At 35.8% G+C, this 115,343-nt stretch carries 102 protein-coding genes, 1 tRNA gene, 6 pseudogenes and 1 riboswitch (1 of these 110 only partly in view); of the genes and pseudogenes, 80 read left to right on the top strand and 29 right to left on the bottom strand.

The genetic code is table 11. The features are described 5' to 3' along the window. Both HUW50_RS03630 and HUW50_RS03625 read right to left on the bottom strand, forming a co-directional pair. Window positions 1-860, bottom strand: partial view of a PQQ-dependent sugar dehydrogenase gene (locus tag HUW50_RS03630; RefSeq protein WP_066340001.1) — the 5' portion only. 223 nt of this gene lie to the left of the window's left edge; the window shows 860 of its 1,083 coding nt (coding positions 1-860); its start codon is at window positions 858-860; its stop codon lies off the left edge, out of view. Between the two features lie 115 nt (window positions 861-975). Further along, complete coding sequence (locus HUW50_RS03625; protein WP_066339997.1) at window positions 976-1,299, bottom strand: hypothetical protein; 324 nt, start codon at window positions 1,297-1,299, stop codon at window positions 976-978. A 307-nt stretch (window positions 1,300-1,606) separates the two neighbouring features. Between HUW50_RS03625 and HUW50_RS03620 the strand changes: the two genes are divergently transcribed. The 7 genes from HUW50_RS03620 to HUW50_RS03595 all read left to right on the top strand — a co-directional run bounded on the left by HUW50_RS03620 (window position 1,607) and on the right by HUW50_RS03595 (window position 9,793). Further along, complete coding sequence (locus tag HUW50_RS03620; protein WP_066340394.1) at window positions 1,607-2,461, top strand: GRP family sugar transporter; 855 nt, start codon at window positions 1,607-1,609, stop codon at window positions 2,459-2,461. A gap of 133 nt (window positions 2,462-2,594) precedes the next feature. After that, the gene (locus HUW50_RS03615; protein WP_066339994.1) at window positions 2,595-3,380 is read left to right on the top strand and encodes a glucose-1-dehydrogenase; all 786 of its coding nucleotides are present in this window, start codon (window positions 2,595-2,597) and stop codon (window positions 3,378-3,380) included. Window positions 3,381-3,743: 363 nt separating this feature from the next. Further along, window positions 3,744-3,875 (top strand): hypothetical protein, encoded by a 132-nt coding sequence (locus HUW50_RS26950; protein WP_260445654.1) that lies wholly within the window; start codon window positions 3,744-3,746, stop codon window positions 3,873-3,875. A gap of 153 nt (window positions 3,876-4,028) precedes the next feature. Then, window positions 4,029-4,997 carry a S8 family peptidase gene (locus tag HUW50_RS03610; RefSeq protein WP_066339991.1) on the top strand — a complete coding sequence of 323 codons (969 nt, stop codon included), beginning with the start codon at window positions 4,029-4,031 and terminating at the stop codon, window positions 4,995-4,997. A 222-nt stretch (window positions 4,998-5,219) separates the two neighbouring features. Beyond that, on the top strand, window positions 5,220-5,807 hold the full coding sequence (locus tag HUW50_RS03605) for a nitroreductase family protein (protein WP_066339988.1): 588 nt from the start codon (window positions 5,220-5,222) through the stop codon (window positions 5,805-5,807). 304 nt (window positions 5,808-6,111) lie between these two features. Then, window positions 6,112-7,059 (top strand): oxygen-dependent tRNA uridine(34) hydroxylase TrhO, encoded by a 948-nt coding sequence (gene trhO, locus HUW50_RS03600; RefSeq protein WP_066339985.1) that lies wholly within the window; start codon window positions 6,112-6,114, stop codon window positions 7,057-7,059. A gap of 463 nt (window positions 7,060-7,522) precedes the next feature. After that, window positions 7,523-9,793 (top strand): AraC family transcriptional regulator, encoded by a 2,271-nt coding sequence (locus tag HUW50_RS03595; protein WP_066339983.1) that lies wholly within the window; start codon window positions 7,523-7,525, stop codon window positions 9,791-9,793. 90 nt (window positions 9,794-9,883) lie between these two features. On the opposite strand, the gene HUW50_RS03590 is transcribed toward HUW50_RS03595, so the two are convergent. After that, window positions 9,884-10,753 (bottom strand): carbohydrate ABC transporter permease, encoded by an 870-nt coding sequence (locus HUW50_RS03590; protein ID WP_066339980.1) that lies wholly within the window; start codon window positions 10,751-10,753, stop codon window positions 9,884-9,886. Between the two features lie 411 nt (window positions 10,754-11,164). Here HUW50_RS03590 and HUW50_RS03585 point away from each other — a divergent pair, with 411 nt between their 5' ends. The 18 genes from HUW50_RS03585 to HUW50_RS03500 all read left to right on the top strand — a co-directional run bounded on the left by HUW50_RS03585 (window position 11,165) and on the right by HUW50_RS03500 (window position 32,549). After that, window positions 11,165-12,085: an ABC transporter permease gene (locus HUW50_RS03585; RefSeq protein ID WP_232329105.1), complete on the top strand. Its 921-nt coding sequence runs from the start codon at window positions 11,165-11,167 to the stop codon at window positions 12,083-12,085. A 49-nt stretch (window positions 12,086-12,134) separates the two neighbouring features. Continuing rightward, window positions 12,135-12,767 (top strand): YesL family protein, encoded by a 633-nt coding sequence (locus HUW50_RS03580; protein WP_066339972.1) that lies wholly within the window; start codon window positions 12,135-12,137, stop codon window positions 12,765-12,767. An 82-nt stretch (window positions 12,768-12,849) separates the two neighbouring features. Next, a complete protein-coding gene (locus HUW50_RS03575; RefSeq protein ID WP_066339969.1) occupies window positions 12,850-14,361 on the top strand; it encodes an extracellular solute-binding protein in 1,512 nt (503 codons plus the stop codon). A gap of 112 nt (window positions 14,362-14,473) precedes the next feature. Further along, window positions 14,474-16,045: a glycoside hydrolase family 43 protein gene (locus HUW50_RS03570; RefSeq protein ID WP_185653701.1), complete on the top strand. Its 1,572-nt coding sequence runs from the start codon at window positions 14,474-14,476 to the stop codon at window positions 16,043-16,045. A 22-nt stretch (window positions 16,046-16,067) separates the two neighbouring features. After that, entirely contained in the window at window positions 16,068-17,180 is a 1,113-nt protein-coding gene (locus HUW50_RS03565; RefSeq protein WP_066339964.1) for a glycoside hydrolase family 88/105 protein, read from the top strand. 20 nt (window positions 17,181-17,200) lie between these two features. Continuing rightward, window positions 17,201-18,559, top strand: coding sequence for a glycoside hydrolase family 28 protein (locus HUW50_RS03560; RefSeq protein ID WP_066339961.1), 1,359 nt, complete (start codon window positions 17,201-17,203; stop codon window positions 18,557-18,559). Window positions 18,560-18,605: 46 nt separating this feature from the next. Continuing rightward, window positions 18,606-19,514: a dienelactone hydrolase family protein gene (locus tag HUW50_RS03555; RefSeq protein WP_185653700.1), complete on the top strand. Its 909-nt coding sequence runs from the start codon at window positions 18,606-18,608 to the stop codon at window positions 19,512-19,514. A gap of 12 nt (window positions 19,515-19,526) precedes the next feature. Beyond that, a complete protein-coding gene (locus HUW50_RS26945) occupies window positions 19,527-21,191 on the top strand; it encodes a pectinesterase family protein (RefSeq protein WP_185653699.1) in 1,665 nt (554 codons plus the stop codon). Between the two features lie 687 nt (window positions 21,192-21,878). Continuing rightward, entirely contained in the window at window positions 21,879-23,093 is a 1,215-nt protein-coding gene (locus HUW50_RS03545; protein ID WP_185653698.1) for an ROK family transcriptional regulator, read from the top strand. Between the two features lie 43 nt (window positions 23,094-23,136). Further along, on the top strand, window positions 23,137-23,976 hold the full coding sequence (locus HUW50_RS03540) for a sugar phosphate isomerase/epimerase family protein (RefSeq protein ID WP_066339944.1): 840 nt from the start codon (window positions 23,137-23,139) through the stop codon (window positions 23,974-23,976). 14 nt (window positions 23,977-23,990) lie between these two features. Further along, window positions 23,991-24,983, top strand: coding sequence for a Gfo/Idh/MocA family protein (locus tag HUW50_RS03535; protein WP_185654033.1), 993 nt, complete (start codon window positions 23,991-23,993; stop codon window positions 24,981-24,983). A 47-nt stretch (window positions 24,984-25,030) separates the two neighbouring features. Continuing rightward, the gene (locus tag HUW50_RS03530; RefSeq protein ID WP_185653697.1) at window positions 25,031-26,038 is read left to right on the top strand and encodes a Gfo/Idh/MocA family protein; all 1,008 of its coding nucleotides are present in this window, start codon (window positions 25,031-25,033) and stop codon (window positions 26,036-26,038) included. Continuing rightward, window positions 26,039-27,022, top strand: a complete 984-nt coding sequence (locus HUW50_RS03525; RefSeq protein WP_185653696.1) for a Gfo/Idh/MocA family protein — start codon at window positions 26,039-26,041, stop codon at window positions 27,020-27,022. Window positions 27,023-27,133: 111 nt separating this feature from the next. After that, window positions 27,134-28,078 carry a carbohydrate ABC transporter permease gene (locus HUW50_RS03520; RefSeq protein ID WP_185653695.1) on the top strand — a complete coding sequence of 315 codons (945 nt, stop codon included), beginning with the start codon at window positions 27,134-27,136 and terminating at the stop codon, window positions 28,076-28,078. A 44-nt stretch (window positions 28,079-28,122) separates the two neighbouring features. Beyond that, the gene (locus HUW50_RS03515) at window positions 28,123-28,971 is read left to right on the top strand and encodes a carbohydrate ABC transporter permease (RefSeq protein ID WP_066340390.1); all 849 of its coding nucleotides are present in this window, start codon (window positions 28,123-28,125) and stop codon (window positions 28,969-28,971) included. 107 nt (window positions 28,972-29,078) lie between these two features. Beyond that, complete coding sequence (locus HUW50_RS03510; RefSeq protein WP_066340370.1) at window positions 29,079-30,449, top strand: extracellular solute-binding protein; 1,371 nt, start codon at window positions 29,079-29,081, stop codon at window positions 30,447-30,449. Window positions 30,450-30,604: 155 nt separating this feature from the next. Continuing rightward, complete coding sequence (locus HUW50_RS03505) at window positions 30,605-31,468, top strand: sugar phosphate isomerase/epimerase family protein (protein ID WP_185653694.1); 864 nt, start codon at window positions 30,605-30,607, stop codon at window positions 31,466-31,468. A 19-nt stretch (window positions 31,469-31,487) separates the two neighbouring features. After that, the gene (locus HUW50_RS03500; RefSeq protein WP_066339918.1) at window positions 31,488-32,549 is read left to right on the top strand and encodes a Gfo/Idh/MocA family protein; all 1,062 of its coding nucleotides are present in this window, start codon (window positions 31,488-31,490) and stop codon (window positions 32,547-32,549) included. 147 nt (window positions 32,550-32,696) lie between these two features. Here the strand turns inward: HUW50_RS03500 and HUW50_RS03495 are convergent, their stop codons facing one another. The 4 genes from HUW50_RS03495 to HUW50_RS03480 all read right to left on the bottom strand — a co-directional run bounded on the left by HUW50_RS03495 (window position 32,697) and on the right by HUW50_RS03480 (window position 36,505). After that, a complete protein-coding gene (locus HUW50_RS03495) occupies window positions 32,697-33,704 on the bottom strand; it encodes a FecCD family ABC transporter permease (protein WP_185653693.1) in 1,008 nt (335 codons plus the stop codon). Then, window positions 33,701-34,711, bottom strand: a complete 1,011-nt coding sequence (locus HUW50_RS03490) for a FecCD family ABC transporter permease (protein WP_185653692.1) — start codon at window positions 34,709-34,711, stop codon at window positions 33,701-33,703. The genes HUW50_RS03495 and HUW50_RS03490 overlap by 4 nt, the downstream gene beginning before the upstream one ends. Before the next feature lie 71 nt (window positions 34,712-34,782). Continuing rightward, window positions 34,783-35,709 (bottom strand): iron-hydroxamate ABC transporter substrate-binding protein, encoded by a 927-nt coding sequence (locus tag HUW50_RS03485; RefSeq protein WP_185653691.1) that lies wholly within the window; start codon window positions 35,707-35,709, stop codon window positions 34,783-34,785. Next, complete coding sequence (locus HUW50_RS03480) at window positions 35,660-36,505, bottom strand: ABC transporter ATP-binding protein (RefSeq protein WP_185653690.1); 846 nt, start codon at window positions 36,503-36,505, stop codon at window positions 35,660-35,662. The genes HUW50_RS03485 and HUW50_RS03480 overlap by 50 nt, the downstream gene beginning before the upstream one ends. A 195-nt stretch (window positions 36,506-36,700) precedes the next feature. Here HUW50_RS03480 and HUW50_RS03475 point away from each other — a divergent pair, with 195 nt between their 5' ends. The 6 genes from HUW50_RS03475 to HUW50_RS03450 all read left to right on the top strand — a co-directional run bounded on the left by HUW50_RS03475 (window position 36,701) and on the right by HUW50_RS03450 (window position 45,437). Further along, window positions 36,701-37,747: an NAD(P)/FAD-dependent oxidoreductase gene (locus HUW50_RS03475; protein ID WP_185653689.1), complete on the top strand. Its 1,047-nt coding sequence runs from the start codon at window positions 36,701-36,703 to the stop codon at window positions 37,745-37,747. A gap of 294 nt (window positions 37,748-38,041) precedes the next feature. Further along, on the top strand, window positions 38,042-39,922 hold the full coding sequence (gene htpG / locus HUW50_RS03470; protein ID WP_185653688.1) for a molecular chaperone HtpG: 1,881 nt from the start codon (window positions 38,042-38,044) through the stop codon (window positions 39,920-39,922). A gap of 195 nt (window positions 39,923-40,117) precedes the next feature. Then, window positions 40,118-41,461 carry a 2-hydroxycarboxylate transporter family protein gene (locus HUW50_RS03465; RefSeq protein ID WP_185653687.1) on the top strand — a complete coding sequence of 448 codons (1,344 nt, stop codon included), beginning with the start codon at window positions 40,118-40,120 and terminating at the stop codon, window positions 41,459-41,461. Between the two features lie 149 nt (window positions 41,462-41,610). Further along, window positions 41,611-42,858 carry an NADP-dependent malic enzyme gene (locus tag HUW50_RS03460; protein ID WP_066339898.1) on the top strand — a complete coding sequence of 416 codons (1,248 nt, stop codon included), beginning with the start codon at window positions 41,611-41,613 and terminating at the stop codon, window positions 42,856-42,858. Between the two features lie 274 nt (window positions 42,859-43,132). Beyond that, the gene (gene dcuS / locus HUW50_RS03455; protein WP_066339894.1) at window positions 43,133-44,722 is read left to right on the top strand and encodes a DcuS/MalK family sensor histidine kinase; all 1,590 of its coding nucleotides are present in this window, start codon (window positions 43,133-43,135) and stop codon (window positions 44,720-44,722) included. 7 nt (window positions 44,723-44,729) lie between these two features. Then, on the top strand, window positions 44,730-45,437 hold the full coding sequence (locus HUW50_RS03450; RefSeq protein ID WP_066339891.1) for a response regulator: 708 nt from the start codon (window positions 44,730-44,732) through the stop codon (window positions 45,435-45,437). Between the two features lie 136 nt (window positions 45,438-45,573). Here HUW50_RS03450 and HUW50_RS03445 read toward each other — a convergent pair whose 3' ends face one another. Further along, window positions 45,574-46,998, bottom strand: a complete 1,425-nt coding sequence (locus HUW50_RS03445) for an aminotransferase-like domain-containing protein (protein WP_185653686.1) — start codon at window positions 46,996-46,998, stop codon at window positions 45,574-45,576. A 111-nt stretch (window positions 46,999-47,109) separates the two neighbouring features. On the opposite strand from HUW50_RS03445, the gene HUW50_RS03440 reads away from it, so the two are divergent. Continuing rightward, entirely contained in the window at window positions 47,110-48,036 is a 927-nt protein-coding gene (locus HUW50_RS03440) for a DMT family transporter (protein ID WP_066339886.1), read from the top strand. A 356-nt stretch (window positions 48,037-48,392) separates the two neighbouring features. Here the strand turns inward: HUW50_RS03440 and HUW50_RS27480 are convergent. From HUW50_RS27480 to HUW50_RS03430, 3 genes and pseudogenes are all read right to left on the bottom strand, one after another. Continuing rightward, window positions 48,393-48,461, bottom strand: a pseudogene (locus tag HUW50_RS27480) (MBL fold metallo-hydrolase); the annotation flags it as partial. A 62-nt stretch (window positions 48,462-48,523) separates the two neighbouring features. Next, window positions 48,524-49,357 carry a DUF4037 domain-containing protein gene (locus HUW50_RS03435; protein ID WP_185653685.1) on the bottom strand — a complete coding sequence of 278 codons (834 nt, stop codon included), beginning with the start codon at window positions 49,355-49,357 and terminating at the stop codon, window positions 48,524-48,526. 552 nt (window positions 49,358-49,909) lie between these two features. Next, entirely contained in the window at window positions 49,910-50,110 is a 201-nt protein-coding gene (locus HUW50_RS03430; protein ID WP_026560151.1) for a cold-shock protein, read from the bottom strand. A 371-nt stretch (window positions 50,111-50,481) separates the two neighbouring features. Between HUW50_RS03430 and HUW50_RS03425 the strand changes: the two genes are divergently transcribed. Beyond that, window positions 50,482-51,243, top strand: a complete 762-nt coding sequence (locus HUW50_RS03425; RefSeq protein WP_066339882.1) for a GTP cyclohydrolase II — start codon at window positions 50,482-50,484, stop codon at window positions 51,241-51,243. A gap of 115 nt (window positions 51,244-51,358) precedes the next feature. Here HUW50_RS03425 and HUW50_RS03420 read toward each other — a convergent pair whose 3' ends face one another. Then, the gene (locus HUW50_RS03420; protein ID WP_066339879.1) at window positions 51,359-51,652 is read right to left on the bottom strand and encodes a hypothetical protein; all 294 of its coding nucleotides are present in this window, start codon (window positions 51,650-51,652) and stop codon (window positions 51,359-51,361) included. Between the two features lie 235 nt (window positions 51,653-51,887). Continuing rightward, window positions 51,888-52,013: a hypothetical protein gene (locus HUW50_RS26940; RefSeq protein ID WP_260445653.1), complete on the bottom strand. Its 126-nt coding sequence runs from the start codon at window positions 52,011-52,013 to the stop codon at window positions 51,888-51,890. Window positions 52,014-52,347: 334 nt separating this feature from the next. Between HUW50_RS26940 and HUW50_RS03415 the strand changes: the two genes are divergently transcribed. Then, window positions 52,348-53,235: an endonuclease/exonuclease/phosphatase family protein gene (locus HUW50_RS03415; RefSeq protein ID WP_185653684.1), complete on the top strand. Its 888-nt coding sequence runs from the start codon at window positions 52,348-52,350 to the stop codon at window positions 53,233-53,235. A 493-nt stretch (window positions 53,236-53,728) separates the two neighbouring features. Beyond that, window positions 53,729-54,661, top strand: a complete 933-nt coding sequence (locus HUW50_RS03410; protein WP_066339874.1) for an aldo/keto reductase — start codon at window positions 53,729-53,731, stop codon at window positions 54,659-54,661. 374 nt (window positions 54,662-55,035) lie between these two features. On the opposite strand, the pseudogene HUW50_RS27475 reads toward HUW50_RS03410, so the two are convergent. Both HUW50_RS27475 and HUW50_RS03400 read right to left on the bottom strand, forming a co-directional pair. Beyond that, window positions 55,036-55,269, bottom strand: a pseudogene (locus tag HUW50_RS27475) (EAL domain-containing protein); the annotation flags it as partial. Between the two features lie 157 nt (window positions 55,270-55,426). Then, a complete protein-coding gene (locus HUW50_RS03400) occupies window positions 55,427-55,996 on the bottom strand; it encodes an NUDIX hydrolase (protein WP_066339871.1) in 570 nt (189 codons plus the stop codon). Between the two features lie 509 nt (window positions 55,997-56,505). On the opposite strand from HUW50_RS03400, the gene HUW50_RS03395 reads away from it, so the two are divergent. Next, on the top strand, window positions 56,506-57,129 hold the full coding sequence (locus HUW50_RS03395) for a helix-turn-helix domain-containing protein (RefSeq protein ID WP_066339868.1): 624 nt from the start codon (window positions 56,506-56,508) through the stop codon (window positions 57,127-57,129). Window positions 57,130-57,591: 462 nt separating this feature from the next. Here HUW50_RS03395 and HUW50_RS03390 read toward each other — a convergent pair whose 3' ends face one another. Then, on the bottom strand, window positions 57,592-58,650 hold the full coding sequence (locus HUW50_RS03390; protein ID WP_260445652.1) for a HupE/UreJ family protein: 1,059 nt from the start codon (window positions 58,648-58,650) through the stop codon (window positions 57,592-57,594). A 68-nt stretch (window positions 58,651-58,718) separates the two neighbouring features. Beyond that, a complete protein-coding gene (locus HUW50_RS03385) occupies window positions 58,719-60,239 on the bottom strand; it encodes a CehA/McbA family metallohydrolase domain-containing protein (RefSeq protein WP_066339846.1) in 1,521 nt (506 codons plus the stop codon). 489 nt (window positions 60,240-60,728) lie between these two features. Between HUW50_RS03385 and HUW50_RS03380 the strand changes: the two genes are divergently transcribed. The 9 genes from HUW50_RS03380 (at window position 60,729) to HUW50_RS03340 (ending at window position 67,701) form a co-directional block, all read left to right on the top strand. Beyond that, a complete protein-coding gene (locus HUW50_RS03380) occupies window positions 60,729-61,619 on the top strand; it encodes a sulfite exporter TauE/SafE family protein (RefSeq protein ID WP_066340367.1) in 891 nt (296 codons plus the stop codon). A 148-nt stretch (window positions 61,620-61,767) separates the two neighbouring features. Continuing rightward, window positions 61,768-62,301 carry an NADPH-dependent FMN reductase gene (ssuE, locus tag HUW50_RS03375; RefSeq protein WP_066339843.1) on the top strand — a complete coding sequence of 178 codons (534 nt, stop codon included), beginning with the start codon at window positions 61,768-61,770 and terminating at the stop codon, window positions 62,299-62,301. A 140-nt stretch (window positions 62,302-62,441) separates the two neighbouring features. Continuing rightward, window positions 62,442-62,621, top strand: coding sequence for a Fur-regulated basic protein FbpA (locus HUW50_RS03370; protein WP_066339840.1), 180 nt, complete (start codon window positions 62,442-62,444; stop codon window positions 62,619-62,621). Window positions 62,622-62,660: 39 nt separating this feature from the next. After that, window positions 62,661-63,002, top strand: coding sequence for a hypothetical protein (locus HUW50_RS03365; RefSeq protein ID WP_066339837.1), 342 nt, complete (start codon window positions 62,661-62,663; stop codon window positions 63,000-63,002). A 102-nt stretch (window positions 63,003-63,104) separates the two neighbouring features. Next, window positions 63,105-64,451, top strand: coding sequence for an LLM class flavin-dependent oxidoreductase (locus tag HUW50_RS03360; protein WP_066340365.1), 1,347 nt, complete (start codon window positions 63,105-63,107; stop codon window positions 64,449-64,451). A 29-nt stretch (window positions 64,452-64,480) separates the two neighbouring features. Then, window positions 64,481-65,251, top strand: coding sequence for an ABC transporter ATP-binding protein (locus HUW50_RS03355; protein ID WP_066339835.1), 771 nt, complete (start codon window positions 64,481-64,483; stop codon window positions 65,249-65,251). 13 nt (window positions 65,252-65,264) lie between these two features. Beyond that, complete coding sequence (locus tag HUW50_RS03350; RefSeq protein ID WP_066340364.1) at window positions 65,265-66,104, top strand: ABC transporter permease; 840 nt, start codon at window positions 65,265-65,267, stop codon at window positions 66,102-66,104. Window positions 66,105-66,191: 87 nt separating this feature from the next. Beyond that, on the top strand, window positions 66,192-67,208 hold the full coding sequence (locus tag HUW50_RS03345) for an aliphatic sulfonate ABC transporter substrate-binding protein (protein WP_066339833.1): 1,017 nt from the start codon (window positions 66,192-66,194) through the stop codon (window positions 67,206-67,208). A gap of 304 nt (window positions 67,209-67,512) precedes the next feature. Beyond that, window positions 67,513-67,701 carry a YezD family protein gene (locus HUW50_RS03340; protein WP_066339831.1) on the top strand — a complete coding sequence of 63 codons (189 nt, stop codon included), beginning with the start codon at window positions 67,513-67,515 and terminating at the stop codon, window positions 67,699-67,701. A 178-nt stretch (window positions 67,702-67,879) separates the two neighbouring features. On the opposite strand, the gene HUW50_RS03335 is transcribed toward HUW50_RS03340, so the two are convergent. Beyond that, a complete protein-coding gene (locus HUW50_RS03335; RefSeq protein WP_066339820.1) occupies window positions 67,880-68,311 on the bottom strand; it encodes a hypothetical protein in 432 nt (143 codons plus the stop codon). Between the two features lie 575 nt (window positions 68,312-68,886). On the opposite strand from HUW50_RS03335, the gene HUW50_RS03330 reads away from it, so the two are divergent. Beyond that, the gene (locus HUW50_RS03330) at window positions 68,887-71,145 is read left to right on the top strand and encodes a PxKF domain-containing protein (protein WP_066339818.1); all 2,259 of its coding nucleotides are present in this window, start codon (window positions 68,887-68,889) and stop codon (window positions 71,143-71,145) included. 251 nt (window positions 71,146-71,396) lie between these two features. On the opposite strand, the gene tagU is transcribed toward HUW50_RS03330, so the two are convergent. Continuing rightward, the gene (tagU, locus tag HUW50_RS03325) at window positions 71,397-72,341 is read right to left on the bottom strand and encodes a polyisoprenyl-teichoic acid--peptidoglycan teichoic acid transferase TagU (RefSeq protein ID WP_066339815.1); all 945 of its coding nucleotides are present in this window, start codon (window positions 72,339-72,341) and stop codon (window positions 71,397-71,399) included. An 856-nt stretch (window positions 72,342-73,197) separates the two neighbouring features. Between tagU and HUW50_RS03320 the strand changes: the two genes are divergently transcribed. The 15 genes from HUW50_RS03320 (at window position 73,198) to HUW50_RS03250 (ending at window position 85,564) form a co-directional block, all read left to right on the top strand. Next, entirely contained in the window at window positions 73,198-76,548 is a 3,351-nt protein-coding gene (locus tag HUW50_RS03320; RefSeq protein ID WP_066339805.1) for a trifunctional glycoside hydrolase family 18/polysaccharide deacetylase/glycosyltransferase family 2 protein, read from the top strand. Window positions 76,549-77,516: 968 nt separating this feature from the next. After that, window positions 77,517-77,972, top strand: a complete 456-nt coding sequence (gene gvpT / locus HUW50_RS03315) for a GvpT/GvpP family gas vesicle accessory protein (RefSeq protein WP_066339803.1) — start codon at window positions 77,517-77,519, stop codon at window positions 77,970-77,972. 36 nt (window positions 77,973-78,008) lie between these two features. Beyond that, window positions 78,009-78,449: a gas vesicle protein GvpQ gene (gene gvpQ / locus HUW50_RS03310; protein ID WP_066339801.1), complete on the top strand. Its 441-nt coding sequence runs from the start codon at window positions 78,009-78,011 to the stop codon at window positions 78,447-78,449. Between the two features lie 25 nt (window positions 78,450-78,474). Then, on the top strand, window positions 78,475-78,735 hold the full coding sequence (gvpJ, locus tag HUW50_RS03305) for a gas vesicle protein GvpJ (protein WP_066339796.1): 261 nt from the start codon (window positions 78,475-78,477) through the stop codon (window positions 78,733-78,735). Window positions 78,736-78,765: 30 nt separating this feature from the next. Further along, complete coding sequence (gvpO, locus tag HUW50_RS03300; protein ID WP_066339794.1) at window positions 78,766-79,032, top strand: gas vesicle protein GvpO; 267 nt, start codon at window positions 78,766-78,768, stop codon at window positions 79,030-79,032. Between the two features lie 25 nt (window positions 79,033-79,057). Beyond that, window positions 79,058-79,978: a gas vesicle protein GvpN gene (gene gvpN / locus HUW50_RS03295; protein WP_066339784.1), complete on the top strand. Its 921-nt coding sequence runs from the start codon at window positions 79,058-79,060 to the stop codon at window positions 79,976-79,978. 13 nt (window positions 79,979-79,991) lie between these two features. Further along, complete coding sequence (locus tag HUW50_RS03290) at window positions 79,992-80,756, top strand: GvpL/GvpF family gas vesicle protein (RefSeq protein ID WP_066339780.1); 765 nt, start codon at window positions 79,992-79,994, stop codon at window positions 80,754-80,756. Continuing rightward, the gene (locus HUW50_RS03285; RefSeq protein WP_066339776.1) at window positions 80,756-81,016 is read left to right on the top strand and encodes a gas vesicle protein GvpG; all 261 of its coding nucleotides are present in this window, start codon (window positions 80,756-80,758) and stop codon (window positions 81,014-81,016) included. The genes HUW50_RS03290 and HUW50_RS03285 overlap by 1 nt, the downstream gene beginning before the upstream one ends. A gap of 4 nt (window positions 81,017-81,020) precedes the next feature. Next, window positions 81,021-81,860 carry a GvpL/GvpF family gas vesicle protein gene (locus HUW50_RS03280; RefSeq protein WP_185653683.1) on the top strand — a complete coding sequence of 280 codons (840 nt, stop codon included), beginning with the start codon at window positions 81,021-81,023 and terminating at the stop codon, window positions 81,858-81,860. Beyond that, the gene (locus tag HUW50_RS03275) at window positions 81,838-82,125 is read left to right on the top strand and encodes a gas vesicle protein (protein WP_046585188.1); all 288 of its coding nucleotides are present in this window, start codon (window positions 81,838-81,840) and stop codon (window positions 82,123-82,125) included. The genes HUW50_RS03280 and HUW50_RS03275 overlap by 23 nt, the downstream gene beginning before the upstream one ends. Continuing rightward, on the top strand, window positions 82,079-82,363 hold the full coding sequence (locus HUW50_RS03270; protein WP_066339767.1) for a gas vesicle protein K: 285 nt from the start codon (window positions 82,079-82,081) through the stop codon (window positions 82,361-82,363). Before HUW50_RS03275 ends, HUW50_RS03270 begins: the two co-directional genes overlap by 47 nt. Before the next feature lie 27 nt (window positions 82,364-82,390). Then, window positions 82,391-82,699, top strand: coding sequence for a gas vesicle protein (gene gvpJ / locus HUW50_RS03265; RefSeq protein WP_066339765.1), 309 nt, complete (start codon window positions 82,391-82,393; stop codon window positions 82,697-82,699). Between the two features lie 21 nt (window positions 82,700-82,720). Beyond that, window positions 82,721-83,461, top strand: coding sequence for a YtxH domain-containing protein (gene gvpT, locus HUW50_RS03260; RefSeq protein ID WP_066339762.1), 741 nt, complete (start codon window positions 82,721-82,723; stop codon window positions 83,459-83,461). Window positions 83,462-83,478: 17 nt separating this feature from the next. Continuing rightward, window positions 83,479-83,871 carry a gas vesicle accessory protein GvpU gene (gene gvpU / locus HUW50_RS03255; protein WP_066339758.1) on the top strand — a complete coding sequence of 131 codons (393 nt, stop codon included), beginning with the start codon at window positions 83,479-83,481 and terminating at the stop codon, window positions 83,869-83,871. 1,105 nt (window positions 83,872-84,976) lie between these two features. Continuing rightward, window positions 84,977-85,564, top strand: coding sequence for a dienelactone hydrolase family protein (locus tag HUW50_RS03250; protein WP_066339751.1), 588 nt, complete (start codon window positions 84,977-84,979; stop codon window positions 85,562-85,564). 163 nt (window positions 85,565-85,727) lie between these two features. Here HUW50_RS03250 and HUW50_RS03245 read toward each other — a convergent pair. After that, a pseudogene (locus HUW50_RS03245) lies at window positions 85,728-86,633 on the bottom strand (IS110 family transposase); the annotation flags it as partial. A gap of 488 nt (window positions 86,634-87,121) precedes the next feature. On the opposite strand from HUW50_RS03245, the pseudogene HUW50_RS03240 reads away from it, so the two are divergent. From HUW50_RS03240 to HUW50_RS26935, 13 genes and pseudogenes are all read left to right on the top strand, one after another. After that, window positions 87,122-87,501, top strand: a pseudogene (locus HUW50_RS03240) (DUF6262 family protein). A gap of 212 nt (window positions 87,502-87,713) precedes the next feature. Then, the gene (locus tag HUW50_RS03235) at window positions 87,714-88,730 is read left to right on the top strand and encodes a LacI family DNA-binding transcriptional regulator (protein WP_066339749.1); all 1,017 of its coding nucleotides are present in this window, start codon (window positions 87,714-87,716) and stop codon (window positions 88,728-88,730) included. A gap of 225 nt (window positions 88,731-88,955) precedes the next feature. Further along, the gene (locus HUW50_RS03230) at window positions 88,956-91,049 is read left to right on the top strand and encodes an amylo-alpha-1,6-glucosidase (protein ID WP_066339747.1); all 2,094 of its coding nucleotides are present in this window, start codon (window positions 88,956-88,958) and stop codon (window positions 91,047-91,049) included. 70 nt (window positions 91,050-91,119) lie between these two features. Further along, a complete protein-coding gene (locus tag HUW50_RS03225) occupies window positions 91,120-92,382 on the top strand; it encodes an ABC transporter substrate-binding protein (protein ID WP_066339745.1) in 1,263 nt (420 codons plus the stop codon). Window positions 92,383-92,523: 141 nt separating this feature from the next. After that, on the top strand, window positions 92,524-93,423 hold the full coding sequence (locus tag HUW50_RS03220) for a carbohydrate ABC transporter permease (protein ID WP_066339743.1): 900 nt from the start codon (window positions 92,524-92,526) through the stop codon (window positions 93,421-93,423). A 12-nt stretch (window positions 93,424-93,435) separates the two neighbouring features. Next, on the top strand, window positions 93,436-94,260 hold the full coding sequence (locus HUW50_RS03215; protein ID WP_066339741.1) for a carbohydrate ABC transporter permease: 825 nt from the start codon (window positions 93,436-93,438) through the stop codon (window positions 94,258-94,260). A 235-nt stretch (window positions 94,261-94,495) separates the two neighbouring features. Next, window positions 94,496-94,726: pseudogene (locus HUW50_RS03210) on the top strand (tyrosine-type recombinase/integrase); the annotation flags it as partial. A gap of 233 nt (window positions 94,727-94,959) precedes the next feature. Further along, window positions 94,960-95,259 (top strand): MerR family transcriptional regulator, encoded by a 300-nt coding sequence (locus tag HUW50_RS03205; RefSeq protein WP_185653682.1) that lies wholly within the window; start codon window positions 94,960-94,962, stop codon window positions 95,257-95,259. 222 nt (window positions 95,260-95,481) lie between these two features. Continuing rightward, a complete protein-coding gene (locus HUW50_RS03200; protein WP_066339737.1) occupies window positions 95,482-95,667 on the top strand; it encodes a type 2 periplasmic-binding domain-containing protein in 186 nt (61 codons plus the stop codon). A 261-nt stretch (window positions 95,668-95,928) separates the two neighbouring features. After that, a complete protein-coding gene (locus HUW50_RS03195) occupies window positions 95,929-96,990 on the top strand; it encodes a M14 family zinc carboxypeptidase (protein WP_066339734.1) in 1,062 nt (353 codons plus the stop codon). Window positions 96,991-97,340: 350 nt separating this feature from the next. Further along, entirely contained in the window at window positions 97,341-97,757 is a 417-nt protein-coding gene (locus HUW50_RS03190) for a VOC family protein (protein WP_066339723.1), read from the top strand. 308 nt (window positions 97,758-98,065) lie between these two features. Beyond that, window positions 98,066-99,523 (top strand): alpha-amylase, encoded by a 1,458-nt coding sequence (locus tag HUW50_RS03185; RefSeq protein WP_185653681.1) that lies wholly within the window; start codon window positions 98,066-98,068, stop codon window positions 99,521-99,523. A 45-nt stretch (window positions 99,524-99,568) separates the two neighbouring features. Next, window positions 99,569-99,693 (top strand): annotated as a pseudogene (locus tag HUW50_RS26935) (DUF523 domain-containing protein); the annotation flags it as partial. Window positions 99,694-100,031: 338 nt separating this feature from the next. Here the strand turns inward: HUW50_RS26935 and HUW50_RS03175 are convergent. Then, window positions 100,032-100,104: transfer RNA gene (locus HUW50_RS03175), tRNA-Ala, on the bottom strand. 268 nt (window positions 100,105-100,372) lie between these two features. Here HUW50_RS03175 and HUW50_RS03170 point away from each other — a divergent pair. The 3 genes from HUW50_RS03170 (at window position 100,373) to HUW50_RS03160 (ending at window position 104,885) form a co-directional block, all read left to right on the top strand. Continuing rightward, the gene (locus tag HUW50_RS03170; protein WP_066340360.1) at window positions 100,373-102,100 is read left to right on the top strand and encodes an ABC transporter ATP-binding protein; all 1,728 of its coding nucleotides are present in this window, start codon (window positions 100,373-100,375) and stop codon (window positions 102,098-102,100) included. Beyond that, window positions 102,097-103,929 carry an ABC transporter ATP-binding protein gene (locus HUW50_RS03165; RefSeq protein ID WP_066339719.1) on the top strand — a complete coding sequence of 611 codons (1,833 nt, stop codon included), beginning with the start codon at window positions 102,097-102,099 and terminating at the stop codon, window positions 103,927-103,929. Before HUW50_RS03170 ends, HUW50_RS03165 begins: the two co-directional genes overlap by 4 nt. A 71-nt stretch (window positions 103,930-104,000) precedes the next feature. Further along, window positions 104,001-104,885, top strand: coding sequence for an SMP-30/gluconolactonase/LRE family protein (locus HUW50_RS03160; protein WP_066339717.1), 885 nt, complete (start codon window positions 104,001-104,003; stop codon window positions 104,883-104,885). A gap of 64 nt (window positions 104,886-104,949) precedes the next feature. Here the strand turns inward: HUW50_RS03160 and HUW50_RS03155 are convergent, their stop codons facing one another. Continuing rightward, complete coding sequence (locus HUW50_RS03155; protein ID WP_185653680.1) at window positions 104,950-105,321, bottom strand: hypothetical protein; 372 nt, start codon at window positions 105,319-105,321, stop codon at window positions 104,950-104,952. Between the two features lie 215 nt (window positions 105,322-105,536). Beyond that, complete coding sequence (locus HUW50_RS03150; RefSeq protein ID WP_066339712.1) at window positions 105,537-106,424, bottom strand: nucleoside hydrolase; 888 nt, start codon at window positions 106,422-106,424, stop codon at window positions 105,537-105,539. Window positions 106,425-106,715: 291 nt separating this feature from the next. Between HUW50_RS03150 and HUW50_RS03145 the strand changes: the two genes are divergently transcribed. Then, a complete protein-coding gene (locus tag HUW50_RS03145; RefSeq protein ID WP_066339709.1) occupies window positions 106,716-107,519 on the top strand; it encodes a hypothetical protein in 804 nt (267 codons plus the stop codon). A gap of 136 nt (window positions 107,520-107,655) precedes the next feature. On the opposite strand, the gene HUW50_RS03140 is transcribed toward HUW50_RS03145, so the two are convergent. Both HUW50_RS03140 and HUW50_RS03135 read right to left on the bottom strand, forming a co-directional pair. Continuing rightward, window positions 107,656-108,915, bottom strand: coding sequence for a GDSL-type esterase/lipase family protein (locus HUW50_RS03140; RefSeq protein WP_185653679.1), 1,260 nt, complete (start codon window positions 108,913-108,915; stop codon window positions 107,656-107,658). A gap of 25 nt (window positions 108,916-108,940) precedes the next feature. Continuing rightward, window positions 108,941-109,444, bottom strand: coding sequence for a DinB family protein (locus tag HUW50_RS03135; RefSeq protein ID WP_066339701.1), 504 nt, complete (start codon window positions 109,442-109,444; stop codon window positions 108,941-108,943). 151 nt (window positions 109,445-109,595) lie between these two features. On the opposite strand from HUW50_RS03135, the gene HUW50_RS03130 reads away from it, so the two are divergent. Next, window positions 109,596-110,504: a DMT family transporter gene (locus HUW50_RS03130; protein WP_066339698.1), complete on the top strand. Its 909-nt coding sequence runs from the start codon at window positions 109,596-109,598 to the stop codon at window positions 110,502-110,504. 11 nt (window positions 110,505-110,515) lie between these two features. Here the strand turns inward: HUW50_RS03130 and HUW50_RS03125 are convergent, their stop codons facing one another. The 4 genes from HUW50_RS03125 to thiT all read right to left on the bottom strand — a co-directional run bounded on the left by HUW50_RS03125 (window position 110,516) and on the right by thiT (window position 114,036). Continuing rightward, the gene (locus tag HUW50_RS03125) at window positions 110,516-111,643 is read right to left on the bottom strand and encodes a hypothetical protein (RefSeq protein ID WP_066339695.1); all 1,128 of its coding nucleotides are present in this window, start codon (window positions 111,641-111,643) and stop codon (window positions 110,516-110,518) included. A 314-nt stretch (window positions 111,644-111,957) separates the two neighbouring features. Beyond that, window positions 111,958-112,149: a hypothetical protein gene (locus HUW50_RS03120; protein WP_185653678.1), complete on the bottom strand. Its 192-nt coding sequence runs from the start codon at window positions 112,147-112,149 to the stop codon at window positions 111,958-111,960. Between the two features lie 363 nt (window positions 112,150-112,512). Next, the gene (locus HUW50_RS03115) at window positions 112,513-113,307 is read right to left on the bottom strand and encodes an SDR family oxidoreductase (RefSeq protein ID WP_066339687.1); all 795 of its coding nucleotides are present in this window, start codon (window positions 113,305-113,307) and stop codon (window positions 112,513-112,515) included. 156 nt (window positions 113,308-113,463) lie between these two features. Continuing rightward, a complete protein-coding gene (gene thiT / locus HUW50_RS03110) occupies window positions 113,464-114,036 on the bottom strand; it encodes an energy-coupled thiamine transporter ThiT (protein WP_232329099.1) in 573 nt (190 codons plus the stop codon). A 145-nt stretch (window positions 114,037-114,181) separates the two neighbouring features. After that, window positions 114,182-114,287: riboswitch (TPP riboswitch) on the bottom strand. Window positions 114,288-114,353: 66 nt separating this feature from the next. Here thiT and HUW50_RS03105 point away from each other — a divergent pair. Next, entirely contained in the window at window positions 114,354-115,067 is a 714-nt protein-coding gene (locus HUW50_RS03105; protein WP_066339683.1) for a hypothetical protein, read from the top strand. Window positions 115,068-115,343: the final 276 nt, after the last annotated feature.

The following is a 115,343-nucleotide window of genomic DNA, read 5'->3' as shown; positions in this document are numbered from 1 at the left end:
CCTGAAGGTGCCCACGTGTTTTCGCCAGTGTGATAAATAGGTTTTTCCATACCAGGTTCTTCTTCGTCTCCTTGTATAACAGGCCAGCCATAGTTTTGTCCTGGCTTTATAAGATTGATTTCATCATGTGCGCTCTGTCCATGCTCAGTACTATATAGAATTCCTTCATCATCCCATGCTAACCCTTGGGGATTTCGGTGACCGTATGAATAAACATAGGAATTTTCAAAAGGGTTGTCATTAGGTATGGTCCCATCTAGATTCATACGTAGGATTTTTCCTGCTAGACTTTTTTTGTCTTGTGACAAATCTGGATTCCCAGAATCTCCAGTTGTAACATAAAGCATTCCATCTGGTCCAATTCTCATTCTGCCCCCATTATGAATTCTACCACCCGGAATCCCTTCTAATAAGACCTTTGTTTCCGTCCACTTTTCTCCATCTTGTTGAAGAGCAATCACTCGATTTTTAGTTACCAGATCCTCTTTATATGTATAATAGGCAAAGGCCTGTCCAGAGGATTCAAAATCAGGAGCAAGCACTAAACCAAGCAAGCCTCCTTCACCCTCATGGAGAATATCTTTTGTAACCGATAATTCTTCCTTTTTTATTAGTCCTGTTTCAAGGTTAGTTTCAATTATTTTCCCCTCGCGCTGACTTATGAAAAATGTTCCATCTTTTTTTGTAATTGTCCAAGGTATGTGTAAGTTGGTTGCTAAAACTTCTACTGAAGAAGCAATGGTTTCTTCAGCCTCTAGTTTCACTTGTTTTTCAGAGTCATTCCTATTTTGTGTTTTATCCCCAAAAGAACATCCTGTAACGAACAACAAAAGCATAAGCGTTTTTATTCCTTTATACATAGTATGTCGCCTCCAATCTTTGGAAATTATTTGTAATAATAGTAACAATTTTTCCGAGAAGAATCAAAAAATGAGATAGCCGAGTGCACGAATACGTACACCGACTATCTCATACTTAAGAATCATTTTCGCCAGTCTCACTAACTTTCTCGATTTTATCAACAAACATTTGATATACTTTTCTTTTTTCATCTAATTCCTTTATGTACTGTTTAAGCTCTTCATATTTTTCTACAAAAGGAATTTGATAAGTTGTTTTAATACTATTAATTATTTCGTCATTGATTGTAGATTGAATGACTTGCTTGGTTATGCCAGATTTATATGAATAAAGTTGAAGATCACATTTGATCCTTTCGTATTCTTCATCGATTTCTATTTTTTGTGCTAGCATCTCTTCTTTCCATTCCAGTAAAGCATCCTTAACTACAGACTCCAACTTTACCCCTCCTAAGTAGCGATTAAATTAAATAATTCTTATGTATAGAGATTCGTTTTATGTATCTAATAAACTATTGATAAAAGTCTTCTTTTTTATGGGGGTAACTCCCCTTTAGAAAACACTTTGTATTTCAGAAAAAGCTTATTTATCAATGGTTAATTTTATTAGTTGAAAAGTTTAACTTTATTTAATATAGGGCAATGTTAGTAAAATAATTGATAAATTGTGTTATTTGGCATCATTCTGTACACATTAAAAGTATAAATTGAAAACAACCATTGCATATAGAAAGGAATTCATCATGATTGGTATACTACTGGCTTTAATACCAGCTTTAACATGGGGAAGTTTAGTCCTTGTTAGTGTGAAATTAGGGGGAAATGCATATAGTCAGACATTAGGAATTACAATTGGTTCTTTGTTATTTGCAATCGCTATGTTTTTCTATGCGGACCCAGAATTATCACCGATTGTTTGGTCGATTGGACTTGTTTCAGGTATATTCTGGACAATTGGACAATTAAATCAATTGGCAAGTGTTAAATTTATTGGAGTTTCAAAGACGGTGCCGATTTCAACAGGTATGCAATTAGTGGGCACTACGCTTTTTGGAGTTCTCCTGTTTCGGGAATGGGAAACGAAACTGACCGTTATTCTTGGTTCTATTTCAATTATCCTGATAATAATAGGTGTTGTTTTTACATCAACTGGACAAAAAGAGGATAAGAATGCGGGAAAAAGCTTAAAAAAAGGATTGTTTATCTTATTTATTTCATCACTAGGTTATATAGGATACGTCATTATTATTCGTTATTTTGAAATTGACGGATGGTCAGCAATTTTACCTCAAGCGCTAGGGATGGTGATTGGTGCGTCTGTATTAACCACAAGACATAAGCCTTTTAATAAATATGCACTGAAAAACATTGTGACAGGGTGTTTGTGGGCAGCTGGAAATCTAGGATTATTATTATCCATTCCTAGAGTTGGTGTAGCCACAAGTTTTTCACTCTCCCAAACAGGGATCATCATCTCTACTTTAGGTGGAATTTTTCTGTTAGGGGAAAAGAAAACTAAAAAGCAAATCATTTTTGTTGTTATAGGCTGTGTTCTGATTATCGCAGGTGGAGTTATTTTAGGTTATACAAAAAGCATATGATTTTATCTCTACTTAAAATGAGAAGTAGATATTCAATTAGAGGTGGGACGGAGTAATCTCTCCACAAATTTTTTATAAGAAAAGGATTATTCACGATGGCTAATTTAGTTCAAAACAATAGGAGGAGATCTCAATGTATCCAGATTTGAAAAATAAAGTAGCAGTTGTGACAGGGGCATCATCAGGGTTGGGAAAGGCAATCGCACAGCGGTTTGCAAAAGAAGGTATAAAAGTGGTTGTTAATTATTTAACGGAAGAAGATAAACCGGAAATAATGATTGAAGAGATTAAAGCCAAAGGTGGAGAAGCTTCTAAAATTCAAGGTGATGTTTCTCAAGAACACGATGTGAAAAAAATTATTGATTTTGCAATAGATACATATGGAACTTTAGATATTATGGTTAATAACGCAGGAATACAAGCGGAAATCCCCACAGAAGAGCTTTCCCTTGAAAGCTGGAATAAAGTTATTTCTACTAACTTGACAGGTTGTTTTTTAGGGAGCCGCGAAGCAATTAAATATATGTTGGATCATAAAATTAAAGGAACCGTAATCAATATGTCTTCAGTGCATCAGGAAATTCCATGGCCTCACTTTGCTCACTATGCAGCAAGTAAGGGTGGCATTAAACTATTAACTGAAACACTTGCTCTTGAATATGCCCCAAATGGAATACGAGTAAATAATATTGCGCCTGGTGCAATTGATACACCAATAAATGCTGAAAAATTTACTGACCCTGAGGCTAAAAAGGCAGTACTTGATTTAATACCAATGGGATACATAGGCAAACCTGAAGAGATTGCCGCATGTGTTGCATGGCTTGCCTCATCAGAAGCTAGTTATGTAACAGGAATGACGCTATTTGCGGATGGCGGTATGACACAATATCCAAGCTTTCAATCAGGTAAAGGTTAACTCAATATAGGATCATAATTTCCAAAATTAAAACAGTTTTTTACGAGACTAAATACTGTTCGCGTTTTCTTCAGATTATTCAATACCTATTACATTTCTCCCCCCATTTACCGACTAAGGAAAGCTTGCCTAGGGATTAAGTATGGCTTCACGAATCAATGAGAACATATTTTACAGTAGTATTGTAGGAAAATTCATAATATTAATGCTGGAGTGAATAGGACATGTTACAATGGTAATGACATATATTCCATAATTATCCTTATAGTACCCAAAGGATTTTTGTGCTTCATAAATTAAACTAGCCTTACCAGTCATCTGATTACTGTGTAGGGCTATTTTTGTAAAAAGGAGGTGGTAATTGTGTTGGAGTGGTTAGAGCTTCTCATCAAATTGTTAGTTGCTGCTGCCACGCTTTTCTCTTCCATCACACTTGGGTTAAAAAATATCGATGACTTAAAAAGAAAAACAAAAAAGAAAAGACGCTTCCCATAGAGGAAACGTCAATACAAAGTGCTTACGAATAAATTATAATACAAAACTTAACAAAAAATGAGTAAAAAATTAAAAAAATGCAAAATTTTATTATTGGTACTAAGGGATAAGTGGAATTATGTCGCCTTATACTTTTTTGGAGGAGGAATCACAATGAGTAAAGTAGGTCTGATCCCTTATACCATTCAAACAGTATTAAAAGACACAAAGGTTATTCCACCAGGTGTTGAACTCATTAATGCACCTTCCGCTTGGAAGCAAGGGTATTCTGGTGAAGGAATGGTCATTGCTGTACTTGATACAGGCTGTGATTCCACCCATTCTGAACTTAGAAATCAAATTATTGATGGTTACAATTTTACAACAGATGATAACGGAGATCCTAAGAATTTTGAGGATTATAACGGTCATGGCACACATGTATGTGGAACAATTTGTGCAGAAGAGAATGAAGAAGGTGTAATCGGCGTTGCACCAAAAGCAAAGGTTCTCGTCTTGAAAGTGTTAGCAGGTCAAGGATATGGAGAGACAAAATGGGTCACAGAAGGTGTCCGCTATGCAACAAAGTGGATTGGACCAGATGGTGAACGAGTACGAGTTATCTCTATGTCATTAGGAGGTAGTGAAGATAGCTCTGAGCTTCATAAGGCAATTCAAGAAGCGATCGATGAAAATATTCTTGTCGTTTGTGCTGCAGGTAATGAAGGCGATGGGAAAAACGAGACAGATGAATTTGCATATCCTGGTGCATATCCAGAAGTTGTACAAGTTGGATCAGTCAATCTACAGAAGGAAATATCAGAGTTTAGTAATACAAATAAAGTAATCGATCTCGTTGCCCCAGGAGAAGAAATCCTTTCAACCTATTTAAACAACGAATTTGCTGTATTATCAGGAACATCGATGGCAACACCACATGTTTCTGCAGCAGCAGTTCTCATTATTGAACAAGCTGAAAAAGAATTTGAGCGTCCACTAACAGAGGCTGAGATTTATGCCCAGCTTATTAAAAAAACCGATTCCCTGGAATATAGTAGACGCTTTCAAGGAAATGGAATACTAAATTTAGCATCGGGTTCAGTCACCCCATCTGAGAATCATCCTTTGACATCCACAAAATAACTTTAAGTAAAGTGGAACGATCCTCATCACCCTAAGGATTAATCACACTTTCCCTACACGGAAGGCACTAAATAGAACATTTATAACTAGTTTAACTACATTTATAAAAAAGAGAGGATAGGGGCGATTTATCGCTTTCCTATCCTTTTGCTGTCTTATAGAATACCATGGAGGTTGAATCATATGATTAACTTGAGTAAGTAAATTAGGAGTGTGATAAGCATGGATGTACTTACAGCGATAAAATCTAGAAGAAGTATAGGTGTTGTGAAACCTGATCCTGTTCCAACCGAACTTATCAATAAAATACTTGATGCTGGTACATGGGCGCCTGCTCATTATCGTACAGAGCCGTGGAGATATTTTGTTTTAACAGGTGATGCAAGGAATAGACTAGGAAAAACTCTTTCGTCAATTGCTAAAAAAACATTGGAAGATCCAAAAAGCGAAGAGAGTAGAAAAAGATTAGAACGAGAGGAACAAAAGCCGCTTAGAGCCCCTGTAATCATTGCAGTAGCTGTTGAACCAACAATTAATAAAAAAGTATTAGTTAAAGAAGAATATGCTGCTGTGAATGCCGCCATTCAAAATATGCTACTTGCCACACATGCTCTTGGTTTAGGAGCGATCTGGCGTACTGGAAATGTCTGTTATTCAAATGAAATAAAACAGTTATTCGGACTTTCTACTGAATCAGAGATGGTAGGTTTCATTTATATTGGCTATCCAAATATGAAGGAAATCCAGGGTAAAAGGAAGCACTTTTCCGAGGTAACTACGTGGTTTGACCGTGATGAAGGTTTTTCGTAATTCAATTTATACTATATTCTATATAACCTAAAACACGGTGAGAGGTTTATTTCACCGTGTTTTTTTCTTTTTTTAATAGATTAATTCCGTGAAATAGGATTTAATATGAAATGTAACCTGTATTGCAACACAGTTTTCTATATGTTGGATGAAAAAACCAGTGTAAAAAAGTTGCAATTCTATTCAAAGTTTGTTTTAATTAATTGTTCCTTTTTATACTTTTGTATGAAAAGATAATATAAAGCAAGTAAACATCTCAATACGTTTATATCTTGCAAATATAAATATAGTAGGTGAATGATAAATGGAAACGAAACAATATCGAGTTTTACTGTATTACCATTATGTAACAATTGATAACCCTGAAGAATACACTGCACAACATTTAGAATTTTGTAAAAGCATTGGATTAAAAGGTAGAGTTTTAATTGCACATGAAGGAATTAATGGTACTGTATCTGGAACAGTTGAGCAAACAGATCAATATATGGCCCATATGAAAGAGGATCCGCGCTTTAAAGATATGGTATATAAAATAGATGAAGAGGATGATCATGCATTCAAAAAAATGCATGTACGTCATAGACCAGAACTCGTTACGTTACGATTAGAGGATGATGTAAATCCCCTAGAGTTAACTGGTAAATATTATAGTCCAAAAGAATTCTATGAAGCGATGCAGCAGGAAGACACTGTTGTCATTGATGCAAGAAATGATTATGAATATGAGTTAGGACATTTCCGCAATGCGATTATGCCTGATATTAATACATTTAAAGAACTACCTGATTGGATACGTGAGAATCGTGAACAATTAGAAGGTAAAAAAATTCTTACTTATTGTACTGGTGGAGTTCGCTGTGAAAAATTCTCCGGGTGGTTACGTAAGGAAGGATTTGAAGATGTAGCACAATTACATGGTGGCATTGTAACTTACGGGAAAGATCCAGAGGTTCAAGGTGAGCTTTGGGATGGTCAATGCTATGTGTTTGACGAAAGAATCAAGGTCCCGGTTAATCGAGTAGCACCTGTAGTTGTAGGGAAAGATCATTTCACAAACGAACCTTGTGAACGCTATGTTAATTGTGCTAATCCCGAATGCAATAAACAAATTCTGTGTTCAGAAGAAAATGAACATAAATATTTACGTGCGTGTAGTGATGAATGTAGAGTTCATCCAAGAAACAGATATATTGTAGAACATGGTTTGACAGAAGAACAAGTAAAGGAAAGACTTGAAGTTTTGGTATAAGATTATTGATACTTTGCTCCACTTCGATCATTAGACACCTCTTGTTTTTATAATTGTATTTTACTTGAAAAGAGTCCTTATGGGCTCTTTTCCTTTTTCTTAAACTTGCACGTTATTAAGAATAATATTACAGCAACCTTGTCACAATCGAAAAAAGAGAATAATCATTTCGTAACATTATACTCATTTCTACGGTTTTTTAATGGAATGAGTAAGTTTCAGCTATTTAGATTCTAAGGATTGTAGGAGTTATGTTGTTATTCAATTAAGATACTCATTACATTAGTGGTATTTTTTCTATCCGGTGGATATTTTATTCTAAGAGAAAAAAATAAGGAAAGGAAACGTGGGAGTAAATTGTTAACGTTTTAGAAAAGCACTTGTTGACATGAAATTTACTAGAGTCTTATAATAGTAAAATATGTAAGCGCTTTTACGAGCGGGTGGGAGGTGTTGTATATCAATGAAACAAAAGCCAAAATATTTTTATCGTATCTTTTTACCTTTTGTCTTAGTAGGAACCCTTGTAATGATACTATTTAATGGCTTTGCCTATTTCTTCACAAAGGAGTCATTTGAAGAGAAGATCACTTTAGAAAAACAAGAAAATGTTGTGCAAACGATGAATACACTCGAACAAAAATTACAGGCGTTAGATTATACGTTTAATTCCTATGTTCATGATACTCCTTTTAAAAGCTATATTAGCCAGCCATTAACAGCGAAGAATTTTGATACATACCAAACAATTGATAAACAATTAAACTATATCTCTTCCTTTGGTCCGAGCCAAACGACAGTTGATTTAGTAAGTTTAAAGGGAAACTGGAAGATTAGTAAACATGGGTTACAACAATTAACTGAAACACAAAAAGAACAAATCACTTCTAAATACTTGTCCTTACCACATTCATCTACATGGTTAAAAGCGGATGATTCGAATAGTGAGATTCAGCTAGTTAAACAAACTCCTTTTTATCAAACAAATAAAAATGGTGTTCTCATAATTAACATTCCACTGAAATCATTAACAAATCTTATTTATAAACAATCTGAATCAAGTCCAATCTTTATTTATAGTCAAGATGGAACATTGCTTTATCAAAGTAATTCGAGTGAGGTAAAGGCGATTAATGAAAAAACAATAGCGAGCTTAATTAACGGTAATCACAACCAGACAGGTGTACTGAATGTAGATACTAACGGAGAAAATAAATATAAAGTAGCTTACTCAAAGTCAGGATATAATGGCTGGATTTATCTCTCAAAAATAAAAGATTCAGAGTTTTCCCAGGCAATGAAGCCTACTATAATTGGTACGATTTTAATGAGTATCTTTATGTTAACGGTAACTGTCATTATTGCCTATGTAAGTTCGGAATATTTTTCTAAACCAATTAGAGATCTACAAAAATTTATTCCGAAAATCCAAAAGAACGGTTATAAGGATGAATTTGAATTAATTGGCAAGTCAATTAGAGAAGTGCTCGATAAAAATCAATCACTTGAACACGTTGTCACAAATCAACATGAACAATTAAAGACATTATTTATGTTAAATCTTTTTCACGGACGTATGAGCGAAACAGAAATTCAAGAAGAATTAAGGGATTTTGACTATCCTGATAAATGGAGTTACTTATATGTATTAGCAATTCAATTCGATAGTTTAGAAAATAGTGACTACACTAGGAAAGATAAGGATGTGCTTTTGTTTTCCATTAACCAGATTGTATCAGAAATTATTCGTGAAGATGAGCAACTTACTCCAACAGTTATTGATTCAAAAACGCAAGCAACGATTTTTATATGCGAGAATAAAGATTGCGATCATCATGTTTTAATCATAAATCAATACGCAGAAAAAATTCAGAGGACGGTTAAGGAAATTTTTAATTTATCGATAAGCATTGGGGTAAGTAGCCCTTTTGAAAAACTGACTGAGAGTAAACAAGCTCTTGCACAAGGTATTGAATCGTTAAAATTCCGTCTAAAGGTCGGAAAAGAATCGATCATTTTTTATGAAAGTGTTTCAACTATTTTTAATAATAATCAAATAAAAACGTACTTTCCTAAAATATTGGAGAATCAATTGTTTGATGCCATAAAGTTGGGGGAAAGCAAGAAAGCTAAGGAGTCATTGCATCAATTACTTGCTGATTTGTTTAAAAATAATACAAATCCTCATGAGCTAGAAGTTAATATTATGCGGTTTTTAAATGACTTAATTAGTTTAATGCAGGTAATGGGGATGGATACATTAATTATCGAAGATCATAAAACATTGTACAATGCTATTTCGGAGATGAAGACGTCTGAAGAAATCGAGATGTTTGTAAAAAACAAAATCGTATATCCAATGATTGATGCCATTTCTGAACGAACAGACTCACAAAATAAATCAATATCTGAAAAAATCATACACATTATACAAAATGAATATGATACCGAAATATCTCTTGAAATCATTGCATCTCGCCTTCATTACAATAAAAATTATTTAAGTAGTATTTTTAAAAAGGAATTTAAACAATCATTTAGTGAATATCTCGCCCTTTATCGCTATGATATGGCAAAAATATGGCTAAAGGAAACAAATATGTCAGTGAGAGAAATATCCGAAAAGCTACAATATAAAAATTCACAGAACTTTATACGCTACTTCCGTAAAATTGAAGGTACGACTCCTGGAAAATACCGGGATCTACATCGTGATGAGTCATTCTCTGTCTAATAGAAAAAGGTTGAGTAGGATACCTGATTTGGTTTCCTACTCAACCTTTTTTATTTTTAAAACTCATAAGTAATTCGTATTAGTTTATAACTACGCTTTCACAGAGCCGACAAAAGCACCCTTTACAAAGTATTTCTGCAGGAATGGATATACAATTAGCATCGGTACTGTTGCAACAGCGATAACGGCCATTTTAATTGTCTGTGCAGGAGGGACGACATCAACTGAAGTAGCATCTGCCTGCATACCACTTGATACGATAACAATCTGGCGTAGTAATACTTGGATTGGCCATTTACCTGAATCATTAAGATAAAGAATAGCATTCATATACTCATTCCAGTACGAAACTGCGTAGAATAATGAAATTGTTGCAATAGAAGGAAGTGATAACGGAAGAATAATCTTAAAAAATATCAAGATATCATTGTATCCATCTACCTTTGCTGATTCTTCTAAGCTATCAGGAATGGCTTGGAAAAAGTTTCTCATAATAATTAAGTTAAATGCATTAATCGCAACGGGAAGAATTAACGCCCAGTAAGAATCAATTAAACCCATATTTCTTACCACTAAGTATGTCGGAATCATCCCGCCGCTAAAGAGCATTGTAAATACAATAACAAAGTTGATTGCTTTTCTACCATATAAATACCTTCTAGATAAGGAATAAGCCATGAACGCAGTTAAAATCATACTTACTAGTGTCCCAACACCTGTAATCCCAATTGAAACAGCAAAGCTTTTAAAGATAGTTGGTGTAGAAAAAATATATTCATATGCCTCTAATGTAAAGGTCGTTGGAAACAGAATAAATGTTTTTTCGACTACCTCTTGTGTTGTTGCGAATGAACTGGCAATGACGTTTACAAATGGGATGAAACAAGCTAAAGCAATGAGTAGTAAGATCGTATAGTTGAAGAAGTTAAAAATGCGATTACCTAATGATTTTTCATACATCTGAATGATCCCTCCATGTAATATTAATGTTTTATATTGGTACAGCCTTATGACATCAATATATCAATGAAAAACAAGGTACGTCTATAATCATTTCTACATGAACTATGATCTCAGCAATGTAGATCAAATTAAGGGGAAAGCGTTATCAATACAACGGGTTGCTAATGCAATAATCATGAATAGATAAAAGTAATCATTACATCAGGCTACGTAAAGTAAGCGTTTTCTACCAGTCGTTAAAGGGGGTTCTTACAGAATGATTGTAGACGTAATGCTAGCACATATCTTACCTTTAAGAAGTACAAAACATCCGTGAAAGAAAAATTGAAGGAGGCATTCGTTGTGAGAGATTCCATTATTCCAATTAAAGATCAGCATGGAGTTCCGCCAGTTCTCGATAAGAAAACAATTAAACAACAGACTAGAAGGAAAAACATCGCAAGTATTGGCAGGAACAAATATTTATATTTAATGATATTACCAGGACTCTTGTATTTTATTATTTTTAAGTATATTCCAATGGGAGGTCTAATCATTGCGTTTCAAGATTATCAACCTTTTTTAGGAATACTAGGGAGTCCATGGGCAGGGTTTAAACATTTTATCAGATTGTTTACAGAACCAACCTTTTTTATGTTATTAACAAACACACTATTTTTATTTGCGTTAAATCTTTTTATCTTCTTCCCAATTCCAATTATTCTTGCTTTGATGTTAAATGAAGTAAGGGTGAAAATGTTTAAAAGTACTGTACAAACAGTCATCTACATTCCACATTTCATGTCATGGGTAATCATTGTATCGATTTCTTATGTTTTCTTAACAGTAGATGGCGGTGTAATTAATGAGTTGATTGCAAAAGCTGGGGGAGAAAAGATCAATTTTCTAACAGATGGTGCCTGGACTCGTGGAATTTATATTCTTCAAATTATATGGAAGGAAATGGGTTGGTCAACAATCATATATTTAGCAGCAGTCACAGCAGTAGATCCACAATTATATGAAGCTGCAAAAATGGATGGTGCTAATCGCCTACGTCAAATCTGGCATGTGACATTACCAGCAATCCGTCCAGTAATCATTATCCTGTTAATCTTAAAAATTGGCCAAACCTTAGACTTAGGTTTTGAACATGTTTATCTTCTATTAAATTCTTTGAATCGTGAAGCAGTAGAAATTTTTGATACGTATGTGTATACAGCAGGGCTTAAAAATGGACAATTGAGTTATAGTACTGCAGTAGGATTATTTAAAGGTTTGGTTGGATTAGTCCTAGTTATAGGTGCGAATAAGTTAGCGAAGAAGTTTGGTGAGGATGGCTTGTATTAATGGCTAAATTGTTAGCGTTATCAAAAGTGGTGAGAGGAGGCTGACTGAAATGGGGAAAATGGCTGAACGTTTGAATGATATGTGTATACGAATTTTACAGCTTGTTTATATCAATCTGTTATGGGTTGTATTCACTCTGTTAGGCTTGGTTTTAGTAGGAATAGGTCCTGCTACGTTAGCCATGTTTACTGTGCTGAGGCAATGGATTAGAGGTAATACAGATATTCCGATCTTTCCAACATTCTGGGATACGTATCGTAAAGGTTTTAAAGAAGGAGCAGTTATCGGTGTTTTTTATATAATAGTTGGCTGGATTCTATATATTGATCTTTTATACGTTCAGTCTTTCTTCTTACGGGCTTTACTTTTTGTCGTAAGTTTTGCTTATATTGTTTCACTTTGTTATATTTTCCCAATCATTGCTCATTATGATTGGAAGAGCATTGTGCTCAAAGTGAAGTGCTCTGTTGTATTTGGAATTTCCTATTTACAATACACATTGCTGTTATTGATTGTATTAGCTTTAGTTTACTTTATTCTCTTCATGTACCCAGGAGTGTTAACGTTCTTTGGTATAAGTATTGGGTGTTACATTATTATGTGGCTAACCAATCAAGTGTTTACGAGAATTGAATTGCAGGCAGGAGTTCAAGAAGGGAAGAGTAGGTTAGAGTCCAAATAAGGAGGTGATAAATTAACAATTGCTTCAATTTCATATTAAAGTAGATTACTAATATAAACTAATAAAAGGGGATGGAATAGGTATGAAAAAGAAATTTGCAAAAGTATTAGCAGTTAATGTGTTAGTTGCCTCACAACTTCTACTTGCAGCATGTTCTAGTGATAGCGAAAAAGCAAGTGGAGAAGCTACAAAATTCGATCCAGAATCACATGTGGATGTGAATTGGACAGCAATCTTACATACTGCGTCACCACCTACAGATGTTGTCCTTAAAAAGATTGAGGAAGCAACAAACTCTACAATCAATTTTAATTGGGTTCCAGATGCTTCGAAGGATGAAAGAATCACAGCAGCACTTGCTTCAGGCGAATTGTCAGACATTGTTTCACTGACGATGCTTACGAATTCCTCTGTTAGACAATCTTTAAAATCGGGGATGTTTTGGGATGTAAGTGAGTACTTAGATGATTACGATAATTTAAAGTTAATCTCTGAAGATATCCGTACAGCTGCGTCAATTGATGGCAAATTATACGGAGTTCCATTTCAAAAGGACTTGGCTAGATCAGGTCTTATCCTTCGCAAGGATTGGTTAGATAATTTAGGATTAAAGACTCCAACAACATTAGATGAATTGTATGAGGTTGCCAAAGCATTTACAGAAGATGATCCAGATGGCAATGGAAAAGATGATACAACAGGATTTGGCGACAGAAGTGAATTACGATACGGCAGCTTTAAAACATTAAGTTCATATTTTGGCACTCCAAACGGATGGGCTGTAGATGAAAGTGGAAAGTTTATTCCTGAATTTGAAACACAAGCATACAAGGATACAATGAATTATTCTAGAAAATTATTCGAAAATGGCTATATAGCGAAAGATTTTGCTGTTACTGCTAAAACAGACCAACAACAAAAGTTTGCTCAAGGGAAAACTGGTATCTATACAGGGATGGTCGATATTAAAAACTTAAAAGTTATGGCTGAGGGCATCCAGGATGAAATGGAACTCATTCCAGTTAACAAAATCGCTGGTCCTGATGGTGAACACCATATTTGGTCAGAAAATAGTGGTGTAGGTGGATTAATGGCATTCCCTAAATCTGAAGTGAAAAATGAGGAAGAATTAAAACGTCTCCTTCAATTTATTAATGACCTAATTGATAAAGAAGTGTTCATGCTTATGACAGGTGGAATTGAAGGTACACATTATGAATTAGATGAAAATGGAGCATTTACTGTATTAGACAATGCATTATGGCAGAAGGATACACAACCATTTTCAAGTTCAAGACCAAGTGAAATTACACATAATTTAATTGATGCAGATCCTTCCAAACAATTAGCAAATGAATTAATAAAAGAGAATGCAGAATTTGCTGTACTCAATCCAACTGTCCCGCTTGACTCTGCAACTGCAAACGAAAGGGGAACAGAGTTAGAAAAGATTATTATTGATGCGACATTCAAATATATTATGGGAGAAATTGATGAAAAAGCCTTCGATGCAGAAGTTGAAAAGTGGAGAAAATCTGGTGGAGATGATATGGCAAAAGAATATGAAGAAGCTTACAAGAAGTCTCAGAAATAAGTAAGTAATAGATTAATAGGAAGTCCTTTCTTTTTACATCTTATCTCCTAAGAATTAAGAAGGAAGGGCTTTTTCTTAAAGTAAAGATTATTAAACCAAAAGGAGCTTATTCATGGAAATTAGTTCTTACATTAAAAACCCAATCCTAACCGGATTTAACCCAGACCCTTGTATAGTACGTGCGAACGATGATTATTATATCGTTACCTCAACCTTTGAATGGTATCCTGGAGTCCCGGTCTATCATTCAAAGGATTTACAAAATTGGCAACATATAACGAATATCTTAACAGATCATACTAACTTTGCAGGAAACCCAGATTCTTGTAGTGTTTGGGCGCCTGCTATCAGTTACTATGAAGGAATTTTTTATCTCGTATATACAGATGTGAAAAGAAGTAAATATCCATTTAAAGACGCACATAATTACCTCATAACAGCAACTGATATTATGGGGCCATGGTCTGAACCAACCTTCTTAAACAGTGGGAATTTTGATCCATCACTATTTCATGATGAAGATGGACGAAAATGGTTTTTAAATGTTCATTGGGATTATCGAATAGAAGGGAGAAATAAATCTTCAGGTATTGTTATGCAGGAATACTCCACAGATAAGAAACGGCTAATTGGACCAATCTATAAAATTTTTGATGGAACAGAGCTAAGAAAAACAGAAGCCCCTCATATTTATAAACAAAATGGCTACTATTACTTGATAACAGCAGAGGGGGGAACAGGTAAAACGCATGCAGTCACTGTCGCAAGAGCAAAAGACATAACAGGACCATATGAAGTAGATCCACAAAATCCGATGTTAACGTCAGCACATGACGAAAACTTGACCTTACAAAAGGCCGGTCATGGCAGTCTTGTTTGTACGCAATCAGATGAGTGGTTTATGGCTCACCTATGCAGTCGTCCTGTGAATGGAAAGTATTCGATCCTAGGCCGTGAAACCGCTCTTCAGCGTGTTGAATGGACAGCGGATGGCTGGCTTCGACTAGAATGTGGAGGTCACGAAGCACAAGTGGAAGTGAAAGCTCCAAAGCTGCCTCTACATCCGTTCCAATCAGATGAAAATGAACATGATGATTTTAACTGTGAAACGCTACATAAAACATGGAATACACTTCGCATTGCACCAAACGAATCGTGGTGTTCATTATCAGAACGTAAGGGGCACTTACGTATCAAGGGTGGAGAATCTTTGCATTCTTTACACGATCAACACTTAATAGCAAGAAGACAACAGCACTTTGAATGTGATGTAGAGACAACAATTGAATTTGAGCCCGAAACCTTTTTACAAATGGCAGGTCTAGTTCTTTATTACAACACAGATAATTACGTATACTTCTATATTTCACACGATGAAGAAAAGGGAAAATGTCTCAATATCATGAGAAGTGTATGGGGTGAGTATGAGCATGTGAATATGTGTATTTCAATTAGTGGAACAGAAGTATGTAAGTTAAAGGCAAAAATTAAGGATGAAACAGTACAGTTCTCATACGCCTGTGATAATGATGATTGGGCAGAAATCGAAACGCCAATTAGTATAGCCCACCTTTCCGATGAAGGAAACGGGTTCACAGGAAACTTTGTTGGGATATGTGTTCAAGATCTACAAGGTACGAAAAAACACGCTGACTTTGATTGTTTTAATTACACTGCAAAATAAACGCGAGAAAGGGTGATAGAATATGGAAACAAAAACGCTTAATTGGTCGCAAAGAATGATTGATTCAGTCATGGTTCGAAAACCACTATTATCGGAAGGAATTCAAAATGATAAGTGGTCTTATGATTATGGTGTTGTGTTAAAAGGAACTGAGCTTGTTTGGAGAGCAACAGGTGATCACAGGTATTTTAATTACATGAAGAAAAATATGGATGCTTTCGTCGATGACGATGGGAACATTCGTGAATACGACATTAATCTATTTAATATTGACCATATAAACAATGGGAAAGTCCTGCTTACTTTATATAAAGAAACAGGAGAAATGAAATATAAAAAGGCAATCGATCTTTTAAGAAAGCAATTACGTTCACATCCACGCACATCTGAAGGTGTATTCTGGCATAAAAAAGTATATCCTTCTCAAATCTGGCTTGATGGATTATTTATGGGTGCACCTTTCTATGCTGAATATGTGAAAGAGTTTGGAAAAGAAGAAGAATTTGATGACATTACCAAACAATTTATATTATGTGCAAAAAACACAAAAGATCACGAAACTGGGCTTCTTTATCATGCTTTTGATGAGAAGAAAGTACAACCATGGTGTAATCCAGAAACAGGACATTCCAAGAATTTCTGGGGAAGATCGATGGGATGGTTTGTTATGGGATTAGTGGATACTCTTGGATTCCTTCCAGAATCGCATAAAGACCGCGATACATTAGTAACTTTACTTGTAGAAGTTTTACAAGCATTAAAAGATGTTCAAGATGAGGAAACTGGGGTTTGGAATCAGGTCTTAGACAAAGGTGACAGAAAAGGGAATTACCTTGAAGCCTCTGCCTCTTGTATGATTTTATACGCAATTGCCAAAGGAGTAAAACAAGGTTTCTTAAGCAAAGAGTGGGGCAAAGAGGCAGAGAGAGTATACAAGGGAATCATCACTGAATTTGTAAGCGTTACAAATGAAGGATTAGTAAACCTGAATAAAACATGTCAAGTTGCCGGGCTAGGCGGTCCCGATAAGAGGGATGGCACGTTTGAATATTATATTAGTGAGCCGATCATCACAAATGATTTAAAAGGGATTGGAGCCTTTATTCTAGCAACAGCTGAAATGGAAAACGACTAAAATTAGAAAGGGTGATTCATATGGTATCTACAATCACTTCTAGTATGTATGATATTAAGCAATTCGGAGCAATCGGTAATGGAGAAACAGTAAATACAAAAGCTATTGCCCAGGCAATTGAAGCATGTGTCCAAGCGGGTGGAGGTACAGTTTATGTTCCAGCAGGTCGCTTCCTTACTGGTGCAATTATATTAAAAAGTAATGTGAATTTATATTTAGAAGCAGGGGCAACTCTATTATTCAGTAACAATATTAGTGAATACCCTGTCGTTCATTCTCGCTGGGAAGGTGTTACAAGAGACGTATATGCTTCCTGTATTTATGCAGAAAATAGTGAAAATATCTCCGTAACAGGCTATGGTACATTAGATGGAAATGGTCAATTTTGGTGGGATCTTTTCCGAAAGCAGGAAAACAAATATCCAAGACCTAAGCTAGTAAGCTTTGACACTTGTAAACATGTAGGAATAGCTGGAGTAAAAATGGTTAATTCACCAAGCTGGACGGTAAACCCAATCTGTTGTGAGGATGTAAGCATTCATAATATCTCAATTTTAAATCCAAGTCATTCTCCAAATACAGATGGGATTGACCCAGAATCATGTCGAAATGTTCGTATTTCAGATTGTCATATAGATGTTGGTGATGATTGTATCGCAATTAAAGCAGGAACAGAGGACACGTCAAAACGTATTCCTTGTGAAAATATTACAATTACAAATTGTACAATGATCCATGGACACGGCGGTGTCGTTTTAGGCAGTGAAATGAGCGGAGATATTCGCAATGTAACGGTAAGTAACTGTGTGTTTGAAGGGACAGATCGTGGGATCCGCTTAAAATCGCGACGTGGACGAGGTGGAGTAGTCGAAGATATTCGCGTAAGCAATATCGTTATGAAGGGAGTTATTTGTCCATTTATTGCTAACTTATATTACTTTTGTGGTCCACGCGGAAAAGATAAATATGTATGGGATAAAGCTCCTTATCCAATAACAGAGGAAACACCTATCTTCAGAAGAATTCATTTTGCCAATATTACTGCAAGGGAAGTAAGTGCAGCAGCTGGATTCTTATATGGTCTAGCAGAGATGTATGTGGAGGATGTTACGTTTGATAATGTGACAGTAGCTATGGCTGATGATGCAGAACCAGGTATGCCAGCAATGATGTCTGAGCTAGAACCAATGAAACAACGAGGTTTCTATTGCGGCAACGTTACAGGCGTTAGTTTTAACCGAGTCACGGTAAGTAACCATGAAGGTCCTGCATTTTACATAGAGAATGGAAAGGATATTGAGATAAGTGATTGTAAATCAAAAAATCCTAGATCAGAGGATGCAATGGTTGTATTAAATAATGTAACAATATCAGAGTGACTTACAAATCACTGATCAAAATGTGCTTTGAAATGGAGAATACAAGATGATATCAAAAGGATCACAACGTAAAAAACTTTTCTCGTTACTGGGTGACTTACCCGAAAAAACCGACACTGTATCTGTAAAAAAAATAAGAGACTTAGATAAAGGAACATTTTTACTTGAAGTATTACTATTGGATCTAAATGGAATTGATTTAGTACCAGCATATTTTGCTCGTCCTAAAAAGAGTAATGAGAAGATGCCAGTTGTGTTGTTTAATCATTCACACGGTGGAAATTATCAATTAGGTAAAACAGAACTTATCCAAAGTAGTGATTATCTTCAAGAACCATCTTTTGCAGAAGAACTAACAGGTATGGGGTATGGTGTCCTATGTATTGATATGTGGGGATTTGGTGAGCGTAGAGGAAAGGCAGAAAGTGAAATTTTCAAAGAAATGCTTTGGAAAGGTCAAGTCATGTGGGGAATGATGATCTACGACAACATGCGTGCAGTTGATTACTTAATGACAAGAGACGATGTTGATTCTTCCAGAATAGCAACATTAGGAATGTCAATGGGAGGATTAATGGCATGGTGGCTATCTGCACTAGATGTGCGTATAAAGGTATGCGTTGATATTGCTGCTCAAGTTGATGCAGAAACATTGGTGGAAAATCGAGGGCTTGATCACCATGGGTTTTACTCATATGTTCCAAGTCTATTAAAATATTTTCGTACATCAGAAATTCAAGAGTTAATTGCCCCACGACCACATTTAAGTGTTGTTGGGAATGATGATAGACTTACACCATTTGCAGGATTAACCATTATTGATGAAGCGTTGAGTCAAAAGTATAAACAAGAAGGAAAGTCAGAGAATTGGAAAATGGTCCGTTATCAATGTGGTCATATCGAAACGGCAGGAATGCGAGCAGAAATTTGTTCGTTTCTTCAAAAAAATGTTTAGGGTGATGTAGAAATGATCGTTGCGCAAGATGGAAGTGGACAGTTCACAACTATTCAAGAGGCAATTAACACAATACCTGATAATAATAACGAAAGAGTAATCATCCAGATAAAAGAAGGCATTTATAAAGAAAAATTAGAAATCAATAAACCTCTCATTTCTTTAGTAGGAACAGATAAAGCAAAAGTCAAAATTACATTTGGTGATTATGCGAAAAAACCGTTTTCAAATGGGGGAAAAATGGGTACTTTTTCTTCTTATAGCATTCTATTAACAGGAGATCAGTTTCTTGCAAAAAACATCACCTTTGAAAATCACGCGGGCTGTGGAACAGTAGTAGGTCAAGCCGTTGCTGTCTATGTCGATGGGGATAAGGTGGAATTTGATCATTGTTCGTTCTTAGGTAGCCAGGATACATTATTTACAGGCCCACTTCCACCAAAGCCAATTGAAGGTAATCGTTTTGGTGGACCTAGAGATGGTCTAGAAAGAAGAGTGGGGAGAAGTTATTTTAGGAACTGCTACATAGAAGGTGATGTTGATTTTATCTTCGGTTCTGCAACTGCTGTTTTCGATCACTGTGAGATTTTCAGCTTAGATAAATCCAGTGACATTAATGGCTATATTACTGCAGCCTCTACTCCAATTGATGAAAAATTCGGCTATGTCTTTATTGATTGCCGGTTAACTAGCAATGCTGCAGCTAATACTGTCTATTTAGGAAGACCGTGGAGAGATTATGCAAAAACAGCATTCATAAATTGCTGGATGGGTGAGCACATCAAAGAAGAAGGCTGGCATAATTGGGAGAAACAGCATGCTGAGAATACAACCTGCTATGCAGAATATAACAGCCGGGGTCCAGGTGGAAGCATGGAAAAAAGAGTAAAATGGGCAAAGGTGCTAACTGAGGAAGAAGTAAAACAATATGCAATTGAAAATGTTTTAGGAAAAGAAAAGGATTGGCCTTCTTTAGTAGAAGAAGAAAAACAATTTCGTATTTATTTAGCTGGAGATTCAACAGTGGAAGACGTTTCACCAGAGCAAGGAATAAAGCAAGGCTGGGGTCAGCAAATACATCAATTTTTTACAGATGAAGTCTTTATCATAAATGAAGCAATGGGTGGACGCAGTACAAAAAGCTTTATAGATGAAGGACGATTACAAAAAATACTAGACAAAATCAATGAAGACGAATTCTTATTCATTCAATTTGGTCATAATGATCAAAAAGTAGAAGATAAAACAAGAGGAACAGAACCTTACACTAGCTATCAAGAATATTTGGCACACTATATTAATGGAGCTCGTGAAAAAGGTGCTATCCCAATTTTAATAACTCCAGTAAATCGGAGAAGCTTTGATGAACAAGGAAATCTAATCGATACCCTTGGTGATTATCCAGATGCGATGAGACAGGTAGCTGCTGACTTAAAGGTACCATTAATAGATTTATGGAAAAAGTCAAAGGACTTTTATGAAGGATTAGGGATAGAAGAAACGAAGGCACTATTTGCTTGGTATGAACTAGAAAACCAGGATACACCTCCTGATGATACTCATTTTAGTCAGTATGGAGCGAAGAAAATTGCTGAGTTGGTTGTTGAGGGAATCAAGGAATTAGGGATAGATTTTGCTAATTGTATCATTAATAAAAAAGAGGTTAGTAGGCTATAGAATTATATTTTAAATAAGATAAGGATGGATGAGTGCAGCCGAAGGGTCTGCACTTTTTAAGTGCGATAAAACCCTAGCAAAGGATTCTTGAGAAGTATAGAAGATAGAATAAAGTAGGTTTTTTGTCGGAATTTCACGATGGAAAACGTTGGTTTTGATATTGAAATTATGTAAGTATCTGTTAATATAAATTTATAGACTTAATAAAGTCATTGGAAAAAGTAAGTAACATCACCTCATGATCTCTCGCTCAATTATTCTTTCTCTATTTCCCTGAAATTATATATGTCTCTCAAATCCTTACCAAAAAGCGAAGTTTAAATCCAGTCAAGAAGATCTTATAGCAGAAATAAATTTATAAAAGTAAATTGTAACCGCTGTCATAAGGTAGCGAATTAGAAAACCTCTCATTACAGTATAGCTTTCATTTTTAATAGGTCTAATAATAATTAATATTGAATCTCTTATCTTTTACTTCCTTGATTTATCATCTAACCAACAACGAATCCTACAATCCAAACTATGATTTTTAATTAAAACATTATAAAAAGAGTTTTCCTTGTTTGAAAATGCATTTAGAAACGAGTTATTATCGTGAATAGAATTCCCCTTAATAAGAGTAGCTAAATACTTAATAAAACCATTGGAAAAACTAAGAATATTACACTAAGGGGTGCAACTAAGTTAATGAAAAGAACTGGGGACTTAAAGTTAATCCAAGAATTAAACCGCTCAATCATATTAGATACGATTAGGCTGCAAGGACCAATTTCAAGATCCGATATTGCGAAGTTAAATAAATTGAGCCCAACAACAGTAACATCAGCTGTATCTGAATTAATTCAAGAAGGCTTGGTTTATGAAGATGGAATTGGTCATTCTAGTGGGGGAAGAAAACCAATCCTTGTCAGATTTTCACCCGATTCTAAATTTTTAATAGCTATTTCTATCCGTAATTCCTTCATCACAATTGCCGAAATGAACCTAGAGGCAAAAGTGAAACGAAAGGAAATTCACTCAACAAATGGTTATTCAGGTGATGATGTAATTAATTATTTACTAGATTTGATTGAAACGTTCCTTAATAGCTCAATAAATAAGGATCTTTGCATTGGTATTTCTGTGATTACCCAGGGAATCGTAAATTCTTCTAAGGGTGTTATCCGATATAACGCAGAACTTAAGCTGAAAAATGTTCCATTAAAAGATTTATTAGAGCAAAGGTTTAATAAGAAGTCGTATCTTGATAATGATACAAACGCTTATCTTCTCGCAGAAAAAAACTTTGGTTTATATAACTTGAATCAAAACATGATATATATCACCCAAGGTGATGGAGTTGGCGCAGGTTTATTAGTAAATGGATCGATTTATAGGGGACATAGCGGAGGTGCAGGGGAATTTGGCCATACAAGTATTGACCGTGGAGGATTCCGCTGTGAATGTGGAAATATTGGCTGCCTTGAAACCTATGTTAGTTGGCCAGCAATCTTTTCAAGGATTCTTTCTTCACTTTCTAGCGGTAAGTCTTCAGGGATGCTAGAGAAAGTAAATGGAAAAATGACTGAGATTACACCTGCTATCTTCAGTGAAGCACTTCAAGAACATGATGAGTTAGCCATAAAACTAGCTGAAGAGACAGTATCTTATTTATCTGCAAGTATTGTTAACTTGGTGCATTTATTTAATCCAGAAGTAATCATTATAGGAGGTGAGGTCGTAGCAAATAACCCAATTTATTTAGCGAAATTAAGAACATCTGTATTAGAAAATGTAATGGAGGCTTTGTCAGAGGATTTGGAGATTCATGCTCCTTCATTAGGAGATGAACTAGAAATGATAGGAGCCGCCTCTGTATTATTGCAGGATAAATTTCACTTTTCTCTTAATCAAGTATATTAGGTTAACAGACTTAGCTCTTTTAAAAAATGAGAGGATGGTTACGATGTTAAAAGGAATAAATCAATGGTGCTACCCTGAAGGGACATCTTTGGAGGAAGTGTTTGAGTATAGTAAAGAAGCAGGTTTCGATGCAATCGAATTGAATCTATATGATTCTGGCGGAATTGGTTTAACGATGGACACAACACCTGGTGAAGCAGATGCAATTGTAAAGCTTGCCCTGTCTTATGGGTTACAACTAAGAAGCTTATCTACGGGATTATTATGGCAAAGCCCATTATCTTCCGCTAACGAGAATGTAAGAGAACAGGGCAGAAAAATCATCCTGAAGCAAATTGAATTGGCAAGTGTAATGGGGATCGATACGGTACTGGTTGTTCCTGGTTCTGTCACACAAGATGTATCCTATGATGATTGTTATAAAAGAAGCCAAGACGAACTAAAAAAAGTTCTCGATGAAGCAGAAAAACGTCAAGTGACAATTGGAATCGAAAATGTCTGGAATAAATTTTTATTGTCACCCCTCGAAATGGCGCGATATATAGATGAACTAAATTCAGAATATGCAAAAGTTTATTTTGATGTTGGAAATGTCCTACAGTTTGGTTTTCCAGAACAATGGATTCGAATCCTTGGGAAACGAATAAGCAAAGTTCATGTGAAAGATTTTAGCACAAAGGTAGGGAATATTACTGGTTTTGTTCCCCTATTAGCTGGTGATGTTAATTGGTCTGCAGTAGTGGAAGCGTTGGAAGAGATCGGTTATGACGATGTCATTACTGCTGAGCTCAGTCCATATGCAATCGGACCAAAACAACTACCAATTGATACAGCTCGGCATATGGAAGTCATACTAGCAAGTCAATCTAAAGTGAAAAACTAAAGGGAGATGAAATGATGAGTAAAGTAAAAGTAGGGTTCGTAGGTGTAGGAGGTATTGCTGGAGTTCATTTGGAAAATGTTTCAAAAAACAGTCATGCCGAAATTGTTGCTGTATGTGACATAGCTGAGGAAAGCGCAAAGAAAAAGGGATTGCAATACAATGCTTCTGCTTATACAGATATGGATGAAATGCTAGAAAAGGAAACATTAGATGCTGTATTTGTCTGTGTTCCACCATTTGCACACGGAGATATCGAAGAAAAAATCGTTAAGCGAGGAATTCATCTCCTAGTTGAAAAACCCTTAGGCCTCGATATAGAAACTGTACAAAAGAAAGCAAAAATTATTAAAGACTCTGGTGTTATTTGTGGAGTAGGATACTGCTTGCGCTATTTAGATACAGTTGCTAAGGCGAAAGAGTATTTAAAGGATAAGTCAATCGCGATGGTTAGAGGACATTATATAACATCATTTGTTCCAACTCCTTGGTACCGCGAGATGAATAAGTCAGGCGGACAACTTGTTGAACAATCAACACATACATTAGATTTAATGCGCTATTTAGCTGGAGAAATTGACAATGTATATGCGAATATGAGCTTGCAAGTTCTATCGGACATACCAAATATGGATATTCCTGATGTCACTTCCGTAAATGTTACATTTGAATCTGGTGCAGTGGGCCATCTTGATTCTTCAATGATACAGTTTGACCATCGATCAGGTGTTGAGATTTTAGGTAGGGATTTTCGCATTCTTATTGATGGAGCAGACTTATTAATTGTTGAAAAGGATTCTACGATTACCTATAAATCAAAAGTGGATTTTTATCAAGAACAGGATCGTGTGTTTATTGAGGCAGTAATGAAAGGAGATCCTGGTCTTCTCTTATCTAATTATGAAGATGGGGCAAAAACCCTTGCTGTCACGTTGGCTTCAAACAAATCGAGTGAAATGGGATTGCCTATTAAGCTGTCCTCATTAACTGAAGATAAAATCACTTTGTAAAATAATCATAGAGTGCTAGCTGAATGAAGAGAGAGGTGTAAAGAAAAATGAAAATCGGTGTAGTTGGTACAGGTACAATGGGAAAACTCCATCTAGACGCATGGTCTAATATGAAAGCGGTTACTATTTCCGGTATCTTGGGGCGAGATAAGAGTTTAGTTGATCAATTAGCAGAAAAGTATAGAAGTAACACATATACGGAATATGAAGAACTACTGAATACAGATATTGATGTCATCGATATTTGTTTACCAACCTATTTGCATAAGGAGTTTGTAACAAAGGCTGCTCAACATGGCAAGCATATTATTTGTGAGAAGCCTTTGGCATTAAATCTAGATGAATGTAGAGCAATTCTTGAAATCTGTCATACGTATGGTGTTCAACTATTTGTAGGCCACACACTTCGTTTTTTACCAGAATATAAACATGCACATGATCAGGTGAAGAGTGGTGTAATTGGTGAACCTGGTGTTGTTCGATTATCAAGAGGTGGTCCATATCCACTAGGAAGAGATTCTTGGTATCAGGATGAAGTGAAAAGTGGAGGGGTTATTTTAGACCTTGGGATCCACGAATTTGATTGGGTACGCTGGACATTTGGTGAAGTAGAAAGGGTAATGGCTAAACAGGTAAAAAGGAAGGGCGAAAATGGGAATTTAATTAAGTATGCGTTAGTAACATTACGGATGCTAAGCGGAACAATTGTCCATATTGAATTGTCTTGGGCAAAGGAAACATTTGAGTCTGCTTTTGAAATTGCAGGAAATAAAGGGATGCTTACACATAGTGATCGGGAAAGTTATCCTATAAAACTGAAAATAAAGAACGAAGAAGAACAGAATAGCGGTGAAGTAGCTTTACCAAAAAGTATAGGAACGAATTCACCGCTACAATTACAACTGGAACACTTTACGAAATGTCTAGAAAATGATGAAAAACCGATCATTTCTGCTGAAGATGCGATGAAAGCAGTAGAGATTGCGGTAGCAGCGATTGAATCAGTTAACAGTGGGCAGCCCGTTTCTTTGCTAACAAAGAAGGAGGTGTTTTAAATGAAGATCGGAATGATTAGCTTTGCCCATATGCATGCATTTAGCTATGCAAAGCATCTACTAGCTGACCCTGAAGTTGAAATAACTGCCATATGGGATGAGGATGAAGAACGAGGATTAAAAATGGCGAAAACATTCAACTGTCAATATGTAGAGAATTTGGATAGATTACTAGAATTAGATCTTCAGGCAGTTGTTGTGTGTTCAGAAAATAAAAAGCATAAAGAACATGTGATTGCTGCAGCCCGTGCAGGAAAACATATTCTATGTGAAAAACCGATCGCAACAGAAGTAGAAGATGCGAAGGAAATGATTAATGTTTGCGAAGAGTTTGGTGTTATTTTACAGGTTGCATATCCAGTAAGATTTGCGCCAGCGATTCAAAGAGTACGAGAGTTAATCTGCTCTGGGGCAATTGGGGAAGTTGTTGCCATTAATGGTACGAATCATGGACAAATGCCTGGTGGCTGGTTCATCGAAAAAGAATTATCAGGCGGTGGTGCCGCAACAGATCATATTGTTCATGTCATGGATCTCATTCGTTGGATACTTAATGATGAAGTAAAAAATGTTTATGCAGAGCTTGATACGAGATTCTATTCGATTGATGTAGAGGATTGTGGAATTGTCACATTAGAACTTGAATCAGGTGTCATTGTATCAATAGATCCAAGCTGGTCACGGCCTAAAACATTTCCAACTTGGGGTGACGTCCTCTTAGAGTTTGTAGGTACGAAAGGTACTTTATCAGTAGATGCATTTAAACAGCATTCGACCTACTACAATGATTCAGAAGGAAAAGTCCAGCACTTATCATGGGCAGATGACATGGATAAGGGGCTCATAGATGACTTTCTTCAATGTATAAGGATAAAAGGGAGCCCATCTATTACTGGAGAGGACGGATTAAGAACATTAGAAGTTGTGAAGGCAGCCTATGAATCTGACGAACTAAAAAAAGTGATTTCATTAAATAGAATATAAATTGCTCCTTTTAATTTGAATTACAATACTTAGCTGTGGTTAAGGCTAAACTACAGCTAAGTATTATACACATCATAAATATGTTTTTTATTTTTTTAAAGGAGTGAGGTTATGTCGACTGAACTAAATACTTCGGTAGGGACTCCTACGCATACAGTTGTTAGGCGAAAGAAACTTTTTACTCGCCGTGATCTAACAGGATATTTATTTTCAGCTCCCTTACTAATAGGAATTGTTGTATTTTCAATTTATCCAATGATTGGTGCTTTAATCCTAAGTTTTAAAAAATCCTCACAATCCTTTATTGGAGAATGGGCAGGGTTAAGCAATTATCAATATGTTTTAACAGACTCCTTGTTTTGGCAATCCATCTATAACACTTTTTATATGGGGATTTTATCTGTAATCTTAGGTGTTTCCTTATCATTTATTTTAGCAAGTTTAATCCACAATATCAGTTGGTTAAAGTGGAGGAATTTCTTTAAAGGAGTTTACTTTTTACCGAATGTCGTTTCTTTGGTAGCTACAAGCATTCTTTTCTCTTTTCTATTTAATCCAGGAAGTGAAGGATTATTAAACTATGTTTTTGGTATAGTCGGAATTGAGCCAATTGGTTGGTTTACCGATCCAAAATACGCAAGGTTCAGTATCGTTATTATGACACTTTGGGGAATGCTCGGTTATAACACTATTATATTTATCGCTGCTTTAACAAGTGTCCCAAAGGATTTATATGAAGCTGCTGAAGTCGATGGCGCTAACTGGTTGAAAAAATGGTTTTATATAACCGTTCCTTATTTAAAGCCAATTATTATTTTTATGGTGATAATCGGGACAATCAATGCCATGAAACGCTTTACAGATGTTTGGTTAATAGGAGGAACCGCAGGAAACCCTGCAGGCTCATTAATGACAGCTGTTCTATATATCTATCGAAATGGATTTCTATCATCACAGATGGGAATAGCCACTGCCGCTTCCTATATATTATTTTTCTTTATTCTTGTTCTAACGATTGTTTTACAGTTTACGAATAGAAAAAGTAATTTTGATTAAGGGGGGATATGATGAAGGCGATGTCTACGAAAGGTAATGTGCCTATGAATAAACGGTCTTTAAATCGTTCAAAAGTGATATCAGATTGGATATTAACTTCTGTTTTACTTATAGGTTCGTTGGTTATGGTTATTCCTTTCATTTGGATGGTTTTCACAAGCTTTGATTGGGCAGCTAGGCTTAAAATCCCATTTCCACCAAGATTTTGGCCGGAAGAGTTTTCTATTAGAACGTATCAAATGGCTTTTACAAATATACCGATGCTTAAATATATGATAAACTCTTTAATCGTCTCAGTAGGAGTAATACTGTTCAGTCTTACGTCAGCTTTATTATCAGGTTACGCGATTTCAAAGTTGAAATTTAAAGGAGCTAATATTGTCCTTTTATTAGCACTAAGTACAATGATGATCCCCTTTGAAATGACAATGATTCCACAATATCTCATGTTTGCCGAATTTAAGCTTTTAGACACGTATTGGGCTTTCTTTTTACCAGCTTTGAATTATGCATTTGGAACTTTTTTAGCAAAATCATTTATTGATCAACTACCAGGAAGTTTACGAGAAGCGGCAATCATTGATGGGGCAAGCGAATTCACCGTATTTATAAAGATATATTTACCTCTATGTATACCAATACTAGCCACAATGATTATCTTACAGTTTTTAGCTGTTTGGAATGATTTGCTTTGGCCGTTATTAGCCTTGAAAACACCTGATAAATACACAATTCAATTGGGATTAGCGATGTTTTCTTACAACAAAGATTTACCTTTACCTTCAGTAATAATGGCTGCAACTACAGTAAGTCTTATCCCAGTTATTGTTCTATACCTATTCCTGCAACGTTTTATAGTTGAAAGCATAGCTTTGTCGGGAATAAAACAATAATCTGCTATTAATTTAAGGAGGTGAAGATTGAATTGCAATTGACATGATCATCTTAGAATAAACAAGACTATTATTTTATCAATCCATTCTTGGGGGAATGTACGATGATCAAAAAAATTTATCTTGTTTTTATAGCCTTAATTATGTTAATCACAGCTGCTTGTTCTTCTACAGCTAGTAATGAGGATGAAATAAGTGATGTGGAAGTTGTTTCCGAAGTTGAAGGTACAGTTCGTGTTTCTCTCGCAGGTTGGCAGTTAGAGAGTGGAATTGATCCTATTACCGGTGTTGAAAATATGGGATTAAATGAATTTATTAAAAAAGAATTTGAACCGAGATATCCAAATATTAAATTAGAAGTATATCAAGTTCCGTGGGAAAATGCACAAGCAAAACAAACGGCAATGTTAAAATCAGGCGATGTTGATGTTCTTTATACTGGTGGGGCATTTGCTTCCCAATGGCAACAACAAGGATTATTGAGAGGTTTAGATGATTTGATGGAAAATGATTCTACCTTTGACCCTAGCATCTATTTAGAAGGTGTATGGGAAAATTCCTATAGTACAAAATCCTATGATAAGAGTGTTCATTTTGGGATTCCAGCAATCTTAGGAAGACGAATTATTATGTATGATAAACAGCTTTTCGATGAATGGGGAGTTGACTACTTATCAGAAAATCCATCACCTGAAGAAGTCTTAGAAAAGGCAAAGGCGATGACTGGAAAAAATCCAAAAACTGGTGAACAAAACTACGGTATTTGGTGGGATGGAAAAGCATTAAATGCCTCATCCTTTGTAGCTTTAAGCCATGCTTTTGGAGCTTCAGGAGGAGAAGGTACCCTAAATGATTTAAAAAATATTAAATGGAAGCTAAATTCACCAGAAATGGGCAAAATATTTGGATGGTTAGAAGAGGCAGTGAAATATGCTCCACCGGGTATTTTAAATACACAAGGAAATGAAAACTTTGGATTAGAGAAAAACAATATTGCCATTCATCTTGATGCTTCAGGTGCAAGTACGATGGGAGAAGTTAAGGCATCTGGAAATAAGGAATTGCTTGAACGATATGAATCAACACTAAATCTTGGCCCAAATGGCGAGGGCTGGGTTGCGGTAGATCCTTTTGTGATGGCAAAAGATACTAAAAATGAAGAAGCATCATGGGAGGTTTTGAAATTTCTAACTGGACCTATCACTCAAGAATGGAACTATGTTAATTTTAAAAATACTCCCACCCTTGTGGATGCTAGTTTTGTAGAAGAAGAGGATAAATATATGAAAACGGCAATGGAAATCGCTCAAATTTCGAAATCAACGTTACTTGATGAAGCAAATCCGTTTTTCGGAAGTGAAATAGTTCCTGCTATTAATGGTTTTATTAGTAAGGCACATAATGGAGATGCTCCTGATATTCAATCATATTTGGATGATTTACAATCACGTGCTGAAAAGTGGTCCGCAAATCAATAAGTTAAGATTCTGTTTCCAACAGAGGAGTGAATGAATCTCCTCTGTTGATTAAGTTACTTCTTCATTGTTAATAATCCAATGCTCCTTCCTAATTGTTGAAAAATAGTTTAGGAAAAGCAGTGAGAAAACCCAAAAACTTATTTGGAGGAAAAAATATGAAACTAGGACTAAGTTCATACAGTTTGTATTCAGCTCTAAAGTCTGGTGAAATAGATATTTTTGAAGCAATTGAATGGGTAGCAGAACAAGGTGGGGAACATATCGAAATTGTCCCAATGGGTTTCTCATTAGACGATAATCCAGATTTAACAGATGCTATTCGTCAAAAGGCAGAAAATGTTGGAATAGAGATTTCTAATTATGCAATAGGTGCAGACTTCATCACGTCTGATGAAGAGCAATTTGAACAAGAAGTAGAAAGAGTTTTTAAACAAGTAGATATCGCCAATCGTTTAGGGGTAAAGCTTATGCGTCATGATGTGGCTTGGAGACCAATCGGAGAAACTTCTATTCAACAATTTGAAAAAGATTTACCTATACTTACAGATGCCTGTAAAAGAATAGCAGATTATGCAGCAACATATGGAATAACAACAAGTGTTGAAAACCATGGGTATTTTATTCAAGCAAGTGACCGTGTTCAAGCCCTGCTTCATCATGTAAATAAGGCGAATTTTAAAACAACATTAGATACCGGTAATTTTCTATGTGTTGATGAAAATCCGATTAAGGCAGTTAAGAAAAATATTTCTGATGCTTCAATGGTTCATATAAAAGATTTCTATTACCGACCTACTAAGTATAATCCAGGGGAAGGTTGGTTTCAAACAGCTACAGGAAATTACTTAAGAGGCTCAATTGTTGGCCATGGGGATATTGATATGTATGAAGTAATTAAAGTGATTAAGCAATCAAATTATGATGGCTATATCTCAATTGAATTTGAAGGTATGGAAAATTGTAAGCAGGCTTCAAAAATCAGCTTAGACAATGTTCGTCGTATTTGGGAACAAGTTTAATAGAAGGGGGAGTATGGAAATGAGCAAACTAAAAATAGGGGTAATAGGTGCTGGTTCGATCTCGGATATGCATTTACAATCTTATGAAAAGAATGAAAGAGTTGAGTTATATGCAGTTTGTGACATGAATATAAAGAGAGCAGAGGAGAAGGCTACTAAATATGGTGCTGCTAAATATTATGATGATTACCATTCATTATTAGCAGATGAAACAATTGATGCAGTGAGTATATGTACATGGAACAACTCTCACGCAGAAATTACCATTGCAGCATTAAAGGCAGGTAAACATGTTCTCGTGGAAAAGCCATTATGTACCTCTGTTGAAGAGGCAAAAAATATCGAAGAAACGGTAAAACAAACTGGAAAAGTTCTACAAGTTGGCTTTGTTAGAAGATATGCTTCAAATACAAAGCTATTAAAAGAGTTTATTGATGCAGATGAACTAGGTGATATTTATTATGCGAAAGCTTCATGTTTAAGAAGATTAGGTAATCCAGGAGGCTGGTTTTCAGATAAGGAAAGATCCGGTGGGGGGCCATTAATTGATATTGGTGTACATGTCATTGATATATGCTGGTATTTAATGGGCAAACCAAAAGTGAAGTCGATTACCGGTAATACATATTCTAAGCTAGGGAATCGATCTAATGTTAATAATCTATCATTCTATAAAGCGGCAGATTATGATCCAGAAAAAAACACCGTTGAGGATTTAGCGAATGCCTTGATTCGGTTTGAAAATGGTGCTTCATTAATGGTCGATGTTAGCTTCACTCTTCATGCTAAGAAGGATGAAATTACAGTCAAACTATTTGGAGAAAAAGGGGGAGTAGAGGTTGAACCTGAATTATCAATCATTACTGAAAAGCACAATACTATTTTGAACGCTACTCCACAAGTAGATTCATTAACATTTGACTTCATTCAAGGATTTCAAAATGAAATAGATCACTTTGTATTAACCTGTCTCGATGAAACGGAGACTTTGAGTCCAGTGGAAGACGGGGTAGAGATGATGAAGATCTTATGTGGAATTTATGAATCTAGTGAAAAAGGAATTGAGATTGTGTTTGACTAGTGCTGAATAGGTAGGAAGACAGAAAGACCATGACAAGTATGTTCCATGGTCTCTCTTCATAAAAACGAGGAATTAAATAAACCCCATGAGATGAAATAACTTCCATCTCATGGGGTTATATGTGGTAGCTCTTATCACCGTTCTATTCTATTTTCTCAATAACAAATAAATAAAATACGGTGCACCAATTAATGCGACCATAATACCTGCAGGAATGCCATCCGGGTCCACTAAATTCCGTCCAACTGTGTCCGCAAATAATAATAGTAAGCCGCCAATCAAAATCGCAACCGGGATAAATAGTTGATTCCTTGGTCCGACTAAAGCTTTTGCAATATGTGGAGCAATAAGCCCGATAAAGGCTATTCCTCCAGTAACAGAGACGGCAGAAGCTGCGAGAGCAACAGCGGTAAAAAGTAATATAATGCGTTCTTTTTCAATTGAAACACCAACACCAATTGATACAGGCTCACTTAGACCCAGGAGGTTTAAACGATTTGCTTTGTATAAGGTAAATGGAATTAGAATAACTAGCCATGGTAGAATTGCCCAAATAAATGGCCAATCAGTACCCCAGATATTCCCTGCTAACCATTTTGCGATAAAATCTACTTTTGTACGCTCAGCAGATGATATTAGGACAATCATCATTCCCGAGAGCGCCAGTGAAAACCCAACCCCAATTAATACTAATTTTACTGGTTGAAGACCTTCATTTCGGGTATATGAAAATAAATAGATCAAGCATGCCGTAAGTATTGCCCCGACAAAGGCAACAAGTGGTAGCAAGTATACAAATGAACCCACATCTATTGGGAAGAACAAAAAGTAAATGGCAATTGCAACACCTGCTCCTGAGTTAATACCAATAATTCCAGGGTCAGCTAAATCATTTCGTGTTATTCCTTGTAAAATAGCGCCAGATAAGGCTAATGCCATTCCAGCTAATAGCGTAATAAAAATTCGAGGTAATCGAATTGAGAATAAAACAAATTCTTCTTTAAAAGTACCTTGACCAAGAAGGGTTGGAATTAGTCTGTCATATGTTAAAGAGGAGTAGCCAATTCCTGTCCCGATGACAATTGTCAACATAATAAGTACTAGGAGAACACATAGAATGATACGTTGTTTTTTTATTAGTGCTGGTTGAATCATGAGAATAGTTTACCTCCTTTACGGACAATAATCAGGAAGAAAGGTAAACCCATCACCGAAACAATGGCAGCTACTGGTGTCTCATAAGGAGAATTGATTGTACGACCAAGTGTATCGGCCAAAAGCATAAAAGTAGCTCCAAAAATGACTGACATAGGTATAATAAACCGGTAATCTGTTCCAACAATTGCCCTAACCATATGAGGAACCATTAAACCGATAAATGCCATATTCCCTACAAGTGCTACAGCAGCACCAGCAAGTATAATATTAACAATAAATAGAATTATTTTTATTGTTGTTATCTTTTGGCCTAATCCAATCGCAACTTCTTCATTTAAACTAAGTATTGTAAGCTGTCTTGAGAGGAAAAGAGAAATAAGTATACCAATCAAAATAAATGGAACAATTAATTGAAGCTGACTCCATGAGGTTCCGATCATACCTCCTGCAGTCCACATAGATACATCTTTTGAGAGTTTAAAGTAAATACCAATGCCTTCTGAGATTGCAAAAAGGAATGCAGAAACAGCAGAGCCAGCTAATACAATCCGGAGTGGTGAAAATCCGCCCTTTTTCATTGCACCAATCCCGAAAACCATAGTGGCTCCTACAGCAGCACCAATAAAACAAGCAACCATAATACCGAAGTAATTCGCTGATGGGATAAAAGCTATAGCAATTGCCAATGCCGCATTTGCACCAGCGGTTAGTCCAAGTAAACCCGGATCAGCAAGTGGGTTTCTCGTCATTCCTTGCATAATAGCTCCGGAAACAGCAAGGGCAGCCCCGACAAAAATTGCAGCAATCTCACGTGGTAAACGAATTTCTCGGATAATCGAAATTTTTTCTCCAGTAGCATTAGAAGTAAGCGCTAACCATACATCCCTGACAGTAATATCTGCAGCTCCGAAAACGCAGGCAACAAAAAACATACCAATAAATAGAAGTAGGCCAATAATCAGTTTATATACAAAAAGGATCGATCGTTGATTTTTTTTTTGCATTAGTATCTCATCTTTTCTTTCATAGAATAGGTGAAGAGGAATTCTTAAAAAAAGAATCCCTCCAGGTTGTATTAGTTAGCTAGAAATGATTTCTTGAAAAATTCGAGTTGCTTTTCCAGTGTGACTGGATCACTAAAGGAGGCTCCATTCCCGCTCATTTCAAATACTCGATTGTTTTTAACGGCTGGAATATTCTTGTACGTTTCGGTTTCTTGGAATGAATTATCAGCGTCCGAGTATTTACTAAAAATTACATAGTCTCCAGCATACTCAGGAAGTACTTCTGCCGATAATGCATAGTAACCAGATTCCAAGGCCATTTCCTTTACTTTTTCCGGCATTTTCAAGTTCATTGCTTGATACAATATTTCTGTTCCACGTGCCCAGTTATCACCGAATACGTAAAGCTGCTTATCAAAACTTTCGATAACAGATACGGTTGCATCTTCGCCTATTTTTGCTCGAATCTCTTCACCGGCTGCTTGGGCACGGCTTTTGAAGTCCTCAACCCATTCTTTTGCTTCCTTTTCTTTGTTCAAGAGCTTACCGATTTCTTCGTGCTGTGTTAAATAATCTAATTTGCCCCATGTATAGGTTACAGTAGGAGCAATTTCACTTAATTTATCAATATTTTTAATATTTGATAATCCAATGATTAAATCTGGCTCTAATTCTATAATTTTTTCTAAGCTTTCATCTGATACTTCTTCTACATCTTTTAATTCTTCTTCAAAAGTTGGGTTCGTCTTAGACCAAACATCAACACCAACAACATTTACTCCTAAATCAATCACATTACCAGTGAAACCTGATAATAAAACTACCCGCTTAGGGTCAGCTGGTACTTCAACTGGACCAGTTTCAGATTGGTATGTAATTGTTTCTTTCTCTTTCTCTTTCGGCGCTGAACTATTATTTTCTTCTTCTATTGTCTTGTTCCCACAAGCACTAATAATTAACACTAACAGCAGAATAAATGGAATCAATCGTTTCTTCATGTTGACATTCTCCTTTTAATAAATTGTAAGTGATGCACATTGGTTTGTTTGTTCGAGGATCTCTTCCAATTTCAGCATCAATATGAAAAACTTCTTTTAGTACATCATGGGTAATAACTTCTTCGCAATTTCCAGCCTTTACAATATGTCCGTCTTTTAAAGCAATGATGTAGTCAGCAAAACGAGCAGCTTGGTTTAAATCATGAAGAACCATAACAATCGTCCGTTCCTGTTCAGCATTAAGCTTTTGCAATAGTTCTAAAACCTCTAGTTGATGTGCCATATCTAAATACGTTGTAGGTTCATCTAGAAAGATGATGTCTGTCTCTTGTGCTAGCGCCATTGCTATCCAAACTCGTTGTCGTTGGCCTCCTGACAATGAATCTACTGGTCGGAATTTAAAGTCTGTTGAACCTGTAACGTCTAGAGCCCAGTCAATCACTTCATAATCTTTTTTCGTTAAGCGTCCGAAGCCCTTTTGATAGGGGAAGCGACCATAAGAAACGAGCTCACCAACTGTTAAACCACTTGCACTCTCAGGTGTTTGTGGAAGAATCGCCATTTTTTTAGCGAGAACTTTCGTATTTTCTTTAGATATATTCATTCCATCTAATACGACTGCACCAGATTGCTGTGAGATAATGCGAGTAATTGCTTTTAACAGGGTGGATTTCCCACAGCCATTAGGTCCAATTATAGTGGTAATCTGTTTATCTGGGATTTGAACACTGAGATCCTTGACAATTAAGCGTTCACCATAGCCGATCGTTACTTTATCTGTATATAGGCGAACCATTTTCTACCTCCATTTGGTTAAATATTTAGAATAAGGAAATAAATGATAATGATTATCAACTTCAACTCTTTCCTAACTATAATTCTATCTTTTTCTGATGTCAATGATTATTTTGATTGTAAATTGCAGAGAATCATCGTATAGTTAAATGAGAATGATAATCAATAACGTTTGGTTATGAAGGAGTGAACGGAAATGATGCAAGAATTATTTGATGTGACAGTAATTGGAGGCGGTCCGGCTGGGCTATATTCAACTTTTTATAGTGGACTTAGAGAAATGAAAACAAAGCTAATTGAATATCAACCTCAATTAGGTGGGAAAATTCATGTGTATCCGGAAAAAATGATTTGGGATGTTGGAGGGCAAACACCAATTTTAGGAGCTAAATTAATTGAACAGCTTGTTGAGCAAGGATTAACATTTAATCCAACAGTGGTGTTAAATGAAAAAATAGAATCAATCTCACGAAATGAAGCAGGTATTTTTGTCTTACAAGGCAGCTCCGGTCAAAAGCATTATACGAAAACAGTTATAGTTGCTGTTGGCGGCGGGATATTAAATCCTCAGAAGCTAGCAATAGAAGGTGCAGAAAGATTTGAAGTATCTAATTTAAATTACACTGTGAAGTCTTTAAAACGTTTCAAAGATAAAACAGTCATCATTTCTGGTGGAGGGAATTCTGCAATTGATTGGGCTAATGAATTAGAGACTATTGCAAAAAAAGTTTATGTTACATATCGGAAAGATACCTTTGCAGGCCATGAAGCTCAAGTAACACAACTAATGAACAGTTCAGCTACTTGTTTTTTTAACACCTCGATAACAAAACTAATTGCTTGTGCAAACCATAATGACATTGAACGTGTTGAACTGACAAATCATGAAACAAAAGAGGTATCATATTTGCCAATTGATGAAGTAATAATAAATCATGGCTATGAACGTGATTCGACATTACTAGAAAATAGTGAAGTGAATGTTGAATTATCGGAAAATTATTATATTTCAGGTAATGCTACGAGCGAATCTTCTATTGATGGAATTTACGCTGCGGGTGATATTCTTAAGCACGATGGAAAATTACATTTAATCGCTGGTGCTTTTCAAGATGCAGCCAACGCTGTAAATAAAGCTAAGCAATATATCCAACCGGACGCTACTAAAAACGGGATGGTTTCTTCTCATAATGAAATCTTTAAAAAGCGCAATAAAGAGATCGTAAAACAGATGATGAACTAAAGTAAAAGTCTCCATATAATTTATGTTTAGGATTGTTGAATATAGAAGCACATCTATGGGAGATAATTGATATGAAGAAAAAGTGTATTCCAACGCTAACCTTATATAAGGTTAGCGTTTATTTTATTGGGAAAATCCTTATGATATGTTGACACGAAATTGCGGATATGATATTAAAAAATATATACTAGCACTCAGTTAAATAGAGTGCTAATTATTTGAGAAATCTAGCTTATAGAATCTATTACTACGTTATAATATTCACGTAGTGTTTATTCGAAAGGAGAGGTAATAATGGCTAAAAAACAATTCAAAGCCGAATCCAAAAGATTATTAGAAATGATGATTAACTCAATTTATTCTCAGCGTGAGGTTTTTTTAAGAGAGTTAATTTCGAATGCAAGTGATGCAATTGACAAAATCTATTACAAAGCATTGACTGATGACGCTTTAAGTTTTGACCAAGATAGTTATTACATAAAAGTGTCTGCTGACAAAGAAAATAGAACCTTGACAATCACAGATACTGGGATTGGAATGACGAAAGAAGATCTTGAAAATAACCTTGGAATTATTGCAAAAAGTGGTTCTTTAGCATTCAAAAATGAAAATGAATTAAAAGATGGTCATGATATTATTGGTCAATTCGGGGTAGGATTTTATGCAGCTTTTATGGTAGCTGACGTTGTAACTGTTACTAGTAAGGCATTAGGCAGTGATGAAGCTTATAAGTGGGAATCTCAAGGTGCAGATGGATACACGATTGTGCCACAAGAAAAAGCTTCCGTTGGTACAGAGATCATGCTGAAAATCAAAGAAAATACAGAAGATGAAAGCTATGATGAATTCTTAGAAGAGTATCGCTTAAAAGCAATCATCAAAAAATACTCTGACTTCATTCGCTACCCAATTAAAATGGATGTTACTGGACAAAGACCAAAGGAAGATAGCGAAAATGAGTTAGAAGATTATCAAGAAGAACAGACAATAAATAGCATGGTTCCAATTTGGAGAAAAAATAAAAATGAGCTTACAGCAGAAGATTACGAGAAGTTTTATACAGAAAAACATTATGGCTTCGACAAGCCGATTAAACATATTCACATCAGTGTCGATGGTACTATAAGATATAATGCAATTTTATATATTCCAGAGAAAATGCCATATGACTATTATTCAAAAGAATATGAAAAGGGATTAGAGCTATATTCCAATGGTGTATTGATCATGAACAAATGCGCAGACCTGCTTCCTGACTACTTCAGTTTTGTTAAGGGAATGGTTGATTCTGAAGATTTATCTCTTAATATTTCCAGAGAAATGCTTCAACATGATCGCCAATTAAAATTAATCGCCAAAAACATTAACAAAAAAATCAAAAATGAATTGCAAAGCCTATTAAAGAATGAACGAGAAAAATATGAAGAATTTTATAAATCCTTTGGCAGACAGCTAAAATATGGCGTTTATAGTGACTTCGGAAGCAATAAAGATGTTTTACAGGACTTATTAATGTTCTCCTCATCTAAAGAAAAGAAGCTTGTTACTTTAGATGAATATGTATCAAGAATGCCTGAAGATCAAAAATATATTTACTATGCTTCTGGAGAATCGATTGAAAGAATCGAAAAGCTTCCACAAACAGAGATCGTAACTGAAAAAGGCTATGAAATGTTATACTTCACTGAGGACATCGACGAGTTTGCGATTAAAATGATCATGACTTATAAAGAGAAAGAATTCAAATCTGTATCAAGTGGTGATCTAGGGATTGACGTGGATGAAAATCAAAATGATACAAAAGCTGAACAAAGCGAAAACAAAGAACTCTTTGACTACATGAAAAACATCCTATCTGACAAAGTGAAGGATGTTAGAGTATCAAAACGATTAAAAACGCACCCTGTATGTTTATCAACAGATGGTGAAGTAACCATTGAAATGGAAAAAATTCTAAGTGCAATGCCTGATAATCAAAATGTAAAGGCAGATAAAATACTTGAAATCAATGTAAATCATGAGGTATTCCAATCATTACAAGATGCCTATGAAAAAGATAAAGACAAGCTAAACTTATATACAAACCTATTGTACAACCAAGCACTTCTAATCGAAGGTTTACCAATCATTGATCCAGTTGAGTTTACTAATGATATATGTAAAGTAATGGTATAAAATAAAATCAAACAGTCAGGTACTCATCTATTGAGTGCATGGCTGTTTTTTTGTTTGTATTCGACAAATTTCGGGTGGTGACAGGCACCAAATTCACTTTTTTTAATTACAAAAATAGTATTAAAAGTTACAAAATCTATCAAGTTATACTGAAAATTAATAATATTAAGTTTATAAGAAAAGGAGGGGCAATACATGGAACCAGCAAAGAAACTGCAAACGCTTTATTATATGGACGATAATGATGAAAAACAAAGCTTTTTATCTAAACTTAAAGAATTGAAGGTAGGAGTTATTCCTTTACCTCTATATGTAGCATTGGCACTTATTATTTATGGTGCATCTGTATATAATCAGCTTCCACCTGATATGATTGGCGGTTTTGCTGTCATCATGGTTATGGGAATTTTACTTGGGGATATCGGGTTAAAAATTCCTATATTGAAGGATATTGGCGGTCCTGCGATACTAGCACTCTTAATTCCGTCTATTATGGTATTTTATAATTTGATTAATCCAGCTTCAATGGAAGCGGTCACAACCTTGATGAAAACATCTAATTTTCTTTATCTATATATATCTTGTTTAGTTGCAGGAAGTATACTCGGAATGAGCCGAAAAGTATTAGTACAAGGGTTTACGCGTATGTTTATTCCACTCGTATTAGGAACGCTAGCTGCAGTAGTAGCAGGAGTTTTAGTTGGATTATTATTTGGGTATGACATGAAACATACATTTTTCTATATTGTTGTACCGATTATTGGCGGTGGTATCGGAGAGGGAATCTTACCGCTTTCACTAGCATACTCACAAATTTTAGGTGAATCTGCTGAAAGTTTTGTATCCCAAATGATCCCTGCTGCTGTCATTGGAAATACTGTTGCAATTATTTGTGCAGGATTAATGAAACGTTTAGGGGAGAAAAGACCTGAACTAACTGGAAATGGTGTTCTAGTGAAATCAAAAGGTGGCGATGGAATTTCACAGGAAATCAATATTAATAAACCGGTCGATTTCTCGCTAATGGGTGCCGGATTATTAATTGCCTGTAGTTTCTTCATTTTTGGTAGTCTCGCACATAAATTCTTAGGTATACCTGGTCCAGTACTTATGATTGTTGCTGCCACATTAGTCAAATGTCTGAAAGTAATGCCTGCAAAAATGGAGCAAGGAGCCTATCATTTATATAAATTTGTTTCAACAAGCTTAACATGGCCACTTATGGTTGGTTTAGGGATCCTCTATATCCCGTTAGAAGATGTGGTGAAAATTGTAACGCCGGCCTATGTTGTCATTTGTTCTGTCGTTGTTATTGCCATGGTGGGGACGGGCTATATAGTTGGGAAAATGATGAATATGTTTCCTGTCGATTCGGCAATTGTAACAGGCTGTCACAGCGGACTAGGCGGAACAGGTGATGTAGCCATTTTATCAGCTTCCAACCGTATGTCATTAATGCCGTTTGCACAAGTCGCAACAAGACTTGGCGGTGCTTCAACAGTTATATTAGCAACACTGTTATTGAAATTATTAAGTTAAAGACTAGTATAAACATGCGAAAAGAGTAAGGAAGTTCTTCAAACATAATAGAGAGAAGCAGAAAGAAACAAGAGCTACTAATACAGTCAAAGTTTTTCTTTCTTTCAACAAGATATTAGAAAAATTCAACTAATGGAGAGATACGAAATATGTCAACTTTACGTTATGAAGCATTAAAGATGCATAAGGAAAACCAAGGGAAATTAGGTGTCTATTCTAAGGTTCCAGTACGCGATGCGAATGATTTGAGTCTTGCTTATTCCCCAGGTGTTGCAGAGCCTTGCCTGGACATTCACGAGGATGAAAGCAAAGTATATGATTACACAATGAAGGGAAATCTCGTTGCCGTTGTTTCAAACGGAACAGCTGTACTTGGTCTTGGAAATATTGGTCCGAAAGCAGCCATGCCTGTTATGGAAGGGAAGGCACTATTATTTAAATCATTTGCTGGTGTGGATGCATTCCCTATCTGCTTAAATACGACTGATTCTGATAAGATTGTGGAGGTTGTCAAATTATTAGAACCTACTTTTGGTGGGGTAAACTTAGAAGATATTGCTGCACCACAATGCTTTGAAATTGAGGATCGTTTGCGAAAAGAATGCGAGATTCCGATTTTTCATGATGACCAACACGGAACAGCCATTGTGACCGCAGCAGGGCTAATCAATGCTCTAAAACTTGCGAACAAAAAAATAGAGGATATTCGTGTAGTAGCTAACGGTGCTGGTGCAGCTGGGGTGGCAATTGTCAAACTGTTGCTTCGTATGGGTGTAAAAGATGTCATTTTATGTGATACAAAGGGTATCATTTATAAAGGTCGTCCAGTAGGAATGAATAAATTTAAAGAAGAAATGGCGAATATTACAAACAACGAACAAAAGCAAGGGACATTAGCAGATGCACTTGTTGGAGCTGATGTTTTTGTTGGGGTATCAGCTGCAGGTGCCGTTAATAAAGAAATGGTTCGTTCTATGAAGCAGAATCCGATTATCTTTGCCATGGCTAATCCGGTACCAGAGATCATGCCGAAAGAGGCAAAAGAAGCTGGAGCACTCGTAGTAGGGACAGGTCGCTCAGATTTCCCAAACCAGGTCAATAATGTGCTCGCTTTCCCTGGTATTTTCCGTGGTGCTTTAAACGTTCATGCGAAAGAAATAAATGAAGAAATGAAACTTGCTGCAGTTTATGCAATTGCAGGATTAATTTCAACAGAAGATCTTCATGCGGATTATGTGATTCCAGATCCATTTGACCGCAGAGTAGCTGCTTATGTAGCATCTGCTGTAGCATCTGCTGCAATGGAAACTGGTGTTTCTCAAAAGATAGTCAACGTAGATGAAATGAAAGAACACTTATTAGCATCAGCAGGAGAAAAACAACCTGTTTTTGGATGAGATTGCTTATAATTCTTACAATCAATCAACTCAAACCCCTTGTCTAGACCAACAAGGGGTTTTCTCTTGTCTGTTAATACCCCTTAAACCCTATCAAGCTTATTTTTTGCTGGAGAGTATAAGGTGGGGCTAAAAAGCAAAGGTGATAAAATATATGAGTGGAAAATATAAAATGATTGCATCGTAAAAAGTAGTACTAGCATGTGGAAGATCTAATAATGGAATACTATAATGATAAAATCACGGGTTTCCAGTGAAATTGGAGGCAGAAATAATGAAAAGAAATAAATGGAGCCTGCAAGCGACCATTACAGTTTTGGTTTGTGGTGTCGTAGTTCTTTCTTTGCTCGTAACGGATTTACTAATAACTAGAACGATAGCTACGAGCATAGAAAAGGATCAGGAAGAAAAAGCAACAAATGTGGCACGTATTGTAGCACATTCACAACTTGTAACAGAAGCTTTAGGTAAACAAAAGCAGGAGGTCTCTATTCAAGAGTTTGCGGAAGAAACCCGCAGTCTTACAGATGTTCAATTTGTTGTCGTGATGGATATGAACGGTACTCGGAAATCGCATCCCAATCCCAAAAAGATTGGTAAACAGTTTATCGGGGAGGGGAAAGAGATTGCTTTAAACGGTACTGAACATGTGGCTGTATCAAAAGGCACATTAGGAACATCGCTCCGTTCCCTAACACCGATTTTTGATCGAACTGGTAAGCAGATAGGTGTAGTAGCTGTAGGAATTTCTTTAAATGACGTAGAAAAAGCAGTAAGTCAAGGCCGTAAAAATATCTATGTAGGAACATTATTAGGAATAGTAGCAGGTATTTTTGGGGCTGTATTCATGGCAAGGTATATTAAGAAAATTCTCTTTGGACTAGAGCCTTCTACTATAGCTAAGTTGCTTCAAGAGAGAGATGCGATCTTGCAATCAGTAAGGGAAGGAATTATTGCTGTTGACCAAGATTCCAGGATTACGCTGGTAAACAAAGCGGCTTTACGTTTATTTCAAAAGGCTGGATTAACACAAGAACCACGAGGAATGAAAATGGAAGAATATCTATCCAACTCAAAACTAGGTCAGATAATGGAAACTGGGAAAACAGAGCCAAACGAAGAGTTGGTTTTAAATGGTATTACTTTGGTTGTAAACCGTGTACCAGTCTTTTTGAATGATAAAATAGTAGGAGCTGTTTCGACATTTCGAGATAAAACAGAAATTCAACAACTAGCTGAACAATTAACTGGTGTACGTTTGTATGCAGAGGCGCTCAGGGCACAATCCCATGAATTTATGAATAAACTGCATGTTATTCTGGGAATGTCACATATGGGGTATTATGACCAAATGACAAATTATATAAAAGAGTTAGTCAGTCATCGAAACAATGAAATCGGTGCAATAACCAGAGATATAAAAGATCCTGTATTAGCTGGATTTCTAATTGGAAAATTAAGCTATGCACGTGAAGCTGGTGCAAAATTACATATATCAAGTGATCGTCAGGTGCCAGAGCCTCTTCATTCTCACATATCTCACGAGTTGATTACAATATTAGGGAATTTAATTGACAATGCTCTCGAATCAGTATCTACCTGTTCACGAAGGCAAATAGAAGTGCATTTCGACTATGGTGATGATATTTTAACAATAGATGTTAAAGATACCGGAGTCGGGATCGAGAAGGAAACATTAAATCATATGTTTGAAAGAGGATTTTCTACTAAGGGGGAAGACAGGGGACTAGGTCTATTTTTAGTTAACCAAAGCTTAGAAAAACTTGGTGGAGAAATCGAAATTTCCTCAAAGCTATCTCAAGGAACGAGATTTGTTGTTTATATACCATACGATTGCAGGTGATTTTAGAATGATTAGTGTACTCATTGTTGAGGACGATCCGATGGTTGCAGAGTTTAACAAACGCTACCTAGAACAAGTAGGAGGCTTTCAATTAGTTTCTGTTGTTTCTTCTACAAATACTGCATTACAAATATTAGAGAAACAAACGGTCGATTTACTTTTACTAGATATCTTTATGCCTGGGAAATCAGGGATAGAGTTGTTACTCCATATTCGAGAAACAGGGATGAAGGTTGATATTATTTTTATTACAGCAGCTTCAGATAGGGATAGGATTCAAACAGCTCTGCGGTATGGGGCGGTTGACTACTTAATTAAGCCCTTTGAATATGACCGATTTAAAGAAGCATTATCAGCCTATCGAGAGAAATTCATGTTTATGAAAAAACAGCAGGTATTAAGTCAGAAGGAGTTAGATCGGCAAATCCTCTACAAGGAATCAAAGGTAATAGCAGAAGAACTGCCAAAAGGATTAACAAAAAGTACATTACAAGTGATATGGGACACAGTTCAAAGTTTAGGACAGGCTCCTTTTTCAACGGAAGATATTGCTGGTCGTGTTGGGATCTCAAGAGTATCAGTAAGAAAGTATCTAAAATTTTTGAGCGATATAGACGCCATTTTTGTACAAGTTCATTATGGAACAATTGGGAGGCCTATTTACCAATATACCTATAATAAAGGAAAAGAAACTAGTGTAAAAAACTTTCTTTAGATAGGCTAGATAGGCCGCTGACTTATTTTAGTTGCAAAAGTACATTTCTACATTATAAAGTAATGGTCTTAAACAGATACCTACAGCCCGGTACTCGTTCATTGAGTATAGGGTTGTTTTTTATTTTCGACAAATATCAGCACGATTCGGGTGGTGACAGGCACCCAGCAACATCCACAAACCGTCTTACCCCTTCTCTTAATTGCTTTTCATTCACATAAGAATAACTTAAACGAATCCAAGATGATAATTGGTTTAATGGATCACAAAGCTGGCCTGGGACAAAGGAAATGGATTGCTGAATACTTTTCGTTAATAATAATTCAGATGAGAAGTGATCAGGTAGCTTTATCCATAAATTCAGCCCACCATGGGGACTGGTCCATTGCCAATTCGTTGCTGCTAGTTCCTCTTCCATGATTTCCTTTCGAATCTGTAGAGCGATCCGAAGTTTCTCCAAGTGTTGCTGCATTCTTAGTGATGAAAAGTAATGAAGAAAAATCTTTTGATTAAGAAGTGGTGAACCATTATCAGCTAACGATTTCATCGATAGTAGTGATTTCAATACGGACGAATGACAAATTACAGTCGCAATTCTCAAGCCAGGTGAGATATATTTGCAAAAGCTGCGGATATAAATAACTGTTCCAACCGTATCATATGTATAAATCGGAGGGGGAGGGGTCTCTTTAAAATAGATATCATGATAAGCATCATCCTCAATTAATAGACAGCGATACTGTTCTGCCAATTCTACTAATTTTTTGCGTTGATCGGCTGGTACTGTATACCCGGTTGGGTTATGAAATGTAGGATTGAGATAAAAGAGGCGTGGTTTATATCGTTTCATATAGGATTCAACCTGCTCTAAGTCATACCCATCTGGGTGAATATCTACAGTTATTATATTAGCACCTTGTGCTCTGAAAATATCAATGGCAGCACTATAGCTAGGTCGTTCAAATAAAACGGTGTCTCTTGGCTTAATGAAAGCTTGAGAGAGTAAATGAATCGCTTGTTGTGAACCAGAAGTGATTAACAGATCATCTGCATGAAGGTGTGTTTTATATTGGTTGATAAAATAATGAGTAAGAGATTCTCGTAGCTCTTCATCACCCTGCACAGTTGAATATGTGGCAAGTACCTTTGGATAAAGGTCAAACACTTTTTTTACGTAATCTGAAAAATAGTGATTAGGCAATAGATTTGGATCAATTAACGCTTGTGAAAAATGATAGGAGACTGGTACTTGATGGATGTCAGATAAATGCTTTTTTTGTACATTTGCAGAAACATATTGAATGTTTTCAAAATCATTGTTTTCCTTCATACTTGTTTGTACGTAATAGCCTGATTTATCCTTTACATAAACCTTTCCATCTTGCTTCAGCAATTTATAAGCCTTTAATACGGTTAATCGATGGACATTCATATCAGCTGCTAATTGACGGACAGAGGGAAGCTTGTCATGCTCATTCCATTCTTTACGTTCAATTCGGTGCATGACATAATCATATACTTGTTTAAAAAGATAACCTTCATTTTGAATCGCTTTACTCATATCGACTCCCCCTATTCAAAACAATTGTACCACGATCCTGACTAATCTGTTCTACTTATTCCAATCTGTTCTAGTAACTATCGATTATGATGGGAAAAAGGAGGAGTTTAGATGGTCATCATTCATTACATTCTCATGTGTCTGATTTTTGGTACAACATTTTTAGCAATAAAAATTGGTGTAGATGCAGGCGTGCCCCCATTTTTATCAGCTGGATTACGTTTTTTAATTGCTGGGTTGTTGTTATTTAGCTTTATGATTTGGCGAAAAAAAACGACAATAAGATTATTATTTCGAAAAGAAATGTTTTTGACAGGAATTGGCTTAACCTTTGGGACGTTTGCCACATTATACTGGGCAGAACAATATGTAACATCAGGAATTGCAGCTGTCTTATCGGCAACAGGTCCAATGATGATTATCATCATTCAGACAATCGTATTAAAGCAAAGAGCAAATAGGACATCATTCATCGGTTGTGTGATCGGTGTCATAGGTGTCATGTTATTAATCTTTCCAAGTTTCTCAATTGAGATTAGCCCATTCTGGCTGATTGGTTGCTTCGCAATTATTATTGGTGAAATCTTTTACGCATCAGGATCAATTTATACAAAACATGTCATCAAAAAATTTGAAACGACATCACCAATTGCCCTAAATGCAGCGCAAATGATGCATGGTGGGATTCTATTAATTTTATTATCCTTTTGTACAGAGAACATTCAACTAGCTACAGTTTTCAGTCCAGCCTCTATCGGCTCACTGTTTTATTTAATTATTGTCGGTTCAATGGTAGGCCACAGTCTTTATTATTGGCTTGTCTCACAGACAAACCCAGTTTTTCCATCAACCTGGCTGTATATCTCACCATTAATTGCTGTTGTACTGGGAGTTGTCTTATATCATGAATATTTTTCATGGCTAACAGGAATAGGAGCCTTAACGATCATTGTAGGAACAATTCTCGTTAATTTTCAAACATTACGGGGGCTATTTTTGAAAAAGAGAGTGATAAAACTTGCTGATATTAAGAATTAAGATAAAAATATCTTAGATATATAGAAGGAAGGGCACTATTTTAAACGACCATTTTAGAATAGAAAAACCGAAAGATTAATACTGTTTTCGCAAACTTTGTTGCTTTTAAAATAGTATTGGGTTGGTTGATTGGCGCTCCAGGATGCTCGCTTTCCGTGGGGCGGGCGATGAGCCTCACGGAAAGCGAAGCGCCTGCGGGGTCTCACCTGTCCCGCTACTCCCACAGGAGTCTCGCACCTTACGCACCAATCAACCTAATCAGTTTTGTTCAAAAACAACAATCTTTTAGAAAAGAGCCTTAAATAATGAATTATATGACCTGGCGTATGGCCAGGTGTAAAGAGAACGTTAATTCACTCGCAATATGGAAGCTCTTGCCCATCAGACAAAGTACAATCAATTTTAGCTTTTGGTGGGCATTCTATTAATCGTTTTGTTTTCAATAATAAGTTACTAAATAACTTAGGATAAATCAGAATGTTGAAAATTAATTCTTAGGTCGTACAAAATTTGCTTTTTGTTTATATTGTTCAATATTGATGTGAGGATAATGCTGAGTAACTAGACATTGTACTTCTTCAATAAGTAATTCAAGTTCTGAAATACCATCATTTACCTCACCTAGCAAAATCTGAGATAGTCGATTATCTAAGTTATCAGGCTTAATATCCATAAAGTCAATAATATGATGCATCCATTTAAATGCAGGGTGATGGATATACATTTTGTTTAATCCAAGTAATGTAGCCAAAAGTTTTTTTTGTATAGAACAAATAACTTCGTATAACATTAACCAATCATTCCGATCTAAAAGTGCGTTTCGATTGTTCCATCTATTACCTAAATCTAAATTACTAAGTATCATTTTTTCTGCGAGCTTTGAAGGATATATTTCTATATCCTTTTTTAACTTGTTTAAAAGATCATGTCCATATAAACTTCTTCCATAAGTAATCGAGGATAAAATACATTGTTTATCGTAGTCCAAATCCAACTTATTCACTACGTCTTGTATGTATGTTTCTACTGTTTCAACTAAAAAGTTGCTAATTTCTAATTTAATATTATCCTCTGTAAGATAAGTTTCAGACCATTCTTCATCTTCGTATGGAAAAAAATCAATAACTCGTCCATTTACTAATTTTATTGGGAATAATCTTTCTGAATCACTAGGTGGTTCTGACCAAAGAATATGAAGTTCAATGTCAGAATGATTGTCCTGCCACTCTCTTGAAACAGAGCCAGCCAATAAAATACCTTTTACTTTTTGGTTTTGTTGATAGAGGGTTGAAAGTTTAATTGCTTTTTCTCTTAAGTTCATATATTTCCTCCATGGATTATAGACCTTGAAAATTTTTCTCTTAAAATACTCTTCTTGAACTATCCTTTGGTTCAATAAAGAAAAACTCAAACCATCTTAATAATATAGCATATTGTAAATGTTTTTTAATTAGAGTTTACTTTAAGAGGTACAATTCAAGAATCCGATATAAGTGGGATGAAAATGTTCAATATTTGTTTTGTTCGAGTTAGTGGGTCAGTTTGACCGAAGTACTAAAAGTGACTGAGGAGACTTTAAGGGTCCAGGTGCAGGTTGCACTTACTTATATCATGCGCAGAGAGGGAATGTATCCTTTCACATCTCCCTGGAACTAGATGAATAAAAAGTCATGCTATGATGCAAAAGTGGGAGAATTTGAAATATTTATAAATTTATTTAGGTATTATTGGATTAGTGTGTTATGCTGTACCTAACCATTTAACACTTGTAGCATGTTGTCTACCCTCACTTATTAATAAGTGGGGGTTTTTTATGCTTTTTTATTTTTTTACGTAAAATAAAAAAGGACCCTATAATAGAGTCCTTCCCAAATTACGCTTTGTTTACGTTAGTAGCTTGAAGTCCACGTTGACCTTGTTCTGTGTCAAATGTAACTTTTTGGCCTTCATCTAATGATTTAAATCCTTCGCCTTGGATAGCTGAGAAATGTACGAATACATCGTCTCCACCTTCAACTTCGATGAAACCGAAACCTTTTTCTGCGTTAAACCATTTTACTGTACCTTGTTGCATGTTTGTTTCCTCCTGTGTGGATTTAATCCACGTTTTATTACTATAGTTGCTCAATTAGATATCAAAGGCGAAAAGTTTAAACACTTATTCTATCCTTACAGACCGAACAAAAATAATTCTTCTTTAGATTAACAGATAAATTTTGGAAAAGCAAATAGAAAATAGTACTAAATATTATTTTTGCTTTATTCTTCCTTATTAATAGTGTTTAAACTGGTTTTCCCTAGTGCTTAAATAACTCCGTTTTATTGCTTAGATTCACAACATTATAAATTGGATACAATAACAGTAAAACAGTAAAATGTGTTCAAAAAAAATAATTAGTTTATATATTAAAAAGTCAAAACGAAAAATATCAGGAGGAAAAATACATGGGTAATGAAAAAGTGGCATCACTATTAGAGGATAAAATTAATGTCATCAAAAGTGGTGAGAAATCCATTTATTTAGTCGGGCCTATTAAGTTACCTGTTAACTTGAATGGAGAAACAACGATATTCCAATGGTATTGCTGGTTGCGTTGTGAGAATATGGCGGGGCATTTTTGTAATGATGGCTCTTATAATACAGAAAGTATCATTGAAACATTAGCCTCTTCTAATTTAGCGGAAATGCAGCAATCAAGTGTGTTGGTGTATGGCGATTTTAAAGCTTCCAACGATGCCCTTATCCGAATGCACAGCATTTGCCATACTGGCGATATATTTGGCAGTAAACGCTGTGATTGTGGGTTTCAATTAAAACAAGCAATGAAAATGATTGCTGATCACGGTTCAGGCGCATTATTTTATTTAGCAAATCACGAAGGCAGAGGTATCGGATTATTTAGTAAAGCCATGGCTTATGTGCTGCAAGAACAAGGTTTGGATACAGTAGAAGCAAATTTGGAGCTTGGATTTGTCGATGATGCACGGAACTATGATGATGCCATTCAAGTGTTAAAAACATTGCGATCAAATCCAGTAACGCTAATCACAAACAACCCAAGAAAATTAGAAGCCCTTCAGAAGTCAGGTGCCAATGTCGCAGGCAGGGTTCAGTTATGGGGAGATAAATCTGAGTTTAATGAAAAATATTTAGAAACAAAAGTTGTTCGTTCCGGTCATTTAAAAGGGGGGTGTCCAGATGAGTGACAAAAAAAGATCAAGGGTTTATGTACCCTTGATCGCTTCGTAAACAATCTTTTATCCATTCTTAACGGGTAGAAAAATCCCACTGTTGTAAGTATCGCGTTATGAAAAACGAGCATCAAAGCTCCCAAGCAGGAAAGTCAGTCTCCTTCTTTTTCTCATAATCCTTCATCCTAGAGTATGAATTTGCTAGCTTTAACAGGATAAATCCTTGAGGGTGGGATGTTACTACATGACCTTTTAATTCTTGAATTTTAATATTTGCGAACATGTTTGCTGCTTTTGCTAGATTTTCAATCGTGTCCATTAATTCTGGGTTATCTTTGTAATTAGATTTGGCAATTGAGTAAATATAATCAAGTTTATTACTAATAAGTTTAAGCGTTTCGATATCAAACGGTTCATTTGTCATACGATTCCACTCCTTATTTATAAGCATATGGCATTAAGGATAAAGTGGAACTGAAACATGTATTTTTAAATTTTAATATTTATCTTGTAAACAATTTGAAGAGTAAGCAGATTGATGGAATATAAACGAATATTTTAATTTGGTAAAATTCAACTAAAATTAAAGAAGAAATTATTTGCACGATTTATCAAGTGAAAAACGTAACATACAATTTAAAGTGAAGGAATAGAACACATTAATTTTGTTTATGGTTTGATGCAGGGTTTTTATTAGGCTTAGGTAATAAATTCTTTAATTTATTTTTCAAATAATCCTTAATCATGTCACGTTTACGTTTTTGCCTCTTGTCACGATTTTTCAAATAAGTCACCATCCTTAGAACAAGTTTAACTGATTCCTTTATTATAACTCTTATTAGTCTAATTATCTAATTAGTCTAAAGGTGAAGTTTTGATCCTGTAAACTGACGTTCAAATATGTAAAGAGAAAAATTGATCAGACCCATCAGATTGTGCTTGATTGAATTATGATGTGAATGTTCATTTAGTGTGGGAATAAATACATAGGATAAAGGGTTTGAGTTAACAATTATGTAACATAACTTAAACTCCCTTTTTACATTAAAGTAATAGAGACTACTCATTCATTTGCTATCCTCCTATTTAGAACTACTATAATTGGAGGAGATTATTGTAATGGTTAATAGGAAGAAAATTAATAAAAAAGGAAGTATCCGAAGAGGATTATTCATCTTTTCAATTGCATGTTTGATTATGTATCTTACAGATTTGGGAAATAAAACGTTTGCTCAGGAAATCAATTTAGAACGTGGTCAATCTGTTAACTTAAAGGTGATGTCTTATAACATTCATCATGCCGAAGGAGTAGACGGTGTTTTAGACTTAGAACGAATAGCGGCAATTATTGAGAATTCAAATGCACATATTATTGGCTTACAAGAGGTGGATAATCATTGGTCTGACCGTAGCGATTTTCAAGATCAGGCAAAATGGCTTGCAAAACGTCTTGGTATGTTTTACACATATGCAGCAAACCTTGACCATGATCCTTTATCAGATGGAGATCACCGTCGTCAATATGGAACAGCGATTTTAAGCAAATATCCGATCATAAAGTCGGAAAATCATTTCCTATCGAAAATTGGTAATACTGAACAGCGTGGTCTGTTGGATGTAACCATTAATGTAAAAGGAAATCACGTGCATTTCTATAACACGCACCTAGCATTAACATCTGCAGAACGAGAGATTCAAATCAAGGAAATTATCGAAATAGCTAACCTTTCAAATGGACCAAAAGTAATTGTAGGTGATTTAAACGCTACTCCGAAAAGTAGCGAAATGAAACCAATGTATTCTATTTATCATGATGTTTTTTTTGAACAAACTGATGCCAACACGTATCCTGTAGAAAATCCTTCAAAGAGAATTGATTATATTTTTACATCAGACGACATTGAAACAGTACATACAGAAGTGATTGAAACCTTTGCTTCCGATCATCTTCCAATCACTGCTGAGGTCGTATTGGAACGTGAAGAACCATATTTTAATGGGAATTAATAGGTTATTAGATCTTATCGAGAGATTTCGGTAGGGTCTTTTTTTTGCTATGGAAATTCGCTTAGTCCTTGAAATTACTCTCTTACATCTTTACTTTATTGTATATATACAACAAGCCCAAACTTAAGTAGTAACACACTTGAGTTTGTTTTTTTGTTATGGCTCTTTTCTAAAAGATTGTTGTTTTTGAACAAAACTGATTAGGGTGATTGGAACGGATATGCGAGACTCCTGTGGGAGTAGCGGGACAGATGAGACCCCGCAGGCGCTTCGCGCTGAGGAGGCTCATCGCCCGCCCCACGGAAAGCGAGCATCCTGGAGCGCCAATCAACCAACCCCAATACTATTTTAAAAGCAACAAAGTTTGCGAAAACAGCCTTTGTTATTAATCGTTTCGATTGGTAACTAGAAAGAAACGCAGGATTAGAAATTCTAGTTCTACCCAAGTATAATTATGTATGCGGTAAAAATTGAGAGGGGATGAAAAGAAAACATGACTAAGCAAATACAAATTGGAAAAACAGATCTATATGTCAATCCGATTGGCCTTGGAACAAATGCTGTTGGTGGACATAATCTATATCCGAACTTAAACGAAGAAGTTGGAAAAGATTTGGTTCGATCAGCGCTTAACAATGGGGTGAATTTTTTAGATACTGCCTTCATTTATGGGCCTGGACGCTCAGAGGAGCTAGTAGGTGATGTAATAAAAGAATCAGGAAAACGTAGTGAACTGATTATTGCAACAAAAGGAGCACACAAACTTGTAGGAGATGATGTCTTACTTGATAACTCTCCTGCTTTTTTAAAACAATCGGTAGAAGATAGTTTAAAAAGACTGCAAACAGATTACATAGATTTATTTTATATTCATTTCCCAGACGAATCTACACCAAAGGATGAAGCTGTTGGGGCGTTAAAGCAACTGAAGGATGAAGGGAAAATTAGAGCAATCGGTGTATCCAATTTTTCAATTGACCAGCTAAAAGAAGCGAATAAAGATGGCTATGTTGATGTTTTACAAGGAAATTATAACCTAATCCAACGAGAAGCAGAGCAAGACTTCCTACCATATACAAGCGCAAATAATATCTCATTTATTCCATTCTTTCCATTAGCTTCTGGGCTGCTAGCTGGTAAATATAATAAAGCCATGACGTTTAACGATTTGCGTGCTGATATGCCTCACTTAAAAGGTGAGGAATTTGCTAAAAACCTAGAAAAGGTGGAGCTTATCCGCAAAATTGCAAATTCAAAAGAGGCTGAAGTTGCTCATGTTGTTCTCGCATGGTATTTAACACGAGATTCAATTGATGTGGTGATTCCAGGTGCAAAGCGAGCGGAGCAAGTCCTAGATAATTTGAAAACACTTAATGTTCATTTAACTGATCAAGAAATACATGATATCGACAGTATTTTTAAATGAATAATTTGAACAAACCAAAGCCGTCTTTAGTAAGATGGCTTTGGTTTGTTATTATTCAGTGGAATATAACTTTATCAAATTGATCTTTTATATTTTGAATTATCTGTTCATCCGATTTCATTGTGCTAGATTCTTGCGAATTACATATTTTTCCATGAATCATAAAAATCAGAAATGAAGAAAAGTGAAAATTAGATGAAACGTAGAAGATGAGTTTTTGGGAGAGCTAATAGGATGAAAGGAATAAGAAGTTAAACTAGAATATCCCTTTGGTTTAGGTAACCAAAGGGATATTGAACATATTTTGCAGCAGCAATATACCAATGTGAAAATAAACATGTGGTATGAAAGGTTCCAGTAAAGAAGGGTAGGTTTCAATTTTCATTTCTTTCATTTATATCTAAAAAAGCTCGTTGTAACTGAGTACCCATTAATGGTTTGCTAAAAAAGTAGCCTTGTCCAATATCACAGCCAGTTTGATCTAACACTTGATGTTGATTTTCGGTTTCAATCCCTTCTGCAACTACTAATAAATTAAGGTTGTGGGCTAAAGATACAATTGAATTAACAAGAGATATATTATTTTTATCTATAAGTTCTTTGAGGAAGGCTTTATTTAGTGGAACTTAGTATAATTAATAATTAAGTTTTATTTAATAGTATTGTTAGACAAGATAAAGGAAAAAATACGAAAGCAAGCTGTATAACAAAAAGAGTTGGCTCAAAAGTCTAAGTCAACTCTTTCTTTCAGAAAAGGGTAATATATTAGTTAATTCGAAAGAGCACATGGTCCTTCAGGGTAACTAAGGGATCATTATCCTTTAATAATCCCTCTGTTTCCCGGTGAAATGCTATTTGAATAAGCCATTTTGTAAAGCCTGCTACATTCATTGATTCAATTTCTTCCAAACTATAAAAACCTGCATCATCGGATTCTAAACCATCTGGTCTTGGGTTACCACTTATGTAATCCATCGCAAAAGCAACATATAAATTATGAACCCGATTTGGGAGATCTCGAATCGCGACGATACTTTGTACCTTTGCTTTAATTCCTGACTCTTCCTCCACTTCACGGATGATCGTTTCTTCAATTGATTCCCATTGTTCAATATAACCGCCTGGATTTGTCCAATAGCCTTTTCCTGGATTATGAGCTCGTTTTACTAATAGAATTTTGCCATCTTTAACTACGATTGCTCCAACACCAATGCTATAATCACCCCAAAATACATAATCACAGCTTGGGCAAGCTCTTCTGTCTGTTCCATCTATATTACGTGTTTCTAAAGGAGCACCACATTTCAAACAGTAATTCGCTGACAAATTGACCATCCTTTCACTAACAATAAATAAATGATAGTAGTCAAGTTCGACAAATTTAAGTTATATCCTTTTCTTTTTCTTTTTTAGAATTAGGTAATTTAGATAGAAGAACAAGATTAGCAGGTGAAATTGAGGAATAATTCTATAATTATTATTTGTAGTTGTAACTAAGTCAGTTGGAGCCAGTATACTCTAATTGAAAAAATGTATTTTTTAAACCTGAAGTTGAAATTTTTCAATTGTGGATAATAAGAACCAAGAAACTTACATATAATAAAAGCGACTAAAAATTGAGCCGCTTTTATAATGTGATATTATGTTTTTACCTATAAGTATTTTTCAACCATTATGAAATTTATTGACATTCGTCGCATGTTTGGAAGGGGAAAACTAAGCTTACGAACGCTTTCCAGTGCCGCCAACATCTCTTGTTACATCTTTTCTTTCATCTTTTGTCAATTTTAGCACCTCACTTAACTTATTAATCATAACTTGTCCACGTATAGGAGGCGATATACATGAGTAAAAAAAATAATTCTGATCATTCTAAAGTTGTGTATGTGGGATTTGGCGGCAATGACACATCTGAACCAGAAGATACATCAGAAAATGATGAGTATGTTTTTGTTAAAGTAGGCTTTAAAAAGGATAATTTTGAAAAGATAAAGTCCTATACTACATATGCTAATGTGGAAGCGAAAATGGATAAAATCGATGTAGAATACACCCCGGAAGACTTTATTAAGGGAGCAACGATGTATTTTATCGATTCAATGCTAGACAACATTGATGCACATAAACCTAAAGAAATAACAAGAAAATTATATGAATCCCTTCCTGAATTCCTTCCCATTTTAAATGAAGCAGCCAAACAACTAGGAAATACCCCAAAGCAAAATGTTGAACCACTTATTGATGATCATGAAGGATTAATTAAAAATAACATTAAGAAAATTATGAAGGAACAGAAGATGACTCAAAAGGAACTTGCAGAAATAACAGGCATTGATAAAAGTAATTTATCGATCTATATGAATAACAAATCACAACCATCTATCGAATTCTTCCTTAGAATTTGGCATGCCCTAGATTATCCACCTCTCAACGAGATACTTTTCAGAGAAAAAACTCATGATGCTTAAGGCATCCCTTTTTTTTGCAACGAAGTTAAAAATTTTCAACTTTTATTAAAAATGTTTAAAAAAAGGTCATAAGACATGCACCTCTTTCAATATCCTATATCATAACTAACTACCAACGGAAGTGGTTTCGAATAAGGTAGGGTCACTTTACTGCTATGAAATCAAGGCAATTGCATAACATGACAGGTGGTCTTAGCCTCTTATAAGGTAGGTGCAACTGATGGACTTGAATACAGCAATGTTTATGATAGCATTAGTAACGTTAATGGTCCTTTTAATCGAGAAAGTTAAAAAGTAATCTACCCAGCATTTGGTGAGATGGGTGGATTACTTTCGAGTGAAAAACATGGTTCCTTCTAATTACGTACAATTCAATCGACATTGGATAGATAACCGTAGTTGATGCACTGCGGTTATTTTATTTGCCCGCTATTTTTCTATTCGGAATATTCATTGTGATAGTTAAAATGCTCGTTGGAAAAACCAAACTAATCCAAACAAGAGGATTGCTGTCGAAACACTAGGGGCAAACCATTTATAATACTGCTTTTTTTGAATAAACAGGATAACAGGGTAAATCAAGGATAAAATAATAACTTGCCCCAATTCAATCCCTAAGTTAAAAAACAGGATCGAGGTAGCAAAGTTACCTTGTGATAAATTCATTTCTGATAAAATACCTGCAAAACCAAAGCCATGGACCAAACCAAAAATAAGGACAAGCCACGGGCTCTGCTTAGAATTTGGCTGGGTAATATTATGTAGGGCCACATAAATGATGCTTAACGCGATCACGGATTCCACGAGTCTACCAGGTAATTGGACAAGCCCAATGGTTGCTAAAACCAAAGTTATACTGTGAGCGATTGTAAAAGTAGTAATTAACGTAATGATTTGGCGGAATGTTTTTGCTCCAATTAATAAACTGATCGCAAATAAAATATGGTCATAGCCTGTAAAAATATGTTCGATTCCGAGAACGAGAAACTGCTTGGCACTAGTGAGAAAATTCATTTCCCCTGTATTCAGCTCTCTGACTTCATATGTAAAAACAAACTCTTCCTCGTTTCCATCTATTTCGATCTTTGCAACATTTGCATGACTTGGATCTGTTTCAAAAAAAACATTGTAATCCACATTCAAGCTCTCTGGCGTATGCTCGACAGGGAATGATATGGTAATGGATACAAATGGCCGCTCTTCTAATTGAATCGGTTTAATTGTGTCAATTTTTCCTTTGGCCAGGACCCCATTTGAATACAGCTCCAAATTTTCATCAAAATATGATTGCAGAATTTTGTTGTTTTCTTCTGTTATTTCATTCGGTTCTGCATCAATCTGAACGCCAGTTGCATGGATAAATTCCTCCTGGTCAAGCAGAAGATCATATGTAATATGATCTTCTTGAACACGAATCATTGAAAATCCTTCACTATTCATACTATGGGCTTCAACGTTGTTTGTTACTGAAGTAGTTACTGCAATAATTATTAGAATAAGTACAAGTAGTTTATGTTTCACTTATAAGCTCCTTTTCGAAAGTAATAGGAAAATACGAGGAGTTAAATCACACTCCTCGTACAAAATAGTTACTTTACATTGATAAAGATTGGGTTAGAGTAGAACCAGAGGTCAGCCCAAGGATCTTCACCTTTTGAATCCTTTTCAGGCTCAAGCTCATCTGTATTAGTACCACGAACACGGATATAACTATCTTTTTCAACATTTTTAATGGTATAAGTTATTGTTATAAATTCACCATCTTTTTCCCAGCTTTTTTCATCAAAACGAGCAATGACTTTAGTAGTAGGATTTGTATCAGTTGAACGATCTTCAACTTGTCCATTTACTTCTCCCATAATAAAATCAACACGATTAACTTTCGGATTATTACCATTGTTATTATCTGTATTAGGATCCTTGAAGCGGACAGTAACATTAACATCACGTGTTTTATTGCCTGGTACATCTAAGGTTTCCCCAATAGTTGCTCGATTTCCATTCGATTGTGCATGTGCTGGTGACTTACCAACTGCCTGTGCTGTCACATCTAGTTGATTAATTAAATCCCCGGTCGTTACAAAGATTCGGCCATTACGTAATCCATCTAAAATGTCACCATGCTCATTTGCAGCATGAACATATGTTTTTGAATATTCGCCAGGCCAGAAGTCACTGCCTCCTTCTGTGTAATGAACATGTGAATCAGAGGATGAAGTAACCCACCAATGTCTTCCTTCACCTAACATCGAATCCCATAGGCCGCCTACTTCAGCAGTCATCTGGTCATACCCACCCATAGTAGGATAATTTCCATATCCACCACGATCTCCATTAGGATCAAGTGTTCCATCTGAATTTAAAGTTCCAGCCTGATGACCCGGAGAGCCTTCCATCCCAACTGATACTGTTGGTGCTGTATCATTCCAATTACGAAATTCCTCTGGAGTATCCTGTCCCCATACACTTTCTCCTGAAGCGGAACGAGACGGATGATTAGCAAACAATACTGGTGGTACCGTTAAACTTCTCATATATTTCAAGGCTTCAATCATCGTTTCTTCATTATCACGCCCCGAAGCCTCACGCTTAGCAAACTGACTTTCAATATTGTAAAGGTTCTGTGACTCGTCATCTGTTTTTGGAATAATAAGTGAACTATGGTCAGCGGCAGGTGTATCAAACTCCATTCCATAGAAAAGATTAATCCCCGGCACTTCTTCACGTGCTTTTAACACCTCTGGATACGCCTGTTCTAAATTCACTTTAGAATGGTTAGGTCCACCATGATCAGTAGAAACCATCCAATCCAAACCAAACTTATCAGCCATTTGTGCATTTTTCACAATTGGATAAATAGCATCCCCACCACGAATAGGAGTCGGTGGATTCGTCGAATTGTCCCAGCCTACGCTCCATTCACTATGTACATGATGATCCCCAGCAATCCAACTACGATCATTTGGAATGACCTTTTTCTCAACTTCATTGGCTGCAACAACCTCGTCCTTAAACACATTCATTGGTAGGCTATGTGAAGTAATAGCTACAGCCGCCAACAAAGTGGTTGCAATAAGTGGTATTTTCTTGCTTTTAAGATTGATTTTCACTATAATTCCTCCTTTTTTAAAATACAAATTCAAATATAAACAATGAATGTAAAGGGAGAGTTAATAGATTGTAAAACTGTTAGAAGATTTAAAAAAACAGGAGAATGAGTCTATTTATTTGTAAATTAGAGGGAAATTAAATGGGTGATTTGAAGTGTGTTCATTCACCGAAAAGTATGATGAGATATAAAATTAGATTTATTCTATGTTTTTGTCATAAAAAGAGAAATATCTCAAAATATGGACTATGAGAGGAAAGAATTTGTACTTCAGTAGAGTGGGTAGCCATTTATTTGTATTTTCGAGAAGATTTTTGTACACAAAATTATTTTTAATTACTAGTTGACAGGTAGGAATAATGTGGATTATAATCTGATTAATTAGAAAATGAAATAAATAAAGCCGATCGGTACACCGAAGGCATAACCCTTTACTTAAGAGGGTTATGCCTTTTTTTTATTACATTTTCAACTAAAAAGAGGTGTTATTATGAAGAAATTAATTATTTTTGCTTTTATTGGATTACTTGCACAACTGATTGACGGCGCTTTAGGAATGGCTTACGGGGTAACATCTACTTCCCTTTTATTAGCTTTCGGTATTGCCCCTGCAGTTGCTTCTGCTTCTGTACACTTAGCGGAAGTTGTTACCACTGCTGCTTCTGGTGCCTCACACATTAAATTTGGAAATGTTGATAAACAAACCGTTTATCGTCTGATCATTCCTGGTTCAATTGGTGCATTTTTAGGAGCAACATTTCTTAGTCATTTACCAGGAGATTTAGCTAAACCCTATATATCTTTATTTCTACTTATTTTAGGAGCGTATGTTTTAATAAGGTTTTTATTTATATTTCGTCCAACTGAGGAGAAGAAAGGAATTGCACTAAGTCGAAAACAATCGTTTCCTTTAGGGTTAATAGCAGGTTTTGCAGATGCAACTGGTGGTGGAGGTTGGGGCCCAATCGCTACACCAGTATTATTATCCCGAAAAGGCATGAGTCCTCGTAAAGTTGTTGGTACTGTTGACACCAGTGAATTTGCTATCGCAGTTTCAGCTACACTGGGATTCCTTATTTCTCTAGGGTGGGAAGAAGTAAATTGGTTCTGGGTTGGTGCATTAATGGTTGGAGGAATAATTGCAGCCCCAATTGCAGCCTGGTTAGTTCAAAAAATCCATGCACAGTTAATGGGTGTACTTGTTGGTGGATTTATTATTCTCATTAATGCAAGAACACTAGTAAATACATGGATCGAGAATACAACTGTTTATCCATATGTCTATATTGGTATTGCGATCATCTGGATTGTTGCGATTTTTTATACGGTAGCTAAAATTAGAAATGATAATAATATTAACCGAGCGGAAATAAATTCATAAGCTGACTAGAAAACTAGAGGCTCTCGAATTAAGTTATGTTGATATCTTAATCTGGGAGTCATTTTTATTATTGTATTGCTGATCGGGAAGCCGAAAGCATCAATATTAGCTATTAATAAAAAATACTGATAATAAGGAGAGGATGGCTATGGCCAAAGTGGCAATTATTATGGGGGTTCCTAATGATCAATCTCGTCTTAATGGCATTTTAAATTATGCAAGTAAAGTACTTAATGAAGAAAGTTTATCCGTTGAGATTATTAAAGTTCACTCCTTACCAGCAGAAGATTTAATTACAGCTAAGTTTGATAGTGAGGCAATCGTTGGTGCTAATGAGATTGTAAAGAATTCAGCTGGACTTCTTGTTTTAACACCTGTGTATAAAGCATCCTTCTCAGGGATATTGAAAACGTATCTTGATTTATTACCTCAGAAGGGCTTGGAAGATAAGGTAATTTTACCGCTTGTTATAGGAGGTTCATTTGGGCATTTGTTAACAATTGAGTATGCTCTTAATCCAGTTTTATCCGCATTAGGAGCAAATCATATTGTCAATGGAGTGTATACAATTGATAAGCATATCGACCGTATTGAAAATAACCAATTCAGAATACATGAAGAAGCGCAACAAAGATTAAAGAATGCTCTTGATTTGTTTATTAGGAGCATAAAGAAATCTTAAGAAATTGATATCTTTTTTCTTAGCCAAATGATTACTTGTAATAAATCCAACTGGTTACCTTGTGATTTGTACTAGTTTATTAAAACTTTCAGCAATTTTTGAGTGTCTCTTCCATTATCAAATTAAGGGAGGGTAAATGAATGACCCAGTTGCGTGAAGCGGTATCTAAAAGGAAAGAAAAACTAATTCAAAAGCTCTTAGATTTAGGTGTATACAAAAAAGAAGAACATCACCTCTATGAATTAACATTATCAGAAATTGAAACTGGATATCAAAATAAAAGAAAAAGAGTAAAGTTGATTGAAAATCCTAAGACCTAACCATTTTTGTAGGCACATTTTTTCTGGAGGAAATCAAATATGCAAAGAAAAGTTTTGAACGCATTGGACTTATCACAGAATAAAAACAAATATACTTTACTAGATAATGAGTATTTAAATCTTCCTGATCAAGGTTTTTATCGTAAATGTCATCAACAATTTCACATCAATAGAGGGGTATTTAATACGATTGATAACTGGTTTTATGAGTACGGAGTGATAAATGTTGCATATCGAAGAATCTATATATTAGCTTTTCTGGAATTTGTGAAAGAAGACAACTTTGTCCCAGATTCTCAAAAATTTATGAAATTCGGCCATGGTGGACTGACGATGAAACTAAAGGAATTTATAAAAGTTAATAATTCACATTCTATTTAATATTGTGACCAGATAACTGGAGCAACTATTTCACTATTGAAGAGGTTGCTTTTTTTGTTGTTTGATCAATCTATAAAAAAATATAGCAAGGGAGACGATGAAATGAATAACAAAAACCGTCAAATGAAATTAGGAGCGTTCTTTATGATTCCAGGTCATCATGTAGCTTCTTGGAGACATCCTGAAAGTCATATAGATGAGATACTAACGTTTGATTTATATAGAAAATTGGCACAAACAGCGGAGCGTGGCAAATTTGATATGATCTTTTTTGCAGATGGATATGCAGTTCATGATCATGATGGTATCGGAATTGAACAAACTGTAAATGTAAGACCTGATCCTCTAACCCTGCTCTCTGCACTATCAGTAGTAACAACACATATTGGATTAGCATCTACTGCTTCAACTACTTATAATGAACCTTTTCATCTTGCAAGAAAGTTTGCGACAATTGATCATCTAAGTCGGGGACGTTCAGCTTGGAATGTTGTGACATCTTCAAGTGAAGCAGAGGCGTTAAATTTTAGTAAGGACCATCACCTAGAACATAGTGCTAGATATGAGCGAGCGGAGGAGTTTGTTGAAGTTGTCAAAAAGCTTTGGGATAGCTGGGAAGATCATGCTTTGCTGGTAAATAAAAAATCAGGGAGATTTGCAGATCCAAATCAAGTGCATCACTTAAATCATAAAGGTAATTGGTTTTCAGTTAAGGGACCATTGAATATGGCAAGACCGATCCAAGGTCACCCTGTCATCATTCAGGCTGGCTCTTCAGAATCAGGGAAAGAACTTGCAGCAAAGACAGCTGAACTTATCTTTACAGCATGGCAAACAATCAGTGAGGCACAGTCGTTTTATCGAGATGTAAAGGGGCGATTAAAGAAATTTGGACGAACAGAAGAATCAATGAAAATCATGCCAGGTGTATTCCCTGTGATAGGAAGAACAGAAAAAGAAGCAAATGAAAAGAAACAACAATTAGTAGAATTAATTCCCGAACAAGTAGGAGTTGGACTGCTGTCTTCCCTTATAAGCTATGATCTATCAGAGTACCCAGTAGATGAGCCTCTTCCAGAGTTACCAGATATCAAGGACATAAATGGAGCTAAAACGAGGTTCCAGTTAATCAAGGATTTAGGAGATCGAGAAAACTTGACAATACGTCAGCTATATCAACGTGTTGCAGGTGCGAGAGGACATAGAGAAATAAAAGGAACGCCACTACAAATTGCAGACCAAATGCAGGAGTGGTTTGAAAATGGTGCTGCAGATGGATTCAATATTATGCCCCCATATATGCCTGGTGGATTGGATGATTTCGTGGACTTGGTCATCCCTGAATTACAGAACCGTGGACTATTTCGAGAAGAATACACAGGTCATACTTTAAGAGATCACCTTGGTCTATCACGACCAGTTAATCAATTTCAAAAGTTGAATGTATAAAAAACTAATAGATAGAAAGGAGTTCTAAAATGACATTACTAGAAATTAATGATCTAAATAAATCGTTTGAAAAAGGTAAGGAAAAAACGCATGTACTTAATGATATTAACTTAAATGTTGATAAAGCTGAATTTATAACCATTATAGGTCCTAGTGGCTGTGGAAAAAGTACATTATTAAAAGCGATAGCTGGATTAGATATAGAATATTCAGGTGATATCAAGTTGGATGGAGTAAAGGTGATTGGATCCAGTATCAATCAGGGATTTATTTTTCAAGAGCCTCGATTGTTTCCTTGGCTTACAGTTGAAAGGAATATAGCAGGAAATTTATCACTAAATAATATTGAAGTTAGAGAGAAAGTAGATAAATTAATTAAGCTTGTAAGGTTAGAAGGGTTTGAAAAAGCATATCCAAAAGAACTTTCTGGAGGTATGGCTCAACGAGTAGCGATAGCTAGAGCATTACTTAGAAGGCCAAAGATACTCCTTTTAGATGAACCCTTTGGCGCTTTAGATGCATTTACTCGTTCTCATATGCAGGAAGCCTTGCTAGATATTTGGCAGGAGGAGAAGACGTCAATGATATTTGTCACACATGACATTGATGAAGCGGTTTATTTAGGGAATAAAATCATTATTATGAGTGCGAGGCCTGGAACTATACAAAAAGTTATCTCTATTGATTTACCATTTCCACGAAATAAAGCAACAAAAGCGTTTCAAGAGTTCCGTCATCTTGTGTTAGGAGAATTTGAAAAAGTCGAAGAGTTAGAATTAATTAATGGTGCAGGAATTTAAAGGAGGGTCAAAAGTGAATAATCAATCAACTATTTCTTTAGACAAATTAAAGTCTTCAAAGAAAAAAATCGTTAAAAGCAAAAGGGAGTTAAAGCATACCAGTATTATATTAAAGGGATTTATCCTGCCAATATTCATCGTAGTCCTTTGGGAATTTACAGGGATATTGGGGCTTATTTCCGATACACTACTACCAAGACCAAGTGTGATTTTCACTACATTTATTGATTTAGCATTAACTGGTGAATTAATCGGACATTTTCAAATAAGCTTATTAAGGGCTATAGGTGGCTTTTTATTAGGAGGAACTCTGGGGCTATTAGTTGGATTGGCTGTAGGTTTTAGTCAGAATATTGAACAAACCGTAGATCCGACCTTACAAATGTTCAGAACCATTCCTACTTTGGCGGTTATACCATTGTTTATTTTATGGTTTGGATTTGGAGAGGTATCCAAAATATTATTAATTGCAAAGGGTGCATTTTTCCCCTTATATGTAAATACGTTTCTCGGAATTCGCGGTGTCGACTCTAAATTGTTTGCAGTAGCAAAAGTATTAGAGTTTAATAGGTGGAAGCAAATTACTTTATTGATTTTACCAGCTGCACTACCAAACATCCTTTTAGGGCTAAGATTATCGTTAGGTGTTGCTTGGTTAGCGTTGGTCGCGGCAGAATTAATGGGATCAAGTCAAGGGGTGGGGTATCTCATCATGGATGCGAGACAATTTTCTAATACATCTGTTGTTTTTGTAGGGATTATCATTTTTGCAGTATTTGGGAAATTATCTGATTCAATAGTAAGAGTTTTTGAAAGAAGACTATTAAAATGGCAGGACAATTTTCAAGGGTAGTCTCCAATTGATTGATTAACGAGTTCTTTGATCTTAAATCCGACTAATCTTATATGAAAAATCAAAGATGTAAGGGGGAGTTTAAATATGCCTAAAAAAATAAAGCTTATTTATGTTTTTACATTATTTATATTATTACTATTACTAAGTGCTTGTTCAAGTCCTTCAAATAAAGAGTCTTTATCAGAAGCATCCACAAAAGAGATTGTGATGAATATAGGGGTTCAAGGGAAAACAGGTATTTTACCATATGCAAGAGAAAAGAAATACTTTGAAAAAGCGTTTGAAAAAGTAGGAGTGAAGATAAAGTGGAATGAGTTTACAAGTGGGCCGCCTCATTTTGAAGCATTAGCTTCGGGTAGAATTGATTTTGGAGTAGTCGGAGGTACACCGGTTATTGCGGGGCAATCAGGAAATGTTGACTTTAAGGCAATTGCAGTTACAAGTGATGGGAAAAAGGGCAATTCCATAATCGTACCAAAAGGAAGCGCCATTAAGAAATTAGCAGACTTAAAAGATAAGAAAATTGGTGTAGCCAAAGGCAGCAGTGCTTACAATTTCTTATACATGGCACTAGATCGAGCTAGCTTATCAGATCATGATATTGAGATCATTCAACTCCAGCCTGACGAAGCACGACCAGCATTAGATAATGGTTCAATTGACGCCTGGTCAATATGGGAACCTTATGCAACTACAGCGGTGTTTCAGACGGGGGCAAAAGTATTAGTAACAGGAGAAGACCTGAATATTAATGCCCCAAGCTTTCTTATTGCTAGAACGAAGTTTACGGAAGAACATCCAGATTTAACTGTCCAATTTTTAAAAATATATGAACAGGTTCGTCAGCACTTTGAAGAAAATATTGAAGAAGTATCAAAGGAGATAGCAGAAACACAAAAGGTAGAAGTAGAAATCATTCAATCTGTTTTAGAAAACTCTGAAGCTATTTTATCCACAACCACAGATGAATTTGCAAAAGCACATCAAGCACAAGCCGACTTCTTATATTCAGTAGGTGGCATTGAAAAGCAACTTAATACATCCAAAATAATTGAAAATAAATTTGTAGAACAGGCACTTAGAGAAATAAAAGAAGAATAAACAAAATAATTGGCGTGACGGCACTCCGAATATTTGAAGTGTCGTCATTCTAATAAAGTTCAATAGCTAATGGGTGAGAATACTTTTAAAAATTTTTAAAAAATATTTCCAAAAAAGTGATTGAATAAACAAGAGATACATAATATGATAAATAAAAAAACGGTGAAATCCTATAGTAATACTTGGTTTTATGAACTCACGATTAATTACACCTAAAATTCGAAAACTTGAAGGACCTTAATCACCAATGGAATAGGCAAATTTTTGTTAAATCGGGTTAGTTTAATGAAGGGAGAGGATCAAGTTGTCTTCAAAAAATAAAATAGATCAAGAGGTAATCGATAAAATTATCAATTTATTAGAAAATATAGAGTTCGGTACAGTACAAATTACTGTTCACGATTCTCAGGTTACACAAATAGAGAAAGGCGAGAAATTTCGTTTTGCTTTAAAAAAGGGCAATGATAAATTAAGAAGAGTGAATGGTGACTAGTTCAATAAATACTATAGTATTTAAGTAGTTGAGTACTCTTTGGGAAATGATATTTAAAGAGATTGAAAGTGAGCTAGAATCTAACTAGTTGAGGTATACGAATCGGTTAAGTCTCGTAATTATTCTCTTTAGTAAAGGTAGAAAGAAGGCATTCTTTTCTTAGAATACCTTCTTTGAATCATATTGTTTCTTTTGCATATTCGGAAATGATGTTTTTACAATCCTTTTCCGTTATTTCAGTACTTCGGTAATCACCGCTACTTCTTGCTTTAGATAGGTATTGTCTTGCTTCTTCATAATAAGGTAAATGTAGCCTTCTAATAATTTCAGTAAAATCTTCTAGGTTGTGAAGGTTAAGATGTTCAAGAGTATTTAATAACTTAGCAAGACCATCTTGTCCAACGACTCTATACAAATAAAGATCTTTTAATGTAAAATCTGAATCTGTACTTGATCGTTTACATTCTTGATGTACGAGTCGGAAGTTTTCATCGTTATTAGTAGTATCGTTAGTTTCCCATTCTAACCAAGTAGAATTTGTATCACTTATTACCTCACTACAAACATCACAAGTCCATTCTTTTAATGGGTTCAATTTATAAAGATTCATTTTTCATTATCCCCTTATACTAATATACTGAAAATTCTAACATGGGGAACTGGAAAATCCCATAAAAAGGTTATTCACGATTAAAAAAATTACATGTACTTTTTTAATCATGTACAAAATAAAAAGAAGGTTCCAAAAGGTAAGTAAACCTAGTTCAACTAGTTCTAAATTTAGAGTTACTTGATGTTTAATGAAAGGAAATAAAGCCTTTTTATTTCTCTTAATTTTTAGTATCTGTTTTTTAAACAAAGATAACTGTTTTTTCACTACTATCATTTTTAGAAAATAAATACAATATATTGTGTAAGCGATTTCAGTATAAGCGGAGGTGAAAAAGAGAATAGCATCCATAGTTTCGGATCGACAGGTATGGCTTTGTTCTGTTGTGATTTTGGGGTAGTCTACGCGTATGTAGGGTTTATCGGTTCCTGGGATTTAAAGGATTAGTTAACGAGAGAGGTGGAGGGATGGTCAAACATTTTTGAAGGTTGTTTAAAATCTCTTTTTATCTAACAATGTTAACGTTAACATTCCTTTTTTGACCTAATACTAATTTTTTAGTCTGGGGGAAAACCATGTTTAAAAAATCTAAAACGATACTTGCTACTGTTCTATCATTATCAATGGTTGCCGAATTTGTTCCGTTAAAACAACCTGTATTTGCTGAAACGGAGGTACATACTTCAGTCCTATCAGCCCCAAGTGGAATGGGAATTCCTTCTGTAACGCAAAATTCGATTTCCTTGAAGTGGCAAGCAGTAAATGGTGCTGAAAGTTATAATATTTATCGATCGAAATTAGGTTATAAGGATTATCAATTGATTGGTAACTCACAAACGACCAATTTTACTGATGAAAGTGTTAAAAGCGATTCCAGTTTTTTATATAAGGTGTCTGCAGTAAGTGCTGCAGGAGAAGGTGACCGATCTGCAGAGGTTTTAGGTATGACACAATGGTCCTTTCCTAACCTAATCAGCAAAATTGATATTAGCGCAGCGGGCACAGGTAATAGGATGCGTATTGGTGATATGAACGGAGACGGCCGCCAAGATATTTTAATGGTGCAGCCTGCCTTAGTAAGAGATGATGCTCGGAACCCTCGACATATAGGACATTTGGCAGCCTATGATATTGAAGGGAACTTATTGTGGCAGCAAGGAACCGTTGATCCAAGAGTGACAACGAGCGGAGCGGATGAGCCTGCTCAGATTTATGATATTGATGCTGATGGTGAAAATGAAGTATTGACCGTCATGCAACTAGCTGAAGATACAGAAAAGTATTTTTACATTTTTGACGGGAAGACAGGTGAGATTGAGAAAAAGCATAAACTTCCAGATCAAAGAGCGCATGATGCTATTTTTATCGCGAATTTCTCAGGTAACAAAACTCCTCAAGACATCTTATTGAAGGATCGATATTCAAAGATTTGGGCGATGGATAAGGATTTTAACCAACTATGGTATTATCCAGGAAACACTGGACATAGCTTGCTACCTTTTGACTTTGACGGAGATGGAAAAGATGAATTAGTGAACAACTATTCCTTAATTTCTCACGATGGGAAAGAGATCTGGAGAAAGAATTTACCGGATCATGTTGATACTCACTGGGTAGCTGATATAAACGGTGATGGAGAGCAGGATATTATTCTAGGTGGTTCCGATACCTATGCCTTTGACTTTGAGGGTAACCAACTATTTAGAAATGGGGATACAGTAGAGCCACAACAAATATTAGTAGGTGAGTACCGCATAGATACGCCTGGCTTGGAGCTTGCGGGACTAGATAGAGTCAACAGAGGGAATCCAGGTCAGGATGGTATGTTCTTGTTTACTTCAGAAGGTGAAACATTATATCACGAACAACGCGCTAAGGGAGATTGGGGAAGTATCGTACGTCCTTTAGACAACTGGACAGGAAGCTATACCCCGCTAATCACGGCATACAGAAGAGGGAAAGATGCAGACAATCCGAATGGAATTGTACCAAAACTATACGATGGCTACTTTAATCCGATTGTTACCTTTAAAGAACATACGGATGCAAAAGAGCAAGTAATGGTAGCAGATATGAGTGGAGACTCCAGAGATGAGCTAATCGTGTATAATCTTACAGGAGAACTTGCTGTATATATTTACTCGAATGGTACCAGCAATCTAAAGGAGCATATTACTGGTGTAACACGCATGCCAGATTTCAGAAACTACAACTTTAGCAGATATGATTCCCGAAGATACGATTTAACCATTAAAAACCTTGTTCCTTCCGGGATAAATGCTTCTGTAAACAATCAAGCCGATATAGATATAAGCTGGATTCCAATACTAGGTGTAGAAAACTACAATATTTATCGTTCATCAACTGAAAATGGCGAATATACAAAGATTGGAACTTCTACCATCCCAGAGTTTACTGATCGTACTGCACCTTTAGGTACTTCTTATTACAAAGTAACGGCTTTAAACAGCAAAGGGGAATCAAATTTACCGATAGTTGCTGCCAGCGAAACGATTCAATCGAGTGGAATTCTTGCACCTGTAAAAACGGATGAATCTAGAAGCTATAAGGCAGGTAGTACACTACCAGTTAAGTTCCAGTTAACAGATAAAGCAGGTAACTACCTTACTGGAGCAACTGCTAAGATCTATGTGGAAGACTCTAGTGGAATATCTACAAGTGCAGCGGTAGAAGATCATCAATTCCGCTATGATTCTACTGAAAATCAATATATTTTTAACCTTAGCACGAAGTCAATGTCATTAGGTAAATACAAAATTAGAGTTGATGTGGGTGACCGCACCATTTATTCTTTCCAAATAATCTTAAAATAAGTAGTTAAAATAAAATAGAGGCGGTACCGAAAGTTAACTTTTTGGTACTCGCTTCTTTTTTATATATCTTAACCCGTCTGCTATTCTTATTTTTTAGAGCATGTTACATTCTGCCTCAACCATAAGGGGAATTTTTTGAGGCTAAATTAAACTACCTGTCTCCTATTGAGTTAGGAGAACAGGTAGCCTAGGTGTTTTTTCTTAGTCTTATAATTGAGGGTCAGTTCAAGGTTGACCTATTAATTCTTTCATTAGTTAACATTTAAATGCTGTTTCAACATGGTAGAAAGTTCTGTGCGCTCTGATTGAGGTACGATGTAGTAGTAAACGCCATTGATTTCTTTTCCATTACCATTAATTTGTATTTGTTGTATATTATGACGGGCTTCTTTGTAGTTAGCCTGAATGTCTTTCATGTCATTAAATGTTAAATTTGTTCTTAGATTTTCACCAATTACTTCTAATACATCACTATAATTCGCAAGAGTTTTTACTCTAGCACCTTTGTTAATAATGGCCTGAATGGTTTGGCGTTGTCGATCTTGACGTCCAAAGTCACCCCGAGGATCTTCATTTCTCATACGAGAATATTTTAATGCTTCTTCACCGTTTAATTGTAGCTCCCCCTTCGAAAAGTGTGTACCTTCATAGGTGAAATCAAGTGTATTGTTTACTGTTATGCCCCCTACCGCGTCTACAATCCCCTCAAAGCTTTTCATATTGACTTCAATATAGAAGTCAACTGGAATGTCTATGAAATTTTCAACTGTTTCAATAGTAGCGTCTATTCCACCAAATGAATAAGCGTGGTTAATTTTGTCTTCCTTTTCCTGACCAGCAATTTCGGTACGTGTATCACGTGGTATGCTAACCATATTTGCTGATTGATCTTTTGGATTTATTGTCAATAAAATGAGTGAATCTGAACGTCCGCGGTCATTGTCACGTTCATCCACACCCAGTAATAAAATGGAAATAGGATCTTGCTTACTGAAATTTATCTTTGCATTACGGTTTTTTGAAACTTCATGTTTTAGCGGTTCGTGAGTACGATTTAAGGTATTTGCTACTGATCTGTAAACTGAAAATCCATATATACCTACACCGATAATGAGCAATAAACTGATACTAATGACAATGTTGAACGTTCGTTTCTTGCTTTTCTTTCGTTTATCTTGGTTCTCTTTTTCTTCCATGTTCAGTCTCCCTTTTTCATTTTGAGTTAAACTTGTGTATCGTCTTTCTTTTCTTGGCAAGGTTCAAATGCACACTCATTTTACCAAAGAGGCTGAAGATTTTTATGAACTTTTTAAAAAATGGTAGTATATTAAGAGGGAAAAGGGAATTTTTGGATCACTTCGTTACTTTTGTAGCGTTTAGATTGCTAGATTCCTTGTTGTTTCTCAGTTTAAGAGTGGATAATCTAGTATCGAATTTAACTAGTAAGCGTTGTTAGATTGGTAATACATAATATATGATCGTTGTGAATGAGAAAATGTACATATAAGAAATGATTGTCGAATTTCGACAGTCTTTTTTTATATGAAAAACATCATTGTTTTCGAGAGAGGAATTTCTAATTAATGCAGTAAGTATGTAATTCGCATTAAAAAGACATATGCTAAAGTTCCTGATAGCTATGAAAACTTATGATTTACAGGAAGTTATAAGCTGAAAGTATCTTTTAAAACTCATTAAATTAGCATATATGATGCTTAAAATACTTCTGTTATGCTTTAACTTGCTTTCATATAAGGTCCTTAGGTTAATCCTTGGACGGTAATGGAGACAGGATGAACAGAGAGGTTGAGTAGTAACATTTTTGTGAAAACGTGAGCAACTAACTCTAATTACATATTTGATTACGCTAATGGCAAGATTGTCGAAAAGCAAGGAGGCAAAGTGTTCTTATCCAAGAAAGATGATGGCTGGGATCCGAAATGTTTTTAGTATTATCCTAATTACGAAAAAGTGTTTTATATTGTATCAAAGTGGAAAAATACTTTTTCACCTTATTGTCTTGGATAAAAATAGATAAAGCAGGTGGGTTAAATGTATAAAAGGATATCTAATTTTATTTACAGTCGAAGGAAAACGAAAACAACGAATATAAATCTTGACGATAAAGCTGGAAATTTTGTTTTTGAAAATGGTTCAAATAAAAGATGGGGGATATTACTTAGTGTTTTTTCGATAATGGTCATTTTTGCTGTATTAGTAACATTCTTAGTAGGATTAAGTATATACTTTAATCCCGTCTTACCTAAGTGGAAAACAAAAGAAATAAATGAATATTCAACAATTAGTCAATCTGAAAAAAGAGATGTAGATCATTCCTCATCTTTACATACAGCCGCCGATGAAAAGTTTCTAAACAGTAATATCATGAATAACAATGATTTTTATGCTTTCTATGTGAACTGGGATGTAAATAGTAAACGCTCCTTAATGCGTAATATTGATCAGATCGATGTTCTTATTCCACAATGGTTTCATGTTAATAAGAAACTAGAGTTAAAAAGTGATATTCAAAAGGATATAGGGGAACTAGCGAAAAAGCATAATACGAAAGTACTTCCTCTGATTAACAATGCGGTTGATGGTCAGTGGAGTCAAGAAATCATTCATAATCTATTAAATTCGCCAAAAGCACAGTCTGAACTAATTAAGAATTTACATGAACAAATAAAGAAGCATGGCTATGATGGAATTAATATAGATTTTGAGAATATAAACAAAAGTGATCGAGACTTGCTAACAAACTTCATGAAGGAGCTTTATAGCACTTTTCATAATGATGGACTTTTAGTAACAATAGATGTCCCTCCTGCTAATGAGGCATTTGATTATCAAAATCTTGAAAAATATTCTGATCGTATGATTTTAATGTTGTATGATGAGAGTTTCATTAATCCAGGTCCTATTGCTTCTTCATCTTGGTTTAAAGAAAATCTATCAAAGATATCAAAGGACAAGCTTATTGTGAGTCTGGGCAATTACGGATATGACTGGGATTGGGAAAAGAAACAAGGAGGAAAAGCAATTTCCTTTGAAGAGATTATGCGATTGGCCGAAAAAGCAAACTTAAAGATACAGTGGGATGATATGAGTAAGAATCCTTATATTCAGTATAAGGAAAATAATAAATCACACGAGCTATGGTTTTTAGACAGTGTTACATTCTACAATCAGTGGAAAACGGCTATCTCAAGTGGAGCTAAAGGAGTTGCATTATGGCGATTAGGAACGGAGGATCCATCCTTATGGGATGTGGTGAAAGGGAATAAAATTGATCAATTACATGCAGTAAAGAACGGTGATATCACCTACAGTTATGGAGAAGGAAGTATTTTACGAACGAAAAGAGACCAGCAAGCGGGGGAGCGCAACATTGAATTTGATGATTCTGGGTTCATTTCAAGAGAATCCTATCTTTCAATTCCAAGAGCATCTGAGATCGAGCGGTTAAGTAAGCCATCAGATAAAGAGATTGTCTTAACATTTGATGACGGACCAGATCCTAAATATACAAAAGAGATCTTGAAAATTTTGAAAGAGTATCAAATAAAGTCGACATTCTTTCTAGTTGGGAAACATGCAAAACTTAATCCAGATGTTGTGGAGCAAATATATAAAGAAGGCCACGAAATAGGTAATCATACGTACTCTCATTCAAATATGAATAAGGTATCGAATACTCAATTTAAACTGGAATTAAATACGACTGAGCGCATTATTCAAGGTATTACCGAACGGTCGCCCTTATTGTACAGACCTCCATTTGGAGAATACCATTATACAGATAATGGGGATAATCAGAATATTTATGGGGAATCCACATTTCAACAAATGAAGGATATCAATCAAATGGGCTATATCACGGTGAATTACGATATTGATTCAAAGGATTGGAAAACAAACAATAGTAATGAAATCGTTGATACTGTACTGAAACATGCATCTACAGGTGATATCATTTTACTTCATGATGGTGGTGGAGACAGAACGGCAACAGTTCAAGCACTGCCTGAAATCATTGAAAAATTACAAAGTAAAGGGTATAAATTTGTTACAGTTAGTGAACTGATGGGTACAACGAAAGAACGCATCATGCCTCCTGTTACAAAAGTAGAAAACCCGTTGATACAGGGCATCAAAGTTGCCTTGATCAGTGTAGCAACTTTTAACAACATTATTTTTATTTTATTTTATAGTGTGTTATTTATTTTCACTATTCGTCTTTCTATCCTTATTTATTTAGGATTTAAGCATAAAAAACGTACTCAATTGTCGAGTGTAGGACATTCATTTCAACCACCTGTCAGTGTCGTTATTGCTGCCTACAATGAAGAGAAGGTTATAAGTAGGACAGTTGAGTCAGTTTTAAAAAGCAATTATGAAAATTTTGAAGTAATTGTTGTAGATGATGGTTCTAAAGATCAAACCTCAACGGTTGTAACTGAGAATTTTGATAATAATGAAAAGTTGTATCTTATTCATAAGAAAAACGGAGGAAAAGCCTCAGCGATTAATAAAGGGATTAAAAAGGCAAATGGTGATATTATTATCGCCATTGATGCAGATACCATTGTTTCACCTGAAGCTATTTCGTTGCTTGTCGGTCATTTCATAGATGAAAAGCTTGCTGCCGTTTCTGGAAATATTAAAGTTGGAAACATGCGCAATTTATTAACGATTTGGCAGCATGTTGAGTATGTAACAGGTTTTAATTTAGAAAAACGTGCTTTTGCTATGCTTAATTGTGTGACGGTTGTTCCAGGAGCAATCGGAGCCTGGCGTAAACAAGTGATTGAAGAGGTTGGGTATTTTACAGCTGACACATTGGCAGAAGATACAGACATGTCTTTAAGAATACTGCGCAAGGGTTATAAAATTGCCATTGATGAACAGGCATATGCATATACTGAGGCGCCAGAAAACAGTAGAGATTTTCTTAAACAACGTTATAGATGGCACTTTGGAACTTTACAATGTTTTTGGAAGCATAAAAAGGCTCTCGGTGGAATGAAACATAAATCACTAGGCTTTCTTGCGCTTCCTAATATGATGCTGTTTCAATTTATATTCCCTTTGTTCGCACCATTTATAGATATTTTATTTGTTTTGGGAATATTCTCTGGGAATATAGAAAAATCATTATTATTATATGCTTGTTACCTTCTAGCTGATTTTCTCATTTGTTTATTCGCGTTTCGGTTAGAAAAGTTAAGTCTAAAACCACTCATTCCTTTATTCTTGCAAAGGATTTTCTACCGCTACTTGTTATTGTGGGTTGCTTGGAAATCTCTTATAGCTGCCCTGAGAGGGACACGAGTAGGGTGGAATAAATTAAAACGATCTGGAAATTTAGAAGTTAGACAAGCAGTTAAGAAGGCAGGATAGATTTGCGTGACTGTCACCGCTTGAATAATGTCGAATCAAGTATAATGTGCAAAGGAAAAAGGTTACGAACATTTTTGTAATCTTTTGCCCTTTGCACTTTTTATGTTTCAAACATGGTACAGAAGTCAGAAGATGATCGTTTGAGTAAATGCATTTTTCAAGGGGAAGAGAGATTTCGAATGAGTTTACAGGTAGTTTAGTAGAAAAATGAAAAAAAGTGTTAAATTACTAAGGATGATATATTTTACCCACAACCATAACCATATGAAAAAGGACCGTCATCACAAGAAAAAAGCAAACAAGAATTGTAAGCGGAAATACAGAAATTCTAATAAATGAATTAGAAGAAAAAATAGATAAATCCATGTTTGATGTAGAACAGAAAAATGTGGCAATACGTATAAACGGTGATATTTACGATTTTATCTTGGAATATTTTGGAGAGAGAGGATTTAGCAGGTTCTATCATATTGCTGTATTGGATCTAATAGAAAAAATGAAAAAAATTCAAGAACCTATTTAAGCGTCTTTGATACTGATCAAAGATGCTTTTTTCATTTTGTAATCATTTTGTAAATTAATATCCATTTAGAAGAAAAGAAACCATCAAACGATCATGAAGTATGGGATCCTGCCTCGTTATAATATTTCAAATCTGTCAGATTAAGAAATAATACAGGATAATGATGGTAATTTTTGAGTGTTGCATCGAATACCTTGGTTTAACTTCATGAATGGAAGGTATAGTCCTACTAAAACCAAATAAAAATTGGCTCAGTTCAAGTTCATTGAGGGTTTAGGCTAGTTGTTAATTGGAGGAGAAGGCGTGAGACTGCCCCTTAGAAAAGCGAGTCAATGAGAGCCCGTAAGTTACAGTGCAAGGAGGATCTCAATGCCCGCCAAAAAAAGCGCATGGAGCTGAAATGAACAGGTAAGAGCCAAAAATAGAAAAAAAGAGGATTGATTATATGGAAGTAAATGAGCAAGAAAAACAAGCTGAAGAAAGGAAGTACACGAAAGAAAACAATGATAAAAACCAGTCAATGAATCTGGTTATTCTCGGTAGTGTTGTCGGAGCAGGAGTTGGTTACCTTTCAAATCCGGAAATGAGTAAGAAAGTCATAAAAACTGTTCAGCAATCAGAAGTCATGAGAGAGGTTGGACAAGAATTTCGAAAGACTGTTCAAGAGATCCTGACAGAGCAGGCATTAACAAGTATGAGAAAAGTTGCCTCAGGATATATAAACAAATATGAAGGCACATTACGTCCCTCAACCAAAAAGAAATTCACTGAAACTGAAAAAGTTGAGGAAGAATCTCATTCAAAGTATGAAGAAATCAAAGAAGAAAATAAACAGTTAAATGATCGACTGGATAGGATTGAACATCTGTTAAGTAATCTGGTCGAAACAAAAAAACAGTGAGTCCCTAGCTGCTAGAAGGAAGTGAAGGTTCTTACAATGGATAAGCCAGTAAAAAAAGCCGTCAGCAAAGCCGCGGAAAAAGTGTGGGAGCATACACCTGTACCAATTAAAGACAAGGTAAAGGAAACCGTAAAAGAAAAAGCAAAAGAAAAGGTTGTTGGGGCTTTTCATGACAAGGTTGATCATGCTGCGGATAAATTAAGAGAAACCAAAAATGAAAATGCTAAAAAGGTTCATGATAAGGCAGAACAGGCGAAAGAAAAAGTTCAGGATGCGTTACTCACCGCTAAAGATAAAATCAGAAACGTTGTCAATGCAGGAGAGGAACTTCAAAAGAACGTTTCTGAAAATGAAGACAGTAAAAACGTCAAGAGTGCTACAGATATAAAAGGAGTCAGACAAATCAAGCATGTAACTGAACTTAAAAGAGCTAAACATATGAAATCGATGAAGGATATAAAAACGCGAAGCTCTTAAGCAAATCTTGAAAGGAGAATGACAAATGGCCGTTCAAAAAACAGCTGATAGTTCAAGTCTTGCAGAGGTAATTGACCGCATATTGGATAAAGGGATCGTCATTGACGCATTTGCCCGCGTTTCTGTCGTAGGGATTGAGATTTTAACCGTTGAGGCAAGAGTGGTTATCGCGAGCGTGGATACATGGCTTCGATATGCAGAGGCTGTTGGTTTACTAACAGATCAAGTAGAAGAAAACGGACTTCCAGATCGACAAAATGAGCAACAATCGCGATTCAGTATTTAGATGATCTGAATGTCCGTACAGGAGGTCATAATGGAAATAAAAACAATTATGAAGAATGTTTCCGACTTCTTTAATGAACATGTGGCTCCAGTTCATAAAATTACCTCCGTGGAAGTAAGTGAACAAGATGGATGGAAGCTAACAGTTGAAGTCATAGAGGAAAAGGAATATATGAAAAAATATGCAAAGGATGAAATGGTTGGTGTATATGACGTATACCTCAACCAAGAAAAAGAAGTAACAACATTTAAAAGGCGAAGCATTCGTTATCGAAGTGCAATGAATCAAGAGGCATAGGCTAAAAGGGGCAGGAGGGAAAGAAATGACGGTATTAATTGAGAATCTCAAAAAGGATTACCGATCATACGTTCAAGACGAAACAACAAAAGATTTACTTTCACGCTCATTACGGTATGTAAAAGCTGGATATCCGATTCATTTTACAGGGCCATCCGGGGCGGGAAAAACCTCTTTAGCACTTGCCTTAGCCAAAAAAAGAAAGAAGCCGGTCATGCTTATTCATGGAAATCATGAATTAAACAACAAAGATCTCATTGGTGACTTTACCGGTTATTCAAGTAAAAAAGTAGTCGATCATTATGTTCGATCTGTCTATAAAAAGGATGAGCGTGTAACAGAAACGTGGCAAGACGGCCGCTTATTAGAAGCAGTCAAAAATGGCTATACACTCATTTATGATGAGTTTACACGGTCACAGCCAACAACAAATAACATCTTTTTATCGATTTTAGAAGAGAGAATTCTACCATTGTACGGCACAAAATTAACAGAACCATTTGTACGCGTTCATCCTGATTTTGCCGTCATCTTTACAAGTAATCCAGAAGAATATGCAGGTGTTTACAAAACTCAGGATGCCTTGTTAGACCGATTAATTACGATATTTGTAGATTACAAGGATATCGAACGCGAGGCAGAGGTTATAGCTAACAAAGGAAATGTGAAAAAGAGTGAAGCAAAAGCGATCACAACGCTTGTATCTGATCTGCGTTCACAGTGTAACGAGAATTCTGGACCTAGCTTGAGAGCATCTCTTATGATTGCAAATATAGCTGCAGAGTCAGAGATTCCGATTAATGGAGAAAACCCAGAATTTCAAAGATTATGTATAGATATCTTAGGACATCAAATCAGTCAATGTGTAGATTCAATAAAATCAGTTCAAGCAGCAGAAGAAACCATCTTAAAAGCATGTCGAAATATGCAGGTTAAAGAGGAGTAAAGGGGGATAAAGAATGGAACAAGAATATAAGGGGATTTATATTTTTTGTGGAATCCAAAAAGGAAAAAATGACGAGTTTGGCGAGATCGAACTGGAAGGGGAAAAGCGTGAATTATTTCTCATTACGTTCCAAGACGCGGCAATTGTTGCAGCTGAAGTTCCAATGAAAATCTTTCACCCAAATAAAGAAAATGTCATGATGCATCAAAAAGTTCTATCTCGGATTATGAAGCAAAATGACACAGTAATACCTGTTAGTTTTGGAAATGTCTTTCAGTCTAAAGAGGATGTGGAAGTCCTGCTGGAAAACTTATATCCGCAATTTAAAAAGCTCTTTCCTGAAATTAAGGGAAAAATGGAAGTTGGTTTAAAGGTAACGGGAAAAAAGGAGTGGCTTGAATCCCAATTTCATGATGATGAACAGATTGGAAAGCTTGCTGAAACAGTACGTGATAAATCTGAAGCAGCTAGTTATTATGAAAGGATTCAGTTGGGTGGAGCCGCCCAGAAAATGATTCAATCATTGCAAAATAAACTAAAACAGGAAGTGTTTCATTCTCTAAAGGATTCCTCTGTAGCTGCTAAAGCAAATGATCCGATCGGAGAGAAGATGCTGCTAAATGCCGCATTTTTAATTGATCGGAACAAGGAAGAAGAGTTTGATCGTCATGTCAATAAATTACATGACAAATGGGAAGACAAGGTAGACTTTTCTTATAGCGGACCATGGCCAGCTTACAATTTTGTCAATATCAAATTAAAAGTGGAAGAAGCCTGATGCTTCACAAAATCGTCTCAGCTCCGATTAACCTAGTGATAAAAATCGGAGAAAAGGTGAAAGAAGAGGCCGACAAGCAACTCTATGATCTCCCAACCATTCAACAAAAGCTGATTCAATTACAAATGATGTATGAGCTAGGTGAAATTCCTGAAGCAGCCTATAAAAAGCAAGAGGAAGACCTTCTTCTTCGATATGAAATGGCAAAACGTTTGGAAATGGAGCATTGGCAGGAGATGACGAAGCGAAAAGGAGGTTGAAGAAGTGGCGAATTTTACCTATTTATATGGTCTGGTGCCAACAAAAGAAGCAGAAAATCAATCTTTTCCTTCTATGAAAGGATTTGATGGTCAGACAGAGCCTTTTACCATTGTTATCCAGGATATCACGGCAATCGTTAGTCTCCTAGATTCAAAGCAGTATTCAGAAGAGATTATACAGGACAAAATAAACCAGGATATGGAGTGGCTGCAAGAAAAAGCCTTTCATCATCATGAAACAGTGATCAATCTAGCAAAACTTTATACGATTGTTCCGATGAAATTTTGTACCATCTATCAAAACCAAGAGCGGTTAATAGAGGCTATTCGATCGACCAGAGAAAGAATAGCTGCAACATTCAAGGCTCTTTCAGGTAATGAGGAATGGAATCTCAAAATTTATTGCGAGGATTCGCAATTAAAGAAACATGTTAGTGAGAAAAATCCGGTCATTGAAGCAAAAAAAGCAGAGATTAGCGGATTACCTAAAGGAAGGCAGTTTTTCGAATTAAAAAAGATTGATAAGTTAATCGATTCTGAGCTTGAAAAAGAAAAGCATCGTGTCAGTAAATCCATTCATCACCAATTAAAACACTTTGTTATTCAAGGGAATGTAAAAGGCAATTGGAACAAAGATGTGACAGGAAGAAGGGAGAATATGACATGGAATGGCGTATACCTTGTTTCTGAAAAGAATGTAGAGCCGTTTTTAAAACAGATTAAACAATATGAAGATAATATGCTTGGATTGGGATGGCGATTTGAGGCATCAGGTCCATGGCCGGCCTACCATTTTTCAAGTTTCATAGGTGAGGGAAATCATGTCGATAAGAGAATCAATTGAAGACAAAGAAATTGCATTAATTGATATTTTGGATGTGATTCTTGATAAAGGTGTTGCCATAAAGGCTGATTTAGTCATTTCCATAGCAGGAGTAGATCTCGTTTATTTAGATTTACGGGTGTTAATCTCTTCAGTGGAAAGCCTTGTTCAAGCTCAACATGAAAACCGAGACACCATCTCATCTAGTCACTTTGATCAGCAAAGGGAGGAATTAATCAATGCAACCGGGCAGCCCAACAAATGGGAGAATTCACTGGGATCCTGACAATGCGAAGCATGGGTTAGCACAGCTCGTATTAACTGTCATTGAATTGCTAAGGCAAATTGTCGAAAGACATGCCATAAGACGTGTTGAAGGAGGTACTTTGACTGATGAACAAATTGAAAACCTAGGTGAAGCTTTAATGAATCTGGAAGAAAAAATGGAAGAACTAAAAGAAATTTTTAACCTTGATACAGAGGATTTAAATATTGATCTCGGTCCTTTAGGAAGCTTATTGTAATAGAACGCTTAAGGAGGACTAGGCAAAATGACAGTTCAACCTTCGATGCAATCCAATACAATTGTGGATGTATTAGAGAAAATTCTTGATAAAGGTGTCGTGATTGCAGGCGATATTACCGTAGGAATAGCGGATATCGAATTATTAACCATTAAAATACGGCTTATTGTCGCTTCGGTTGATAAAGCAAAAGAGATCGGCATGGATTGGTGGGAAACAAATCCATACCTAAGCTCAAAAGCTTTCAACCATCAAGCAAATGCACTAAAAGAAGAAAACATACGATTATACGAGAGATTGGAATCTCTTGAAAAAAAACTAGAATCCAATTCTTAATTTAAATGGAGGGTAAATAAAATGGCTGAAACAAAAATGGTAGAAAATAAAACGAATCAAACAAAAGAAAATGAATCAACGAATCATAACGAAAACCAAAACAATCATGAAGCTGATAATCAAACCAATTCCAATAGCAATCCAATGAAGCGATCAATCGCAGGGGGCCTAATTGGTGCAACAGTTGGCTATTTAGCAACACCGGAAAATGGGAAAAAGCTGATGGATAAAATTGACTATGATAAATTAAAGAGCAAAGGAACGGACTTAGGTCAATCTGCAAAAGAAAAATCAATGCAAGCAGCAGGTTCACTCAAAAATTCTGCCAAAAGTTTATTTAAAAAGGAAAATGAGTCAAATGAAAAGACTTCCGATCAAGAGGAAACCTCAGAGAATGAAACAAGTTCACAAGATGAAGAGTTAACGAAGAGTAAATATGAAGAATTGAAGAAGGAAAATGATAGATTGAATGAGCGGCTAGAGAATTTAGAGGAATTACTTACAAAGCCAAAAGATGGTGAACAGCAAAAAGATAAAAAGGAGAGATCTGAGCATGATGAAGGGGAAGAAAATAATCAAGGTAATTCCAAGAATAAGGAAAATGAATCAACAGAAGATCAAGTAGAAGGAAATGAGAATATCAGTAACGAAGATGATACAAAAAAGCAAAGTCAAGAAAAGAACCAATCGAAACAAACACCTAAAAATGAAGAGGAGAAGAACGACACAACCCTTTCAAGTAATGATGACACATCTTCTTAAAGAAAGGAGAAGTGAATATGACAAATGAACACAGCAAAACAAAAGACAGAATTATCGAGTTTTTCGTACAAGCTGCAAATCAGCACGATTTCTCACTGGATATTTCACTAAATGTAAATGGAGCAATCGTGACAGGAACTCTAGTCTCTGCCAAAGAATACTTTGAAACTTTAAGTGAAACATTTGCAGAAGGAAGCGAAGTGGCTCAAAAAATAAGTGAGAAACTTGCACAGGCAACAGAAGCAATCGACGATTCTGAAGTCCATTTCATTCACTTAAAAAACGCTAAAGTATATTGTGGTGACAGCAATCCAACACCTTCTAAAGGAGATATACTCTGGAGAGGAAAACTAAACGAACTCGATGGGTTTTTCTTAGGGAAAATTTCTGATGCATTAGAAAATTCTTAAATAGAAGTCTCCATTCTTCGGGTCTGCTGACTCTTGAGGAGTGGGGTTTTTTTATTTAGTAGGTAGTTGAATGCTAGATATAATGTAAAAAAATGTAGGTGTAATGAACTATTTATTGAAAAAATTAATAATCTGGATTGTAACTAGGTAGTATATATATTTCTAACTGCACAGGGTGGAGTAAATGGAGAAAACCTAGGAAGAAATGGAAGTATCAATATCATCCACCTTGCTTTACTGAAATGGAGCATAGGGGGCTCGAATTTCTGACCTCTACGCTGCCAGCGTGGAATGTATAATTTCCTCTAGTTTACTAGGATGCTCAGAAATGGCTTTATATCAATGTTTTTAAGGAATCATGGAAACATAAATGAACTGTAGTTTCCCCGAGTTTTCTATAGTTGGTTACCACAATGTTACCAGAGTGTGACCAATATTTTAGTGTTAATTATGCTTTTGTTGCATGGAGAAGAGAGCAAGATTTTGAGATGTGATAGTATGCCAAAAATAAAAGATTAATGATTTAATAAGAATCCTGGTTAAATCGAAATTGATAGAAGGTTAATTAGGGGTTCAAAAAGTTTTCTATTTAATTTGTGTTTATTGATCCGAAAATAGTATGGATCTAATAAAAAATAATTTGAAATTTTGCTAACGGTGTAATAATTAACAAGAGGTTGTAATACAGCTCCTTTTTTATTGAACTAATGGAGCAGATATATACAGTATGATTTTTGACCGTATTCATAGTTAATAAGTAAACAAAAATAGCCTATCTCCTATCTTTGTTTACTTATTATCTTCAGTAAGTAATTATAGTTTTTAACGTTAATAAAGATAGGGCTTTACTTGGAGGGGTGGGTATGATAGGCTCGCATGCCTGATGAAACAACGGCTTCAGCCTTTCAAGACCAATCATGCCCACAGAGGCTCCAAGTCAAGCCCTTAAACGCTTATCTACGGTTACATGTAAACAATGATAAAAGGTGTACCATATCAATGTTTTGAAACGAATACTGTATATATTGGTGCGTTAGTTGAACAAGAAATGATATAATATGGTATTAATTTGTATAATGGGAGTAGCTGTTCAAGGAGGTACAAAATGATTCAAATACACAAAAAGTCTGGTACTGTAATCATTGTAATACACGAAATTTATGGAATTAACCAACATATGAAGAGTTTTTGTGAATTATTATCATTACAAAGTTTTGATGTAATTTGCCCAAATTTAATAGAACGAGAGACACCTTTCGGTTATTTTCAAGAGGAAGTTGCTTATCGTAATTTTATGGAGAACGTTGGATTCGCTTACGCTATGCATAAAATAAAAGATATATTATCAGATGTTAAAGATGAATACGAAAAAATATTTATCATTGGATTTAGTGTAGGGGCAACTGTTGCTTGGTTGTGTAGTGACGAAGAATGTGTCGATGGAGTAGTTGGATACTATGGTTCACGTATTAGGAATTATTTGGAATTAACACCACAATGTCCTACAATGCTATTCTTTCCGCAAGAAGAAAAATCATTTATTGTGGACGAGTTAATTTCAACTTTAGAAAATATCGAAATACATAAATTTAACGGGAAACACGGATTCAGTGACCCTTACTCTCCACAATATAATGAAAAATCAGCACAAAAAGCATTTAGTGAAATGGTGAATTTTTTAAAGAAACATTAATTAAATGTACAGAGGTGTTATTAAGCTAAACCAGCTAATAGTTTGTCAACATTTTTCAATAAAAAGATTAAAAACGTCATGATATACTAAAAATGTTCATGCCAAATAACCTTCCTATAAGTTTTATTTGGAAGGTTTTGTTGTATTTAGTTAGATATAGTTTTTAAGCTATATCTTGGAAAGTAGTCCTGCTTTTTAGTAAGGCAAAAATCCAATGTAAGAGCTTATTAACACATGCAATAACTGCTACTCTAAAGGGTTTTCCTTCTTCACGTTTCTTATCGTAAAACTCTCTTAATCTTTTATTGCGTGCGATGATTTCATCAGTCGTTTTCTTTTTACGGGCATCACGAATACCACTTTGAACAGCCATATACAAGGCATGACGAAGCCTACAAGAACCTCGTTTGGTAATTCGATTTACTGATGCTGTAAACTTACCAGAAGAGTAAACACTAGGATCTACTCCAGCGAATGCAACGAGCTTTTTGGCATTATTGGACCGATCTATCTCACCAATTTCGGAAATAATCGTGGCAGCGATTTTCTCTCCGATTCCAGGGATAGATTGCAGTATATGATATTCTTCAATTTCTTTAGCGAGGGTATCTATCTCATCTGCAACCTTAGATAGAGGCTCTTGGTATTGAAGAACGATCTTGACTAATAACTCAAGATTAAAAATATTACTCTGGTACAGGTTGTTTTGAAATGGATTACGTAGGGCTGCTTCTCTCAATTTTTTCGCCTTTTCGTTTGCCCATGCATCTGAACGACTCATACATAGCGAAGCTATTTTCTCTGCTATTTCTTTTTCACTCACACTTAGCACGGCTTCTGAAGTAGGAAATGCTAATAATGTAAGCAATGAGACCTTTGAATATAGGCTTCCAAAAACTCCTCTATATTCAGGAAAAACCTGATCCAAAAGGGTATGCAGCTGTATTTTAGTCTGTGCTGATACTTCAGCAATACTTTCTTGTTGTCTAGTTAGATTACGAAGGTTAAATAGTTGAATTCCTCTTTTTTTATAAGGCTCTAACTCTTCTTTATAAAATAGCTCGCAAAGAATTCCATATATGACAAGTAGTTACCAATGAATCAGGAGTTGTTCTGTCGTACAATCAACTTGAGGTGGTCTATGTGTTTTTCGCACCAATGCTATTGCAAAAATCTAAAAATCCGTTTGACGATGAATCATATACGGATGACTTAAATGAAAGATGTATGAAATATCAGAATCGGAAGAAGCTCCAAAGGATGTTCTTGATATGTTGTGGAGTGATCAAAAGCTGACTGCCGTAGATAACCCATATGGTTCGTAGAGCGAGGTTGCATGGTAATTGTCCTCACGTCGAGGAACCGCCTTGTTTAACCTTCATATTCAATCCACAATTCACAATCAAAAATGATTGAGATTGCAAAAGAAAATTAACGTGAAGAACTTGTTACAAAAAATCAAAAGAATCTAGAAAGACTACAAGAAATATATAAAACGCTCAAAACTGGAAGTATAATCTTTGGAAGATTAGACCGTGCAAAACGAAAGCAAGGTGTATGGCTAAATATGACCGTTCAGCCCAATTGAAGAGTATACACGCCCAACGGAAAGTAAATACATATCAAAAGGTAGATGAATCAATTAAACGGCTCATACGAGCTAATGAGAGTATTAATTTTAACAGTGTTTCAAATGAATCAGGTGTATCGAAAGCAACGCTCTACAATAATGTTGATATTCATGAAAGGATTGAAGCATTAAGGCAACAACAATCACAAGCACCTACACCATACAAGTGAAGCGAAAAATGAATGAGAGCAACAAGGATGCTCTTATTGAATCACTGAAACGGAAGATTAAGAAATTAGAAGATGATAACAAACAACTTAGGGACCGTTTAAAAGTGGCTTATGCAGAGGTATATAAAAAATTTTAATTAATGTCGAGAACACGATGCTCTCCTTCCCTGCTTGTTCAATAAAAGGGCCATTGTTGAAGATAGCTTACCCTTTCAATTTTTCTAGAAAGAAAGTAGTCATTTCAAATTTTATAACAATAAAATTTGAAAAAGAAAATACTTGCAAACGATTTCGAGATACATTATGATTGAAACATAAGTGATCCGAAACGTTTTGGGAGCTGGGTGACATGACCACAATAAAAGATATTGCTAAAGCAGCTGGTGTATCCGTTACGACAGTATCTAGGGCGTTAAATGGATACTCAGATGTTAGCGAAAAAACAAGACTAAAAATTATGAATTTAGCTAAAGAGCTAAACTACAGCCCTAATACGTTAGCAAGAGGTCTTGTGATGAATAAATCCAAAACAATTGGATTGCTCGTATCAGGGTTAAACAGGGAAAGTGCAAAAGACCAAATTACCTTTTCTGTCCTTTCAGGCATTAATGAATGTGCTTCAGAATTGGATTATGATCTCGTTTTATTTAATACAAATTCAACAAAGCAGCGAGAGAAAACTTATACGCAGCTTTGTCGAGAGCGTAGAGTAGATGGAGCCATTATCCAAGGAATTAAAACCGATGATCCTTATTTACAAGAGGTTGTAAATAGTGATATTCCATGTGTTTTAATCGATTATCCGATTCAAAGTGAGAATGTTGGACACGTAACAACAGACAACAAATTAGGTGCTAAGAAAGCTGTTAACCATCTAATAGAATTGGGTCATAGAAATATTGCGATGGTCAATGGTCATAGTAAGGCTTTTGTCAGTAATATGAGATTCGAAGGATACAGGGAAGCTTTGCAGGAGGCCGGCATCTCATATAAAAAAGAATGGATTGTTAATGGAAGGTTTGAAGAAGAGGCAGGGAAGTTACAGGCTATTAAGTTATTGGAAAAGTATCCGGAAATAACGGCTATCTTTTCAGCAAGTGATTTAATGGCATTGGGAATTCTTGAAGGTGCAAAAGAATTAGGCAGAAAGGTTCCAGAGGATTTGTCTGTAGTAGGATATGATGACATCTTACTTGCAGGATACTCAAACCCACCTTTGACAACGATTTCTCAAAATATTTTCCAACTAGGCTACCAAGCGGCAAATCTTTTAATAAAGATGTTAGAAGGAACACTTGAGCCGCATGTGATTACATTGGGTACGAAGCTAGTTGTAAGGGAATCTACTGCTAAAAACCACAAGTGATGGGTGGTTTTTAGGTAAAATCCAAAACGTTTAAGTTAGATTAATAGAAAGTTGATTTATTTTTTAATTTTGACAAAAAAATAAAACGTTAAAGTAAAGGAATAAAACAAAATAATGACATTTTTTTGCGGATAAAAACCGAAACGTTTTGGTAAAAGGGTGACGTAGGAATTAGGACGACATAATAACGTCAATACATGTGATTAGATTGGATGTGGAAGCAGAATGGATTACCGAGTAATAAAAGAAAATGATTTATTTTTACTAACAGATGACAAAGGAAATATCCCTGAAAATCATTCGTATGGTTTAGGGCTCTATACGAAGGATACGCGCTTTCTAAGCAAATTGGATCTTCGTATTAATGGGGAGGAACCTATTCTATTGTCATCAGATGCTGATGAAAACTATATGGCTAAGATTTTATTAACAAACCCACATATGGAGAAAGATTGCCAACTCATTTTATGGCGTGAATCAGTAGAGATTGAACGTACACGTTTTATTTACGGAGACGTGCTATACGAAACGGTTAAGGTGAAAAATTACTACCCTAAGCCTGTCGAGTTTAAACTAAGCATTCATGTGGATGTTGATTTTAAAGATATGTTTATTGTTCGTGGCTTTCAAAATGGAGAGGTTGGAAAGCGTACAGGGCAGACTGTTGATGGGAACTCATTAACTTATCATTATGAAGGTGCTGATCAAATTAATAGACGCACAAGAATTGATTGGAATAAGGAAGCGATTCAGGTAACCGAAACAGGTGACATAACCTTTGATTTTAACCTCGATCATGGGTGTGGAGAATCCGTCACTTTTATGGTTCAACCACAAGTAGGTGACACAAACCATAACCAGGTCATTGAACCGGAACAGGCTCTATACCAGTTAAAAAAATCATATCAAGAATGGGAAGCGAACATTCCTAAGGTGAAAACTGATCATGAAGCTCTTAAACGTCTTGTGGACCGAGGGATTGGTGACTTACGAGTTCTTTTAACTGATCTTGGTTATGGCAAGTTTCCTGTAGCGGGCTTACCTTGGTTTGGCGTTCCATTTGGTCGTGATAGTTTAATAGCTGCTTTACAAATGCTATCGCTGAATCCAGAGGTTGCTAAAGGGACAATTTTAACGATGGCAAGCAAGCAAGGAAAAAACCAAGATTCTTGGCGTGATGAACAACCAGGAAAAATCATGCATGAAATTCGTTTTGGTGAGCTAGCCAATACAAATCAAATTCCTTTCACACCTTACTATGGAACGATAGACGCTACACCATTATTCCTTATTTTAGTTTGTGAGTATGTGAAGTGGACTGGTGATTTAGAAATTGTGAAGGAAGTTGAATCAAATATTGCTGATGCCTTAGCATGGATCGATCAATACGGTGACCGTGATGGCGATTTGTTTGTTGAATATCATCAAGAATCAAGTAAGGGAATTGCTAATCAAGGCTGGAAAGATTCAGGTGACTCAATTGTTCACCGCAACGGAGACTATGCGAAAACACCGATTGCATTAGCTGAGGTACAAGGCTACGTGTATCAAGCAAAAATAGGAATAGCTGAGATTTATGACCAAATTGGAAAACAAAAGTTAGCTGTTCAGCTACGTCAACAAGCAAGCAAGCTTAAAGAAAAGTTTGATGCTGAATTTTGGATGGATGACGTTAACTTCTATGCCATTGCTCTTGATGAAAACAAGCAACAAGTTGGAACAATCACCTCAAATCCTGGTCATGTTTTATTCTCGGGAATGCTTTCTGAGGAAAGAAATAAGGCAGTAGCAAACATGCTTCTTTCCGAGAAAATGTTTTCAGGCTATGGAATCAGAACAATGGGTGAAGGTGAAGCTGGCTATAATCCAATGAGCTATCATGACGGAAGTATCTGGCCTCATGACAATAGCATGATTTTACTAGGAATGGGTAAACTTGGTCAGCAGGAAGAAGCAAAAAAAGTTATGACTGGTTTAATAAATGCCGCAGCTCATTTCGAATACAATCGATTGCCTGAACTATTCTGTGGTTATAGTAAAGAGCTTGGAAAGGCTGTGAAATATCCAGTTGCTTGCTCCCCACAAGCTTGGGCGGCTGGAACACCAATTGTCTTTATTCAAACATTATTAGGGTTATTCCCTGATAGTCTTAAAAAGGAAATTAAACTAAATCCGACCCTATTAGATGATATGAACTCTTTGGCTGTTGAAGGAATGACGATTGGAAATGGTCAACTATCGATATCACTTCAACGAAATCAAGAAAGCATTGAAGTAAAGGTATTAGAGAATACAACAGGCTTTGAACTTATCTATTAATTAAACCAAAGGGGTGAATCCCCTTTGGAAATGAAAATAAAATTGATTGTCCTTTATAGGGGGAACAAACATGAAAATGAAAAAATGGTTAGCAACATTAGGTACTGTATCTTTCTTGATTGGAAACGTTTTAGCTGGCTGTAGCAATGGTGATGACAGTGCAAGTGGAGATGCAACAAACTCAGATCAACCAGTTGAAATTACTCTTGCAGGTTGGGGGTCCTCACCAGAAGAAAGTGAACTTCTCAAACAAGTCCTTCAAGATTTTGAAACAAGTCATCCTAATATTAAGGTAAAGCATGAAGTAATCGCAGATCAATATATGGATGTAATTAAAACAAGATTAATTGGTGGCGAAGGTCCAGATGTATTCTATCTTGATGCCTTTGAAGCACCAGGTTTAATTGAAACAGGAGTTGTAGAACCTTTAGATAGCTATGTGACAGAGGGATTCGACATAGAGGATTTTGAAAAGCCATTAATTGAAGCCTTCCAAATAGATGGAAAGACTTATGGTTTTCCTAAGGGCTATTCAACTCTAGCACTTTTCTATAACAAAAAAATGCTTGCAGATGCTAATGTAGAGGTTCCAAAAACTTGGGATGAGCTTTTAGACGTATCAAAAAAATTAACACAAGGTAATCAAGTCTTTGGATTTGGTCAAAATCCAGAACTAGCACGCCTACAGTTTATTGCAGAATCTAAAGGCGGAGACATTGTAAAAGATGGTAATGCAAACTTTGCAAGTGAAGATGTTGTAGCAGGTTTACAACCATATGTGGATCAACACTTAGTAGACAAAACTGCAGCACAACCTAATGAAGTAGGTGCAGGTTGGACTGGTGAAATGTTCGGACAAGGAAAAGCTGCAATGGTCATTGAAGGAAACTGGGCTATTCCATACTTACAAAGTACATTCCCTGATATTGAGTTCGGAACAGCAGAAGTACCAACGATTGATGGTAAACAAGGCACGATGGCATTTACTGTAGGCTACGTCATGAATTCAGCATCTGAAAAGAAAGAAGCAGCTTGGGAGCTTATCTCTTATCTAACTGGAAAAGAAGGTATGAAGACTTGGACTTCAAAAGGATTTGAGTTACCTTCTCGAAAATCAGTAGCAGTTGAGCTTGGTTATGATAAAGATGAGCTTCGTGCGTCACTTGTAAATGGTGCTCGATATGCAACCGTTTGGTCTGATGGTAAAAACCTACCTGTTATTTTTACAAACTTTAATAACCAGTTTGTTAGTGCCTACCTTGGCGATCGTCCACTAGATGAAGCTTTGAAGGAAGCGCAAGATCAAGCGAATAAAGAAATTGAAGCACAATAATAAGTAACCAAGAGGAAGGGGCAGCTTCCTTCCTCTTTCCTTTTAAGGTATACAACTCTTTCTATCGATGTTTGAATCTAACATCGATAGAAAGAGTTATATAAACTAAAAGAGAGGGCTCTTATAAGGGAGATGAAACACATGAAAAGAAAGTATTCACCAGCAAGATTAAGAGATGCAGGACAAGGCTATTTATTCATGTCACCTGCTCTATTCGTCCTGTTACTATTTGTTATTGGCCCTATTTTATATGCGATCTTCTTATCATTTAATGATGTTCAATTATTAGGAGGAACGAGCTATAAATTTGTTGCCTTTGAAAACTTTGCAAAAATACTAGATGACACGAGGGCGAAAATTGCTTTATGGAATACATTTAAATATGTTGTGATTGTTGTTCCATGTCAAACGATCCTAGCACTTATTCTTGCTGCAACATTAAATGCAGGATTAAAGGGAGAGAAGCTTTTTAGAATTATTTACTTCCTTCCGACGCTTACATCCTCAGCTGTATTAACATTAATCTTTATGTGGATGTATAACCAAAATGGTTTAATTAACAATCTTCTTAGTATGATAGGACTACCAACCTATAACTGGATGGGAGATCCTGCAGTTGCGTTAAATGCCATCATGATTATGAACATTTGGTCAACAGCACCATTCTTTATGGTTATTTACTTAGCGGCTCTTCAGGATGTTCCTGATTCACTTTATGAAGCTGCAGAACTAGATGGAGCAGGCCCAATTAAGAAATTTTGGTATATTACCGTTCCAAATTTACGCCCAGTTACTTCATTTGTTGTGATCATGGGGATTATCGGGACATTCCAACTATTCGATCAATCCTATATTTTCTCAGGTGGTTCTGGTGGACCAAACAACTCAACATTAACGGTTGTTTTACTGATTTATCAATACGCATTTAAAAACTTTGGCACAATGGGATATGCTGCAGCATTAGCATTTGCACTTGCATTGGTGATCCTAGTTGCAACCTTATTACAACGAAAATTTTCAAAAGAGGAATCCCTCTACTAAGGAGTGAGCAGCATGAAAAAAAGAAGTGTTGGAAGAAACATATTATATGTGATTCTAGTAGGCTATGCGATTATCACGCTCATCCCATTTTTATGGGCACTTTCTTCTTCTTTTAAAACACTTGAAGAGATAGTAAGTGGTTCGATGAATTTTATCCCAAAGGATTTTACCTTCGACAACTATAAAACGATATTTATAGAACAAGAACTGTTTCCTAGATGGTTATTTAACAGTGTGTTTATCGCATCAGTTGCGACAGCTTTAAATTTAATTTTTAATTCAATGGCGGGATATGCTCTTGCTAGATTAAGTTTTCCTGGTAAAAATGCATTGTTTGTCATCATTTTAGCTGTGTTGATGATTCCAGCACAGGTAACGATGATACCAAACTATTTGATTTTAAAAGAGCTTGGCTGGTTAAATTCCTACCAAGGAATGATTGCTCCGTCTATGATTAATGCAACGTTTATTTTTATGATGCGCCAATTCTTTATTAACTTCCCTAAAGAATTGGAGGAGGCAGCTTTGATTGACGGTCTAAATCGATTTGGTATCTTCTTCAAGGTTGTTTTACCATTAGCTCGTCCGGCCTTAGCGGCACAAACGATCTTTGTTTTTATGGGAATATGGAATGATTTTATGCGTCCATTAATTGTTCTATCGGATCCAAATCTATATACATTGCCACTTGGATTAAATACTTTCAAAGGTCAATATATTAGTTATTGGAACTATATCATGGCAGCTTCTATGATCTTTACATTACCTGTACTATTAATCTATGCCTTCTTCAATAAGTATTTTATTAAAGGAATTTCATTTACAGGTGGAAAATAGAGTAAAGTAGGTTATTTCACTAAAGGTGAGGTAGCCTATTCTTGTTTAAAAAGATAGAATTTCAGTTCACTAACTACCTTCCTATAAAAAGAAGATTTCTTATTAAAGTAAAAGGGTGGTTATCTTAAATAATGATCTTCCACATTCTGGGCGTTATTGTGGAACAGGAAAGAAAAGGGTGATACATATTATACATGACTAATATGTATCACCCTTTATTTTTTATGGCTTATTACAAATCCGCTTCCACGATTTATGGCATACTCATACAACTTTGTTATTGTCGATAGGAATAAATGTCAAGATCATATCAGAACGATTAGGTCACAGTAACCTAAAAGTAACACTCGACACTTATTCGCATGTGCTTCCAACAATGCAAGAAGAAGAAGCCCGCGTTAGATGTAATTATAAAATGAATACTGTGACCAAACGGAAGTTAAGCATAAATTTCGATGCCCGTTGAGGACGCAGGAGAAGAGAAAAAAACCTTGATATATCAAGGTTTTTTCCGGATTTTATATAGGATGGAGCATAGGGGGCTCGAACCCCTGACCTCTACGCTGCCAGGGTGGAGTGTATAATTACCGCTATTATACTAGGATGCTCTGAAATGGCATCATATCAAGGTATTTGAGGGGGCCATGCAAACATAAATGAACTGTAATTTCCCGTAGTTATCTATATTGTGTGACCAAAATGTTACCAGAGCGTGACCAAGTTAGTTTTGAGAGAATGCTAAAAAATATATTTTTGAGATGTGATGGTATGCCAGCTGTAATAAATATCTATATTTTGGGTAATATTACCTTATTGCAAAGACAAGAAATGTTGATGCAGAATAAATTGGAAGTACAAAAGAAAATCGAAGAAAGTGTAAAACACCTAGAAGAAATAAACTATAAATTAGCTTTGTATGAACTTCAGAAAGAAGAAGTTAGGAAAAATCCTAATTATAACTTTAAATGTCACGGTCTGGAGATGAATTTTGTAAAGTAATGTACTTACGTAAAAGAGTAATTCCCTTAATAAAGAAAGGATGTTTATGAACACAGCGGTTGAATTATCGTTACAAAAGTTGCAGAGACTTTTGTAAAAAGGGAAACCGCAATATTATTTACTGAAACATGGTCAAGAACAGGGAGAAATTCCTGAACACTATGATATCAAAGGGCTTTCTCAGTTTATTCATAATTCACTTGTGGGATTAGGGTGGCGCTTATGCCTGAAGTGACACTAGTAGAAAGCATTCCAAGCTCAACGGTGAAAATCCCTTTAACCGAGCCAAATGTTACCCGAACATTAGGCGTCATCACACCTGTCTACCGATCATTGCTACCAACTAAAAAATTATTTTATGATTTTCACAATGAATTCTTTGCTAGAATAGATCACTTTAATAAATAGAGTAAAATTTTATGTATTTTCCAATCATACAGATGATTTAATTCATAGACAAGATTCTTCTTTTAGTAAAAATTGAAACATGTTTCATCCGTAATCACTATTCCCTACGAACTTACAATTTATGTCAATAAATAATTCTACTTGCACATATTTCGGGTATCGAAATATGTCTAAACAATAGGTAGCCTACTCTATTAATTCTAGTAACATGAACCAGTAAAATAGAATGGTAACCAATTGTAAAAAGGGGAGGAATTGTAAGTGAGTATTAAAAAGAAAGTTTTATCTATTTCATTATCTAGTATATTGGCAATAGGAACAGTTACAGCTGTTTCAATTCCAGCAAATGCAGTAGGCAATGGGCCAAACACGGGGAATGGTTCCATTCAAACATCGATTTTACATACATATGAAAGCATGGTTGATTATTTGAAAACCCAAGATTCCAAGCAAGCTACGATGGAGCTTGAAGTCATTGGGCAAACGGTTAAAGGCCGTGATATTTACTTGGCCAAATACTTATCAAACCCTGATAATCCAACAATATTATTTTTAACCCAGCAGCATGGTAACGAGCAGCTCACCACTGAAGGGGCACTTGAATTTATTAAACACTTAGGCACGAACAAACTTAAAGATGTCCTGGATCATGTAAATGTGCTAGTGATCCCGATGTTAAATGCTGATGGAGCGATGGGTGATGTTAACTTCTCACTTGATAACTATTTAGCTGACGGTGATCGTCACTTAACACGATATAATGCAAATGAAGTTGATTTAAATCGTGAACATGATAAGCCTGTCAACGAGATGGAGGCTGAGGTAAGAGCACTTCATGAAAATGTGTTTTCGAAATATGATATCGATTATATGATTGATTTACATCATCAAGGAACACGCAGTCAAACAGATGGTGAGCTGGTATCTGGTTCTATCCTCTATCCAACTAATTCGGAAGTAAAACCAGAGGTATTAGAAGGTTCTAAAAAACTCGGGGCAGTGGTATACAATACCCTTGAAGATACGGGCTGGGGGCATATCGGCAAATATAACGGAGGGGATGGCGCAAATATCGGACGGAATGGTGCTGCAGTCCGTTATGATATCTCAACGTTACTTTTTGAAATGCGCGGTATGTCAGATCACTATATCGAGTCTTATGCACTTGGTCAAAAAAGCAATGGTTATTTAATCAAACAAACGATTACGACTTTGAATGCAGCAGTTAATGCAATTGCTGATGGATCAATTAAAACGGCTGATACAAGCTTCTGGGATACTCTCCCAACGCAAACAAATAGAGCGGAAGAGGAAGACGAATAAAGTGAGACTTCCATCAGTGGGGTTTTCTCGAAGTACAGGATTACGATTGCCGACTTTGCCACAGGACGTGGCGAAGTCGGCAATCCCCTACTGATGGTTATAAAACTCCCTTCATTAATGGAAGGGAGTTTTTATTAAGGTTCTTAAGATAGTGAATAATTGCACTTAAAGTAACTAGGGCTAGAGTTCAATAAATGCGAGCCAGCTTTAACAGCCTTGGATCTTCAACAATCGGACTGTTTTCTTGAATATGAGAAGGGATTAATCGTAAGTAAATCGAAGTTAATCAGAAGATGTTATTTTAGTTGAGTATCAAGACATACTACTCAACATTAAGGTGGAAATCGATTATGAACGACACACAGACATTACGAGGACTCACCACAGTTAGTTTTTGGACGGATGATCTAATAGCAGCAAAGAAGTGGTACGCCGAGCTATTGGGCATCGAACCATACTTCGAACGTCCAGGATATGCCGAGTTTCGACTCGGCGATTACCAGCACGAACTGGGCCTGATCGATAGCAGCTACGCGCCCGATAGTTCAGCGACCGGCCCGTCCGGTGCTGTAGTGTACTGGCACGTCGACGATGTAACAGCAACTTTCAAGCAATTGCTGTCTATGGGAGCGAAAGAGTACGAGGAACCCACAGAGCGCGGAGAGGGGTTCATCACTGCTTCCGTGGTCGATCCCTTTGGGAACATCCTAGGCATTATGTACAATCAGCACTATTTGGAAGTACTGGGTTCTACCAGAAAAGCGTGACCCTAGCCGTCGTCATGCACAGTTCATCAAGGCTTGAAGTTATGGACTATTCCAGATTAGGGCGCGATAGTGGAACAAGAAGTAAGAGGGTGATACATATTGTACATGACTAATATGTATCACCCTCTATTTTTATGGATTTATACAATTTAAGTCTTGATAAAAAGAGCGCCTTTTTGTCATTCCGAACGTGTCGCTTCGGCACTAAATGGACCAATTACGGCATTTGGTACGAAAGTTTAAAAAAGGACAGTAAATTATTGCTAAAATGAAAGTGATATTAATTTGACATTAGGGAGGAATGAGATTTGGAAAGAAATCGTACTATGATGCAATTTTTTGAGTGGCATGTTGCACCTGACGGATCGCACTGGAGTCAATTAAAAGAAATGGCACAAGTACTAAGTAAAGTATGGATTAATACATTGTGGATTCCCCCCGTAACAAAAGGTCAATCGTCACAAGACACTGGTTATGGTGTCTATGACCTATACGATCTAGGCGAGTTTGATCAAAAAGGAACAGTTCGAACAAAGTATGGAACAAAAGACGAGTTAATAGATGCTATTTACGAGTGTCATAAATATGACATACAAGTTTATGTAGATTTAGTGTTAAATCATAAAGCTGCGGCTGATGAAACAGAAGTCTTTAAGGTTGTTGAAGTAAATCCGCAAAATCGTAAAGAAGTTATTTCGGAACCATTTGATATTGAAGGCTGGACTAAATTCACTTTCCCAGGTCGAGGAAGTCAGTACTCTTCGTTTAAATGGAACTTCGAACATTTTAACTGCACTGATTATGATAATAAAACTGGGAAAATGGGAATTTATCGAATTTTAGGAGACAATAAAAATTGGAATGAGAATGTAAGCGACGAATTTGGAAACTATGATTATTTGATGTTTGCAAATATTGACTATAACCATCCTTCGGTGATAGAAGAGGTTATTAAAGCAGGAAAATGGATCATAGATACTTTGCAATGTGACGGGTTTCGGTTAGATGCCATTAAACATATTAAGAATGATTTTCTTCGTGACTTTGTAACAGAAATGTTGCGACATCGAGGAAAAGAATTTTATTTCGTAGGAGAGTTTTGGGATTCAGATGTAAGAGAAAGTCAGGAGTTTTTAGATTCTATAGATTATAGAATTGATTTATTTGATGTAGCACTACATTATAAATTACACTCTGCATCAAAAGCAGGTCGCCATTTTAACCTCGCTACCATTTTTGATAAAACCCTCGTCCAATCTCACCCTCATGATGCAGTAACATTTGTAGATAATCACGATTCACAGCCTAATGAGGCACTTGAGTCTTGGATAGAAGATTGGTTCAAACAAATTGCATATGCCATCATTTTACTTCGAAGAGATGGATACCCTGTTGTATTTTATGGTGACTACTTTGGTATTGCTGGTGATAATCCTATCCCTGGTAAAAAAGTAGCAATTGATCCCCTTTTAAACGCTCGTTATCATTATGCATACGGAGATCAGGATGATTATTTCGACCATCCTAATACGATTGGTTGGGTACGACTAGGAACAACCACGATTGAGCGATCCGGCTGTGCTGTTATTATCTGTAATAGTGATGGAGGCAACAAAAAAATGTTTGTGGGGACTGAACGTGCTGGAGAAGTATGGGTGGATATAACTCGAAATAGAAATGATCAAATTAGCATTGACGATAAAGGATTCGCAATGTTCCCTGTTAATGGTGGAAGTGTTTCGGTATGGGCCTTACCTGAAGAATAATATGATAGTAAGTTTCCTTAAATAAAGTTAACTATTTAAATGGAAGCTCATGTTTATAATGGTGAATTTGAAGGTGAGAAAATTGTTGGAAACGGAGTCACAACTGCTTTACTTAAAAGAAACGGATTACAAGTAATTTAGAAGAACAATTTTCCGATAATATCCGTTAAGATAAATTAATTGATTTTCAATTAAAGGGAGCGATTGTTGAACAAGAATTAAAAGGGTGGTACATACTATACATGACTAATCTGTATCACCCTTTATTTTTTGACTTTTTACGATTTAGGTCTTGATAAACAACTAAGTCACCAATAAATTTCCGGAGCTACTAATTATAGATATTCCAAACGGCACCGTCCTAGATGGAGAAATAATTGTAACAGACTAACAAGGGGAACAAAGTGTGACCAAAAGGTATTTTTGGCAGTTTGAATGGTTACTAGATAAAAACAAATAAAAAGGGGAAACCCTTATATATCAAGGATTTCCCCTCTTCAATTTGTGATGGAGCATAGGGGGATCGAACCCCTGACCTCTACGCTGCCAGCGTAGCGCTCTCCCAGCTGAGCTAATGCCCCACGATAATAATCTAATTTGGGAACTAAAAATATTATACTATATTTACAATAGAATACAAGATTCTTAACATGAAATCTATTAATGAATTATGCAACCTCCTTTCATTAACACCTCATCTAATTCCCCAACCTAATTAACTGCCTACATAAACACCAAAAATAAACCCACCAATAAAATATTTCATTAGGTTAATAAACACCAGGTATAATATAATAAAAAAGGAAATAATGGAACATGGAAAATTCTACATATAAAGAAGGTGCTAAAATGCTAGAAATGATCAAACACCTAAAGCCTTACAAAACACAGCTTTTCCTCGTCTTTCTCTTTTCATTAGTTGCTATCTTATTCGAACTATACTTACCAACACTAATGGCTGATATTGTCGATGTAGGAATCGTAAATGAGGATGTACCATTCATCTTAAAAACTGGGGGCTGGATGTTGGTTTGTACCATTATGTCAATTCTATTAATGGTAGGGGTCAGCTATTTTGCTTCAAAGGTATCGTTAGGCTTTGGCCGTGATATGCGCAGAAAACTGTTTGTCCATATTGAACATTTCTCTCTACAAGAATATGAGAAATTTGGGTCAGCCTCGTTAATTACAAGAACGACAAATGACGTAAAGGTTGTTCAAGATGTCATTAATATGATGCAGCGCATGATGACAAGAGCTCCATTAATGCTAGTTGGCGGAGTTTTGCTGGCTGTGTCGCGAGATCGTTATCTTTCACTCGTCTTCCTCGCTGCTTTACCTATCTTAGCACTAGTGATTTTTATCGTCGCTCGAAAAGCCATCCCGCTTTTTTCAGTTCAGCAGAAAAAAACAGATCGTTTAACCCTTATTCTCCGAGAAGTATTAACTGGGATTCGAGTTGTTAGAGCGTTTAATCGAGTTGAGTTCGAGAGAAGTCGCTTTAATGTTGCGAATGAAGAATTTCGTGATACGGGAATTAAAGTTGGGAAACTGATGGCGTTAATGTTTCCGATTATGCTTATTATCATGAATTTCACCAACATTGCAATTGTCTGGTTTGGTGCGATTCGAATTGATCAAGGAGATATGCAGGTTGGGAATTTATTAGCGTTTATCCAATATGCCGCGATGATTTTATTTTCATTGATCATGCTTTCAATGGCGTTTATTATGATTCCGCGTGCGCAAGTATCTGCAAAGCGGTTAAATGATGTTTTATTAACAAAGCCAATGATTAAAGATCCGGAACAAGCAGTACAATCAAGTGATGCGGAAGGAATCATCGAATTTAAAGATGTGACGTTTCGATATGAGGGTGCTGAAAAGCCTGTTCTTGAAGGAGTTTCTTTTTCAGCTAAGCCAGGTGAAACAACAGCGATTATTGGTAGTACAGGGGCAGGGAAATCGACATTACTTCAACTTATTCCGCGATTCTATGATGTCGAGAGTGGCTCGATTTTAATTGATGGTGTGAATATTCAAAGTATGACACAAAGTGCACTTAGAGAAAAGATCGGTTATGTACCACAAAAGGCTACTTTATTTAGTGGAACAATTGCTGAAAATATACGCTATGGAAAAGAGGACGCAACAGAAGCAGATATTGTTGGAGCATTAGAAACAGCCCAAGCGACCCAATTTGTTCAATCACGAGAGCATGGGATTGAAAGCAACCTTGAGCAAGCAGGAGTTAATCTATCTGGTGGACAAAAGCAGCGTTTATCGATCGCACGTGCTCTTGTGAGAAAGCCTAAGATTTACTTATTTGATGATAGCTTTTCGGCTCTCGATTATAAAACAGATAGTATGCTCAGACAGGCACTAAAAACAGAAACATCACATGCGACGATTATAATTGTTGCCCAACGAGTAAATACCGTTAAGGATGCAAATAAAATTATCGTTTTAAATGAAGGGGAAATTGCTGGTGTTGGGACACATCAGGAGCTATTACATGAAAATGCAATCTATCAAGAAATTGTAGCATCTCAAGAAAATGGGGAGGCGAGTGCATGAGCAAAATGAAAGGTCCAGGTGGTCCTCCGATGCGTCACGGACCAGGGATGGTCGGTGAAAAACCAAAGGATTTTAAGAAAACATTTAAAAGACTATTTGGGTATTTAAAGCCATGGAAAAATCGGATGATCCTCGTAGCAGTGGCAGCGATTTTTTCAACGTTATTCAATGTCATTAGTCCAAAGCTATTAGGAGATGCAACTTCATCCATTTTTGATAGCTTTACAGCGGGAACCTCAATTGATTTTGAATTTATTGCTAGAATCCTCCTACTGCTTATTGGATTATACCTTTTATCTTCTTTGTTTTCGTATGTTCAACAATATGTGATGGCTAGTATTTCTCAACGAACGGTTGCCCAACTACGAAAAGAAGTTAATGAAAAGCTATCGCGCTTACCGCTAAGTTATTTTGACAAACACTCACATGGTGATTTGTTAAGTAGAGCAGTTAATGATATTGATAGTGTTAATACAGCGTTGCAACAGGCACTTACACAAATTATTAATTCAGTGATTTCAATTATTGGGATTATTATTATGATGCTTATCATCAGTCCACTTTTAACCCTAGTGGTTTTGATCACAATTCCTCTTAGTTTATTTGTCGCACAATTTGTGACGAAGTTTTCTCAGAAGCACTTTGTGAAACAACAGGAGGAGCTAGGGAATATTAATGGACATATTGAAGAAATGTTTACCGGACATCAAGTTGTAAAGGCATTTGGACATGAAAAAAAATCGATTGCTGAATTTGATGAGATTAATGATCGCTTGTATCATTCAAGTTGGAAGGCACAATTCATCTCAGGGCTAATGATGCCGTTAATGGGCTTTGTTGGGAATTTAGGATTTATTATCGTTTCGATCTCCGGTGGTCTGCTAGTTTTAAATGGAAGCATCCGCGTCGGTGACGTTCAAGCGTTTATTCAATATACTCAGCAAATCTCTCATCCGTTAGCACAGGCTGCAGGAATTGCGAACATGATTCAAGTGGCCATTGCTTCGGCTGAACGTGTTTTTCAATTACTAGATGAAGCAGAAGAAAAACAGGAAGAGGCTGCACCAATTGATGTTGAAAGGCTACAGGGGCGGGTGGTCTTTGATCATGTACATTTCGGTTATGAAAAAGATCAGCCGATCATCAATGATGTAAGTCTTGAGGTGAAAGAGGGCCAAACCGTTGCGATTGTTGGGCCAACCGGTGCCGGAAAAACAACGATTGTCAATCTGTTGATGAGATTTTACGAGTTAGACCAAGGTTCAATAAAAATCGATGGTGTAAGCTTAACAGATATGAGCAAAGAACAGGTGCGCAGTCTTTATGCGATGGTGTTGCAGGATACGTGGCTGTTTAATGGAACGATTGCTGAAAATATTGCCTATGGTAGTGGATTTGCTACAGATCAGGAAATCGAGGAAGCAGCAAGAAATGCTTATGCAGATGACTTTATTCGTACACTTCCAGATGGCTATGACACTGTGTTGGGTGAGGATGCAACAAATTTATCACAAGGACAACGACAGCTGCTCACAATTGCCCGTGCGATCATTGCCAAGCCTAAAATCCTGCTCCTTGATGAAGCAACAAGTAGTGTTGATACACGTACAGAAATGAAAATTCAAAAAGCGATGACTAAGCTATTGGAAGGAAGAACAAGCTTTGTTATTGCCCATCGTTTATCAACAATCAGGGATGCAGATCTCATTCTTGTCATGAATCAAGGAGACATTATTGAAAAGGGAACACATGAAGAACTACTTAAACAAGGTGGTTTTTACGCAGACTTATATGAAAGTCAATTTTCACATAGTGAGACTGCATCATAAAAAAGAAGCAGGGATAACGTTATTAGTGTGGAATGTGAAGGGGAAGTAGATACAAAGGGGAGAGGGAGAAAATGGCTTACTTAGTAGAACTCGTACTTGATGAGAAAGCAACATTAGGGGAAGGTCCTCACTGGGATCATCAAGAAAACAGATTGTATTGGGTAGATATTATTGGAAAGAAGCTTCACGCTTTTGACCCAGTCACTAATAAAAATCGAACATTGCAATTCGATCAATATATAGGGGCCGTAGTTCCAGGAAAAACAGGTCAACTAATCCTAGCAATGCAGAATGGAATCTATCGGTATGAATTAGAATCAAAGCTTCTCACTCTCATAGCAGATCCTGAATCTGATAAACCGAATAATCGTTTCAATGATGGGAAATGTGACCCTACTGGCAGATTTTATGTCGGAACAATGGATCTAAACGGCAAAAAAGGCAGCGGAGCATTGTATCGTCTAGATCGTGATGGTCAACTATCAAAAATGCTGTCATCGGTGACGATCTCCAATGGTCTTGCCTGGAGTCCGGACGGGAACGAGATGTATTTTATTGATACCCCAACAGGTGAAGTTGCAATTTATCACTATAATCAACAATCTGGTGATCTTTCCTACAAGCAACCTGCGGTGAAAATTCCACAAGAAATGGGTTCACCAGATGGGATGACAATCGATCAAGAGGGGATGATTTGGGTTGCGCACTGGGGAGGCTCACGAGTAACACGTTGGGATCCACACTTAGGTAAACAACTAGATGAAGTCATCGTGCCAGCTAAAAATGTGACATCATGTGCATTTGGTGGAGAGAACTTGGATGAACTGTACATCACAACAGCACGCCAAGGGATGAATGATGACGAATTGTTAAAGTTCCCACAATCAGGTGGTTTGTTTATGGTTAAAACAGATGTACAAGGCGTACGCGGGAATCATTATCGTAGTAGCAAATAAGGTACCAAAACGAAAGAGCCAGTATGATATGCTGGCTCTTTCGTTTTTACCTAAGTATTTCATTTTAATAATAAGGGTAATAAGGTGGATAATATGGGTATGGATATGGGTATGCGTAAGGTAATAATGATAATGCCGCTAATGCAGCAATCGGAAAAAACTGTCGTCTAAAGCGTCTAAACCGTCTTCGTGGACCACCATAACCACCATAACCACCATATCGTTGATCTTCGAAATCGTCTCTTTCTTGCTCCGTTGCATCTTCACCAACTAAAACAGAAACACCATTATCGTCAACACCTTCAATAATCCCATCAAAAGAGCTACCATCTTGCATTGTTAAAACAACGTGATGGTACATATAACTTTTGCATTTTCCATGTATATTTCTTGTGAAATCAGTTTCATCATAATAATTGTAGCCTTCTACAGACATCTTTCTCATCTCCTCTCAAAATACATGATATTCGTCTAGTGAGAGGAGGTTACAATTTTTTATAAGGAAAATTATTTTCTGTAAATTGATCAAAATATTCGAAAGAGAAGCCGATATAAATGGAATTATTTCTTTAATCCCAAAAGTAGCCATATGAACTTCCGTTAACCTCAAATAATCGAGTAATTGCCTGTATGAAAGGTAATAATGTATAACTAACTGCAAGAAATTGAAAAGTAATGCTCAAAAAATCTTTTTCGATCCACCTCAATAGCAATCTCCCAATTTCCTCTTACATCTGCATGAAAACTCATCATTCCAAGATTCTGCTTATTATAGATATCAACATCAATAAAACCTCGTTGATACTTACATAGCTCTGGTTCAAACAAACAGGCACCAGCAAGTGGATCATGAAAAGTCATATCATTTTTTTCAAGCCAAGGTGAACCAAAATCTTCAACTGCTTTCATTAAATTAGAGCTAAAAAGGTCAACCTTCTCATCCCGTTTTAGCACAAGCCTTGTAGTCACGTTGAGGGCAAAGGTTCTATGAATAGGAACGTTTGTATTGTAAACAATCGCACTAGCATGTGGATCCAACCATGAATTCCAATTAGCCATTGGCATATCTAAGCTAGTTTCTAATTCCTCAGAAAATACCCCGCACATGATATGAAGTTCTTTGAGCAAACAAGGGATTTCAGGATCAATTAGAAAAAGCAACGCAATATTTGTTAGATGTCCTACAGCTAGAAGTGAGATTTCATGTGGATTTTCATGGATAGTCTGACGCATAAAATCTACGGCTTGATTCTTTTTAAAAGAAGAATCATGATACCAATTTGATAGTTTGGCTGCTCCATCAGGTGTCGGATATAGATTGTTAAGAAGCATTTGCTTGTCTGCACCTGCATAAATCGGAATGCTTTTACCAGCTGCACTACAAATCGCATCCGCGACCATTGCTCTTTTTTCAACTTCTCCTCCAACAGTGGTAATTCCAACTAATTCACAGGAAGGCTGACGAAGGAGATAAGCTAAGCATAAGCAATCGTCAATGTCACCACCAATGTCTGTGTCCAATAATACCTTTTTCCTCATATAGCTATCACTCCAAACTGTGGGTTTTAGTTGACTTATGCTAAGTATTTCGATAAATGTCGTGAACTTCCTTTATAAAAGAAGTAACAACTAAATAGAATGATTTAATCATTAAGTAACAGATTGGTCATAATTTATTCACAATTATTGGAAAAGCTACTAATGATAGTTATCAAAATCAGTGGAGGTGAGCAATACTCCCGACATACTGCTGACATGATTTGATAGTAGAGTCTGTATGAGTGAAACACTCAAAAGTAATACAATACTTAATTATTTGGAGGTAGTAGGATGAAGAAACAAACACTCACATTTGCCCTATCTGGAGTATTGACTCTAGGAGTTGTTGGAGCAAGTCAAGCTTATGCTGAAGAGGTGCAGGCAACGAAAGCGTCAGTTGAAGAAGTACAGCGTGAGGTGACATATTCTGGTCTTGGTCATCGACATGGTGATCCTGAGGATCATTTAGAGTTTCTTCAAAGACAAGCAGAAAAATTAGGGATTGAAACAGAAGGGAAAGAGGCAAAGCAGCTTGCAGAAGAGGTTCGTGAGGCTCACTTGAAACAAGAAGCGAAAGAGCTCGGTATTAAAACTGAGGGAAAAGAAGTCGATGACTTAGCTCAAGAAGTTAGAAAAACACGCATTCAAAATAAAGCGAAAGAACTTGGTATTAAAACAGAAGGAAAAGAGATTGATGATCTAGCGAATGAAGTAAGAGAAACACTCATTTTAAACAAAGCAAAAGAATTAAAGATAGAAACAAAAGGAAAAGAGCTTGAAGATTTAGCAAAAGAAGTTCGTGAAGCTAGCCTTAAGAAAGATGCTGCAGAACTAGGCATTGAAACAGAAGGGAAAGACGAGAGGGAGCTAGTGAAGGAAGTAATGGATAAAAAGGTCCTTCAAACTGCAGAAAAACTAGGAATAGATACGAAAGATAAAACAACCCGTGAAATCATGGAGGAAGTTTTCACAAACTATGCAGATGAAGCAAAAGCGCAGAAGCTTTTCCCATTTGATGGAGAAAGAGGCTTTCATTTTGGCGGACACAAAGGTGGTTTCCATAAAGGGGAATCCTCTGGTGGAGAAACAGAATAGCGGTTACCTAACTAAAGAACCCCATCCTAAATATTGATTTTATAGGATGGGGCTTTATTCATTAAAGTGTATTAGATACCTTTGTTTTACGTTTCCATTGAATCATTAATACACCACTACCAACTACTATTAAACATTATCCAGTTATTAAAAAGCTATATATTGAAGTAGCAGTGTTTGGTAAGGTATGTCCAGATTTTACGATAGGTTTTGCCGGTTTTTCAACCTTAGATGTTTCCTCGGCTTTAACTTGTTCTTGTTCCTCTTGACCTACTTTCTCAGGAGTAGGCTCAACAGGTTCGGGTTTACCGACTGGTGTTGTTGGTTTATTTTCTTCTGGTTGTTCTGTTGGCGGCTCTTCAACAACAGGTTCCTCTTCTTTATCGGGAACTGTCTTGATGTTTTTAATTTCAATTGTTGTGACAGCTTCTTGATTCGTAGTTTTTACATAAATCGTATATTTGCCATTTTCAGATACTTCAAATTTATTCTCATTGATATCGTTACCCGCATTAGCAAAGTCTACTGTACCCTTTTCTACGGGCAACCATTTCATTTTTTCTACATCCGCGATTTCCCCGATCGTAACAACAACCGGTTCAGTGGTTTCTGCTTCGGTTGAAAGTGTGAGTTCAATAATCAGTTCTTTTGGTTGAAGTTCAACAATTTTAGTTGTTGCGAGTTGCGCTAACGCTTGATGACCGGCAACAGTAGGATGAATATCACCTGGAATAACGTAAGCTGCTTGTTTACCAGCAAAAGCGGAGTATGCATCAAGGTAATAGATTCCTGGTAGTAATGCAGCTTGACTAATTACATTACTGTTAACGATTGTTGTTATTTGCTCACCCATCATATGTAAGGAACCTGCAAAGGCATTTTCCGTATTAACTGCGAATGGATTATATATAGAATATATTAAGATAGGTGCTTCTGTATTTGTTCGAATATGCTTAATTGTCTCTTTTAAATTTTCAGCCAGAGCTTGAGTTGCTAGTCCTATTTGTACTTGTATCTCTTCTGTCAACATAACTGGTTGTTGTGAATGTAAGATTTCCGTAAGCTCTACAGCCTGCATCAAATCGTTTGCCCCAATGTATAATGTAATCACATCTGCTTGTTGGAGCTGAGGTGTATATTCTTCCTTTCGGATTTCTGTTAATAATTCAGTGGATGTCCAGCCTGGAAAACTAATATTTTCTACTTCACTTGCTCCATTCGCGATTAAATAAGGGAAGGCGTTTTTAGTTGGCTCTTCAAGACCATAGCCAAACGTAATCGAATCACCTAATGATAAAATGTTCAATTTCTCAGGTTCATTTGCAGCAACAAACGATGAACACACTACATTTAATAGAAGTATAATAGCAAAAAGGAAAGGTAGCTTTTTAATCATATTTAATTGTAAATCCTCCTTGTGATTAGACACTTTCAGTTGTAATAGCATCCTTTATTTCTTCAATCTGTGCTAAATGCCTTTTCTCATGATAGCCAATAAATTCGATCCATTGCTTCAAAGAAATTTTATCGAAAACTGGATGCTTAAATCCAATTCTAGTCAAATCTAGCTCAGAAGGAATGGTGTCAATTAATTGCAATAAGTGGTTACGAGATTTCGATAGAGAGTCAAGAATATCTCGTTTATTAAGTGCTTGTGATGATGGGGTAATTGTCGATGATGCCGTTATTTTCTTTGAACGATCAAGCGTCATGGCTAGTGGGATATCTGCTAGAGGTTCTTGTGGTGGTAATGAAAGCATGTACGAAATCGCCTTTGTAATTTCAACTTCTGTCTTGTGTAAGTGTTCAAGAACTTGTCCAACACTCCAAGTGTGTTCTGATTTTTTTGCATTGAATAAATGTTCAGGAATGCTTTCAATGGCCATCAAGATTTCTTTCCGTGTTGCATTTAACTGTAAAATCATATATTTCCCCCCCGATTTGTCATTCTTTTTCATTATACTACATACTTTTTCCCTCTTTTGAAAATTCCATCTACAAATTTCGCATCTATTTATTGTTCCTTTCATGGTAGAATGAGAAAGGTTTTATTTTAAAGAGTAGGTGAGACAAAGTATGAATTCTTCACGCATATATCCTTACGCAGCACTACTTATTGGTGTCATTGCTGTATCAACCTCTGCGATATTTGTTAAGCTAACTTCTGCTCCGGCACCTGTTATTGCCTTTTATCGATTGTTTTTTTCAACAATCCTTATCGCGCCGTTATTTTTCATAAAAAGTCTAGGTGAGTTAAATGCGATGTCAAAGAAAGATTGGTTATATTCGACAATCGCTGGTGTGCTTTTAGCCTTTCATTTTATTTTATGGTTTGAATCATTGAATTTCACCTCTGTTGCAAGCTCTGTTGTCCTCGTTACGCTACAGCCATTATTTGCGTTTATTGGAACGTATTTCTTTTTTAAAGAAAGGATTTCGGGAATTGCAATATTTAGTGGGGTAATTGCAATTGTTGGCAGTGTCATCATTAGCTGGGGAGATTTTCAAATAAGTGGCCTTGCATTGTTTGGGGATGTGTTAGCACTTGCAGCATGTGCGATGATAACCGCGTATTTGCTATTAGGGCAAGGGATTAGAAAGCGACATTCTTTAACATTATACACGTTTATAGTGTATGGTATTAGCTCGATTACATTGTTGCTTTATTGTTTGCTTTTGCACTATCCATTATCACCTTATCCAATGCAAGATTGGTATTATTTTATTTTGTTAGCAATCGTCCCGACATTATTAGGTCATTCATTATTTAATTGGTCATTAAAGTGGATTAGCACAAATGTAATCTCCGTCATGATTCTATTAGAACCAGTAGGTGCCATTATACTTGCTTACTATTTACTAGATGAGAAGGTTATTCTCCCGCAGGTTATCGGTGGCTCTATTATAATGGTTGGTATCATTTTGTTTTTACTTGAAAAACGTTTAAAGAAATTATCCACGAATGAATTAAAGCCTGCTAGCTGAATGTGCAGGCTTTATTTTTCCTCAATAGATTGTCTAGCTTCCTTTAAATAATTTGTTTCTAAATCTTTAACGCTTATACCTGTGGCATTGGTAAATCCCTCATTAAAATCATTCACCTTAGCCGTTTCTTCAATGATCGTCTTAATCATTTTTTCTCCGTAGTGATTTACTAAATAGTCAATTGCATAATAGCTTTGAAGATAAACATCATAGTCCTCTAAACGTTTTTTTTCCCAGTCATCATGCGTCACTAGATTTTCAAATGACGTCTCTTGAAAAGGATAATAACGGTGTGCTACATCATACATCCCAACGAATTCAGCGACACCTTCGTGAAACCAAAGAGGAATCCTGTAGACAAAAAGGTCTTGCTCCTTAATAAAAGCTTGTAGACGATAATGTGTGTATTCATGCATAATTGTGCTTTGGAAATAAAAAGTACCTGGCATCTGATCAGAAACAATTTCATCTAGATCAGATATTGCTACCCCGACAATATCATTCGGATCATCAAAATAACCCATCGTTTCAATTAGTGATGTTCTTTCATAAAGATCTTCAGAAGAAGCATGAAGAATTAAATCAATGTTATTGTCGTTTACTGTCCCGAATAAACGTGTTGTTAAGGAATCAGCTTTATCCAGTACTCCCTCTATTACTGGGAGAAGTTCCTTTTCCTGTTGCGTATAATAGATCGTTACATTTCGATAGGATTGGATTAATTTATTTTCCTTCATTGCATTATAGTCAGTTGGTGTCGTTTGATCTTCTTGAAAGGGAAGCATATATAGCTCGAATTTTTCTTCTATTGTAAGGTTTTTGCCAAGCTCGGTTGAAATCATAAAATTTATTGAAAAAAAGAAAACGGTGACGATCGTAAACACGACTGTTAAACATCCAAGTGAGACCAATCCGCTGATTCCCTTTAAAAAAAGAAAATGAAAGTTCCTATTTATACATACAAACGAATAGATGCAGAAGCAAAATAGACTGAAAGAAAGAAGTACCATGATAATACTTAAAATAAGACTTACCTGTATGTTCATAATTAAAAATAAAGCTAATAAAATAACAAATGTCATGATAAATGAAAGAAAAGAATAAAAAAGATTTGTAAAAATCACATTAACTATTTTCAAAGTAACCTCCTATAAAGGTGTATCTTTATTGATATCTATGAAGGAACTAAGAAAAAAATCATGATATTTGCTATTTAATTTTCAAAAATGTTATGACAAAGAACAAAAGCGCAAGCGCCTTGAACAGCCCCGACAAGCATAAGATGATTTAGAATAGAAGGCGTCCTTTGCCTTCAATTCTAAATTAGCTTATGACCTCGAGGGGCTAGGCGCTGGAGCTGGATGTGGTGCGCTTATCCACAGTTCAACAAATTTTATAATTCCTAAGAATAAAAAAGCGTTATGCTATATGCATAACGCTAAAACTGCATATGTTAAACTTGTTGATAAAAAATCGATGACAAATAAGCAAATGTAAACCCTAAAGGAAGGCTGAAAATAACAGTCAACCCTTGAACTGGTCCCTCTTCATTACTAATTCGTATCGCTTCCTTATAACCGTAAGAAAAATGGAATAATGATAAAAAAAGTGTAAGTAACATTACTGCAAAAGAAATATTCATCATCAAGTCCTCCGCCTTTTTTACAATCTATTCTTTCTATTAATACATGCTCAAGCTTCTCTTAATATGATAACTTTTTCATAAACTTTCATAGAACATCGGGTGCGTTTCTAAAAGGGAACTAGAGTATAGGAAGATTTATCATTCTATTAAATTGCTTAATCTCATTTTAACGGAACAGGTCAGTGAAAGTTTTGGGGATTTTGTATTGAAAGAATAGTGTATCAAAGGAGAATGTATAGACAGAAAAAGGATCATCCATATTTTGAATGATCCTTTTTCATTTAGCATAATTAATATTCTTTGAATAATAGGTTTAATTAAGTAATTTTGACGATAAGCATCTGTATTTCTTACTTATGACTGTTATAATAAAGATTCTGCTCCATCAATATAAATCTCACTTCCAGTAATATGACTAGATTCCTCAGATGCGAGGAAGGAAACAAGTTGAGCAACATGCTCTGGCTTCCCAGGACCATGTTCCAATGGCTGGCTTCCTTCTGGATACTCAACAGGTATTTCAATCTTTTTAACTTCCGGTGTTTTTTTCGTGTTCATTCCAATATTCGTTTCGATTGCACCGGGACAGATAACATTTACCCTTATTTTATATTGGGCCAGCTCCAAAGCTGCCATTTTTGCAAAAGCAACTTGACCGGCTTTAGAAGTGCTATATGCAGCCATACCAAAGTTTGAAAAAACTCTGCTTCCATTAATTGAACTAGTGATAATAATACTTCCACCATTATCCTTCATTTTTGGTATTGCATATTTAATCGTATGAAACGTACCCTTTAAATTAATTTGTAGAGTATTATCCCAATCTTCTGGACTCAAATCTTCGATGGGAGCAAGAACTCCGTTAATCCCACCATTTGCAAATACAATATCTAATCTGCCCCATTTGTCTACTATTTCTTCAATTCCTTCCTTCACTCGATTATGGTCGGAAAGATCAACATCTGTAATTAGTGCCTCACCTTGAAATTCTTCAATTTCTTTCTTCACCTTTTCTGCATTCTCTTCCTTAATATCCATTAAACAAACCTTTGCTCCTTGTTTAGCTAAATGAATTGCCGCAGCACGTCCAATTCCCGAGCTTCCACCTGTAACAACAGCTACTTTATTTGCAAACCTATTTTCATCATATAGATTCATGAGCACCCTCCTGAAATTAGTCATAATACTAGTATTTCTAGGAATGTTATTTTTACTAAAAAATAGAACGGATGATAGAGTCATTTCTATTTACCCTTTATTACCTTGTCTAAACAATACAAAAAACCTTGGACTTTTATCCAAGGTTTAGACTCATTATTTTCTAGTAACTAAACGTGGTGCAGTTATTAATAAGAAACTAACAACTATTGCTGAGACAATAATAGTAGGAATCATATATGAAGCATTATATCCAATTGAGTAAATTAACACTGGTGTTCCTTTAGGTGTTAATGAAGCAAAAAAGAACACTCCTGCTAGGACATGAATAGTAAGACGAAGTATACCACCAAGCAAAGTACCAAGCGTAATGTACAATATAGCCGTTTTTTGCTTTTTATCTAGTAAAGCAGTTTGAATCTTCTTGAAGAAAATCCCACTCAGACCAATGACTGTGAAAGCTAAATAGTAATCAAGGAATCCTTGTATTGGATGAATAATATATGGACTTCCTAGAAATGCTTGGAGAAGTCCGAATAATAAACCTGATAAAAGCCCGCCTTTTACTCCCCATCTAAAGGCAATAATAAAAACAGGAATCATTCCTAATGAAATCGAGCCGCCTTGTGGTAGTTTTCCGATAACACCTGATAATAAATCTAATAAGAATGCCAATGCTGATAACATCGCCACCTCAACTAAAAATAGTAAACGTTGATTTACTTTCAAACTAAAAACCTCTCTCTTTACATAAAACCAAAAAGTAACCTATAGTTGCCACTACTATTAAAAGATAACTAATATGACTGCTTCTAGGAGTGAAAATACAAAAAAGCAATACTTGGAATATGGTGATGGTTCCAAACATTGCTTTTAATATGGCCATCCACATCCCTACGCTAGTGCTAACTAACAGGTTCGAAGGGTTAGAACGATTTTTACAACGTTCAATCTCAGCTATGGCTCCCCTTGTGGTTTACATGCGTTATTTTATTTTGATACTTACTATACATGATTATAAATAGAACAGGCAAGTAGTTTGTGTAATGGAAGGTATGAGATGGTGTGGCTTTGTAGTAATGAATGTGATGAGATCTTCATATAATTCATCTGAGATTGTCCAAGAGGTGAATGATTTGGGGTTAAAAAAACTATTAAGTTTAAAAAATGTATCGTTAGTAAAACAAGTGAACCAAATTCAGAGTGAAAAACTATATGGTGGAATTATTCATCAGCTCAAGCTTGATGACTTTTGGCATCAATTAAAAGGATATGAAAGAGCATTTTTAAGAAATTGTACAAAATGGTCTTTTGGAGGGAAAATTAAGTCAGAGGAATTTGATCATACCGATAGTAATGTAAAAACGAAGAGAAGTGATTGTAGTTTTTTATTTGGACTTGCATCATGGTCATATGAATCGAAGGAATACGAACTAACAGAAAAAATATTAATGGAGATCGTGAATCGAGCTTTTACTCCGATAATGATCCATCGTGCATATCAGGAATTAATAAAAATGCATTATCTGTTGCGTGAAAATGATGAGGCCTCCATGCAAAAATGTAAAGTATATTGTAAGCTTCATATTGAATTAGCGCCAATACTCTTGAAAACAGCGAGTAATGAAGGGATACGACCGCCACGTATTCCTGCTTTTGTAATTTTAAGTAACGTTCTTAAAGAAGAAGGTCGATTAGAAGAATGTGAAGAAGTATTAATGCTTGGGCATCAATATAAGATAGGGAAATTCGATTATTAGTTTTATTTCTTTGTGGGTGACGGGTTAGTCGCCTTTTTTTGTTGAAGAAATATGCGGTAAGATGCTGAATCATGGGTGAATCAATCAATCACTTCTTATATTATTCTTAATAATAAAATTAAAATCATAAATAAATAAAGTTTTACTTAAAAAGTACTTGATATAAGTTTTTTATCGTGATATATTATTAAACGTCGCTGATGAAGTAGTGAAAATCAACATCGAGTACATTGATTTTGAAATTAAAAAAGATGTTGACAAGCTTAACGGTGGATG

This window comes from Metabacillus sp. KUDC1714 (genome assembly GCF_014217835.1).
Lineage (GTDB): Bacteria > Bacillota > Bacilli > Bacillales > Bacillaceae > Metabacillus > Metabacillus rhizosphaerae.
Note: the sequence above shows the minus strand (reverse complement) of the source record. Positions and strands in the feature narration are given on the sequence as shown.

What these genes read in the sequence shown, in the direction of transcription:
- HUW50_RS03330 (WP_066339818.1), top strand. Translation starts at nt 68,887, where the DNA reads ATGTTTAAAAAATCTAAAACGATACTTGCTACTGTTCTATCATTATCA.
- HUW50_RS03495 (WP_185653693.1), bottom strand. Translation starts at nt 33,704, where the DNA reads ATGATTCAACCAGCACTAATAAAAAAACAACGTATCATTCTATGTGTT.
- HUW50_RS03230 (WP_066339747.1), top strand. Translation starts at nt 88,956, where the DNA reads ATGGATTACCGAGTAATAAAAGAAAATGATTTATTTTTACTAACAGAT.
- HUW50_RS03285 (WP_066339776.1), top strand. Translation starts at nt 80,756, where the DNA reads ATGCTTCACAAAATCGTCTCAGCTCCGATTAACCTAGTGATAAAAATC.
- HUW50_RS03165 (WP_066339719.1), top strand. Translation starts at nt 102,097, where the DNA reads ATGAGCAAAATGAAAGGTCCAGGTGGTCCTCCGATGCGTCACGGACCA.
- HUW50_RS03155 (WP_185653680.1), bottom strand. Translation starts at nt 105,321, where the DNA reads ATGTCTGTAGAAGGCTACAATTATTATGATGAAACTGATTTCACAAGA.
- HUW50_RS03140 (WP_185653679.1), bottom strand. Translation starts at nt 108,915, where the DNA reads ATGATTAAAAAGCTACCTTTCCTTTTTGCTATTATACTTCTATTAAAT.
- gvpJ (WP_066339796.1), top strand. Translation starts at nt 78,475, where the DNA reads ATGGCCGTTCAAAAAACAGCTGATAGTTCAAGTCTTGCAGAGGTAATT.
- gvpT (WP_066339803.1), top strand. Translation starts at nt 77,517, where the DNA reads ATGGAAGTAAATGAGCAAGAAAAACAAGCTGAAGAAAGGAAGTACACG.
- gvpN (WP_066339784.1), top strand. Translation starts at nt 79,058, where the DNA reads ATGACGGTATTAATTGAGAATCTCAAAAAGGATTACCGATCATACGTT.
- HUW50_RS03590 (WP_066339980.1), bottom strand. Translation starts at nt 10,753, where the DNA reads ATGTATGAAAAATCATTAGGTAATCGCATTTTTAACTTCTTCAACTAT.
- HUW50_RS26945 (WP_185653699.1), top strand. Translation starts at nt 19,527, where the DNA reads ATGATCGTTGCGCAAGATGGAAGTGGACAGTTCACAACTATTCAAGAG.
- HUW50_RS03150 (WP_066339712.1), bottom strand. Translation starts at nt 106,424, where the DNA reads ATGAGGAAAAAGGTATTATTGGACACAGACATTGGTGGTGACATTGAC.
- HUW50_RS03160 (WP_066339717.1), top strand. Translation starts at nt 104,001, where the DNA reads ATGGCTTACTTAGTAGAACTCGTACTTGATGAGAAAGCAACATTAGGG.
- HUW50_RS03355 (WP_066339835.1), top strand. Translation starts at nt 64,481, where the DNA reads ATGACATTACTAGAAATTAATGATCTAAATAAATCGTTTGAAAAAGGT.
- HUW50_RS03235 (WP_066339749.1), top strand. Translation starts at nt 87,714, where the DNA reads ATGACCACAATAAAAGATATTGCTAAAGCAGCTGGTGTATCCGTTACG.
- htpG (WP_185653688.1), top strand. Translation starts at nt 38,042, where the DNA reads ATGGCTAAAAAACAATTCAAAGCCGAATCCAAAAGATTATTAGAAATG.
- HUW50_RS03320 (WP_066339805.1), top strand. Translation starts at nt 73,198, where the DNA reads ATGTATAAAAGGATATCTAATTTTATTTACAGTCGAAGGAAAACGAAA.
- HUW50_RS03225 (WP_066339745.1), top strand. Translation starts at nt 91,120, where the DNA reads ATGAAAATGAAAAAATGGTTAGCAACATTAGGTACTGTATCTTTCTTG.
- HUW50_RS03505 (WP_185653694.1), top strand. Translation starts at nt 30,605, where the DNA reads ATGAAACTAGGACTAAGTTCATACAGTTTGTATTCAGCTCTAAAGTCT.
- tagU (WP_066339815.1), bottom strand. Translation starts at nt 72,341, where the DNA reads ATGGAAGAAAAAGAGAACCAAGATAAACGAAAGAAAAGCAAGAAACGA.
- HUW50_RS03275 (WP_046585188.1), top strand. Translation starts at nt 81,838, where the DNA reads ATGTCGATAAGAGAATCAATTGAAGACAAAGAAATTGCATTAATTGAT.
- HUW50_RS03170 (WP_066340360.1), top strand. Translation starts at nt 100,373, where the DNA reads ATGCTAGAAATGATCAAACACCTAAAGCCTTACAAAACACAGCTTTTC.
- HUW50_RS03555 (WP_185653700.1), top strand. Translation starts at nt 18,606, where the DNA reads ATGATATCAAAAGGATCACAACGTAAAAAACTTTTCTCGTTACTGGGT.
- HUW50_RS03535 (WP_185654033.1), top strand. Translation starts at nt 23,991, where the DNA reads ATGAGTAAAGTAAAAGTAGGGTTCGTAGGTGTAGGAGGTATTGCTGGA.
- HUW50_RS03415 (WP_185653684.1), top strand. Translation starts at nt 52,348, where the DNA reads ATGGTTAATAGGAAGAAAATTAATAAAAAAGGAAGTATCCGAAGAGGA.
- gvpT (WP_066339762.1), top strand. Translation starts at nt 82,721, where the DNA reads ATGGCTGAAACAAAAATGGTAGAAAATAAAACGAATCAAACAAAAGAA.
- HUW50_RS03460 (WP_066339898.1), top strand. Translation starts at nt 41,611, where the DNA reads ATGTCAACTTTACGTTATGAAGCATTAAAGATGCATAAGGAAAACCAA.
- HUW50_RS03605 (WP_066339988.1), top strand. Translation starts at nt 5,220, where the DNA reads ATGGATGTACTTACAGCGATAAAATCTAGAAGAAGTATAGGTGTTGTG.
- HUW50_RS03345 (WP_066339833.1), top strand. Translation starts at nt 66,192, where the DNA reads ATGCCTAAAAAAATAAAGCTTATTTATGTTTTTACATTATTTATATTA.
- HUW50_RS03200 (WP_066339737.1), top strand. Translation starts at nt 95,482, where the DNA reads ATGCCTGAAGTGACACTAGTAGAAAGCATTCCAAGCTCAACGGTGAAA.
- HUW50_RS03370 (WP_066339840.1), top strand. Translation starts at nt 62,442, where the DNA reads ATGACCCAGTTGCGTGAAGCGGTATCTAAAAGGAAAGAAAAACTAATT.
- HUW50_RS03215 (WP_066339741.1), top strand. Translation starts at nt 93,436, where the DNA reads ATGAAAAAAAGAAGTGTTGGAAGAAACATATTATATGTGATTCTAGTA.
- HUW50_RS03490 (WP_185653692.1), bottom strand. Translation starts at nt 34,711, where the DNA reads ATGCAAAAAAAAAATCAACGATCGATCCTTTTTGTATATAAACTGATT.
- HUW50_RS03360 (WP_066340365.1), top strand. Translation starts at nt 63,105, where the DNA reads ATGAATAACAAAAACCGTCAAATGAAATTAGGAGCGTTCTTTATGATT.
- HUW50_RS03575 (WP_066339969.1), top strand. Translation starts at nt 12,850, where the DNA reads ATGAAAAAGAAATTTGCAAAAGTATTAGCAGTTAATGTGTTAGTTGCC.
- HUW50_RS03610 (WP_066339991.1), top strand. Translation starts at nt 4,029, where the DNA reads ATGAGTAAAGTAGGTCTGATCCCTTATACCATTCAAACAGTATTAAAA.
- HUW50_RS03465 (WP_185653687.1), top strand. Translation starts at nt 40,118, where the DNA reads ATGGAACCAGCAAAGAAACTGCAAACGCTTTATTATATGGACGATAAT.
- HUW50_RS03115 (WP_066339687.1), bottom strand. Translation starts at nt 113,307, where the DNA reads ATGAATCTATATGATGAAAATAGGTTTGCAAATAAAGTAGCTGTTGTT.
- gvpQ (WP_066339801.1), top strand. Translation starts at nt 78,009, where the DNA reads ATGGATAAGCCAGTAAAAAAAGCCGTCAGCAAAGCCGCGGAAAAAGTG.
- HUW50_RS03560 (WP_066339961.1), top strand. Translation starts at nt 17,201, where the DNA reads ATGGTATCTACAATCACTTCTAGTATGTATGATATTAAGCAATTCGGA.
- HUW50_RS03105 (WP_066339683.1), top strand. Translation starts at nt 114,354, where the DNA reads ATGGAAGGTATGAGATGGTGTGGCTTTGTAGTAATGAATGTGATGAGA.
- HUW50_RS03335 (WP_066339820.1), bottom strand. Translation starts at nt 68,311, where the DNA reads ATGAATCTTTATAAATTGAACCCATTAAAAGAATGGACTTGTGATGTT.
- HUW50_RS03440 (WP_066339886.1), top strand. Translation starts at nt 47,110, where the DNA reads ATGGTCATCATTCATTACATTCTCATGTGTCTGATTTTTGGTACAACA.
- trhO (WP_066339985.1), top strand. Translation starts at nt 6,112, where the DNA reads ATGGAAACGAAACAATATCGAGTTTTACTGTATTACCATTATGTAACA.
- HUW50_RS03410 (WP_066339874.1), top strand. Translation starts at nt 53,729, where the DNA reads ATGACTAAGCAAATACAAATTGGAAAAACAGATCTATATGTCAATCCG.
- HUW50_RS03540 (WP_066339944.1), top strand. Translation starts at nt 23,137, where the DNA reads ATGTTAAAAGGAATAAATCAATGGTGCTACCCTGAAGGGACATCTTTG.
- gvpO (WP_066339794.1), top strand. Translation starts at nt 78,766, where the DNA reads ATGGAAATAAAAACAATTATGAAGAATGTTTCCGACTTCTTTAATGAA.
- HUW50_RS03400 (WP_066339871.1), bottom strand. Translation starts at nt 55,996, where the DNA reads ATGGTCAATTTGTCAGCGAATTACTGTTTGAAATGTGGTGCTCCTTTA.
- HUW50_RS03445 (WP_185653686.1), bottom strand. Translation starts at nt 46,998, where the DNA reads ATGAGTAAAGCGATTCAAAATGAAGGTTATCTTTTTAAACAAGTATAT.
- HUW50_RS03525 (WP_185653696.1), top strand. Translation starts at nt 26,039, where the DNA reads ATGAAGATCGGAATGATTAGCTTTGCCCATATGCATGCATTTAGCTAT.
- HUW50_RS03250 (WP_066339751.1), top strand. Translation starts at nt 84,977, where the DNA reads ATGATTCAAATACACAAAAAGTCTGGTACTGTAATCATTGTAATACAC.
- HUW50_RS03485 (WP_185653691.1), bottom strand. Translation starts at nt 35,709, where the DNA reads ATGAAGAAACGATTGATTCCATTTATTCTGCTGTTAGTGTTAATTATT.
- HUW50_RS03130 (WP_066339698.1), top strand. Translation starts at nt 109,596, where the DNA reads ATGAATTCTTCACGCATATATCCTTACGCAGCACTACTTATTGGTGTC.
- HUW50_RS03475 (WP_185653689.1), top strand. Translation starts at nt 36,701, where the DNA reads ATGATGCAAGAATTATTTGATGTGACAGTAATTGGAGGCGGTCCGGCT.
- HUW50_RS03395 (WP_066339868.1), top strand. Translation starts at nt 56,506, where the DNA reads ATGAGTAAAAAAAATAATTCTGATCATTCTAAAGTTGTGTATGTGGGA.
- HUW50_RS03515 (WP_066340390.1), top strand. Translation starts at nt 28,123, where the DNA reads ATGAATAAACGGTCTTTAAATCGTTCAAAAGTGATATCAGATTGGATA.
- HUW50_RS03580 (WP_066339972.1), top strand. Translation starts at nt 12,135, where the DNA reads ATGGGGAAAATGGCTGAACGTTTGAATGATATGTGTATACGAATTTTA.
- HUW50_RS03435 (WP_185653685.1), bottom strand. Translation starts at nt 49,357, where the DNA reads ATGAACTTAAGAGAAAAAGCAATTAAACTTTCAACCCTCTATCAACAA.
- HUW50_RS03530 (WP_185653697.1), top strand. Translation starts at nt 25,031, where the DNA reads ATGAAAATCGGTGTAGTTGGTACAGGTACAATGGGAAAACTCCATCTA.
- HUW50_RS03545 (WP_185653698.1), top strand. Translation starts at nt 21,879, where the DNA reads ATGAAAAGAACTGGGGACTTAAAGTTAATCCAAGAATTAAACCGCTCA.
- HUW50_RS03220 (WP_066339743.1), top strand. Translation starts at nt 92,524, where the DNA reads ATGAAAAGAAAGTATTCACCAGCAAGATTAAGAGATGCAGGACAAGGC.
- HUW50_RS03425 (WP_066339882.1), top strand. Translation starts at nt 50,482, where the DNA reads ATGGGTAATGAAAAAGTGGCATCACTATTAGAGGATAAAATTAATGTC.
- dcuS (WP_066339894.1), top strand. Translation starts at nt 43,133, where the DNA reads ATGAAAAGAAATAAATGGAGCCTGCAAGCGACCATTACAGTTTTGGTT.
- HUW50_RS03380 (WP_066340367.1), top strand. Translation starts at nt 60,729, where the DNA reads ATGAAGAAATTAATTATTTTTGCTTTTATTGGATTACTTGCACAACTG.
- HUW50_RS03500 (WP_066339918.1), top strand. Translation starts at nt 31,488, where the DNA reads ATGAGCAAACTAAAAATAGGGGTAATAGGTGCTGGTTCGATCTCGGAT.
- HUW50_RS03190 (WP_066339723.1), top strand. Translation starts at nt 97,341, where the DNA reads ATGAACGACACACAGACATTACGAGGACTCACCACAGTTAGTTTTTGG.
- HUW50_RS03480 (WP_185653690.1), bottom strand. Translation starts at nt 36,505, where the DNA reads ATGGTTCGCCTATATACAGATAAAGTAACGATCGGCTATGGTGAACGC.
- HUW50_RS03565 (WP_066339964.1), top strand. Translation starts at nt 16,068, where the DNA reads ATGGAAACAAAAACGCTTAATTGGTCGCAAAGAATGATTGATTCAGTC.
- HUW50_RS03270 (WP_066339767.1), top strand. Translation starts at nt 82,079, where the DNA reads ATGCAACCGGGCAGCCCAACAAATGGGAGAATTCACTGGGATCCTGAC.
- HUW50_RS03205 (WP_185653682.1), top strand. Translation starts at nt 94,960, where the DNA reads ATGTTACCAGAGCGTGACCAAGTTAGTTTTGAGAGAATGCTAAAAAAT.
- HUW50_RS03135 (WP_066339701.1), bottom strand. Translation starts at nt 109,444, where the DNA reads ATGATTTTACAGTTAAATGCAACACGGAAAGAAATCTTGATGGCCATT.
- HUW50_RS03520 (WP_185653695.1), top strand. Translation starts at nt 27,134, where the DNA reads ATGTCGACTGAACTAAATACTTCGGTAGGGACTCCTACGCATACAGTT.
- HUW50_RS03570 (WP_185653701.1), top strand. Translation starts at nt 14,474, where the DNA reads ATGGAAATTAGTTCTTACATTAAAAACCCAATCCTAACCGGATTTAAC.
- HUW50_RS03120 (WP_185653678.1), bottom strand. Translation starts at nt 112,149, where the DNA reads ATGATGAATATTTCTTTTGCAGTAATGTTACTTACACTTTTTTTATCA.
- HUW50_RS03595 (WP_066339983.1), top strand. Translation starts at nt 7,523, where the DNA reads ATGAAACAAAAGCCAAAATATTTTTATCGTATCTTTTTACCTTTTGTC.
- HUW50_RS03365 (WP_066339837.1), top strand. Translation starts at nt 62,661, where the DNA reads ATGCAAAGAAAAGTTTTGAACGCATTGGACTTATCACAGAATAAAAAC.
- HUW50_RS03430 (WP_026560151.1), bottom strand. Translation starts at nt 50,110, where the DNA reads ATGCAACAAGGTACAGTAAAATGGTTTAACGCAGAAAAAGGTTTCGGT.
- ssuE (WP_066339843.1), top strand. Translation starts at nt 61,768, where the DNA reads ATGGCCAAAGTGGCAATTATTATGGGGGTTCCTAATGATCAATCTCGT.
- HUW50_RS03290 (WP_066339780.1), top strand. Translation starts at nt 79,992, where the DNA reads ATGGAACAAGAATATAAGGGGATTTATATTTTTTGTGGAATCCAAAAA.
- HUW50_RS03145 (WP_066339709.1), top strand. Translation starts at nt 106,716, where the DNA reads ATGAAGAAACAAACACTCACATTTGCCCTATCTGGAGTATTGACTCTA.
- HUW50_RS03615 (WP_066339994.1), top strand. Translation starts at nt 2,595, where the DNA reads ATGTATCCAGATTTGAAAAATAAAGTAGCAGTTGTGACAGGGGCATCA.
- HUW50_RS03450 (WP_066339891.1), top strand. Translation starts at nt 44,730, where the DNA reads ATGATTAGTGTACTCATTGTTGAGGACGATCCGATGGTTGCAGAGTTT.
- gvpU (WP_066339758.1), top strand. Translation starts at nt 83,479, where the DNA reads ATGACAAATGAACACAGCAAAACAAAAGACAGAATTATCGAGTTTTTC.
- gvpJ (WP_066339765.1), top strand. Translation starts at nt 82,391, where the DNA reads ATGACAGTTCAACCTTCGATGCAATCCAATACAATTGTGGATGTATTA.
- HUW50_RS03420 (WP_066339879.1), bottom strand. Translation starts at nt 51,652, where the DNA reads ATGACAAATGAACCGTTTGATATCGAAACGCTTAAACTTATTAGTAAT.